Genomic DNA, 111,334 nt, shown 5'->3' on the forward strand with positions numbered 1-111,334 from the left:
CGGCCAGCGCCAGCGCATCGCCATCGCCCGGGCACTGGTGCTGAAACCGGCACTGATCCTGCTCGACGAACCGACCTCGGCGCTCGACCGCACCGTGCAGCGCCAGGTCGTGGAATTGCTGCGGCAACTGCAGGGCAAGTACAACCTCACCTACCTGTTCATCAGCCACGACCTGGCGGTGGTCAAGGCGCTCAGCCACCAGTTGATGGTGGTTCGACATGGCAAGGTGGTGGAACAGGGCAGCGCCGAAGCGGTTTTCGCCTCGCCGCAACATCCCTATACGCAGCAATTGCTGGAGGCTGCCTTCATGGCCCCGGCAAGCGCGGAAAACTGAGTAGCAGACAAGGAACGGACCATGGGATTTCTCACAGGAAAACGCGCCCTGATCGTCGGAGTCGCCAGCAAGCTCTCCATCGCTTCCGGCATCGCCGCCGCCATGCACCGGGAAGGCGCCGAACTGGCCTTCACCTACCAGAACGACAAGCTCAGGGGCCGGGTGGAGGAGTTCGCCAGTGGCTGGGGCTCGCGGCCGGAGCTGTGCTTCCCCTGTGACGTGGCCGACGACAGCCAGATCGAAGCGGTGTTCGCCGCCCTGGGCAAGCACTGGGACGGCCTGGACATCATCGTCCACTCCGTCGGATTCGCTCCAGGCGATCAGCTCGACGGCGACTTCACCGCGGTGACCACCCGCGAGGGCTTCCGCATCGCCCACGACATCAGCGCCTACAGCTTCATCGCCCTGGCCAAGGCCGGACGGGAAATGATGAAGGGCCGCAACGGCAGCCTGCTGACCCTCTCCTACCTGGGCGCCGAACGGACCATGCCGAACTACAACGTAATGGGCATGGCCAAGGCCAGCCTGGAGGCCGGGGTCCGCTACCTGGCCGGCAGCCTGGGCGCGGAAGGCACCCGGGTCAATGCGGTTTCCGCCGGGCCGATCCGAACGCTCGCCGCCTCCGGGATCAAGAGTTTCCGCAAGATGCTGGCCGCCAACGAGCGGCAGACGCCGCTGCGGCGCAACGTCACCATCGAGGAAGTCGGCAATGCCGGCGCCTTCCTCTGTTCAGACCTGGCCAGCGGTATCAGTGGCGAGATCCTCTACGTCGATGGCGGCTTCAACACTACCGCCATGGGCCTGCTGGACGACGACTGATCACCCCGCCCATGAAAAATGGCCGCTTCGAGCGGCCTTTTTCATGGGCGGAATAAAGAAAAGGCCGCGTAAGCGGCCTTTTCTCTGCATCTCGGTCTCAGTATTTCTCGACTTCCGCCTTGTCCTGCAACTGACGGCGGAAGGCGGCGAAGTCTGCCTGTCCGCTGCGCGAAGCCAGGAAGCGGCGGTACATGGCCTTCTCGTCGTCGGAGATAGCCTCCTCCGGCTCGCTGACGCCATTCAGGCGGATCACCACGTAATCGCCATTGGCCAGGGTCACGCCAGAGAGCGAAGGCTTGTCCTTGGCCTCCGGACGCTGCATGCGGAACACCGCCTGGAGCAGTTTCGGATCGACGCCTTCCTGGCCGCGGGAGGCCGCCTCGACCACTTTCCACGACTCACCCGCTGCGGAAGAGGTACGGCCTTCACGCAGCTCTGCAATCAGGGCCTCGCCACGCTTCTGCGCCTCCTCGGCGGCCTTTTCGGCGGCCAGGCGCTCGCGGATGTTCGCCGCGACCTGCTCCAGCGGTTGCTCCTTCGGCTTGTTGTGTTCCTTGACCCGCAGCACCACCACGGTGTCCGGATCCAGCTCGATGGCGCCACTGTTGGCGGCTTCTTCCAGCACCTCGGCGCTGAACGCGGTCTGCACGATCTGGCGGTTGGCAGCGATGCCGTCGCCCCCCGAACGTCCGAACGGCTGGCTGGTCTGGACCTTCAGGCCCATTTCCTGCGCCGGCTGGCTCAGGTCGGCGGCTTCGTAGGCGGAGCTTTCCAGATCCTTAGTAGCCTCGACGAAACGCTGCTCGACCATCTGCTTCTTCAGTTCGTCCTCGAGCTTCGGCTTGAGGCTTTCCAGGCTCGGCACTTCCGGTGCCTGCACGCCCAGCAGCTTGATCAGGTGGTAGCCGTACGGAGTCTTCACCGGGGCGGATACCTCACCTTGCTTCAGCGCATACAGCGCCTCCTCGAACGCGGGGTCGTACACGCCGCGGCCGGCGTAGCCCAGGTCGCCGCCGGTGGCGGCCGAGCCGATATCCTGGGAGAACTCCTTGGCCAGCGCGGCGAAATCCTCGCCCTTGGCCAGGCGAGCCTTGATCTCGTCGATCTTCGCCTTGGCCTGCTCGTCGCCGACCTTGTCGTTCACCTCGATCAGGATGTGGGCGGCATCGCGCTGCTCGGAGAGGTTGGCGATTTCCTTCTGGTACAACGCCTCGAGGTCTTCCTGCTTCACCTTGACCTGGTCGAAGAAGGAGGACTTCTTCAGTTCCACGTATTCGACGACCACCTGCTCGGGAGTCATGAACTCGCTCTTGTGGCCTTCGTAGAAGGCCTTCACCTCGTCCTCGCTCACGCTGCTCTTGGACGCGTCGGCCTTGATCGCCAGGGTGGCGAAGTCGCGGGTCTGCTTCTCGAGGCGAGCGAAGGACTGCAATTCGTTGTCGGTGACGAAACCGGTGCCCGCCAGGCCGGCGCGAAGCTGGCCGATGAGCATTTCCTGGCCGAGCATCTGGCGGAACTGCATGCGGCTGTAGTTCATCTGGCGGATGACCTGGTCGAAGCGATCCGCGTTGAACTTGCCGTCGACCTGGAACTCGGGAGTTTGCAGGATCAACTGGTCCAGCGCCTGGTCGGAGAAGGCGAACTTGTCGTCCTTGGCGGCCTGGAGCAGCAGGGTACGCTCGATCAGCCCCTTCAGGGCCGCTTCCTTGAGCAGCTTGTCATCCAGCATGGATGGATCGAAATCCTTGCCTAGGCGTTGCAGCAGCTGGCGACGCTGCATGTCCACGGCCTGTTGGACTTCATTGAGACTGATATCGTCGCCGTTGACCTTGGCGGCCACGTTGGAGTGGTCGGTGGCCCGGATGATCGCGTCGAAGCCGGTCAGCGACAGGAGAACGATGATCACGCCAATGATGGTCTTGGCGATCCAGCCCTGGGAATTATCCCTGATGTTCTGCAGCATGCAGCCCCCAAAAACTGCCACGACCAGCCGTCTTGGGCGGCGCGGCGTGGGTAAGAGATGCGGATATAAGAAAGGCGCATCCGAGGATGCGCCTTCTCGTAACTGGCGGAGCGGACGGGACTCGAACCCGCGACCCCCGGCGTGACAGGCCGGTATTCTAACCGACTGAACTACCGCTCCGCAGCCAGGCCAGCCTTGGCCGACCTGGGTAGAACGAGTCCCAAAAGACGCTTAGTTGACAGCATCCTTCAGGGCTTTACCGGCTTTGAAACCCGGGATCTTGGCAGCGGCGATCTTGATCGGCTTGCCAGTTTGCGGGTTGCGACCGGTGCGAGCAGCGCGCTCTTTGACAGCGAAGGTGCCGAAACCAACCAGCACGACGGAGTCACCAGCCTTCAGGGCGCCAGTGACGGACTCGATCACTGCGTCCAGTGCGCGACCGGCAACAGCTTTCGGGATATCAGCAGATGCGGCAATTGCATCGATCAGTTCCGACTTGTTCACTCTAAGTCCCCTTATTTCTGTTGAGTATGTTTCTATGTGTTAGGTGTAAGGAAATTCTGCGCTGGTAGGCCAACTGACTCAGCAAGTGCCGCTTTATAACAAGGGCCCAAAAACAGTGTCAAGAATACCTACCGACTAATGCGTGCTAATTCGCTCCTTGGAATCAGGCTCGCGTTTTTCATCCTTTGCAACCATCTCCGGAGCCGCATCGGGCAAGGGCTCCGGGGCGTATTGCAGCGCAATTTGCAGGACTTCGTCAATCCATTTAACCGGTTTAATAACCAGATCACTCTTAATATTGTCCGGAATTTCCTTCAGGTCGCGAACATTTTCCTCGGGAATGATCACCGTCTTGATCCCGCCGCGGTGCGCCGCCAAAAGTTTTTCTTTCAGCCCGCCGATCGCCAGCACCTGCCCACGCAGGGTGATCTCCCCGGTCATTGCCACGTCGGCGCGCACCGGGATCTGCGTGATCGCCGAAACCAGCGCCGTGCACATGCCGATGCCTGCGCTCGGGCCATCCTTCGGCGTAGCGCCTTCCGGAACGTGGATATGGATGTCACGCTTCTCGTGGAAGTCCGCCGCGATTCCTAGGCTCTGGGCGCGGCTGCGCACCACGGTCAACGCCGCGGTGATCGATTCCGCCATCACGTCACCCAGCGATCCGGTCTTGGTCAACTGGCCCTTGCCGGGTACCACGGCCGCCTCGATGGTAAGCAGCTCGCCGCCGACCTGGGTCCAGGCCAGCCCGGTCACCTGGCCGATCTGGTCCTGCTGTTCGGCGAGGCCATAACGGAACTTGCGCACGCCGAGGTAGTTCTCCAGCGTCTCGCTGGACACCACCGCCTGGATACGCTTGAGCTTGGCATGCTCCTTCACCGCCTTGCGGCAGACCTTGGCGATCTGCCGCTCGAGGCTGCGCACCCCGGCTTCGCGGGTGTAGTAGCGAATGATGTCGCGCAGGGCGCCTTCCTCGAAGGTCAGCTCGCCCTTCTTCAGGCCGTTGGCCTGGACCTGCTTCGGAATCAGGTACTTGGAGGCGATGTTGACCTTCTCGTCCTCGGTGTAGCCCGGCAGGCGGATGACTTCCATCCGATCCAGCAGGGGCGCCGGGATGTTCATCGAGTTCGCGGTGCAGAGGAACATCACGTCGGACAGGTCGTAGTCGACTTCCAGGTAGTGATCGTTGAAGTTGTGGTTCTGCTCCGGGTCGAGCACCTCGAGCAGCGCCGAGGCGGGATCCCCGCGCATGTCGCTGCCCATCTTGTCGATTTCGTCGAGGAGGAACAGCGGGTTGCGCACGCCGACCTTGGTCATCTTCTGGATCAGGCGGCCCGGCATGGAGCCGATATAGGTACGACGGTGACCGCGGATCTCGGCCTCGTCACGCACGCCGCCGAGCGCCATGCGCACGAACTTGCGATTGGTGGCGCGAGCGATGGATTCGGCCAGGGAGGTCTTGCCCACGCCGGGCGGCCCCACCAGGCAAAGGACCGGGCCCTTGAGCTTCTTCACCCGCTTTTGCACGGCGAGATACTCGAGAATGCGCTCCTTGACCTCTTCCAGGCCGTAATGGTCGGCATCGAGGATGTCTTCCGCCTTGGCGAGATCATGGCGCACCTTGCTCTCGGCCTTCCACGGCACGTTCAGCAGCCAGTCTATGTAGGAACGCACCACGGTGGCTTCCGCCGACATCGGCGACATCTGCTTGAGCTTGTTCAGCTCGGCAGTGGCCTTGGTGTGCGCCTCCTTGGTCAGGCCGGCGGCGTCGATGCGCTTCTTCAGCTCCTCGACTTCGTTGTGCCCTTCGTCGATATCGCCGAGTTCCTTCTGAATGGCCTTCATCTGCTCATTCAGGTAGTACTCGCGCTGGCTGCGCTCCATCTGCTTCTTGACCCGGCCGCGGATGCGCTTTTCCACCTGCAGCAGGTCGATCTCGGCATCCAGCAGCGCCAGGACATGCTCGACCCGCGACGACAGGTCGGTGATCTCCAGGATGTCCTGCTTCTGCTCGATCTTCAGCGCCATGTGCGCGGCCATGGTATCGACCAGCCTGCTCGGCTCGTCGATGCTGTTCAGCGAGGAAAGCACCTCGGCGGGGACTTTCTTGCCCAACTGGACGTATTGCTCGAACTGGCTCAGCAGGCTGCGAGTGAAGACCTCGGCCTCGCGCTCGCCGACATTGGCGTCGTCGATGGCCTGGACCGCGGCACGAATGTGCCCTTCCTCCTCGATGAAGCGCTCGACCTGGCCGCGCTGCTCGCCTTCGACCAGCACCTTGACGGTGCCATCCGGCAGCTTGAGCAACTGCAGCACGGTAGCGACCGTACCCATGCGGTACAGGCCATCTTCGCCCGGATCATCGTCCGCGGGGTTTTTCTGCGCCAGCAGGAGGATTTGCTTGTCGCCGGTCATCGCTGCCTCCAGGGCCTCGATGGACTTTTCCCGACCGACGAACAACGGGATGACCATGTGCGGGTACACCACCACGTCACGTAGCGGCAGCAAGGGCAATTCGACGAGTGTTTTCATAATGTCGGCTCTACAGCGGCACTTGGCCACGAAACAGATAGGAAGACCTTTCAGCCTAAGATGGGGTTAGGCCCGGGAAAAAACAAGCGTGCCAGTCGGAAAAGAAAAGGGGCCCGAAGGCCCCTGCTCTTTCATGCCTCAGGCGCAGCCTTGGCTGGCTTTTCGCTGTTCTCGTAGATCATCAGGGGTTGCGACGAGCCATCGATGACACTCTCATCGATGACCACCTTGCTGACATCCTGCTGGGAGGGAATCTCGTACATGGTATCGAGAAGGATACCTTCGAGAATTGAACGCAAGCCACGTGCACCGGTCTTGCGTTCGAGCGCCTTGCGGGCAACCGCCTTGAGTGCGTCCGGACGGAATTCGAGGTCGACGCCTTCCATCTCGAACAGCTTGGCGTACTGCTTGGTGAGAGCGTTCTTCGGCTCGGTCAGGATCTGCATGAGCGCAGCCTCGTCGAGCTCATCAAGAGTCGCGATCACCGGCAAACGCCCTACAAACTCGGGAATAAGACCGAACTTGACGAGATCTTCCGGCTCGACTTCCTTGAACGCCTCGCCGACCTTCTTGCCCATCTCCTGACTGCGCACTTCGGCATTGAAACCGATGCCGCCGCGCGCGGAACGGTTCTGGATGACCCGCTCCAGACCGGCGAAAGCGCCGCCGCAGATGAACAGGATGTTGCGCGTATCGACCTGCAGGAACTCCTGCTGCGGATGCTTGCGACCGCCCTGCGGCGGTACCGAGGCAACGGTGCCCTCGATGAGCTTCAGCAAGGCCTGCTGCACACCCTCGCCGGAAACGTCGCGAGTGATGGAGGGGTTGTCCGATTTCCGGGAAATCTTGTCGATCTCGTCGATGTAGACGATGCCCATCTGGGCCTTCTCCACATCGTAATCGCACTTCTGCAAGAGTTTCTGGATGATGTTCTCGACATCCTCGCCCACGTAGCCCGCTTCCGTCAGCGTGGTCGCATCGGCGATGGTGAACGGCACGTTCAGCAGACGTGCGAGGGTCTCGGCCAGCAGGGTCTTGCCCGAGCCGGTTGGGCCGATCATCAGAATGTTGCTCTTGCCGAGCTCGATATCGTCCTTCTTGTCACGCTGGTTGAGGCGCTTGTAGTGGTTGTATACCGCTACCGCCAGAACCTTCTTGGCCCGCTCCTGCCCGATCACGTACTGATCGAGGATGGTGCGGATCTCTTTCGGCGCCGGAAGTTTGTGCCCACTACTTTCCGCCTGCGCTTCCTGCACCTCCTCGCGGATGATGTCATTGCACAGGTCGACACACTCGTCGCAGATAAAGACCGAGGGGCCGGCAATCAACTTGCGCACTTCGTGCTGGCTCTTGCCGCAGAAGGAGCAATACAGCAGCTTGCCGTTGTCCTCGCCGTTGCGGGTATCAGTCATTCGATCGATCCAATGGGTAGCTTCAAACACAAGATGAAGGCAATTGTGGGCATTTTCAAGCCCACGAGGCGGCCGAATGTCTCGACCGCCAGTATTGCGGAGCCTTAGACGGCCAGGTCGCGCTGGGTCATGACCTTGTCGATCAGGCCATACTTGACGGCTTCGTCACCGCTCATGAAGCGGTCACGATCGGTATCGCGGGCAATGACGTCCAGGGGCTGGCCGGTGTGGTGCGCCAGGATCTGGTTCAGACGCTCCTTGATGAAGAGGATTTCCTTGGCATGGATCTCGATATCCGAGGCCTGGCCCTGGAAACCGCCCAGCGGCTGGTGGATCATCATCCGCGAATGCGGCAGGCAGTAGCGCTTGCCGGCGGCACCGCCCGCAAGCAGCAGGGCACCCATGCTGCACGCCTGACCGATACAGGTGGTCGAGACGTTGGGCTTGATGAACTGCATGGTGTCGTAGATGGACATCCCGGCAGTCACCGAGCCACCCGGCGAGTTGATGTAGAGATGAATGTCCTTCTCGGGATTTTCAGCCTCCAGGAACAGCAACTGGGCAACCACCAGGTTGGCCATGTAGTCCTCGACCTGGCCGACCAGGAAGATGATCCGCTCCTTCAGCAGGCGCGAATAGATGTCGTAGGCGCGCTCGCCGCGGGCGGACTGCTCCACCACCATGGGCACCAGGCCACCGGCGGCCTGGATATCGGGAACGTGCGGAATAAAAGAGTTGCGAGACATGTCTTGCGATCACTCCCTAACAGATAGTGAAGCCTCAAAGACGCACAAGCCAGCACTAAGGCTGGCTTGTGGGATTCGAACGAGAGGAACGAATCAGGCCGCTTGCGGAGCTTCGGCCGGCTTGACCGCTTCTTCGTAGGATACCTGCTTATCGGTCACAGTGGCCTTTTGCAGGACAGTATCTACGACTTGTTCTTCCAGTACAACAGAACGGACTTCGTTCAGCTGGGGCTCGTTCTTGAAGTACCAGGCGACGACCTGCTCGGGCTCCTGGTAGGCCGAGGCCATTTCCTCGATCATTTCGCGAACGCGACCTTCGTCGGCCTTCAGCTCGTGCTGCTTGACCACTTCGGCGACGATCAGGCCCAGCACCACACGGCGCTTGGCCTGCTCTTCGAACAGCTCGGCCGGCAGTTGGTCAGGCTTGATGTTGCCACCGAACTGCTGGACGGCCTGCACGCGCAGACGGTTCACTTCGTTGCCGATCAGGGCCTTGGGCACTTCGATCGGATTGGCCTGCAGCAGACCTTCCATGACCTGGTTCTTGACCTTGGACTTGATCGCCTGGCGCAACTCGCGCTCCATGTTCTTCTGCACTTCGGCGCGGAAGCCATCGAGACCGGTTTCCTTCACGCCGAACAGAGCGAAGAACTCTTCGTTCAGTTCCGGCAGCTTGGGCTCGGCTACGCTATTGACGGTAACGGTGAACTCGGCAGCCTTGTTGGCCAGGTCCAGGTTCTGGTAGTCCTCGGGGAAGGTCAGGTTGAGCACGCGCTCTTCACCGGCCTTCGCCCCCACCAGCCCTTCTTCGAAGCCGGCGATCATGCGACCGGAGCCCAGCACCAGCAGGGTGCCCTTGGCGGAACCGCCGGCGAAGGCTTCGCCGTCGATCTTGCCGACGAAGTCGATGTTCAACTGGTCATCGTTCTGGGCGGCACGCTCGACCACTTCGAAACGGGTGTTCTGCTTGCGCAGGACATCGAGCATGTTGTCGACATCAGCATCGGAAACTTCGGCCTGCAGGCGCTCGACCTTGATGTCTTCCAGGCCGGAAACGGTAAATTCCGGGAAGACTTCGAAGGTTGCGATGTATTCCAAGTCCTTGCCTTTCTCGAAGGACTTGGGCTCTACCGACGGCGAACCGGCCGGATTCAGCTTCTGCTCGACCACGGCTTCGTAGAAGGTTTCCTGAATCAGATCGCCCATGGCTTCCTGGCGCGCGGAAGCTTCGTAGCGCTGACGAATGACACTCATCGGCACCTTGCCGGGGCGGAAACCTGGAATCTTGGCACGACGGGCGGTCTGCTGCAGACGCTTGTTGACTTCGGTCTCGATACGCTCGGCAGGCACACCAACGGTCATGCGGCGCTCAAGAGCGGAAGTGCTTTCAACAGAAACTTGCATGGATATTCCTCGTTGCACAGACGTAAGCCGGTCCTTCCGGCTCCCAGAATCAAGGGCATGCATTCTAGTAGAGGGAAAAGCAGAAGTCACCCCGCCAGGGTGCAGGCGGATCCCCGGGGTGTTTCCGGCCGCTTCCGCCGATCGCAGCCCGGTCTCGAACGAGTCGCTGGAGCTTCGCCGGAAGCGGGTGCATATAATGCCAGCCGATTCCGCTCCGACCGATGAAACCCTATGGACTGCCCTACCCTCAGCAAGGTATTGCTCGTCGAAGACGACCAGAAGCTCGCCCGCCTGATTGCCAGCTTCCTTTCCCAGCATGGTTTCGAAGTGCGCCAGGTGCATCGCGGTGATGCCGCGTTCGCCGCTTTCCTCGACTTCAAGCCGCAAGTGGTGGTTCTCGACCTCATGCTCCCCGGACAGAATGGTCTGCAGGTGTGCCGGGAGATCCGCCGGGTCGCGAACCTGCCGATCCTCATACTCACCGCCCAGGAGGACGATCTTGATCACATCCTCGGCCTGGAGTCCGGCGCCGACGACTACGTGATCAAGCCGATCGAGCCACCGGTGCTGCTCGCCCGCCTGCGCGCCCTGATGCGCCGGCACGCGCCCCTTCCCGCCTCCCCGGAAAGCCTGACATTCGGCAAGCTGAACATCGACCGACGGCGGCGCGAAGCGGAACTCGAAGGCCGCGGCATAGAACTGACCACGATGGAGTTCGAGCTGCTCTGGCTGCTGGCCAACCAGGCAGGGGAAATACTTTCCCGCGACGAGATCCTCAACCAGATCCGCGGCATCGGCTTCGACGGCCTGAACCGCAGCGTCGACGTCTGCATCAGCAAGCTGCGCAATAAACTGAAGGACAATCCGCGCGAGCCGGTCCGGATCAAGACCGTCTGGGGCAAGGGCTACCTGTTCAACCCGCTGGGCTGGGAACTCTGAATGCTGCGCCTGTTCCTGCGCCTCTACCTGCTGCTGGCCCTGGGGTTCGCTGCCGCGATCTTCGTGGTCGACCATGTCATCGACGCGTTCTACGACAGCATCGTCGAGAACTATCACCGCGACGCCGTTCGCGGCCAGGCCTATTCGCTGGTGGAAAAGCTGGCCCCGCTGGACCAGGCCGGACGCCAGCGACAGCTCGAAGACTGGCGTCCCCACTACGGGCTCGAGCTGAGCCTGACGGATGCCAGGCAGGCGAAGCTGACGCAGGAAGAGCAGGCCCTCCTCGACAAGAACCTGCTGGTGGTACGCGAGGACTTTACGGAATTCATCAGCCGCATCGACGCGGGTCCGCAGCTGCTCGACATCAAGCTGCCGCCGGAACCCTCGCTGACCCCACTGTTCACCGTGCTGGCCTACATCCTGCTCGGCGTGCTGGTCGGCATCGCCCTGCTGGTATGGGTCCGCCCGCACTGGCGCGACCTCGAGACCCTGCGCCTGGCCGCGCAACGCTTCGGCGATGGCGACCTGTCATCGCGCACGCGCATTTTCCGACGCTCCGATATCCGCACCCTGGCCCAGCACTTCAACCAGATGGCCGACCGCATCGAAAGCCTGATCAGCAACCAGCGCGAACTGACCAACGCGGTATCCCACGAATTGCGCACGCCGATCTCCCGCCTGTCCTTCGAACTCGAGCAATTGAACAAGCAGGTCGACGCCGAAGTACGCCACGACCTGATAGAGGACATGCGCGCCGACCTCGGCGAACTGGAGGAAATGGTCTCCGAACTGCTGACCTACGCCCGCCTGGAGCACGGCAACGTCGGGAGCCACCGGGAAATCGTCGACGCCGCGAGCTGGCTGGATAGCGTCGTCGCCGACGTCGCCCTGGAAGCCGAAGCCGCCGGAGTCACCTGCGAGATCAGCGCCTGCCAGGTCGAACAGATCCGCATCGAGCCTCGCTTCATGGCGCGCGCCGTGATCAACCTGTTGCGCAACGCCATCCGCCACGCACACTCGCGCGTCGAAATCGCCCTCCTCGATCAAGGCGACAGCTGTCAGATACGGGTCAACGACGACGGCCCCGGGATACCGGCGGACGCCCGGCAGAAGATCTTCGAACCCTTTTCGCGCCTGGACGACAGCCGCGATCGCAGCACCGGCGGCTTCGGCCTGGGCCTGGCGATCGTCCGCCGGGTCGCGCAATGGCACGGCGGCTATGCGGAAGCGCTGGAAACGCCGCAGGGAGGCGCCTCCTTCCGCCTGACCTGGGAGCGACCCCGTTGACAGCGGAGGCTTAACAATCTTTCACAGATTGCTGACAAAGCCGTAAGGATTGCCAGCCAGGCCCGCCCTAGCATGGGACACCTCGCCTTTCCGCCAGGTATTCCATGTTTCGCGCCATGCACCTTCCCCTTCTCGGCTGCCTGCTCGGCACCAGCGGCTGCCACGGCCTGCCACCCGCCCCGCCAGCGCCGAGCGCCGCCGTGGGCAACTACGGCGAGGTCATCGACTATCTGCAACGCCACATCCGCCGGGAAATGGAAAGGCAGGACGTGCCCGGCCTGGCCCTGGCATTGGTCGACGACCAGCAACTGGTCTGGGCTCGCGGTTTCGGCTATGCCGACCGACAGCACAGGATCAACGCCAGCGAGCACACCGCATTCCACGCCGGCGACCTGTCCAAGCTACTGATCGCCAGCGCGACCCTGCAACTGGCCGAACGCGGCCAACTCTCTCTCGACGCTCCGCTCCAGGACACCTTGCGCGAGTTCTACGTACGCTCACGCTTCCATGCCGACCAGAGCGAGGCGGATCGCGCGATTACTTTCCGCCGGCTGCTCAGCCATCAGTCCGGCCTTCCTGGCGAACACCTGCCGCCCCTGTTCGGCGAACGCCCGAACTCACTCGGCCAACTGCCGGCGAAAGTATCCGGTGTCTGGCTGAGCAATCCGCCGGGAACCCAGGTCGCCTATTCCAACCTTGGCTACGAACTGGTCGGCGCGGCCATCGAGCGCAACACCGGAAAGCACTTCGAGCAGCACATGCGCGAGCACCTGCTGGAGCCTTTGCAGATGACCCGCTCCAGCTTCGCCAGGAACGCCCTGCCCCAGGCGCAACGCGCCCACGGCTACAGCGGCGGCGGTCGCCCCGGCTCCGCCAGCGACCTCCCGGTCAACGATCTGTGGAGCAGCCCGGTCGACCTCAGCCGCTTCGTCCGCATGCTGTTCGCCAACGGGCGCCACAAGGAGCGCCAGCTTCTCCGGAAACACTCCGTCGAGGAGATGTTCCGCCAGCAGAACGCCGGCAATGCCCTGGACTTCGACTGCCAGGTGGGCCTGGCCTGGTTCCTCAGCCCGTGCGGCTCCGCGCTGCTGGAAGGGGGCATCCGTCACTATGAGTACGCCAGCGCCACCCCAGGATTCAGCGCCCACCTGGTTCTGCTGCCGGAACAGCGCCTCGCCGCCATTGTCATGAGCAACGCCGATGACCGCGGTTCGCTCACCGCCTCCCTGGCCCGGCAAGCGGCGTCGCTCATGCTGCAGGTCAGGCAGGGCGCTCGTCGCCCCGCCGTACAGCCCACCCCCGCGCGCGCCCCCGCACTGAAGGTGCCGAGCCCGGAGGACCGGCGACAGCTATACGGACGTTACGCAACCCGCCAAGGCCAGGTTCGCCTGTACGAGCGCCGGGGTCGCCTGTACGCAGATTTCAGCGAACAACGCGTGGAACTGTTGCGCGACACCTCGGGCTGGCTGCAGATGAGAAAAAGACTGCTGGGATTCTGGCCCGTCGGCGTGGACAGCGCCGGACAGTTGCAACTGGACGTGGTCAGCTACGGCCAACGCCGAATCCTGGTGTCCCGCCGCCACGGCCAGGCCGCCTACCTCGGCGAGCGCATCGAGCCGACACCCCTGCCCCAGGCCTGGACCGAAGCCGTCGGCACCTACCGCGTCGCCAGCACGGGCCGGCACAGCTACCTGAACGGCCTGAGCATCAGGATCGAAGACGGCTTCCTGCTGGTGCGCGGGCAAGCCGGAGGAACCCGCTCCGGCGAGTTCATCCTGCAACCCATCGACAGCGCACACGCCGTCCTGGCCGGCAGCGGCCAGGGCCTGGGAGACACCTTCAGTCGCGACTTCGACGGTCTTAACGCGCTCGGCTACCGCTTCGCCCAGCAAGACACCAAGGCACGTCCCTGGCTGCAACGGAAGGAGTCCCCATGAGAAGCCCCTCCCTGTGCCTCGCCGGCACGCTCGCCAGCCTCTGCTCCGCCGCTGTCGCCGAAGAGTGGCATGACAGCATCGGCCTGGGCGTCCTGGTGGAATACCGTTTCTGAAACGCACCGAGAGAGAATACGAACATGTTCACCGCCTTCGCCTTCCGCGGCCGCCAACCTTATACCGTTCGCCGGAACACAGCCCAGGGCGCGACCTTGCGCCCGAAACTGGCGAACCGGCCGGATGCGCCGGCTTCCGCCGGGAAGTCCTGAACTGCGGAGCGTCTACGGCCTCATTGGCAACGGATCACGCCGCTGGCGATTTCGTCGTCGATGGAGCGCAGCGCATCGGCATCCTGGTGCATCTGCTCGATCACCTCGAGCAGGCGCTGCGCCAGCTTCGGATCGTTCGCCCGCTCGACGGCGCGCATGACCTCGACCGCAGCCGATTCATGATTGTTCGCCATCTGCTTGAGAGCCTTGCGCAAGCGCTGCTCGGTCCATTTCATCGACATGTCGCTTCACCCAGACTGCATATACGGACCCGCCAGGAACGACGGGCTCGCTTAAGAGCGCCGGAGCTGGAACAAGTTCAACCTGCCGTCGCCCCATGAGGGCGGGTTGGGTGCCGGAAAGGCAAGCGGAGAAGAGATCGAGAAGCGCAAACGAAAACGCCAGGCACAAGGCCTGGCGCTTCGAAATATGGGGTGGACGATGGGAATCGAACCCACGACACCAGGAGCCACAATCCTGTGCTCTACCAACTGAGCTACGCCCACCATATCGTGAATCGTGCCGGACGTTCCGGCTTCAACCGCAGCGGCCGGACAAGCCGAGCCTGAAGGTGGTGCGGACGGAGAGACTCGAACTCTCACGCCTTGCGGCGCTGGAACCTAAATCCAGTGTGTCTACCAATTCCACCACGTCCGCGGGACACTGCTTGGAAATGAAAACGCCAGGCCTCGGGCCTGGCGCTTCGGAATATGGGGTGGACGATGGGAATCGAACCCACGACACCAGGAGCCACAATCCTGTGCTCTACCAACTGAGCTACGCCCACCATATTACGACTTGCGGTAAAACATCGCCTGCTTCTTGCCGATTCGCCGAATGGCGCACCCGGCAGGACTCGAACCTGCGACCATCCGCTTAGAAGGCGGATGCTCTATCCAGCTGAGCTACGGGCGCTTTATTCATCTGCATTCAATGCTGAGCGCAAACTTTAAGCTCTGGCAATCACAAAGTCAGCAACCGACTTGCATTACCTCTTACCCTGCGTCCGGCTGTGCTCGGCAAGCGGGGCGCATGTTATACAGGGGGCGAAAGGCCGTCAACGGTTTTTTTAAAAAAATTCAGCTATATAAAGGAGTTACGGCAAATCCGCGGGTCGCCTCCTTTGCCCCGGGCGGCGTCCATGCGAAAATGCGCGTCCTTTTTCCACCCGATTCGATGGTTACCCTTCCGACATGACCGCACAACTGATCGACGGCAAAGCGATCGCCGCCAACCTTCGCCAGCAGATAGCCCAACGCGTGACCGAGCGCCGCCAGCAAGGCCTGCGCGTTCCCGGCCTGGCGGTGATCCTGGTCGGCACCGATCCGGCCTCTCAGGTCTATGTGGCGCACAAGCGCAAGGACTGCGAGGAAGTCGGCTTTCTCTCCCAGGCCTACGATCTTCCCGCCGAAACCAGCCAGGACGACCTGCTGGCCCTGATCGACCGCCTGAACGACGACCCCGCCATCGACGGCATCCTGGTCCAGCTACCCCTGCCCGCCCACCTGGACGCCTCCCTGCTGCTGGAGCGTATCCACCCGGACAAGGACGTGGACGGTTTCCATCCCTACAACATCGGCCGCCTGGCCCAGCGCATGCCCCTGCTGCGCCCCTGCACCCCGAAAGGCATCATGACCCTGCTCGCCAGCACCGGCGCCGACCTGTACGGCATGGACGCGGTCGTGGTCGGCGCCTCGAACATCGTCGGCCGGCCCATGGCTCTGGAGTTGCTGCTGGGTGGCTGCACCGTCACCGTGACCCACCGCTTCACCCGCGACCTGGCCGACCATGTGTCGCGCGCCGACCTGGTGGTGGTCGCTGCCGGCAAGCCGGGACTGGTCAAGGGCGAGTGGATCAAGGAAGGCGCCATCGTCATCGACGTCGGCATCAACCGCCAGGCCGACGGCCGTCTGGTCGGCGACGTGGAATACGAGGTGGCGGCGCAACGCGCCAGCTGGATCACCCCGGTGCCGGGCGGCGTCGGGCCGATGACCCGCGCCTGCCTGCTGGAAAATACCCTGCACGCCGCCGAACACCTGCACGACTGAGGTCGCCGGTAATAAAAAGCCCCGCGAACGCGGGGCTTTTCATTTATCGCTGCGGGTTCAGTCGGCCAGGCGCCAGGTAGTGCCGCCCTTGCCATCCTCCAGCACCACGCCCATGGCGGTGAGCTGGTCGCGAATCCGGTCGGACTCCGCCCAGTTCTTCGCCGCCCGCGCCTCCAGGCGCGCCTGGATCAACGCCTCGACCTCGGCCGCATCGACCTTGCCCTCGGCGCCCGCCTGCAGGAAGGCTTCCGGCTCCAGCTGCAGCACCCCCAGCAGGCCAGCCAACTGCTTCAGGCGCGCGGCCAGCGCGGCCGCCGCCGACAGGTCGCTTTCGCGCAGACGATTGACCTCCCGCGCCAGCTCGAACAGCACCGAGCAGGCACCCGCGGTATTGAAGTCGTCGTCCATCGCCGCGGCGAAGCGCTCGACATACTCCGCCGCTTCCGCCGGCGCCGCCTCGGGCAACCCCTTGAGCGCGTTGTAGAAACGGTCCAGGGCCGCCTTGGCCTCGCGCAGGTTCTCCTCCGAGTAGTTGATCGGACTGCGGTAATGGCTGGCGATCAGCAGGTAACGCACCACTTCGGGGTGATATTTCTCCAGCACTTCGCGGATGGTGAAGAAATTGCCCAGCGACTTGGACATCTTCTCGCCGTTGATGGTAATCATCCCGCAGTGCAGCCAGGACTTGGCGTAGGGCTTGCCAGTCGCGGCCTCGCTCTGGGCGATCTCGTTCTCGTGGTGAGGGAACTCCAGGTCGTTGCCACCGCCATGGATGTCGAAGGAATCGCCCAGGCAGCAGGTGGACATCACCGAGCATTCGATGTGCCAGCCCGGGCGCCCCTCGCCCCAGGGCGACGACCAGCTCGGCTCGCCCGGCTTGGCGCCCTTCCAGAGCACGAAATCGAGCGGATCCTCCTTCGCTTCGCCCGGCTCGATCCGCGCACCGATGCGCAGGTCCTCGACCCGCCGCCGCGACAACTTGCCGTAGCCAGCGAACTTGCCGACCCGGTAGTACACGTCACCGTTGCCCGGCGCGTAGGCATAGCCCTTGTCGATCAGGGTCTGGATCATCGCGTGCATGCCGGCGATGTGATCGGTGGCGCGCGGCTCCTGGTCCGGTTTGAGGATGTTCAGCCGGGCCTCGTCCTCGTGCATCGCCGCGATCATGCGCTCGGTCAGCACATCGAACGGCTCGCCGTTCTCGTTGGCGCGATTGATGATCTTGTCATCGATATCGGTGATGTTGCGCACGTACGTCAGGTCGTAGCCACGGTGGCGCAACCAGCGGGTGATCACGTCGAACGCCACCATGCTGCGGCCGTGGCCCAGATGGCAGTAGTCGTACACGGTCATGCCGCACACGTACATGCGCACCTGGTTGCCGACCAGCGGCGTGAAGACTTCTTTGGTCTTGCTCAGCGTGTTGTAGATCTGCAGCACGGTTTTTCCTCAGCCCTGTCCCCAGGAGTCACGCAGGGTGACGGTACGGTTGAACACCGGCTTGCCCGGCCTGGAGTCCTTCAGGTCGGCGACGAAATAGCCTTCGCGCTCGAACTGGAAGCGATCCTCCGGGTTCGCCTGGCCCAGCGACGGCTCGGCGCGACAGCCGGCCAGTACCTGCAGGGAGTCGGCGTTGATGTTGTCGAGGAAGCTACCGCCCTCTTCCGCCTTCTCCGGATTGGCCGAGCGGAACAGCCGATCGTACAGGCGCACTTCGCACTCGACGCTGCCCTCGGCCGGCACCCAGTGGATCACGCCCTTGACCTTGCGGCCTTCCGGGTTCTTGCCCAGGGTGTCCGGATCGTAGCTGCAGCGCAGTTCGACGATATTGCCGTCGGCATCCTTGATCGCTTCGTCGGCACGGATCACGTAGCTGCCGCGCAGACGCACCTCGCCACCGGGGATCAGGCGCTTGTAGCCGGCCGGCGGGACTTCCTCGAAGTCACCGGCATCGATGAACAGCTCGCGACCGAACGGCAGTACGCGCACTCCCATGTCTTCCTTCGGATGACGCGGCAACTCGAGGTTCTCCACCTGCCCTTCGGGGTAGTTGGTGATCACCACCTTGAGCGGTTTCAGCACGCACATGGCACGCGGCGCGGTGGCGTCCAGGTGGTCGCGGATGCTGAACTCGAGCATGCCGATGTCGACCACGCCGCTGGCACGGTTCACCCCGATCATCTCGCAGAAGTTGCGGATCGACTCCGGGGTGTAGCCGCGGCGGCGATAGCCGGACAGGGTCGACATGCGCGGATCGTCCCAGCCGCTGACATGGCCTTCGTCGACCAGTTGCTTGAGCTTGCGCTTGCTGGTCACGGTGTAGTTCAGGTTGAGCCGGGAGAATTCGTACTGGCGCGGTTGCGCAGGCACCGGCAGGTTGGCCAGGAACCACTCGTAGAGCGGACGATGGTCTTCGAATTCCAGGGTGCAGATCGAATGGGTGATGCCCTCGATGGCGTCCGACTGACCGTGGGTGAAGTCGTAGCTCGGGTAGATGCACCACTTGTCGCCGGTCTGGTGGTGATGCGCATGGCGGATGCGGTACAGGATCGGGTCGCGCAGGTTCATGTTCGGCGAACCCATGTCGATCTTCGCCCGCAGCGAACGGGCGCCGTCGGGGAACTCACCGGCCTTCATGCGGGCGAACAGGTCGAGGTTCTCCTCCACCGAACGGTCACGGTAAGGGCTGTTGCGGCCCGGCTCGGTGAGGGTGCCGCGGTATTCGCGCATTTCCTCGGGACCGAGGTCGCAGACGAACGCCTTGCCGGCCTTGATCAGCTCGACGGCCCAGGCATGCAGCTGGTCGAAATAGTTGGAGGCATAGCAGACCTCGCCGGACCACTGGAAGCCCAGCCACTTGATGTCGGCCTCGATGGCATCGATGTACTCCTGGTCTTCCTTGGCCGGGTTGGTGTCATCGAAGCGCAGATGGCAATCGCCAGCGAATTCCTGGGCCAGGCCGAAGTTCAGGCAGATCGACTTGGCGTGGCCGATGTGCAGGTAACCGTTGGGCTCCGGGGGGAAACGGGTGACGATCTTCGCGTGCTTGCCGGCATCCAGGTCGGCTTGAACGATCTGGCGCAGGAAGTTCGGGGCGGCGGTGGTCTCTGGCTTGCTCATGGGATCCTTGGTCATGCTCTCGCCCGACCAGGGTAGGCCGGGCAAATCAAAGCGCTTATCATAGCCGAAGCTGTCAACCCCCTGACAGGCCTTCGATTTTCACGACAAAGCGGATTACCCACATGATCAAGCTGCATACCAACCATGGCGTCATCACCCTGAAGCTCGATGAAGAGAAAGCCCCGGAAACCGCGGCGAACTTCAAGGAGTACGTGAAAAGCGGCCACTACGACAACACCGTCTTCCACCGCGTGATCAACAACTTCATGATCCAGGGCGGCGGTTTCGAGCCGGGCATGAAGCAGAAGCCCACCCGCGCACCGATCAAGAACGAAGCCAACAACGGCCTGACCAACAAGGTCGGCAGCATCGCCATGGCTCGTACCATGGACCCGCATTCGGCCAGCGCGCAGTTCTTCATCAACGTCGCCGACAACGATTTCCTCAACCACACCGCCCCCACCACCCAGGGCTGGGGCTATGCCGTATTCGGCGAAGTGGTCGAGGGCATGGACGTGGTCAACAAGATCAAGGGCGTGGCCACCACCATGCGCAGCGGCCACCAGGACGTGCCGGCCGAGGACGTGATCATCGAGAAGGCCGAAATCGTCGAAGAATGAAGCGATGAGCGTCCTGTTCATCTCGGACCTGCATCTCGAAGCGGAACGCCCGGACATCACCCGGGCGTTTCTGTCTTTCCTCGATGAGCGCGCCCGCCGGGCCGAGGCCCTGTACATCCTCGGCGACTTCTTCGAAGCCTGGATCGGCGACGACGGCATGGACGCCTTCCAGCGCTCCATCGCCCAGTCCCTGCGCCAGGTGGCCGACGGCGGTACGCGCATCTACCTGATGCACGGCAATCGCGACTTCCTCATTGGCAAGGCGTTCTGCCGCGAGGCCGGATGCACGCTGCTGCCCGACCCGAGCGTGATCGACCTGTACGGCGAGCCGGTATTGCTGATGCACGGGGACAGCCTGTGCACCCGCGACGAGGCCTACATGCGCCTGCGCCGCTGGCTGCGCAACCCGCTCACGCTCTGGGTACTGCGCCACCTGCCGCTGGCCACCCGGCACAAGCTGGCACGCAAGCTGCGCAAGGAAAGCCGCGCGCAGACCCGCATGAAAGCCGTCGACATCATCGATGTCACACCCGAAGAAGTGCCCCGGGTCATGCGCAGGCATGGCGTGCGTACCCTGATCCACGGCCACACTCATCGGCCGGCCGAACACCCGCTGGACATCGACGGCCAGCCCGCCCGGCGCATCGTGCTCGGCGACTGGGACCACCAGGGCTGGGCCCTGGAGGTCGACGCCAACGGCCATCGCCAGGCGCCCTTCCCGCTCTGACCCACCCAGGCCCGCCATGCGGGCCTTTCAGCGAAACATTATGCGATTCGCATTTTTTCCGCCGTCCATCTTGACGTTGCGGGCCACCTTTCAGCAGGATCGCGCTCCCCCACCCCGCATCAAGGAATGATCGTGATCATCTCGAAGGGAAACCTCACCAAGTTCGTCGCCGCCCCCCTCGGCGTGCTCGCCCTCGGCTTCGGCCTGTTCAACGGCGTGTTCTTCTATAACGAAGCCGGCTTCATGACCCATGTAAGGACCATCTTCGGCGACGAGAAGATCGTCGATGACGTCGGCTACGCGACCAAGTGGTTCGGTCGCGCCACCACCTGGAAGAAGGCCATCAGCGTGCAGTCCGTGCTGGTCATGGACGATAACGACACCAATCCGGACAACGACGGCCTCGGCGCCACCATCGAGGCTTTCCCGATCGTGTTCCTCGGCAACGTCGACGCCAAGGTCGAATCTTCCGCGCGCTTTCGCCTGCCCGGCGGCGAGCCGTTCCTGAAGATGGCCCAGGAATACCGCAACCCGGACAATTTCATCCGCACCGCACTGGTGCCGGCGATCAAGGAAACCCTCCAGGCCACCGCTTCGCTGATGAGCGCCGACGACTACTACGCCGGAGCCCGCAGCGAATTCGCCGCCGAGTTCGAGAACCAGCTCAACGACGGCCTGTACCTGATCAAGCGCAAGGAAGTCCGTGGGCCGCGCGGCGCCATTCCGCACCAGACCGCGATCCTCCAGGCCGGCACCGAGCAGGGAGCGTTCGGCGACAACAACGCCAGCCAGTTCGTCACCGAGAAGGTCACCGATGCCAAGGGCATCCCGGTACGCAAGCAACAGCAGTTCCGCAAGTTCGGCGTCGAGGTGGTGGAAGCGCGGATCACCAACGTCGATCCCAACCCGCAGTACAAGCAGCGCATGGTCAAGGTCCAGCAGGCGCTCGCCGAGCTGGCGGTGGCGCGGCAGAACCGCCTGAAGGAAGAAGAGGAAAAGCTGCTGGTCACCGCCCGCGGCGAGAAGGAAGTCGAGGCCAAGCGCCAGGAAACCCTGCGCGACCAGATCGAACGCACCACCCAGGCGGAAACCGACAAGCAATTGGCGGTGATCAACGCCGAGCGCGAGAAGCAGCGCGCCGAGATCGAGAAGCAGACCGCCGAACTGCTGCGCGACAAGGCCACGGTGACCGCCCAGGCCACCAAGATCACCGCCGACGCCGAGGCTTACGCCCGCGAAGCGGTGATCAAGGCGGACGGCGCGTTGCAGCCGAAGCTCGACGCGCTGATCGCGATCAACAAGGTCTGGGCCGAAGCCGCCGCCCAGGCCCCCGTCCCCAGCGTAATGATGGGCGCCGGCGCCAACGGCGCGGCGAGCCGCCAGGACGAGATTGGCCAGCTGATGGGCGTTCTGGCGACCAAGGCCGCCCGCGACCTGGCCCTCGACCTCAAGGTCAAGGACTGATTCAGGCAGCAAAAAAAGCGCCCCGCGGGGCGCTTTCTTGTTTCCGGCTCAGGCCACCAGGTCCACCGGGTGGCCGCTGTGGAAGCGGAATTCGTTGTCCGGACTGCTGATCAGCTCGGCCTCCTTGGCCCGCACCACCTCGATCGCCCGCTCCACGTCGGCCTCGTCGCCGTACTGGTAGGCCAGCTTCAGGTAGTCCTGGAAATGCCGCGACTCGGACTTCAGCAAACCGCCGTAGAATTTCGCCAGCTCCGCGTCCAGGTGCGGCACCAGGGCGGCGAAGCGCTCGCAGGAACGCGCCTCGATGAAGGCGCCGACCACCAGCGTATCGGTCAGCCGCTGCGGCTCCTGCTTGCGCACCAGGTCGCGCAGCGCCGAGGCGTAGCGGGAGGCGCTGACATTGACCACCGGGATGCCGCGTTTCTTCAGGATCGCCAGCACCTGCTCGAAGTGGCGCAGCTCCTCGCGCGCCAGGCGGCTCATCTTGTTCACCAGGTCCAGGCGGCCGGAGTACTTGCCGATCAGTTGCATCGCCGTCGCCGCGGCCTTCATCTCGCAGGCCTTGTGGTCCAGCAGCATGACGTCCTGGCGCTCCAGGGCCGCCTCGACCCAGGCGGCGGGAGTGGAACAGGCGAGGAATTGGTCGATCTCGGGCAACATGGCGCAGGTCACTCATTCTGGAAAGGGTCTGCCACGACGCTGGTCGGGGCAGGAAAGGCGGAGCATTATACGGAAGCTGCGGTGGTCGGGCAGGCCGACCCGTTTGATATGCATCAAGAGCAGCGGCTGGATTGCGTCTAGAGTTGTTTCAGCGATAACCACAAGCACTCAGGGAGACGATCATGCAAGCCATTCGCAGCATCCTCGTGGTGATTGAACCGGACCAGCTGGAAGGTCTCGCCCTGAAACGGGCACAACTGATCGCCGGCGTGACCCAGTCGCACCTGCACCTGCTGGTCTGCGAGAAGCGCCGCGACCACAGCGCCGCCCTCAACGACCTGGCCCAGGAACTGCGCGAGGAAGGCTACAGCGTCTCGACCAACCAGGCCTGGAAGGACTCCCTGCACCAGACCATCATCGCCGAGCAACAGGCCGAAGGCTGCGGGCTGATCATCAAGCAGCACTTTCCCGACAACCCGCTGAAAAAGGCCATCCTCACCCCGGACGACTGGAAACTGCTGCGCTTCGCGCCCTGCCCGGTACTGATGACCAAGACCGCCCGGCCCTGGACGGGCGGAAAGATCCTCGCCGCGGTCGACGTCGGCAACAACGACGGCGAGCACCGCTCCCTGCACGCCGGGATCATCAGCCATGCCTACGACATCGCCGGCCTGGCCAAGGCCACGCTGCACGTGATCAGCGCCCACCCCTCGCCGATGCTCTCCTCCGCCGACCCGACCTTCCAGCTCAGCGAAACCATCGAGGCCCGCTATCGCGAGGCCTGCCGCACCTTCCAGGCCGAGTACGGTTTCAGCGACGAACAATTGCACATCGAGGAAGGTCCGGCCGACGTGCTGATCCCGCGCACCGCGCAGAAGCTCGACGCGGTGGTCACCGTGATCGGCACCGTGGCGCGCACCGGGTTGTCCGGCGCGCTGATCGGCAATACCGCGGAAGTGGTGCTGGATACCCTGGAAAGCGACGTGCTGGTGTTGAAGCCGGACGACATCATCGCCCACCTGGAGGAACTGGCCAGCAAGGAGTGACCGCTGGTCGGACGAAAAAGCCGCCCAAGGGCGGCTTTTTCGCTGGAGACACCGCCTATCTGTCGATCGCCTGCAGGAACGAGGGCGCGATGTAGCGCTGGTAATGCGCTTCCGACAGCAGGAAGAATTCCCGGTCGATGGCATCGCGCAGGTCCGGCAGGCTCCAGTCGCGGAATTCCGGCAGCAGTGCCACGCCGTAGGCTTCGATCTGGTTGATCAGCCGGGAACCGCGGGCGATCAACTGGTAGGCCCAGCAATAGGGAGACTGCTCGGGGACGAAACGGATCTGCCGCTGCTCCAGTTGCAGGCGCAGGCGCGCGGCGTCGAAGACTTCCAGCTTGGCGGCCATCACCTGGGCCAGCAACTGCTCAAGGCGACTCCAGACAGCCCGCTTTTCCTCGGCGTCGTAGAGGTTCCAGTTGACCACCTCATGGTGGAAACGCTTGCAGCCACGGCATACCAGGTCGCCGTATACCGTGGAGCAAAGCCCTACGCAGGGGGTTTTGATTCTTTGCGAAGACATGGCCGGGACAACGAAAACAAAGCGGCATCTTAGCCCTTTGTCTAATCAAGTTCACCCTGTGGTTCCTAGGGTTTCCGACTTAACTTTGCGTCGAGTTTCCAGTAACATTGGTCCGCCTTTTTAGGCGCCAATGTCCGTTAGAAGCTGTTTTCAAAGCGTCACGAGCACAGTTTCCGGCAGGTACGCTGGCGACGGCGCCTCCCTCAAGCGTCTCGCCAGCCCCACCCCAGCCCGCCGGCGTAAAACTTTGAAAACAGCTTCTGTCTGGAACCTGCCGATGCCCTCGTAGGTTGGTGGATTACCGTCCACCTGGGCCTGACGAGCGGATCTGCGTCGGTTCCTGGATACGTGTCCCCCGGGACCACTGATGAGGGAAATACTGTGCTTGAAGCCTACCGCAAACACGTAGAAGAGCGTGCCGCCCAGGGTGTCGTGCCCCAACCGCTGAACGCCGAACAGACCGCAGGCCTGGTCGAGCTGCTGAAGAACCCGCCGGCCGGCGAAGAAGAATTCCTCCTTGACCTGATCACCAACCGCGTACCGCCGGGCGTCGACGAAGCCGCCTACGTCAAGGCCGGATTCCTTTCCGCCATCGTCAAGGGCGAAGCCACCTCCCCCCTTATCGACAAGCAACGTGCCGCCGAGCTGCTGGGCACCATGCAGGGCGGCTACAACATCGCCACCCTGGTCGAACTGCTGGACGACGCCGAACTGGCCAACACCGCCGCCGAACAGCTGAAGCACACCCTGCTGATGTTCGACGCCTTCCACGACGTCGCCGAGCGCGCCAAGAAGGGCAATGCCGCGGCCAAGTCCGTGCTGCAATCCTGGGCCGATGGCGAGTGGTTCAAGGCCAAGCCGGAAGTCCCGGAAAAGCTGACTCTCACCGTATTCAAGGTCCCCGGCGAAACCAACACCGACGACCTCTCCCCGGCCCCCGACGCCTGGTCGCGCCCGGACATCCCGCTGCACGCCCTGGCCATGCTGAAGATGGCCCGCGACGGCATCGAGCCGGTCCAGCCGGGTTCGGTCGGTCCGCTGAAGCAGATCGAAGCGGTCAAGGCCAAGGGCTTCCCGGTCGCCTACGTCGGCGACGTGGTCGGCACCGGTTCCTCGCGCAAATCCGCCACCAACTCGGTGCTGTGGTTCTTCGGCGACGACATTCCGTTCGTGCCGAACAAGCGTGCCGGCGGCTTCTGCTTCGGCACCAAGATCGCGCCGATCTTCTACAACACCATGGAAGATGCCGGCGCCCTGCCGATCGAGTTCGACTGCACCAACCTGGCCATGGGCGACGTCATCGACGTATACCCCTATGAAGGCAAGGTCGTTCGCCACGACAGCGGCGAAGTGGTCACCACCTTCGAGCTGAAGACCCCGGTCCTGCTCGACGAAGTCCGCGCCGGCGGCCGTATCCCGCTGATCGTCGGCCGTGGCCTGACCGAGAAGGCCCGCGCCGAGCTGGGCCTGGGCGCCTCCGACCTGTTCCGCAAGCCGGAAGCACCGGCCGATAGCGGCAAGGGCTTCACCCTGGCGCAGAAAATGGTCGGCCGCGCCTGCGGTCTGCCGGAAGGCCAGGGCGTGCGCCCGGGCACCTACTGCGAACCGAAGATGACCACCGTCGGTTCCCAGGACACCACCGGCCCGATGACCCGCGACGAACTGAAGGACCTCGCCTGCCTCGGCTTCTCCGCCGACCTGGTGATGCAGTCCTTCTGCCACACCGCGGCCTATCCGAAACCGATCGACGTCAAGACCCACCACACCCTGCCCGACTTCATCATGACCCGTGGCGGCGTGTCGCTGCGCCCGGGCGACGGCATCATCCACAGCTGGCTGAACCGCATGCTGCTGCCCGATACCGTTGGTACCGGCGGCGACTCGCACACCCGCTTCCCGATCGGCATCTCGTTCCCGGCCGGCTCCGGCCTGGTGGCCTTCGCCGCCGCCACCGGCGTGATGCCGCTGGACATGCCGGAGTCGGTGCTGGTGCGCTTCAAGGGCAAGCTGCAACCGGGCATCACCCTGCGTGACCTGGTCCATGCGATCCCTTACTACGCGATCCAGCAGGGCCTGCTGACCGTCGAGAAGAAGGGCAAGAAGAACATCTTCTCCGGCCGCATCCTCGAGATCGAAGGCCTCAACGACCTGACCGTGGAGCAGGCCTTCGAGCTGTCCGACGCCTCGGCCGAGCGTTCCGCCGCCGGCTGCACCATCAAGCTGCCGGAACAGGCGATCGCCGAGTACCTGAAGTCCAACATCACCCTGCTGCGCTGGATGATCGGCGAAGGCTACGGCGACCCGCGCACCCTGGAGCGTCGCGCCCAGGCGATGGAAGCCTGGCTGGCCAAGCCGGAGCTGCTGGAAGCCGACAAGGACGCCGAGTACGCCGCGGTGATCGAGATCGACCTGGCCGACGTCAAGGAGCCGGTGCTCTGCGCGCCGAACGATCCGGACGACGCGCGCCTGCTGTCGAGCGTACAGGGCCGCAAGATCGATGAAGTGTTCATCGGCTCCTGCATGACCAACATCGGTCACTTCCGCGCCGCCGGCAAGCTGCTGGACAAGGTCAAGGGCGGTATCCCGACCCGTCTGTGGCTGGCTCCGCCGACCAAGATGGACGCCCACCAGCTGACCGAGGAAGGCTACTACGGCATCTACGGCAAGGCTGGCGCGCGCATGGAAATGCCGGGCTGCTCGCTGTGCATGGGCAACCAGGCTCGCGTCCAGACCGGTTCCACCGTGGTCTCCACTTCGACCCGTAACTTCCCGAACCGTCTGGGCGATGCCACCGATGTGTTCCTGGCATCGGCCGAGCTGGCGGCGGTCTCCTCGATCCTCGGCAAACTGCCGACCGTGGAGGAGTACATGGCCTACGCGAAGGACATCGACAGCATGGCTGCCGACGTCTACCGCTACCTGAGCTTCGACCAGATCGCCGAGTTCCGCGAAGCGGCTGCGAACGCCAAGATCCCGGTCGTCCAGGCCTGATCCAGCGACGCGTCGAACAAGCCCCGCCCCGTGCGGGGCTTTTTCTTGCCCGGCGAAACCCCCCGCGCCGCCTGGCATAGCGCTTGCTGTGGCAGCTATGGAAAAGCGCGCCGACGACGGCGCCGGCGCACTGGAAAACGGGACGGCCCGCGCCGCCCTCCCGCACTCGAGGTGGTGATGACAGACAGAGCGATACGCAGCCAGGCCTGGGCCGGCGGTTCCGACGCACCGGAAAAGAGCGCCCTGGACATCGGTTTCATGGCGCTGACCGATTCGGCCTCGCTGATCGTGGCCGCCACCCAGGGCTTCGCCCAGCCCTACGGCCTCACGCTCAATCTCAGGCGCCAACCGTCCTGGGCCGCCTTGCGCGACAAGCTGCTCAGCGGCGAGCTGGATGCCGCGCAGTGCCTGTACGGGCTGGTCTACGGCGTCCAGCTCGGCCTCGGCGGCAGCGCGGCAAGCGAGATGGCGGTGCTCATGGGACTGTGCCAGAACGGCCAGGCGATCAATCTTTCCGAACCGCTGAAGCAGGCTGGCGTGACCAGTGCGGAGGCACTGCTCCGGCATCGGCGCCAGAATGGTGCACGCCTGACCCTGGCGCAGACCTTTCCCACCGGTACCCACGCGCTCTGGCTGAACTACTGGCTGGCGAGCATCGGTCTGCATCCGCTGCACGACGTGCACAGCGTGGTGGTTCCACCGGCGCAGATGGTCGGCCATCTCCAGGCCGGGCGCATCGACGGGTTCTGCGCCGGCGGCCCCTGGGGCGCCCTGGCCGTGGACCAGGGCCAGGGCTTCACCATCGCCACCAGCCAGGCGATCTGGCCGGACCACCCGGAAAAGGTCCTCGGCACTACCCGCGCCTTCGTCGACGCCTACCCGAACACCGCCCGCGCGCTGGTCATGGCGGTCCTCGACGCCAGCCGCTTCATCGAACAGAACGCCGAGAACCGCCTGGGCACCGCGCAACTGATCAGCGGCTGCGACTATGTCGACGCTCCGCTCGGCGCGATCCAGCCGCGCTTCTTCGGCCGCTACCAGGACGGCCTCGGCAACGCCTGGCAGGACCCGCATCCGCTGCGTTTCTACGCCGACGGCGAAGTCAACCGGCCCTGGCTCTCGGATGGCATGTGGTTCATGACCCAGTTCCGCCGCTGGGGCCTGCTGCGCGAAGACCCGGACTACCTGGGCATCGCCCGCAGGGTCCAGCAGACCGCGCTGTACCGCGATGCCGCGACGGCCCTTGGGCTACGCCTGGACGGCGCCGACATGCGCCGCTCGACGCTGATCGACGGGCGCACCTGGGACGGCAGCGACCCCGCCGGCTACGCCCGCAGCTTCCCGATCCACGCCCTGGCCGAAACCGGCCAGGGCATCGCCCCCTGACCCTGGTGCGCCCGCCATGCTGCGTATCCTGCTGATCGACGACACGCCGAAGAAAGTCGGACGCCTCAGGGCCGCCCTGCTCGAGAGCGGTTTCGAAGTGGTGGACGAGTCGGGGCTAACCATCGACCTGCCGGCGCGCGTCGAAGCGCTGCGTCCCGACGTGATCCTGATCGACACGGAGTCTCCCGGCCGCGATGTGATGGAGCAGGTCTGCCTGGTCAGCCGCGACCAGCCGCGCCCGATCGTGATGTTCACCGACGAGCACGATCCGGGAGTGATGCGCCGCGCCATCCAGTCCGGGGTCAGCGCCTACATCGTCGAAGGCATCCAGGCCAGCCGCCTGCAACCGATCCTCGACGTGGCCATGGCGCGCTTCGAGAGCGACCAGGCGCTGCGCGCTCAACTGCAGGCGCGCGAGGCGCAGTTGGCCGAACGCAAGCGCATCGAGCTGGCCAAGGGCCTGCTGATGAAGATGAAGCATTGCGGCGAGGAGGAGGCCTACACGCTGATGCGGCGCCAGGCCATGAGCCGCCAGCAGAAGCTGATCCAAGTCGCCGAGCAGATCATCGCCATGCACGACATGCTCGGCGGCTGAATCCAGCTGGGCAGCTGGCGATCATATCGCCAGCCACCCTGCTGGCCCCCGGCGCAGAGCGGCGCGGCTATGCTCGTGCGCCCGGAACGGCCCTATCCGTTCTGGGAGCTACCCTCTCGCCACCCTCGACTAGCATGACCAGGGAGGCCCGCAGTGGACGCCCAGGGCTAGGAGCCGCAGGCGTCCGCCCGAACCGCACCGCCGACTCAGCGGTCAGGAGATGCTCAGCATGATCGATCTCAGCACCTGGAACCTTACCATTCCCACCGAACCCACCCCGCAGGTGATCACCACCCAGCAACTCAACAACGGCTACCAGAGCCGGTACTTCCAGCAAGGCAACGATGGCGGCCTGGTCTTCTGGGTGCCCATCGACGGCTCGCACACCGAGGACAGCACCTATCCTCGCACCGAACTGCGCGAAACCCAGGCCGACGGCAGCCTCGACAACTGGTACTACTGGCAGGCCGACAACGAACTGCGGGTGACCATGAGCGTCGAGAAGGTCCCCTCGAAGAACAAGGTGATCATCGGCCAGATCCACAGCAAGTCGCCACAGACCGACGACGGCGAACCTCTGGTGAAGCTGCAGTACTACTACAAGCCCGAGGAAGGCCTCGGCCGGGTCGAGGCGCTGGTACGCAACCACCCGGACGATTCCTATAGCCGCAACGTGTCGATCCTCGAGCAGGTACGCCTGGGCGAGCGCTTCAACTACAGCCTGCGCGTCACCTCCAGCGGCGAGTTGGCGGTGCGCGCGCGCAGCCAGGACGGCGAAGAGGACGCCTACTACCAGACCCTCGGCAGCGCCTGGAACGACCAGTTGCTCTATTTCAAGGCCGGCGCCTACGTGAACGACAACGCCGGCGACAGCGGCGAAGGCAGCCGCGTGACCATCTACCACCTGAACACCGCCCATCGCTGAACCGCCGACGGCGCACGGACGCGCCGCCCCAGCCCTGTGCAAGCCCCCGACGCCTGCCACCGCGGCGTGCACGCCCGACGCCATGGTTGTCCCTGCAACCGCTCTACGCCGCGCTTTCGACAACTTGGCAAAGAGCTTGCTACGTCCTGCCTGACGGTAGCCAACGGCGGTTACCCATCCCCGACAAAGACGTCGCGCGGCCTCTCCTTCCCGGCAGAGGCCCGTGGCGTCTTCGTCGTTTCGCCCCAGCGTCGGGGCGGGTGGGTGGTCCGCTGTCGGACGCTCACCTTGTAGCGATGCAACTTCCGCCGGGCGGCCGTTCCGCCCCGATTCCGCTGGATACGAGGTGTTCGATGAACAACAGCTTCTGGAAGGCCGGCCATGCGCCGACCCTGTTCGCGGCGTTTCTCTATTTCGACCTGAGCTTCATGGTCTGGTACGTGCTCGGCCCGCTGGGGGTGCAGATTGCCGGCGATCTGCAACTGAGCACCCAGCAGCGCGCGATGATGGTCGCCACGCCGATCCTCGCCGGCGCCGTACTGCGCTTCCTGCTCGGCCTGCTGGCCGATCGCTGGTCGCCGAAGAGCGCCGGCATCCTCGCCCAGGTCATCGTCATCGCCGCCCTGGCGGCCGCCTGGCTGCTGGGCGTGAACAGCTATGCGCAGGCACTGCTGCTGGGGTTGTTCCTCGGCTTCGCCGGGGCATCCTTCGCCGTGGCCCTGCCGCTCGCATCGCAATGGTACCCGCCGCAACACCAGGGCAAGGCCATGGGCATCGCCGGCGCGGGCAACTCCGGCACCGTGCTCGCCGCCCTCTTCGCCCCCGGCCTGGCCGCCGCGTTCGGCTGGAACAATGTGTTCGGCTTCGCCCTGCTGCCGCTCGTCCTGACCCTCCTGGTGTTCGCCATGGTCGCGCGCAACGCCCCGCAGCGGCCGGCGCCCAAGGCCATGGGCGATTACCTGAAAGCCCTCGGCGACCGCGACAGCTGGTGGTTCATGTTCTTCTACAGCGTCACCTTCGGCGGCTTCCTCGGCCTGGCCAGCACCCTGCCCGGCTATTTCCACGACCAGTACGGCCTGAACCCGGTGACCGCCGGCTACTACACCGCCGCCTGCGTCTTCGCCGGCAGCCTGATGCGCCCGCTCGGTGGCGCCCTCGCCGATCGCATCGGCGGCATCCGCAGCCTGCTGATGGTGTACACCCTGGCCGCCATCTGCATCGCCGCGGTCGGTTTCCACTTGCCCAGCGCGATGGCCGCCCTCGGCCTGTTCGTGGTCGCCATGCTCAGTCTCGGTGCCGGCAATGGCGCGGTGTTCCAGTTGGTACCGCAGCGCTTCCACAAGGAAATCGGCGTGATGACCGGGCTGATCGGCATGGCCGGCGGCATCGGCGGCTTCTGCCTGACTGCCGGCCTCGGCGCGATCAAGCAAAGCACCGGCGACTACCAGCTCGGCCTGTGGCTGTTCGCCAGTCTCGGCGTGCTGGCCTGGTTCGGCCTCCACGGGGTGAAGCGGCGCTGGCGCACCACCTGGGGCTCGGCCGCGGTTACCGCCGCGCGGGTCTGAGCGTGGGGCTGCGACTGAGCATCGGCGAGGCCAGCGCCTGCGGGCCTCGCACGGAAAACCAGGACGCGCTGCGGGTGGTCACCCCGGCGCCGGCCCTGGCCGCCAGCAAGGGACACCTGCTGGCCATCGCCGACGGTGTCAGCCAGTGCGCCGATGGCGGCCTGGCGGCGCGCAGCAGCCTGCAAGCGCTGGCCCTGGATTACTATGCGACTCCGGAAACCTGGGCCATCGTGCAGTCCCTGGACCGCCTGCTGCTGGCGCAGAACCGCTGGCTACAGGCCAACGGCGGCGGCCAGCCGCTGCTCACCACCCTCACCGCCCTGGTGCTGCGCGGCACCCGCTACACCCTGGCCCACGTCGGCGATTGCCGGGCCTACCTGTGGCGCGACGGCGAGTTGCTCCGGCAGACCAGCGACCACGTCTGGGAACAGCCGCACATGCAACACGTGCTGACCCGCGCCCTGGGACTGGACCAGCATCTGGTGGTCGACTATCTGGAAGGCGATCTGGAGCCCGGCAGCCAGTGGCTACTGGTCAGCGACGGCGTCTGGGCGACGCTGGGCGACAGCGGCATCCGCAGCATCCTGCGCAACGCCGAAGAGCCGCAGCGCAGCGCCGAGGCTCTGGTTCGCGCCGCCCACCTGGCAGGCAGCCAGGACAACGCCAGCGCCCTGCTGGTGCGCGTGGAAGCCGTGCCCGCAGGCAGCCTCGGCGACGCCCTCGCGCAACTGGGCCACTGGCCACTGCCGCCACCGCTGAAGCCCGACCAGCTCTTCGAAGGCTGGCGGGTCCGGCAGTTGCTCGGCGAATCCCGCCAGTCCCTGCTCTACCGGGTCGAGGATGGCCAGGGCCAACCCTGGCTGCTGAAGACCCTTCCCGCCGCACGTGCCGACGATCCGCTGGCAACCCAGGCCCTGCTGCTCGAGGAATGGTTCCTGCGCCGCGTCCAGGGCCGGCATTTCCCCGAGTTGCACGGATTGGCGCAGCGCCAGCATCTGTATTACCTGATGCGCGAGCACCCCGGAGAGACTCTCGCCGAGCGCTTGCGCAACCATGGCCCGCTGTCGCTGCCGGAGTGGCTGGGGCTGGCCAACCAGCTGCTGCGCGGGCTTGGCCAGTTGCATCGACGCAACCTGCTGCACCGCGACCTCAAGCCGGAAAATCTCCACCTCGGCCGCGACGGCGAGCTGCGCCTGCTGGATTTCGGCCTGGCCTGGTGTCCGGGATTGTCGCGCGAAGACCCCCATCTGCTACCGGGTACGCCCAGCTACCTGGCGCCGGAGTGCTTCTCCGGCACCTCGCCCTCGGTGCGCCAGGATCTCTACGCCACCGGCGTCTGCCTCTACCAGGCGCTGACCGGGCGCTATCCCTATGGCGAGATCGAAGCCTTCCAGCACCCGCGCTTCGGTCGCCCCGTCCCGCCCAGCCGCTATCGCCCCGACCTGCCGGCCTGGATCGACGACCTGCTGCTGCGCGCCGTCGCCTGCGACCCCGCACAGCGCTTCGAGACCGCCGAGGAATGGCTGCTCTCGCTGCAACAGGGAGAAGCGTTGCCGGCCGCGGCACCCCGCCCATTGCTGGAGCGCGAACCGCTGCAGACCTGGCGCGCCATCGCCCTGCTGTCCCTGGCCGCCAACCTGGCGCTACTCCTGGTCTGGCTGAAGGGCTGAGTGGCACCAGCCCGGTGCGATACGCCCCGGCACGGAGCAGAAAGACCGCGGGGAGCCCCCGCGTTATCCCTGCAAGGCCATGGAGATAGGCAATAGCGCAAGTTGGCACGGCGCCTGCTTGGGTTCTCCCGACAATCGACAACAAAGCGCCTGCCTCAACGACGAGGCGGCGTTTCCCGACCGAACGGGACCTGGACAAAGGCGTCCTGCTGGCAACAGCGGGACGCCTTTTTTGTTTGCGCCAACCTTATGCAGGAGCTACTCCGCATGAAGAAGATCAAGCTGGTGATGGTCGGCAACGGCATGGCCGGGGTCCGTACCCTGGAAGAACTGCTCAAGCTCAACTCGGACTTCTACGACATCACGGTGTTCGGCGCCGAGCCCCATCCCAACTACAACCGCATCCTGCTGTCCCCGGTACTGGCCGGCGAGCAGACCTTCGAGGAAATCGTCCTCAACGACCTCAACTGGTATGCGGAAAACGGCATCAAGCTCCTCCTCGACCGCAAGGTGGTGCAGATCGACCGGGTCCGCCGCAGGGTGGTCGCCGCGGACGGCAGCGAGGCCGAGTACGACCGCCTGCTGCTGGCCACCGGCTCGGTCCCCTTCATCCTGCCGATACCCGGCAATCGCCTGCAGGGCGTGATCGGCTACCGCGACATCGCCGACACCCAGGCCATGATCGACTGCGCCCGGACCCACAGCCACGCGGTGGTGATCGGCGGCGGCCTGCTCGGCCTGGAGGCGGCCAACGGCCTCAAGCAACGCGGCATGGACGTGACCGTCGTGCACCTCTCCGACTGGCTGCTGGAACGCCAACTGGACCGCACCGCCGGCAAACTCCTGCAAGGCGCGCTGGAAGCCCGCGGCATCCGCTTCCGCCTGAACACCCAGACCCAGGAACTGATGGACAACGGCAGCGGCCGGGTCTGTGCCGTGCAGTTCAACGACGGCGACGTGATTCCCGCCGACCTGGTGGTAATGGCCGCCGGCATCCGCCCCAATACCGAGCTGGCCGAAAGCGCGGGCATCCCCTGCAACCGCGGCATCCTGGTCAATGACACCCTGCAGACCTACGACCCACGCATCTATGCGGTCGGCGAATGCGCCAACCACCGTGGCATCGCCTACGGCCTGGTTGCGCCGCTGTTCGAGCAGGCCAAGGTCTGCGCCAACCACCTGGCTCATCTCGGTTACGCCCGCTACCAGGGCTCGGTGACCTCGACCAAGCTCAAGGTGACCGGTATCGACCTGTTCTCCGCCGGCGACTTCATCGGCGGCGAAGGCAGCGAGACCATCACCCTTTCCGACCCCATCGGCGGCGTCTACAAGAAGCTGGTGATCAAGGACGATGTACTGGTCGGCGCCTGTCTCTACGGCGACACCGCCGACGGCGGCTGGTACTTCCGGCAGATCCGCGAGAACCACAACGTCGCGCAGATCCGCGACCACCTGATGTTCGGCGAGAACGCCCTCGGCGATGTCGGCCACCAGGGCCAGAACAGCGCCGCGAGCATGCCCGACACGGCCGAAGTATGCGGCTGCAACGGCGTCTGCAAGGGCACCATCGTCAAGGCCATACAAGAACACGGCCTGTTCAGCGTCGACGAAGTCAAGAAACACACCAAGGCCGCCAGCTCCTGTGGCTCCTGCGCGGGATTGGTGGAACAGATCCTGATCAGCACCGTCGGCGGCGCCGCCGACGTCAAGCCGAAGAGCGAGAAGGCCATCTGCGGCTGCAGCGACCTCAACCACGGGCAGATCCGCAAGGCCATTCGCGAACACCGGCTGACCAGTCTCGACGCCGCCATGCGCTTCATGGACTGGAAGACCCCGAACGGCTGTGCCACCTGCCGCCCGGCCCTGAACTACTACCTGATCTCAACCTGGCCGGGAGAAGCCAAGGACGATCCGCAGTCGCGCCTGATCAACGAACGAGCCCACGCCAACATCCAGAAGGACGGCACCTACTCGGTGGTACCGCGGATGTGGGGCGGCGTGACCAACGCCGCCGAGTTGCGGCGCATCGCCGACGTCGCCGACAAGTACCAGGTGCCGATGGTCAAGGTCACCGGCGGCCAGCGCATCGACCTACTGGGGGTGAAGAAGGACGATCTGCCGGCCATCTGGAAAGACCTCGACATGCCCTCCGGACATGCCTACGGCAAATCCATCCGCACCGTGAAGACCTGCGTCGGCAGCGAGTTCTGCCGCTTCGGCACGCAAAACTCGACGCAGCTGGGCATCGATCTGGAACACGACCTGTTCAACATGTGGTCGCCGCACAAGGTCAAGCTGGCGGTCTCCGGCTGCCCGCGCAATTGCGCCGAGGCCGGGATCAAGGACGTCGGCATCATCGGCGTGGACTCCGGTTGGGAGATGTACATCGGCGGCAACGGCGGGATCAAGACCGAGGTCGCGGAGTTCTTCGTCAAGCTCAAGACCGCCGAAGAAGTGCGCGAATACAACGGCGCCTTCCTCCAGCTCTACCGCGAGGAAGCCTTCTACCTGGAGCGCACGGTGCATTACCTGCAGCGGGTCGGCATGGAGCACATCCGCAAGGCGGTGGTCGAGGACGCGGAAAACCGCAAGGCGCTCAACGACCGCCTGCAATTCGCCCTCTCCTTCGAGCAGGACCCATGGAAGCAGCGCATCGAACAGCCGCAATTGAAGAAGGAGTTCGAACGGATTCCGCTCAAGCAACTGGAAAACGTCTGAATCCCTTGTCCGGGCCGTCCCACGGCGGCCCTCCCCCTACCGGAGTGAACCGATGAACTGGCTGGATATCTGCGCCCTCGATGAAATCAACCCGCTGGGCTCGCGCGTGGTCGCCGGCCCGAAAGGCGACATCGCCATCTTCCGCGCCGCCGACGACCAGGTCTTCGCCCTCGATGACCGCTGCCCGCACAAGGGCGGCCCGCTGTCCCAGGGCCTGATCTACGGCAAGCGAGTGGCCTGTCCGTTGCACAACTGGCAGATCGAACTGGAGAGCGGCGAAGCCGTGGCCCCGGACCAGGGCTGCGCCCATCGCCACCCGGTGCGGGTGGAGAACGGACGGGTGCTGCTCGGCCTGGACAGCGTGGCGCTGTGCGCCTGATCTCTCGCCGATAACAGGAGCCGAGCATGTCGACAGATTCCCCGCTGCGCACCACCGCTTCGACCTGCTGCTACTGCGGCGTGGGTTGTGGCGTCCTGATCGAACACGACGGCGAACGCATCCTCGGCGTGCAAGGCGACCCGCGGCACCCGGCCAACTTCGGCAGACTCTGCAGCAAAGGCGCCAGCCTGCACCTGACCGGCGACCTCCAGGCCCGCGCGCTGTACCCCCAACTGCGCCTCGGCAAGCAAATGGCGCGGGCTCGCAGCGACTGGGAGAGTGCCCTGGAACATGCCGCCGGGCGTTTCGCCGAGACCATTCGCGAACACGGGCCGGACAGCGTGGCCTTCTATATCTCCGGCCAGTTGCTGACCGAGGACTACTACGCCTTCAACAAGCTGGCGCGGGCCCTGGTCGGCACCAACAACATCGACAGCAATTCGCGCCTGTGCATGTCCTCGGCGGTGGTCGGCTACAAGCGCAGCCTGGGCGCCGACGCACCGCCCTGCAGCTACGAAGACCTCGACTGCGCCGATTGCGTGCTGATCGCCGGCAGCAACATGGCCTTCGCCCACCCGGTCCTGTTCCGTCGCCTGGAAGCCGCCAAGGCCGCTCGGCCGGAGATGCGCATCGTGGTGATCGACCCGCGGCGCACCGACACCTGCGAGCTGGCCGACCTGCACCTGGCGCTGCTGCCCGGCACCGACGTCGCACTGTTCCACGGCATCCTGCATATCCTGCTCTGGGAGGACTGGATCGACCGTTCGTTCATCGCCGAGCATACCGAAGGTTTCGCCGACCTGAAGGAACTGGTGCGCGACTACACCCCGGCCGCCGTCGCCGACATCTGTGGCATCGACCGCGCCGACCTGCAGCGCTGCGCCGAATGGATCGGCCGTTCGCCGCGCTTCCTTTCGCTCTGGTGCATGGGGCTCAACCAGTCCAGCGCCGGCAGCGCCAAGAACAGCGCACTGATCAACCTGCACCTGGCCACCGGCAAGATCGGCCGCGCCGGATGCGGGCCGTTTTCCCTCACCGGCCAGCCGAACGCCATGGGCGGTCGCGAGACCGGCAGCCTGGCCAACCTGCTGCCCGGCCACCGCGAAGCCGCCGATCCCGGCCATCGCGCCGAGGTGGCGCACTACTGGGGCGTGGAACAGTTGCCCACGTCCCCCGGTCTCAGCGCCATCGAGCTGTTCGATGCGGTCCACGACGGCCGGATCAAGGCGCTCTGGATCGCCTGTACCAACCCCGCGCAATCGCTGCCGGACCAGCGCAAGATCCACGAGGCCCTTGCCCGCTGTCCCTTCGTGGTGGTCCAGGAAGCCTTCGCCGGCACGGAAACCTGCCAATACGCCGACCTTTTGCTTCCAGCCGCATCCTGGGGAGAAAAGGAAGGCTCCGTGACCAATTCGGAACGGCGGGTCAGTCATGTCCGTCGGGCCGTTCCGCCCCCCGGGGAAGCACGCCAGGACTGGAACATCGTCTGCGACTTCGCGCGCCGCCTGGAAGGGCACCTGCGACCCGCTAAACCCGGCCTGTTCGCCTTTGCCGACAGCCGCAGCCTGTTCGACGAATACAAGCTGCTTACCGCCGGCCGCGACCTCGATCTTTCCGGCCTCAGCTACGCACTGCTCGACCGCCTGGGGCCGCAGCAATGGCCATTTCCCACTGGCGCGGAGCACGGCACCGCACGGCTCTATGCAGACGGCCGCTTCCCTACCGCCTCGGGACGCGCGCAACTGGTCGCCGAACCCTACCGCGCCGCCCAGGAAAAACGCGACGCGCGCTACCCGCTGACCCTCAATACCGGACGCTTGCGCGACCAGTGGCACGGCATGAGCCGGACCGGCACCTGCGCACGCCTGTTCGGCCATGAAGAGGAGGCCCTGGTGCACCTGCATCCCGAGGAACTGCGCCGCCGCCAACTGCAGGACGGGCAGCTCGTGCGCCTGAAGAGCCGGCGTGGCGCCCTGATCCTGCCAGTGTGTGCAGACGACTCGGTGCGCCCCGGCCAGGCCTTCCTGCCGATGCACTGGGGCGATCGCTTCCTCAAGGGCCTGGGCTGCAATGTCCTGACCCTGCCGGCGTTCGACCCCCTGTCGAAACAACCCGAACTCAAGCACGCCGGGGTTCAGGTCGAATCCGTCGAACTGCCCTGGCGCCTGTTCGCGCTGGTGGAAACCGATATCCAGGCGCGTTTCGAGGCCCTCCGTGCGCTGTGCGAAGTCTTCGACCACGCCAGCTTCAGTCTCGCCGGACGCGAGCGCCCCGCCCTGCTGGTCAGCGCCGCACACCATGAGGCACCTGGCGCAGACCTGCTGGAGCGGATAGATCGCCAACTCGAATTGCTCGACGGGCCGATCCTCGCCTACGACGACCCCCGGCGCGCCATCGGCAAGCGCGTGCGCCTCGAAGACGGGCGCATCGTCGCCGTCCGGCTCGCCGGCGAAACCCTCGCCCGCGACTGGTTGAAAGAGCTCTGGCTTACCGGCCGGGCCGATAGCGAGCTACGCCGCTGGCTGCTCGCCCCACTCGGCGCGGCACCGGGACGACCCAGCCAGGGTGCGGGCGGCAAGACCCTGTGCAGTTGCCAGAACGTCAGCCAGCAAACGGTGCTCGGCGGCATCGCCCGCGGATTGGACCTGGACGGATTGAAGCGCGAGTTCGGCTGCGGCACCGGCTGCGGCTCCTGCGTACCGGAAATCAAGAGACTGCTGGCGGCCCCCCGGCCCATGGCGGCGAATGCCTGAGGAGAACGACGATGAGCGGTAAGGTCTGGCTGGTGGGTGCGGGTCCCGGCGATCCGGAACTGTTGACCCTGAAGGCAGTTCGCGCCCTGCAGGACGCGGATGTGGTGATGGTCGACGATCTGGTCAACCCGAGCATACTGGAGCACTGTCCGTCCGCCCGGCTGGTCCGGGTCGGCAAACGCGGCGGCTGCCGCTCCACACCGCAGGACTTCATCCAGCGCCTGATGCTGCGGCATGCCCGCCAGGGACGCAGCGTGGTGCGCCTGAAAGGCGGCGATCCATGCATCTTCGGCCGCGCCGGCGAAGAAGCCGAATGGCTGGCCCGGCACGGGATAGACAGCGAGATAGTGAACGGCATCACCGCCGGGCTGGCTGGCGCCACTGCCTGCGGCATACCGCTGACCTACCGCGGCATCAGCCGCGGCGTGACCCTGGTGACCGCGCATACCCAGGACGACAGCCCGCTGGCCTGGGAAGCCCTGGCACGCAGCGGTACCACGCTGGTGGTCTACATGGGCGTCGCCCGACTCGCGGAGATCCAGGCCGGGCTGCTGGCTGGAGGCATGGCCGAGGATACGCCGCTGGCGATGATCGAGAACGCCACCTTGGGCAACCAGCGCGAATGCCGCAGCAACCTCGGCGAGCTACTGCGGGACGCCGGACGTTTCGCCTTGAAAAGCCCGGCGATCCTGGTGATCGGCGAAGTAACCCGCGACATCGTGTCGCAACCGATTTCCCTGAGCGCCTGACGAGCGGTCTTTTTCCAGGCAAAGAAAAACCCGGCCTGAGCCGGGTTTTTCCTTAGAGGCTCAGCCGATTACTTGGCTTCAGCTTCTACTTCGGCTTCAACGCGACGGTTGATAGCGCGGCCTTCAGCGGTGGCGTTGTCGGCAACCGGGCGGGACTCGCCGTAACCAACAGCGTTCACGCGACCACCTTCTACACCGTACTCGTTGACCAGTACGTCACGAACGGCGTTGGCACGACGCTCGGACAGCTTCTGGTTGTAAGCGTCGGTGCCGACGGAGTCGGTGTGACCTTCAACGGTGGTGGAAGTGGACGGGTACTGCTTCATGAAGTCAGCCAGGTTCTTGATGTCAGCGTAGCTGTTCTCTTTGACCTTGGACTTGTCGAAGTCGAACTTCACGTCCAGCTGTACGCGTACGACTTCGGCGACAGCCGGGCAGCCGTTGGCGTCAACGGTGACGTTGGCCGGGGTATCCGGGCACTTGTCGACGTTGTCGCAAACGCCGTCGTTGTCGGAGTCGGAGCAAACGTCGGCAACCGGTTCCGGAGCCGGAGCGGCTTTCGAACCACCGAAGTTGAAGCCGACGCCCAGGCCAGCCATCCACTCGCCCTGGTGACCGTTGTCACGCTTCTCCAGACCGTACTGGCCGTCGAGGCTGGCCTTGGCGAAGAAGTTCTCGGTGAAGTAGTACTTCAGACCAGCGCCGATGTTGGCCATGGTCATCTGCTGACGGCCTTGGCTGTCGCTGTTGATGTTGGTGATGTTCTGGTGAGCCAGACCAGCCGACACGTACGGACGCAGACCTACGCCCGGGGTACCGAAGTGGTAGATGGCGTCCAGAGAGGTCAGGTTGCCGTGGACCTTCTTGTTGCCGGTTTCGTAGGTGCCACGAACGTCATGGTACTCACCGTAGGACAGCGCCAGCTCGACGTCGTCGGTCAGGAAGTAACCGATCGAGCCGCCGTACAGGTCCGCGTTCTTCATGTTGCGAACGCTGTCGGTGAAGTAGCGCTTGCCGAAGGCTTCGATCTCTACCGAGTTCTGGCCCTGGGCAAAGGCGTTCATTGCCGAAGCGGCAACCAGCGAGCCGATGACAACGCCTAAGGTGTTCTTCAGTTTCATCCGTTAAATCCCCATCTTGATGGTCAGTTAGTTGTCCAACAATCAGCCGCACAACTTGGGTGGCAAGTTTATCAGAACTTCCCGCATAGAGAGACAATATTTACCCAACTATGTTTCGGTCGCATCTGAAAACTTTTCGCGCAGGCGGTCCAGTGCCCGCTTGTAGCGCATTTTCGTCGCACTCAGACCCATGTGCATGATATCCGCTATCTCCTGAAACTCCAGTTCCGCGACGAAGCGAAGAACCAGAATCTCCCGATCTATCGGATTGACATGGACGAGCCAACGATCCAATCCGCCCCGCTCCTCAACCTTCGGCGACTTCTCCTCGGAAGCCTCCTCCAGCGGGTCGAGGCTGAGCGCATCCATCAATCGGCGCTTGCGGCGCTCCTTGCGGTACTGCGTGATGCACTCGTTGTACGTGATGCTATATAGCCATGTTTTGAACTTCGACTTGCCCTCAAAGTTCTTCAACCCGTACAAAACTTTCAGCATCACCTCCTGGCACACGTCGTCCGCGTCGCGGTCGTTGCCCAGGTAGCGGGCACAGACGTTGAACAGCGTGCGCTGGTAACGCCGCATCAATTCTTCATAGGCGCGCGTCACGTGGAACAGCTCCGAGTGCGCACGCTCGACCAGCTCTTCATCGGAAAGCTGGCGTGGGTCATACCGCTGTGACAGGGGGTGAGGCTTATTCAAGTGAGATCAGGCCAGTCATATCGTAAGCCGGGCCGCCCTGCAGAGCAGCCACGTCCATTATCTCTCCCGGATCAGCGGCTGGTAACTCGCTGATCGAGCAGTAGACGGTTGGCCAGCGACACAAGCTCTCCCTCTTCCGTCAGCAGGATGGTCTTGACCGTACCTATCTCTTCAATAGTGCCTTCAACGTCACCCACTTTCACCTGTTGTCCGACCTGATACAGCTCGCGGACGTAGATTCCTGCAATGATCTGCCCGGCGACCTCGCGGCTGCCCAGGCCCAGGGCCAGCGCAGCGGCCAGGCCGACGGTGATCAGGACGATGGCGATGATGTAGTTGAGCAGGTCGGTCTTGACCTCGAGCTGCCCCACCGCCACCGAGATGCTGATGATGATGACCAGCCACTGGGCGATCCGCCCCAGGCCGTTCGCGTATTCGAGGCCGACGCCGTCCGCCGCGCCGCGCACGACGCTGTTCACCAGTTGCGCCAGGAGCACGCCGACGATCAGCACCAGGGCCGCGCCGAACACCTTGGGCAGGTACAGGGCGAGGACGTCCAGCGTGGCGGATACCCGCTGCAGGCCGAGCGACTCGGCGGCGGATACGAGGAAGACGAGCAGCACGAACCAGTAGACGATCTTGCCGACCAGCGTCGAGACCGGAACCTGGATGCCGACCCGGGCCAGCAGCTTGGTCAGGCCGGTGCCACCCATCAGCCGGTCCAGGCCCAGCTTGGCCAGCAGCTTGGAAAGCAGCGCATCGAGCAGCTTGGCGATGACGAAGCCGAGCAGAACGACCACCAGGGCGCCGAGCAGGTTGGGAATGAAGCCTGCCAGCTTGCCCCACAGGGTGTTCATCGCGGTCAGCAAGCTCTGGGTCCAGATATCGAATTGCATGTTCACTCAGCCTTGTCAGCAGAAGATGCGTTTTTCGCGGAAATACGGGAAACCGGCGCCAGATGCGGCGAACCGTTGTTGATGCCGATCATCAGCGCCTGCAGCCAGTGCCCCATGAGGCTGAACAGGTCACCGGCGCCAACCTGGCGATTGGCGGTCTTCAGCACCCGTCCCAGACGCGCGTCGTCGTCCGGCTGGGGAGCCGAAGCCTTGAGCAGGTCCCGCAGGGACTCTTCGAACGGATCGTGCATGCACACCTCATGTCTGTACGAGGGAGTGACGCCCTCTCCTCACCCCAGGTCACGTCAGAGCCAGCGCAGCCGACGAAATACCCACCACTGGAAGGTGGCGACCCCGCCGATCAGCAGGCAGGCCAGCCAGAACCCATGCGGTGCATCCGCCCCCGGAATGCCGCCGACATTGATTCCCAGCAGGCCGGTGACGAAGCTCATCGGCAGGAAAAAGCCGGTGATTATACCAAGGAGATACATGGTGCGGTTCATCCGTTCGGTGATTCGCCGCGACTCGGCTTCCTGCAGGACGCTGATGCGCTCCCGTATCAACTCGAGCTCTTCGAGATTCCGCGTCAGCCGGTTGTTCAGCTCGTTCCAGTAATCGGCGTCGTCCTCGACGAACCAGGACAGCTTGTAGCGCGCCAGTTGCGAGTAGATGTCCCGCTGCGGCGCCAGGTAGCGCCGCAACCCCGCCGACCGGCGGCGCAGGGTACGCAACTGGTGCTGGTCGGGACTGGCGCGCTCGTCCGCCTCGACCAGTTCCTCGACAGCATCGAGCTGGTCGGCTATCCCGCTGATCAGCGTGTCGACGCGATCGGTCAGGTAGTGCGCGAGGTAGTACACGACCTCGGATGCCGTCTTCGGCCCTTTCCCCGCCTCCAGGTCCTCGAGCAGATCGGCCACCGCCTTCAGCGGCCGCAGGCGCAGCGAGATCACCCGGCGCGCGTCGGCGAATACCCGCAGCGAAACCATGTCTTCCGGCTCCGCGCCCGGATTCAGGTTCACTCCACGGAGGAACACCAGCAGGCTTTCGGCCCCGAGATCGAGCAAACGGGGGCGAGTCGCCTCCTCCAGCAGCAGATCGCAGGCGAACTCGCTGAGCCCCGCGGAATCCCGCAGCCAGGCCTGCGCTTCCGGTACGCCGCGGTCCCAGTGCAGCCAAAGGCTCTCCTCCGGCAGCAGGTCGAGCACCGCTATCTGGTTGCGTCCGACACGGCGTCCGCCGCCACGCCCGTTGAGGACGTAGCCATAGATCAGGCCGCGCTCATCACCCGACTCGTACGCTTGCATTGCGCTTCCCTTGGTAAAACGACCATTTCGACAGTAAAAACACAAGTCCGGTACCAGTCAATTCATGGACTTGCGGCACAACCTTAAAGCCAGTCCTGAGACCCGTATGCGCACCCCGGGTTCATTCCAGCAAAAAGCCCCGGGACGCTGCCTGCGTCACCGGGGCCGGAACGGCTGTTAAAAAGCCCTATTCGGGCATCTTCAAGGCCTGCGGAGAAACGATGATGCCGTTGTTGTCGGCATACACGAACTCGCCGGGGCGGAAGGTGACGCCGCCGAAGGTCACGGTGACGTTCAGATCGCCGATGCCGCGCTTGTCGGTCTTCAGCGGATGACTGGCCAGGGCCTGGACGCCGAGGTCGGTCTGGGCGATCACGTCGACGTCACGGATGCAGCCATACACGACGATCCCTTCCCAGCCGTTCTTCGCCGCTTTCTCGGCCAGCATGTCGCCCAGCAGGGCGCGGCGCAGCGAACCACCGCCATCGACGACCAGGACCTTGCCCTTGCCGTCCTTGTCGACCTGCTCCTTGACCAGCGAATTGTCTTCGAAGCACTTGATGGTGACGATCTCGCCGCCGAAGGAGTCGCGGCCGCCGAAGTTGCTGAACATGGGTTCGACGACCTGGACCAGCTCAGGATAGGCATCGCACAGATCGGGAGTGACGTAATGCATGGGAAGCTCCTGTGGGTGAAGGGATCGGCTCGGGCAGCTCCGGAGGATCATCGGCCGCCCGCCCCGGCGGCGCCGGCGTGACCGGAGCCGCCATTTGCGTCACATGTTAGCCGCTGATTCCGGCTTCCGATACGTCTAGCGCCTCACTCCACGCGGATTCGTCGCCCGCCGGCGATCGCTGGCGCAGCCAGCGCTCCACCAAGGGCCAGACCTCTAGCTGGGCCGCCTTGCCGATCAGCATCTCGATATGCCCGTAGTCCTCGGCGTAGCCAGCCTCGCGTCCGAGCAACAGGTATTCGCGCTCGGACGAGGCGAACTGCTCGAACAACTTGCGACAGGCCCAGGACGGGTCCTGCCGGTCCCCAGCCCCGGCGACCGCCAATAGCGGCACGTCGACTGCGGCGAGCCCCTTCCACCAGTCGTTGCCCGGCTCGCCGAAGCGGCCGAACAGCCCATGCCAACGCAGGACCTCCAGCGCCACGCCGACCGGCTCGTCTTCCGGGCCCTGCCGCCAACGGCTTCCGGATAGCGCGTCGACGCGGCGCAGCAGCAGGCGCGCGAGGATGCCTGCCATGGGCAACCTGAACAGCCAGTGCGCGGTGCTGACCTGGCTACCGAACAACGCCACGGAAGCGATCCGTGCCTGGTCCAGGTAGCCCCCGCCCAGCCCCGCCGCCAGCACCACCCCACCGAGGGAGTGGCCAATCCAGTGCGCCGGCTGCCCGCACTGCTCGTGGATGAAGGAGGCCAGCGCCGGCAGGTCGTAGCGCGCGTAGTCGGCGACCCGGTTGTCCCGGTAACCATCGTTGCGAATCGACAGGCCATGGCCGCGCATTTCCGGCAGCCAGACATCGAACCCCGCCCGCGCCAGGTAAGGACCTAATCCGAGCGCACGCGGCGAGTACCAGAAGCGGCGGTTGGAAAAACTCCCGTGCAGGAGGATCACAGGCGGTCCGCGCCGCTCGCCGGCGGCCTGCTGTCCGAGCCGGGTTACGACCAGCTCGACGCTGGCATCGGGGCTGTTGCCGGGCTTCAGGCGGTAGATGTCTTCGGTAAGGTCGGCGCGCAATTCGGCGCTGACCAGGGCGACAGGAAAGAGGCGACTACTGCTTTGCATGCTTGTCTTGTACAGGAGGCACGAAAAAGGGCGGTGTTACCCGCCCTTTCCGGATACAGCGAGGACCGATCAGGCCTGGTCTTGCCCCTCGGCGAGGAAGAACCAGGTATCCAGCACCGAGTCGGGGTTCAACGAGACGCTCTCGATGCCCTGCTCCATCAGCCAGCGGGCCAGGTCCGGGTGGTCCGACGGACCCTGGCCGCAGATGCCGATGTACTTGCCGGCCTTGTTGCAGGCAGCGATGGCGTTGGCCAGCAGCTTCTTCACCGCCGGATTGCGCTCGTCGAACAGGTGGGCAACGATGCCGGAATCGCGATCCAGGCCCAGGGTCAGCTGGGTCAGGTCGTTGGAACCGATGGAGAAGCCATCGAAGAACTCGAGGAACTCGTCGGCCAGCAGGGCGTTCGACGGCAGTTCGCACATCATGATGACCTTCAGTCCGTTCTCGCCGCGCTTCAGGCCGTTCCCGGCCAGCAGCTCGACCACCTGGCTCGCCTCGCCCAGGGTGCGCACGAAGGGCACCATGATCTCGACGTTGGTCAGGCCCATTTCGTTGCGGACCTTCTTCAGCGCACGACACTCCAGCTCGAAGCAGTCGCGGAACGACTCGCTGATGTAGCGCGAGGCGCCACGGAAGCCGAGCATCGGGTTCTCTTCTTCCGGCTCGTAGAGCTTGCCGCCGATCAGGTTGGCGTACTCATTGGACTTGAAGTCGGACAGGCGCACGATGACCTTCTTCGGCCAGAACGCCGCGGCCAGGGTGCTGATGCCCTCCACCAGCTTCTCGACGTAGAAGCCGACCGGATCGGGATAGCCGGCGATGCGCTTCTCCACGCTTTCCTTGATGTCCGCCGGCAGGCCGGCGAAGTTCAGCAACGCCTTGGGGTGCACGCCGATCATGCGGTTGATGATGAATTCGAGGCGGGCCAGGCCCACGCCTTCGTTCGGCAACTGGGCGAAATCGAAAGCGCGATCGGGATTGCCGACGTTCATCATGATCTTGAACGGAAGGTCGGGCATGGCGTCGACCGAGTTCTTGCGCACATCGAAACCGAGTTCGCCTTCGAAGATGAAGCCGGTATCGCCTTCGGCACAGGAAACGGTCACCCCCTGGCCATCCTGCAGGATCTGGGTGGCATTGCCGCAACCGACCACCGCCGGGATGCCCAGTTCGCGAGCGATGATCGCCGCGTGGCAGGTACGCCCGCCGCGGTTGGTGACGATGGCGCTGGCGCGCTTCATCACCGGCTCCCAGTCCGGGTCGGTCATGTCGGAGACCAGGACGTCACCCGGTTGGACCTTGTCCATTTCCGACACGTCGTTGATCACCTTGACCGGACCGGCACCGATGCGCTGGCCGATGGCACGTCCTTCCACCAGGACGGTCCCCTTCTCTTTCAGCAGGTAGCGCTCCATGACCGTGGCGCTGGCGCGGCTCTTCACGGTTTCCGGGCGTGCCTGGACGATGTACAGCTTGCCGTCGTCACCGTCCTTGGCCCATTCGATGTCCATCGGGCGGCCATAGTGCTTCTCGATGATCATGGCCTGCTTGGCCAGCTCGGTGACCTCGGCGTCGCTCAGGGCGAAGCGGGCGCGATCGGCGCGATCGACGTCCACTACCTTGACCGAGCGACCGGCCTTGGCTTCGTCGCCGTAGATCATCTTGATCGCCTTGCTACCCAGGTTGCGGCGCAGGATGGCCGGACGCCCGGCTTCCAGGGTCGGCTTGTGGACGTAGAACTCGTCGGGGTTCACCGCGCCCTGAACCACGGTCTCGCCCAGGCCGTAGGCACCGGTGATGAAGACCACGTCGCGGAAGCCGGATTCGGTGTCCAGGGTGAACATCACCCCGGCGGTGCCGGTTTCCGAGCGGACCATGCGCTGCACGCCGGCGGACAAGGCGACCAGCTTGTGATCGAAGCCCTGGTGCACGCGGTAGGCGATGGCGCGGTCGTTGAACAGGGAGGCAAAGACCTCTTTTGCTGCGCGGATCACATTGTCCACGCCGCGGATATTGAGGAAGGTTTCCTGCTGGCCGGCGAACGAGGCGTCCGGAAGGTCTTCGGCGGTAGCGGAGGAACGCACTGCCACGGCGAGGTTGTCGTTGCCGTTGGCCAGGGCGGCGAAGGCCTGGCGGATCTCGCTGTCGAGACGGGCTGGGAACTCGGCTTCCATCACCCACTGGCGGATCTGCGCGCCGGTCTTGGCCAGGGCGTTGACGTCGTCGACGTCCAGGGCGTCCAGGGCCGCGTGGATACGGTCGTTGAGGCCACTCTGCTCGAGGAAGTCACGGTAGGCCTGGGCGGTGGTGGCAAATCCGCCGGGTACGGAAACGCCGGCACCGGCCAGGTTGCTGATCATCTCGCCGAGGGATGCGTTCTTGCCCCCCACATGCTCTACATCATGGACGCCGAGCTTATCGAGGGAAACTACGTACTCTACCAAGGTGATCTCTCCACTATTGAATTGGAAAAGCTCAAGCGGGGCCAGGAGCAGCTCCGCTGGATTCTGGCCTGGCCCTTAGAAATAAGTGACAATGCTGCGACAGAAAGGCCTCTGACAACGCGCGGCCTATCATAGCCAAGAATCGTTCCTACCTTAAGGCTTTCGGTGCAAATGAAACGAACCGCATTCTTCATCTCGGACGGCACCGGTATCACCGCCGAAACCCTGGGCCAAAGCCTTCTGGCACAGTTCGAGAACATCAGCTTCGTCAAACTGACGAGACCGTACATCGATACCGAAGAAAAAGCGCGCGCCATGGTACAGCAAATCAATAATGCTGCCGAGTCGGACGGGGCCCGCCCGATCATCTTCGATACCATCGTGAACCGCGACATCCGGGCGGTCCTGGCGCAATCCAACGGTTTCATGATCGATATCTTCGCCACCTTTCTTTCGCCTCTGGAACAGGAGCTTTCGGCCGACTCGTCCTATTCGGTCGGCAAGTCCCACTCCATCGGCCACAACTCCAACTACATGGATCGCATCGAGGCGGTGAACTTCGCCCTCGACAACGACGACGGCGCCCGCACCCACTACTACGACAAGGCCGACCTGATCCTGGTCGGCGTCTCGCGCTGCGGCAAGACGCCCACCTGCCTGTACATGGCCCTGCAGTATGGCATCCGCGCCGCCAACTACCCGTTGACGGAAGAGGACATGGAGCGCCTGCAACTGCCGAACGCCCTCAAGCAGTACAAGCACAAGCTGTTCGGCCTGACCATCGACCCCGATCGCCTCACCGCGATTCGCAACGAGCGCAAGCCCAACAGTCGCTACGCCAGCTTCGCCCAGTGCGAATTCGAGGTACGCGAGGTCGAAAGCCTGTTCCGCCGCGAAAACATCGCCTACATCAACTCCACGCATTTCTCGGTGGAGGAGATTTCCGCAAAGATCCTCGTCGAAAAAGGCGTGGAACGGCGCTTCAAATAACCGCTCCGGGGCCAGCGGCTCGGCACCGCCAAGGTCCCTTGCCCGCTTCCGGTAACGCTTCGAGCCCCTGGATGGAATTTCGTTTCATCCCAGGGGCAAAACCCCGACCAAGTGGTATAAGCGGCTGTCGCTGCCGAAAAACCGCGTGATAGAATGCGGCCCGCATGCGCCTGGCGGGGCGCCCGGCATGCCCGGCCTGCCGAGCGCAGGTCGATGACGCAGGGTTTTCCGTCACGGACTGGACAGCGATCGCAAGATCGACCCGCCGAACGCGACACCAACCAGGACTTATGAAACTCAAGCCCTTAGCTCCCCTGCTCTGCCTATTCATCGCCGTACCAGGCCTGAGCGTAGCCGCCGAAAAGACGGTCTACGGCCTGAACGAATACGCGCGCATCAACGACCCGGACATCCAGCTGGCCGCCAAGCTCGACACCGGCGCCAAGACCGCCTCCCTCAGCGCCCGCGACATCAAGCGTTTCAAGCGCGACGGCGAAACCTGGGTGCGCTTCTACCTGGCCACCGACAACGCCGACGACACCCCGATCGAGAAGCCCCTGGCGCGGATCAGCAAGATCAAGCGCCGCCACGGCGACTTCAACCCCGACGAGGGCAAGGCCTATACCGCCCGTCCGGTGATCGAGCTGCAGGTCTGCATGGGCAAGGCGATTCGCACCATCGAAGTGAACCTGACCGACCGAAGTGCATTCCAATACCCGCTTTTGATCGGCTCGGAGGCCTTGAAGAAATTCGACGCACTGGTCGATCCGAGCTTGAAATACTCGGCCGGGAAACCCGGCTGCAAACCTGATGCAAAACCTGCTGAGTAAACGACATGCGCTCTCTCAACCTGCATCTGAAAGTCCTGATCGCCATCCTGCTGACCCTGGGTGTGGCGATCACCGCCTATCAGATTTTCGTCCAGGGTATTCCCGTTACCGAAGCCGAAACCGATGACCTCTGGAACATCGATGCCAAGGTCGACTTCGTCGCCACGCCGAAAACCCCGGTCAAGGTGCAGATGTTCGTTCCGCCGTTGAGCCAGGACTACGTCAGCCTCAACGAAAGCTTCGTCTCCAACAATTACGGCGTCAGCATCAATCGCGCCGACGGCAATCGCAAGGTGACCTGGTCCGCCCGCCGCGCCAACGGCAAGCAGACCCTGTACTACCGCCTGGTGCTGACCAAGCGCTACACCGGCGAGAAGACCAAGGAGAAAGGCCCGATCTTCCGCGACAGCCTGCCCCTGGAAGGCCCGGAGAAGATCGCCGCAGAAGCCCTGCTGGCCCCCATTCGCCAGCACTCGGCCGACGTCGAGACCTTCGTCAGCGAAGCCATCAAGCGCGCCAACAACGGCAACGACGACAACGTCAAGCTGCTGATGGCCGGCGACACCAGCCTGGAAAAGAAAGCGCATATCGTCGAAACCCTGCTGTCCATCGCCCACGTGCCGATGGAGCGGGTCCATACCATCCGCCTGGTCGCCGACCTGCAACAGAGCCCGGAACTGTGGCTGCGCAGCTTCAACGGCGAGAACTGGCTGTATTTCAACGTGGTCACCGGCGAACAGGGCCTGCCCTCCGATCGCCTGATCTGGTGGCTTGGCGATGAGCCGCTGATGACCATCGACGGCGGCAAGAAGGCCCAGGTCAGCTTCAGCCTGAACAGCAGCGAGATGAACGCCATCCGCCTGGCCAAGCTGTCCGACGAGAACACCGAGGCGGCCTTCCTCGAGTACTCCCTGTACGGCCTGCCGCTGTCCACCCAGCAGACCTTCCAGATCATGATCATGATCCCGATCGGCGTGCTGGTGATCCTGATCCTGCGCAACCTGATCGGCCTGCAGACCCTTGGCACCTTCACCCCGGTTCTGATCGCCCTGGCCTTCCGCGAGACCGGCCTGCAATGGGGTATCGCCCTGTTCACCGTGATCACCGCCCTGGGCCTGTCGCTGCGCTCCTATCTCGAGCACCTGAAGCTGCAGATGCTGCCGCGCCTCTCGGTGGTGCTGACCTTCGTGGTGGTGATGATCGCGGTGATCAGCCTGTTCAGCCACAAGCTCGGCTTCGAGAGCGGCCTGTCGATCGCCCTGTTCCCGATGGTGATCCTGACCATGACCATCGAACGCCTGTCGATCACCTGGGAAGAGCGCGGCGGCGGCCATGCGATGAAGGTGGCCATCGGCACCCTGTTCGCGGCATCGCTGGCGCACATCCTCATGCGCATCCCGGAACTGGTGTACTTCATCTTCACCTTCCCGGCCGTGCTGCTGATCCTGGTCGCCTTCATGCTCGCCATGGGCCGCTACCGCGGCTACCGCCTGACCGAGCTGTTCCGCTTCAAGGCCCTGCTCAAGGACTGAACCATGTCGATCTGGAAGACCTGGAAAGACCTGACCGCGAAAGGCGTGATGGGCATCAACCGACGCAATGCCGATTACGTCCTGAAGTACAACAAGCGGCACCTGTATCCGGTGGTGGACGACAAGATCATCACCAAGGAACGCGCGCTCGAGGCCGGCATCCACGTGCCGGAGATGTACGGCATCATCGAGACCGAGAAAGGCATCGACAAGCTCAACGAGATCATCGGCGAGCACAACGATTTCGTCATCAAGCCGGCGCAGGGCGCCGGCGGCGACGGCATCATGGTGATCGCCGACCGCTTCGAGGGCCGCTACAAGACCGTATCGGGGAAGATCGTCAGCCACGAGGAGATCGAGCACCACATCTCGAGCATCCTCTCCGGCCTCTACTCCCTCGGCGGCCATCGCGACCGCGTACTGATCGAGTACCGGGTGACCCCCGACCAGATCTTCAAGAGCATCAGCTACGAAGGTGTGCCGGACATCCGCATCATCGTACTGATGGGCTACCCGGTAATGGCCATGCTGCGCCTGCCGACCCGGCAGTCGGGCGGCAAGGCCAACCTGCACCAGGGCGCCATCGGCGTGGGCGTCGACCTGGCCACCGGTGTCACCCTGCGCGGCACCTGGCTGAACAACAAGATCGCCAAGCACCCGGACACCACCAACGCGGTGGACGGCGTGCAACTGCCGAACTGGGACGGCTTCATGAAGCTGGCGGCCGGTTGCTACGAGTTGTCGGGCCTCGGCTACATCGGCGTGGACATGGTTCTCGACCAGGAGAAAGGCCCGCTGATCCTCGAACTCAACGCCCGCCCGGGCCTGAACATCCAGATCGCCAACGACAGCGGCCTGGTGCACCGCTGCCACGCCGTCGAGGCGCGACTGGAAGAACTCAAGGCGAAAGGCATCGAAGAGTCCGCGGAAGAGCGCGTACGCTTCTCCCAGCAGTTGTTCGGCCACGTCCAGCAGCACCAGGGCTGACGTGCTTCCGGTATGAAAAAGCCCGGCTCCGGCCGGGCTTTTTCATGTCTCGGATTTCAACGCACCACGGCCAGCTCGAAGCCGCCCTGCCGGGCGTGCTCATGCACCTGCATGCCCGCCTCGTTCACCGCCAGGCCCTGTAGCGGACGCTTGAACGGCTTGTTGTCGAGGGTTTGCAGCGAGCGGTCCTCGTCGGTGGTCAGCAGCAGCACGTAGCGCTCGCCGCGATTGGCTCGCACCGGCACCGTACCCTCGATGAAAGCGTAGCGATACCAGGTTTCCGGGTTCAGCTTGTACACCGCGTCGCTGACCAGCCGGGTCGGCCGCTTGTGCTCGTCGAGGAACAGCAGCGACGGGTAGACCACCTGGCGGTTGGCGAAACTGCGGATGCGCAGGCCGTAGACACCCTGGGAGCGCGGCAGCCGGATCGCCGCGTAGAAGCTCCTGCCCATGGGAAAGTCGAAGCTCGGCGAGAAGCGGTTCAACTCCTCGTAGCGCGGTTCGTCGGCATCCAGTTCGGTGAAGTCGCTCTCGGCGATCTGCTCGCAGCAGCGCCGTTGCAGGTCCTGGTAGAGATCGTCGATGGTCATCTCGGTGCCCTTGAGCAAAGCCTTCAGCGCATCGCTCTGCTGGCCGGCGCCATCCAGCCCGGGCAACGCCGTCGGACGTTGCTTGAACTCGATCTGCCGGCCCTCGGTGAAGGCGATCTGCGACGAAGGCGCGGCCTCCCGCTTGAAGCGCGCCGCGCGCTCCTCGGGCGGGATCTGCGAGTTGTGCATGCGGCCCTTCTCGTCCACCCAGGTGTAGTAGGGACTGCCGTTCTCGCTGCGAACGAAACCCTTGCCCTCGAAGGCCTCGGCATCGATGTATTCGGCGGAGTGCTCGCCGTTGGGCAGGACGTAGTCGGCGCGCTGGCCGGCGACCTGGGCGCCGGCATAGAAGCTGTTCTGCACGTTGCCGTTGGCATCGATCCAGGTGTAGTAGCGACGCTTGCTCTCCCCTCCGCTGCTGTTCCCCGGCCACTGCGTGGCGTTGTCCGCCTTGTTCAGCACCCGCGCCTGGTCGCTCTGGCCGATGCGCTGCCGCGCCTGGCGCTGCTGGCGGTCGAACTGGCCGTCGACGAAGGTGTTGTGCACCCCGCCATTGTCGTCCACCCAGGTCAGGTAGCGCCCGCCGGAGGCCCAGCCCGGCGAAGATGCCGGCAGCGCCAGGGAGAAGACGCAAAGTACGATGGATGCGCGCATCATGCTCCAGCCCTCAGAAGGTCGTACGGTAGGTCATGGCGAAAATATAGGCCTTCACCGTGGTGTCCACGTCCAGTCCCGCGTAGGGGTTGTACACCAGGTTGTCGAGCCCGGTGCAATTCAGGTTGCAGCTGGTATCGGCCTTGACGCTCTGCTTGGTGACGAAGTAGTTGAAACCGACATCGATCACCGTGTCCTTGTCCCACTGGTAGCCCAGCCCCAGGCCGTAGAGATTGGCATCGCCGATCGGCACCAGGATGTCCGCCTGGCCCTTGGGGATCGCCGAAGGCCGGTATTCGTAGCCGGCGCGTAGCTGCAAACGGTCGTTGACGTCGTACTGCACGCCCATGGCCCAGCTCCAGGTATCGCGGTAGCCGCGGTCGAGGGTGATGCTGTGGCTGGTGGCGTCCTTCGAGTCGAGGTACTTGGCGATGCGCAGCAGGTCAAGCTCGCGGTCGAACTCGATCTTGAACTCGTTCCAGTCGCTGTAGCCGTTCCATTTCAGGTCGAAGTTGAATTGCCACTTCTTGAACGGGCGCAGCTTCACGCCGGTGGAGAAGGCATCCGGGTAGACCATGTTCATCGTGGCGTTGCCATGCTCTTCATCGACGTTCCCGTAGGGGAACATCTGGCCGAGGATCGCACCACCGAGCGACTTGTGCACCCCGGTCCAGAAACCCTGCCAGCCTTGGCCGTAGTCGACCCGGTACTTGCCCTTGAGCCTCATCCGCGACTCGCTCTGGTAGGTCGCGCCCCAGGCGAACCAGTCGGTGGGCTCCCAGAGCACGCCGAGGTTGAAGCTGGGCGACAGCGACTGCTGCATGTCCAGGTCGATATTGGCCAGGTTCTGGAACGGACCGATGTTGCCGCCGCAGACGTTGAAGAACACCTCGAGGATCTCCTGCATTCCCGGCAGGCAACCGATCTCCTTGGTCTGCTGCAACAGCCCGAGCAACTGGTTCGGCGCCCGGAAATCCTCGTTCAACGCTACTGCCTGGTGGGAAAAACCCACCGACAGGCCGACCGACAGCTCGTCGTTGACCTGGTAGGCCAGGGTCGGCGAGAAGTAGGTGAGCCGCTGCAACGACACCTCGCGTCCCTGGTAGCGCGCCGGATCGCTATCGGAATCGCGGCTGTAGCCCAGCGCTTGCGGGGTGTAGACGTTGGTGGCGAAGGTGAACTTGGAACCCGGCGGGTTGATCGAGATCCCGGCCAGCGGCGCCACCAGCAACGGCACGTCGGTCATGCCGCCGAGGCCGGGCAGGTACATGGTCGGGGTCAGGGTCCGGCTGTGGCTGTTGGCGACCGGGTCGTCGCGCAGGCCGAAGGTGCCTTCGCCGTAGTTCGGCGGCGCCTTGAAGCCGGCGCGGATGTCCATCACCCCGGTGAGCAGCTTCACGGTCGCCTGGCGGCCCTTCATCTTGGTCAGTGCCGCCGGGTTGTAGTGCACCGAATCGATGCCGGTCTCGTCGGCGGTCACGGCGTTGCCGAGGGCCATGGCTTTCGGGTTGCCGATGGTCAGGTCGTTGGCCATCTGCGCGCCGGCCGGCGGAATCCAGGCCAGGCACACCCCTGCCAGCGCCAGCCAGAGCGGCGCAATGCGCATCTTCATAACAGGCCTCGCTCGCGGGTTACTGGGCCTTCAGCCCTTTGATATCGAGGGGTACGGATAACCCCAGCAGTACATCCGGCGAGTCTTCCGTGAGGCCGAAACCGGCGTTGACGTTGACGATGTAGTCCGGTGACGTCCGCAAGCCGAGCGAGAAGTTCATGATGCTACTGGTCTGTTCGGACGACTCGAACGTACCGGCAGTGGTGTGGTAGCGGTTCTTCAGCGTGTAGGCCATCTGGTACGAGGTCGCCAGCGAGACGTCGTAGGACAGCGCGTAGGCCATGCCCATGTTGAAGTTGATCGTGTTGCCGGGCGAGACCTTCTCCAGCTGGGAGTTGTCGGCCAGGGTCTGGTGCACGTCGTCCACCGGCAGGTTCCAGGTGTAGCCGAGCGAGCCGTAGAGGACCACCGGGTCGATCACATAGGACATGTTCGCGCCGAAGCCCAGGCTGTAGTAGCCGTTGCCGGTGGAGATGTCCTTGTCCAGGTTGGTCTTGTAGGGACTGTCGCCGGTCGGCAGGCCGATGGTGGTATACAGCGTGGTGACCGGCCGTCCGCGCACCGCCGCCCAGGGCTGCCAGCGCAAGGTCGCGGAAACGTCGCCGAGGCTGTAGGCGTGGGTATCCATCTCGGTGTCGTACTTGGCTACCAGCGGCAGGCGGAAACTGAAGGTGAGGTTGTCCCAGATCCCGTAGTCGAAGGTGAAGGAGTTGGTGAAGGTGTGCTGGGACTGGCTCTGCCGGCCGGCGAGGCCGTAGATCTGCGTGCCGCCGCTGGTCTTGGTCAGCGGCACCAGGGTCAGCCGCTGGTCGCGCACCAGCGCGTAGTCGAAACCGTAGGTCAGGGTCCGCTCGCCCTTCTTCAGCAAGGTGTAGCTCTTCTCGGCGGCCTGGAAGACCTCCTCCAGCGCCTTGGCGCTGTCGGCATCGTCATTCTTCTTGGCCAGCGCGTCACGGGCCTGGTCGACCGAGGCTTCCTCGGCAACGGACAAACCGCTGATAGACAGCATCAGCGCCGCCGCGCATGTGTACCCCCTGATTCTCATGGCGCTATCCCCAGAGATTGTTCTTGTTTTTGGGTATCTGCTACTTGGTGCGCAGGTGTATGACGTCGCCACCAGTGCCCAGCTCACGGACCTGGTTTTCAGTGATCTTGTTGATCTGCGGAAACTCGCGGAACGCCAGCAGGCTGACGGTGCGGTCGTCCACCAGGCGCATGTCGCGATCGTTCAGCGCCAGCGCGTTGCGGGGCTCCTGCCCACTCGGGAAGATCACGAACAGGACGTTCTGGTCCCAGATTTCCTCGAAGCGCGTCCGGGTGAAGCTGATGTTGCCCAAGGCCGGATCGGCGACGAAGACGTGATCGTTGTAGACATCGCGCACCACCACGAAATGCTTGAAGCCGGCATAGTGGATGGGGACCAGCGCCGGATGCTCGAGAGCGTCCAGGTCGCTGAACTCGGCGCGAAAACCACCGCTCTTGTAGCCCAGCGCAGCGGCGTAGCGCTTCATGTCGAGCAGCGAGAAACCGCGGCGCTGCACGATCTTATCGGCCTCGCCATAGCGCAGCAGCCCTTCCATGACCTGGCGTTCCTCGAGGTTGCGCCCGAGGTAGTAGTCCAGCAGCGTGGTAAGCGCCGCCGAGCCGCAGCTGTAGTCATAGGCCTGGCGGATGACGTTGCGGAACTGCAACTGGCTCATCGGCTCCAGTTGCACCGATTCGCGGTAGGGTCCATTGGGGGTCAGAGGCTGGCTGAGGTTGACCGTGCCCTGCGGTTGCGGCTTGGTATCGACCGTCTGGGTGAACCCGAACAGTCCGATCAGACTTCCCAGCAAAATCTCGAACATCGCCCCGTCGTACCTCTTTCGGAGAAAGACCCCGCCGATGCCTCGGCGAGGTCTTCGCGTCTCGACTCGGTTCCTGGATCAGTGACCCCAGACCTTGATGGTGGAACCGGCCATGTTCAGCCCGGAGACGGTCAGCGAGCCGATGCTGGCGGCGCTGGTGTCGCCCACCTTGATGGCGCCAACGGTCACGTCGCCGGTGATGGCCGGCAGGCCGATGGCCAGTTGCTGGGTCGACTTGCCGCCGATATCGGTGGTGACGACGTCGATGGTCAGCGGCTTGGTATCGTCGATGGTCAGCGCCGGCAGGCTGATGTTCTCCAGCCGCAGGGAGCCGCCGTTGGTGTCGGTATCGGTGTAGGTCACGGCCCCGACGGAGCCCTGGAAAGTACCGGAAATGCTGATGCCTGCCTGGCCGGTCACGTCGGACAGCGCGCCATCGTCCATGGCTTTCAGGTCGGCATGCGCCAGCAAGGGAGCAGCCAGAACAGCAGTTGCAAGGAACAGGTGCTTTTTCATTGTTATTTCTCCAGTGTTCAGGTGTGGTTTGCCCCAGGGCACTGCCGTTTGCATCCTGTCCCCGGCAGATCGACCGGCATCTCGCCGGTCTCCAGGTCCGGTACTGCTTCCCTAGGTGTCCCGGACATGGATTCGGTAGAGCCTCATGCTCTCTCGTCCTGGATTCCAAGCTACTGGGCCACCCCTTCCGCCGCCAGCCCATCCAAGGGATGGAGCGATGGCGGCTGCCGCTCACGCCTCGCTCAGCAGTCCCAGGCTTTTACCCTTTAGTACGGCTTGCGTTCTGCTCTTCACACCCAGCTTGGCGAACAGGTTGTGCAGGTGCCACTTGATGGTGGCTTCCGACAGGTGCACCGCCTGCGCGATATCGCGGTTCGACAAGCCCGCCGCCACCAGCCGCAGGATTTCCCGTTCGCGATGGCTAACATCCTGATTTTCATCGAAACTTTCCGGGTCCACGGAGAGCTTCCGGCACTGCTCGCGGAGCAGGTCGGCCAGCCCCTGCCAGGCCGCGGCACGCTTGGGCTCCGCTTCCCTCCAGCTTTCCCACATCGGCAACAGCCACAACGCGTCGTCCTGGAACAGCCGGCGATAGCCGAGATTCCAGGCTTCCTCGAGCGTGGCGAGGAACAGGCCGATGGCTTTTTCGCTGTTACCTTTCTGCCAATACGCCACAGAAAGTAACAAGGACAAACGCAGCCGCCGATCCCTCTGGTAAGCGGAAGAGTAGCCGGCCAGACAGCTTTCCAGCTTGCTCTGCGCGCGTTCCGCGTGACGCTCGGACAATGCCAGCCGAGCCTCCGCCAGGACCAGGGCGGTCTGTGCGTCGGCATGCCGCTCGCCGGAGAGCCCGGCAAGATGCCGCTCCAGTTGCAGGCAGACCCGTTCGGCTTCGTTCGGACGGCGCAGCCACAGCAGGAACTGCACCTTGCAGCTCATGGCGTGAGCATAGACACGCTCGTAGCCGGGCGAGAGCAGACCGCTCAGCCATTCGTCGAGTTGCGCCAGCCCCTGCTCGGCGGCGCCGGAGAAGAAGCGCGCCTTGGCCATGACCAACTGGCCGCGACTGAGCAGTTCCACCGGCGTCGCGACATCCCGCCAGACCGTCGCCAGCGGTAGTTCGGCGAGCACGCCGGCATGCCGGTCCTGCTCGTAGAGCAGGTCGGCATAGGCCAGCGACAAGGGCCCGCCGACCCGGCTGCGCCGGCCGAATACCTGCTCGACCCGGTTGCGCGCCGACTCGGCGATCGCCCTGCCCCGCTCCAGGTCGCCACTCTCCTTGCAGATCAGGGATTCGATCAGGCTGGTCACCACCTGCAGGTACTCGCTGTCGGCGACTTTCAGGTCCTCCCGCGCGGAACCGATGGCGCCGGCGGCCTCGGCGTAGTCGCCGAGCAGCGCATGCGCCGAAGCCTGCACGCAGAGCAGGCTGGCGCGGAACACCGGCTGGTTGCTCGGGACCATGGACAGCCAGTGGCGGGCGACCTTCAGGCAGGCTTCGAGCTTGTCCTGGTAGAGCAACACCAGGGCCTTGAGCACCTGGGCGGCGGCGAGCAACTCGCCGAGCCCGAAGTGCATGACCTTGCCGCGCCCCTGCAAGAGGCGGTGGCTGACCTCCTCGATCAACGCCTCGGCCTCGGCGAAGCGTTGCTCGAACGCCAGTTGCCAGGCGTAGAAGATCTGGAACACCGGATGCTCGCGGATCACCTCGGCGGGAATGCCGTTGAGCATGCCGAGGATGCCGTACACCCGGTTACCGGCGATCAGGCGCGCGCCCTGGCGCTCCAGCAACTCGGCGGCGAACAGGTAGTCGCGGGCGCGAAGGGCGTACTTGATCGCCCGGTCGGCCAGGTCGCGCCCCTCGCACCAGCGCGCCGCCGCATGCAGCAGCGGGGTCGGATCGGCATGCCGGGACAGCCGCCCCTGGAGGAACTCGGCGAACAGATGGTGGTAGCGGAACCATTCGCGCTGGTCGTCCAGGGCGATGACGAACAACTGCTCGTTCTGCAGGCGCATGAGCATGTCCAGGCCGTCGCGACGTCCGGTCAGCGCATTGCACAGTTCTGCATTGAACTCGTCGAGCACCGAGGTCTGGTCGAGGAACAGCTGCAGGTCGGCGGGCAGGCTGGCCAGCACGTCTTCCGCCAGGTAGTCGGCGATGTTCCGTTCGGTCCCGGAGAGCCCGCGGAGGAAACCTTCCCGGTCGGTATTGCGACTGAGGGCCAGGGCCGCCAGGTGCAACGCCGTGATCCAGCCTTCGGTGCGCTTGAACAGCAGCTTCAGCTCACGCTCGCCCAGCTCCAGCCCCTTGAGATCGAGGAGAAACGCATCGCTCTCCTCGCGCGAAAGTCGCAGGTCTTCCGCGCTCAGGCAGAAGGTCCAGGGCTTGAGGGTCGGCTCGTCGACCAGGAAGCGCGGGCGGAAGCGGGTCGAGGCCACCACCCGCACGTGATCGGGCAGGTTCTCGATCAGGTAGCGAACCCCATGCGGCAAGGCGGCGTGGCGGATGCGGTGGAAATCGTCGAGGAACAGGTACAAGGGGCCTTCCAGGCGACGCAGGTCGGCGAGGAAGGCATCCAGGATGCCCTCCAGCGGCACCGCGACGTCGGTGCCGAGCAGATTGGCGGTATTGCCGCCGAATGCCGGGACCACTCGCTGGATGCTCGCCAGCAGGTACTGGATCAGACGCTGCGGTTCGCTGTCGGTCTCGTCGCAGGACAACCATGCCACCGCCGCGCCCTGCTCCAGCAGGCGCAGGCGCAACTGGCAGAGGATGGTGCTCTTGCCGAAGCCGGCCGGCGCGCTGAGCACCATCGCGCGTCGCCCGCGGGCCTCGTACAGGCGGTCGATCAGCGCCTGGCGGGGAAGCAGCGGCAGCCCTCCGGCGCCTGGCGGGAACAGCTTGGTCTGCAACAGCGGGATGGTGCTGGCGGGAACCCCGTCGCGATGGCCCATGGTCAGAGCAGGCTCAGCTCGCGGGCTCGCCGGATCGCCTGGGTGCGATTGCGCACCTTGAGCTTTTCGTAGATGTTGTGCAGATGCCATTTGACGGTCCCCAGGGCCAGCGACAGGCGCTGGCCGATTTCTTCGTTGGATAGGCCCTGTGCGGCCAGGCAGACCACTTCGCGCTCGCGCTCCGTCAGGCCTTCCTCGAGCGCATCCTGGGGCTTGCGCACGCCCTGCCCGGGCCAGATGCCGAGCAGGCCGCGAATGAAGGTCTGTAGCGCCGGCTGGCGCTCGGTGGATTCGAGTTGCTGGAGCAACTGGCGAATGCCGTCGCCTTCCTCGATGAAGAGGCTGCGCACCCCTTCCCGTTCGGCATTGATCAGGCATTCGCCGAGCAGGCTGTTGGCCCGTTCCTGGTAGCCCAGGCGCTGATAGCTGAGCGCCGCCAGGATATCCAGGCGCAGGCGCTGCAGGCCGTGCCAGCCGGGCTGCAAGGTGCCGCGCAACTGAGTGATCTCGTGCAGCGCCTCGCTGAAATGCCCACGCCCCTGCAACAGGCGCACGCGGCTCACGCCCAGCGACCAGTTGACCGGGTTGAAGGCCATGTTGCGGTAGTGTGCGGCCATCTTGTTCCAGTCCACGCTCTTCAACCGCTGCTCGGCGCGCTTCAGGCGGTCGGGGCCGCTGTCCTGGAGGATCAGGTTGATCTCTTCGGCCATGGCCTGGGCGAAGAAGCGCCACGACTGATTGCGCGAGGCCAGGGCCTGCATCGCCGCCAGGCTGGCCAGCGCCTCCTTCGGCCGTCCCAGCAGGCGCTGGGTGCGCGCCAGGCAGATCTGTCCCTGGGCATAGAAATCGATCGGATTGATCACATCCACATGCCCGAGCGCCCAGCCCAGGCGCTCTTCCAGCCCGTCCAGCTCGATCCTGTAGTAGGCGGTCAGGGCCTCGGTGATGGTCGGCAGCGCCAGCGCGCTCCTGGACTTCTCGAACAGCGGCCGGGCGCGCTGGCGGAGCCGCTCGATGAGCAGTTGCGCCTGTTTCACCTGGCCCTGCTCGAGTGCGAGGATCACCTCGACGTTGGCCAGTTGCATGTCCAGGTAGCGCCCTTCGAGGAAATGATTGCGCTGCTGCGCCAGCCCCAGCAGGCGCCGCGCCTGGTCGCCCTGGCCACGGACCACCTGGGCCAGCGCGGCGGTGATCAACACCGCCACTTCGAGGAAGGCAGCGTTCTGCCCGAGCTGGACTTCGACCCGGCGAGCCAGGGCGATGCACAGTTCCAGATCGTCCTTCTGCAACGCCACCACCGCCTTCACCGCCAGCGCGGAGAGGTACTGGTCGCCCATCGGCCCGTCGCCGCGGCTCTCCCCCCAGCGCGCCAGCAGTTCGTCGATGATCCGGTTGGCCTCGCCCAGGCTGAGGTCGCTGGCCCGCGACCAGACATCGGTAAGGACCAGGATCGGATAGCGCTCGGCGATTTCGTCCGGCACATGCTTGCGCCAACGGTAGATCAGGCTGAGCTGGCCGCGGTTGATCAGCTCCAGTCCGCATCCGTCGACCAGCGCGGCGATCATCTCCGGGTCTTCCGCCGCACAGGCATGCTCGATGGCGAACGTCGGCATGTGGTGGTTGGTGAACCACAGGCTGGCGTTGAAATGCAGTTGCTTGAAACGGTCCGGATCGGAGTCGCGCAGGCGGTTGCGGAGGAAGTCGGCGAACAGCAGGTGGAAGCGATACCACTGGCGTTCGCGATCCAGCGGCAGGAGGAACAATTGCATGGACTCCAGGCGTTCCAGCAGCGCCTGGCCGTCCTGGCGCCCGGTCAGGGCGTTGGCCAGGTCGCCGCTCAATTGGCTGGCAACGCCAAGGGCCAGCAGCGCTTCCTGCAGGTCGCCAGGCAAGCGTTCGAAGACCGCCGCCAGCAGATAGGCGCTGACCGCCTGCTTGTCGCCGTCGAGCAGGGCCATTTCCTGCACCTGCGGTTGCTGGCGCAGCCACAGGCTGACGAGATGCACGCCCACCACCCAGCCTTCGGTCTGGCCATAGAGCGCCTTCAGGCAGGGCTCGTCCAGATAGAGACCGCTGCGTTCGAGGTATTCGCGGGTTTCCTCGAAGCCGAGGCGCAGCTCCTCGAGACCGATTTCCAGCAACAGCCCCTTGGCCCGCCAGGTAGCCAGGCTCAGCGCCGGCTGCGAACGCGTGCCCAAGGCCAGGACCAGCCCGGGCGGTGCGTACTGCACCAGGCGGTTGAGGCCGGTGAAGATGTCCGGGTTGCTAACCAGGTGCAGGTCGTCCAGCACCAGCAGCAACGGCCGCGCATAGCGATCGAGATCGCCGAGCAGGCTTTCGATCACCGCCACCACCGGGACCCGCATGGTGTTCTGCAGGTAGGTCTGGGCGTCGTCGCCAAGCTGCGGCACGGCTTCGCCCAGCGCCTCGATGAGCTGCCGGCAGAAACGGGCGGGGTCGTCGTCTTCTTCGGCCAGCGACAGCCAGGCCACCGCCTGGTCTGCTACAGTGCGCTCCCTGGCCAGGGCGGCGAGCGCGCAGGTCTTGCCGAAGCCGGCAGGTGCGGAAAACATCAGAACGCGTGAATGGGGATTGCGATCCAGCAGGTTGCGGATCGCGGGGCGAAGAGAATATTCGGCTGGCACCTGAGGCGGCACTATTCTGGAGCGCGAAAGGCTGCCGGCTGCTGGATCCTGTACTGCATCCACGGCCTGTATCCCTGTGTCATTATCATTGTGGTACGGAGCCAAATCTCCGTGGGATATTTCCATAATTAGCAGATCACCCTTCTTACGTAAACTGAAGAAATGGCTCTAGGATCGACGATTCCGGCGAACTAGAATTCCTGACTGTCCCACTACCCCCACTTTCCATGCCCAGTTGTCATGTTCACCCCCTGCCCTACCATAGCGACCCAAGCTGTCTCTTTGCCATCATCCATGAGGCGCCCGGTGCGGTGATGCTCGACTCGGGTCGCCCCATCGCTACCCGTGGACGCTATGACCTTATGAGCGCCTGGCCATTGGCAGAACTGGCGCCGCTGCCCGACGAATCGGCCAACCGCTTCTTCGCTCGCCTACGCGAAGCGGCCGGAAGCCTGGGCCCCGCGCAGCTGCCAGCGCCGTACGAACTGCCCTTCGCCGGCGGTCTGCTGGGCTATTTATCCTACGACCTGGGTCGGCGCATCGAGCGCATCGGCGAACACGCCCGCGATGACCTGGGCCTGCCGCTGGCCTCCGTCGGCCTGTATGCCTGGGCGCTGATCAGCGACCACCAGGCCGGCACCAGCCAACTGGTATTCCACCCGCGATTGGACGAGCGCGAACGCCAGCGCCTGATCGCCCTGTTCAGCGAGGAAGCGCAAGGCACGGCCGGCGACTTCAAGCTTCTGGGAAAATTCCGACGGAGCATCAGCGCATCCGACTATCGGCAGGCGATCCGCCGCATCCAGGACTACATCCAGGCAGGCGACTGCTACCAGGTGAACTATAGCCAGCGCTTCCAGGCCGCTTGCAGCGGCTCGCCGTGGCCGGCCTATCGCGCCCTGCGCGAGGCCTGCCCGACGCCGTTCTCCGGCTACCTGCGACTGGCCGACGGCGCGATCCTCAGCCTGTCGCCGGAGCGCTTCCTCAAGCTCGGCAAGGGCAAGGTGGAAACCCGGCCGATCAAGGGCACCCGCCCGCGTGGCAAGACGCCCGAGGAGGACATGGCGCTGGCGGCGTCGCTGCTGGCCAGCCCCAAGGACCGCGCGGAAAACCTGATGATCGTCGACCTGCTGCGCAACGACATCGGACGCAGTTGCCAACCTGGCAGCGTACGGGTACCGGAGCTGTTCGCCCTGGAAAGCTATCCCAACGTGCATCACCTGGTGAGCAGCGTCACCGGCGAACTGGCGCCGGGCAGGGACGCCCTCGACCTGCTGGAAGGCAGCTTCCCCGGCGGCTCGATCACCGGCGCGCCGAAGATTCGCGCCATGCAGATCATCGACGAGCTGGAACCGAGCCGACGCGGCATCTACTGCGGCAGCCTGTTCTACCTCGACGTGCGCGGCGAGATGGACAGCTCGATCGCCATCCGCACCCTGCTGGTCAGGGACGGCCAGGTCAGTTGCTGGGGCGGCGGCGGCATCGTCGCCGACTCGCACTGGGAGGACGAGTACCAGGAAACCCTGGACAAGGTCCGGGTGCTGCTGGAAACCCTGGAAGGAATGGCCGGGACAGCGTCCCCGGAATAGAAAAGAGCCCGCGTTCCGCGGGCTCTTTCATCGGCGGCGCAGCTACAGGCTCAGCGAACGGCTGGAAGCCTTGAGGAACTCGCGCTTGAGGTCTTCGTAGGTATGCACCGCGGGGAACTGGGGAAACTCGCGGATCACGTTTTCCGGGGCATGGAACAGGATGCCGGCGTGGGCCTCGGAAAGCATGGTGGTGTCGTTGTAGGAGTCGCCTGCGGCGATCACCCGGTAGTAGAGGCTCTTGAAGGCGATCACCGACTGCCGCTTGGGATCCTTCTGGCGCAATTGATAGCCAACCACGCGGTCGCTGTCGTCGATCTCCAGCTTGTGGCACAACAGGGTCGGGAAGCCCAGCTGGCGCATCAGCGGCTGGGAGAACTCGTAGAAGGTGTCGGAGAGGATCACCACCTGGAAGCGCTCGCGCAGCCAGTCGACGAATTCCACCGCCCCCTCCAGCGGCTTCAGGGTGGCGATCACCTCCTGGATGTCGCCCAGCTTCAGGCCATGTTCGTCGAGGATGCGCAGGCGCTGCTTCATCAGCACGTCGTAGTCCGGAATGTCCCGGGTGGTCGCCTTCAAGGCGTCGATACCGGTTTTTTCCGCGAACGCGATCCAGATTTCCGGAACCAGCACGCCTTCCAGGTCAAGACAGGCAATTTCCACAGGACTCTCCTCGAAATTTTCTGAACGATGGGGTGACGACGGACGCGGCACTCTAGCCCCTCGCCGAGGGCAAGGCAACGCCGGCTTATTCCTGGAATCAAGGTCGACAGGGGTAAATGGTTATTTAGGGCCATATGCCGCCCTTTGCTACCATTCCCGCCACAGAGCGCAACAGCGCCGCCCCGCACCAGGACCCCAGCCCGATGAGCCAGCCTTTCGACCTTCCCGCCCTCGCTTCCAGCCTTGCCGACAAATCCCCCCAGGACATCCTGAAAGCCGCCTTCGAGCACTTCGGCGACGAGCTGTGGATCTCCTTCAGCGGCGCCGAGGACGTCGTCCTGGTAGACATGGCCTGGAAGCTCAACCGCAACGTGAAGGTGTTCAGCCTCGACACCGGTCGCCTGCACCCGGAAACCTATCGTTTCATCGACCAGGTCCGCGAACACTACGGCATAGCCATCGACGTGCTTTCCCCCGACCCGCGCCTGCTCGAACCCCTGGTGAAGGAAAAGGGCCTGTTCAGCTTCTACCGGGACGGCCACGGCGAGTGCTGCGGCATCCGCAAGATCGAACCGCTCAAGCGCAAGCTCGCCGGCGTGCGCGCCTGGGCCACCGGCCAACGCCGCGACCAGAGCCCCGGCACGCGCAGCCAGGTGGCGGTGCTGGAAATCGACGGTGCCTTTTCCACGCCGGAAAAGCCGCTGTACAAGTTCAACCCGCTGTCGTCCATGACCAGCGAGGAAGTCTGGGGCTATATCCGCATGCTCGAACTGCCCTACAACAGCCTGCACGAACGCGGCTATATCAGCATCGGCTGCGAACCCTGCACCCGTCCGGTGCTGCCCAACCAGCACGAGCGCGAGGGCCGCTGGTGGTGGGAGGAAGCCACCCACAAGGAGTGCGGGCTGCACGCCGGCAACCTGATCAGCAAGGCCTGAAACCGTCGATAGAGCGTATGCAATCGGGGTAAAGTGCGGGTCGAACCCCGAGCGGAGACCCAGCATGCGCATCACCATGGTCAAGAAAGTCCTCGCCAACGGCGAGGACTGCCGCAAGTGCAAGGAAGTCCGGCAACGCCTGGAACAAGGCGGCTACCTGCCGCGCATCCATCGCACCCTGGTGGCCGACGAACGCGACCCGAACAGCGCAGGCTGGATGGTCGCCGCCCAATATGGCGTAGAGACCGCGCCGTTCTTCGTGGTTCGCCACGACGACGGGCGCGAACAGGTCTACACCGTGTTCATGAGCTTCCTCCATGAAGTCCTCGAACCGCGAGCAGAGCAGGCCGCGGACGCCGATCGCGAAGCGCTGGCCAGGCTGGCCGGACGCGACAATCTCGACATGCTCTGAGGGCCAGCCATGAAAAAGCCCGGCACCAGGCCGGGCTTTTTCATGGGCCGAGGCGATCAGTAGACCGGCAGTTCGATGCCGTCGAACAACTCGTCCAGCTCGGCCTTGTTGTGGCATTGCACGGCCTTGGCCAGCAGCTCGCGGGTCAGGTGCGGAGCGAATTTCTCGATGAAGTCGCACATGAAGCCGCGCAGGAAGGTGCCGCGGCGGAAGCCGATCTTGGTCACGCTGGACTCGAACAGGTGGCTGGCGTCGAGGATCACCAGGTCGTTGTCGAGCTTCGGATCGACCGCCATGTGCGCCACGATGCCGACCCCCAGGCCCAACCGCACGTAGGTCTTGATCACGTCGGCATCGGCCGCGGTGAATACCACCTTGGGCACCAGTCCGCGCTGGCTGAAGGCTTCGTCGAGCTTGGAACGGCCGGTGAAGCCGAACACGTAGGTGACGATCGGCTGCTCGGCCAGGGCTTCCAGGGTCAGTTTCGGCAGCTTGGTCAGCGGATGCCCGTGGGGCACGATGACACAGCGATTCCAGCGGTAGCAGGGCATCATGATCAGGTCGCCGAACAACTCCAGCGCCTCGGTGGCGATGGCGAAGTCGACGGTGCCGTCGGCCGCCATTTCGGCGATCTGCATCGGCGTGCCCTGGTGCATGTGCAGGGAGACGTCCGGGTACTGCTTGATGAAGCCGCTGATCACGTTGGGCAGCGCATAGCGCGCCTGGGTGTGGGTAGTGGCGATGGACAGCGTGCCCTTCTTCTCGTTGGAGAATTCCTGGGCGATCTGCTTGATGCTCTCGACCTTGCGCAGGATCTCGCCGGCGGTATGGATGATCCGCTCCCCCGCCGGCGTCACACGGGTCAGGTGCTTGCCGCTGCGAGCGAACACCTCGACGCCCAGTTCGTCCTCCAGCAGGCGGATCTGCTTGCTGATGCCCGGCTGCGAAGTATAGAGGCTCTGCGCCGTGGCGGAGACGTTGAGGTCGTGGTGCGCAACCTCCCAGATATAGCGCAATTGCTGAAGCTTCATGGAGATTCCTCGAAAAGGTTGTCGCGACCGGCGATCAAGAACCGAAGGTATATAACCATATTAATGGTTTGAGGAATAAAATTAGACGTTTTTTTTGATTTTGCACGCTTTTTCACCAGCCGACCGCTGGCCTACAGGTCGCGACTACGGTGCTGCAACATCGGCACCAGGTACACCGGTACCTCCGCCAGTTGCACCAGACGCGCGGCAGTCCGGCCCAGCGGCGTGTCGAGCTGGGTGCCGTGGCTATGGCTGCCGGCGACGATCAGGTCCACGGCCAGCTTTTCCGCCTCATCGAGGATCATCTGCGGCGGGTCGCCCTGCACCACCCGCACGCTCTTGACCAGCGCCGCATCCTGGGGCAACTCGCCGAGTTCATCGCGAAACCCTTCCAGGACCCGCTTCTCGATGCTTTCCATGACGTTGTCCAGCCCTTGCGCCCGCAGGTCCTGGAGACGCTCGGTGTCAAGGTAGGTCTGCAGGACCGACTCGGCGAACAGCCCGAGGGGCTCCACCACATGGACGACATAGAGCTCGGCGTTGTAGGCGCGGGTCAGCGACAGGGCGTGTTGCAGGACATAGGGAGCATAGAGCCCCAGATCGGTGGCGTAGAGAATCGAACGAATCATGCGGCCTCCTCGACAGCCTGCGCGGCGGGCCTCATTAGCAGATTAGCAGCAAGCATCCATTCTCCTAGCGTTCCCTGCTGTTTCGGGCTTTTTCCGGCCCGTTGGGGTAAATCCCTTTTCTCCCTGCGAGCGCGGCGCCGGCTGGTCGCCGCGCTCGGCCCTTCAGCGCGGTTGTGCTTCGAGGAAGCGCAACGCCTGGTGCAGAGCCTCGACCCTGGGCATCCGGTAGCCCGCAGCAGCAGCGCGGGCCAGGGGCGCGGCATAGATCGCCGCCAGCTCCAGTGGCCGCCCATGGGCGAAGTCGTGGTACATGCTCGGCCGATAGTCGGGCATCCGCTCGGTCGCCGCCAGCAGTTGGTCCGCATAGCCCTCAGGCAGGATGAAGCCGCAGGCGCCGGCAGCACCGATGACTTCCTCCATGATCGCCTCGATCAGCGACCGACTGTCCGCGTTGGCCATCAGCGGCGCGGTGCTGCTCTTCAGCAATACCGACAGTCCGTTGTAGGGGATGTTCCAGACCAGCTTCTGCCAGCGCGCCTGCTCCAGGTCGGGCATCGCCGTGGACTCCAGCCCGGACTCGCGGAACAGCGCGGCGCCCTCCTCGACGATCTCGCGCCGGCGTCGCTCGTCGGCCGGTCCGGAATGATAGCCGAGATTCACTCCGCCGTAGGCCTGGTGCTCGATCACGCCCGGTTCGCCGCGATGCACACAGATGAAGCAGAGGCCGCCCAGCAGATGCAGGCTTTCCGGCAGCAACGGCCGCAGCCGCTCCTCCACGCCCAGACCGTTCTGCAGCAGCAGAACCTTGGCTCCCGGCGCCGCCGCTGCGCGGATCAGGGGTGCCAGTTCGTCATTGCCGGTGGTCTTGGCGCCCACCAGCAACCAGTCGCAGGGCGGCATGTCCTGCGCCGAATGGTAGGCCTGGACCGGCGCCAGGCGCCGGGAGCCATGCACCGCACTATTCAGGCTGAGTCCGGCGCGATTGACCGCCTCGAACTCGCTGCGCAGGAGAAAATGCACGTCGTGACCGGCATGCGCCAGCATCAGTCCATAGAAGCCGCCGATGGCTCCCGTACCGATGACGCCGATCCGTTGCTGCTTGAAATCCATCAGGGCAACTCCTCAGGTAAAGCGGTCGACCCCGCCAGCACCGCACCCCGCAAGGCTTCCTGGTGCAGCGGAACGTTCAGTGCGCCATGGAAGCGGCCATCACGGACCATGAACAGGGCCGGCAGGTGAAAGACGCCGTAGCGTTCCACCAGGCCGCCATTGCGGCCGGCGTCCACCCAGCACAGGCGCTCGATGGGCAGCTCCATCGCGGGGAGATGGCGCCGGGCCCAGCGGCACGACGCGCAGCCTTCGCTGGTGAATACCAACAGCGAAACCCCTTCCAGGGCAAGCAACTGCCGGTCGGCGTCCAGATCGTTGAGTTCCAGGGACGGCACGCTGCTGACCTCGATAGAAAGGAAGAAATGGATCCCGACCATCATCCGTATGCTTCGGCTCCTGCGATAGCGCTGGCGCCCTCCTCGGCCAGCGGATCCGGGCAAGGCGCGCCCCTCCGCAGCACCTGCACAATATCGTCCGCGGCGGCCTCGCCTGCAACTCCGCTGGCAGCCTTGGCCCGGAGCAACGAAGAAAACGTGCGCAGAGCGGGGAAAACACCGGCGAACCGCGTCCCGCCCATTGTCTAGGCCCGGCCCGACACGTTAAGGTTCGTCTCCCCGTTTGCGAACTTCATGCCTGCGCCCTTTCGCAGGGGGCCTCCCGGCGGCCGGCGCCCGTGACCTGATTGAGTACCACGATGGCTGATTTACAGATCGACGACCTTAACGTTGCCTCCAACGAGACCCTGATCACGCCGGAGCAGCTCAAGCGTGAAATTCCCCTGACCGACAAGGCGCTGCAGACCGTGGCCCAGGGTCGCCAGGTGGTGCGCGACATTCTGGATGGCAAGGACCACCGTCTGTTCGTGGTGATCGGCCCCTGCTCCATCCACGACATCAAGGCCGCCCACGAATACGCCGACCGCCTCAAGGCGCTCGCGGCCGAAGTGGCGGATACGCTGTTCCTGGTGATGCGCGTGTACTTCGAGAAGCCGCGTACCACGGTGGGCTGGAAAGGCCTGATCAACGATCCGTACCTGGACGACTCGTTCAAGATCCAGGATGGCCTGCACATCGGCCGCCAACTGCTCCGCGACCTCGCCGAGAAAGGCTTGCCCACCGCCACCGAAGCGCTCGACCCGATTTCCCCGCAGTACCTGCAGGACCTGATCAGTTGGTCGGCGATCGGCGCCCGTACCACCGAATCGCAGACCCACCGCGAGATGGCCTCCGGCCTGTCTTCCGCGGTCGGCTTCAAGAACGGCACCGATGGCAGCCTGACCGTGGCGATCAATGCCCTGCAGTCGGTCTCCAGCCCGCATCGTTTCCTCGGCATCAACCAGCAGGGCGGCGTATCCATCGTCACCACCAAGGGCAACCGCTACGGTCACGTGGTGTTGCGCGGCGGCAACGGCAAGCCGAACTACGATTCGGTCAGCGTCGCGCTCTGCGAGCAGGACCTGAACAAGGCGAAAATCCCGCTGAACATCATGGTCGACTGCAGCCACGCCAACTCCAACAAGGACCCGGCCCTGCAACCGCTGGTGATGGACAACGTCAGCAACCAGATCGTCGAAGGCAACAACTCGATCGTCGGCCTGATGGTGGAAAGCCACCTGGGCTGGGGCAGCCAGCCGATTCCGAAGGATCTCGACCAACTTCAGTACGGCGTCTCCATCACCGATGCATGCATCGACTGGGCGACCACCGAGAAGAGCATCCGCAGCATGCACGCCAAGCTCAAGGACGTGCTGCCGAAACGCCAGCGCGGCTGAGCGAGGCGGAAACGAAAACGCCGGGCTGATGCCCGGCGTTTTTCATTGCGCGCCTGCTCAGGCGGCCGGATCGGCCTGACGCTGACGACGCTCGATGTAACGCTCCACGTAGGAGCAGGACGGGATCACGCTGTAGCCCATGCGGTCGGCGTACTGCAGGGCGTGCTCGGTCAACGCAGCGGCGATACCGCGACCACGCAGCGAATCCGGTACGAAGGTCCGGTAGATATCCAGCGTCTGCTTGCCCAGGTCCATATAGGCCAGATAGGCACGATGGCCATCCACCGTCGTCTCGAATTGATGGCCGCCCACGTCATGATGGATGGACAGGGACTCGCTCACTTTGGATCTCCTCAACGGGTTCGTAACCCGACCCGCGCCTGATTGATAGGTTCCTCGCGAGGAAGCCCCCGCGTACCGGCCTCCAGCGGACCGCCGGAGACCTTCGTCCGTTCTCGTCCCGGTGGCGGATCGCGCCTGGCGGACATCCTCGAAACGGCTGGCCTGCACCGCATGCAAGGCCGGACTAACGATAGGGCCCATATTGCTGTCTTCCCCGGTCAGACTCAACCGTTTCTTCTGGCAGGAACGCGCAGGCGTCGCTGGAGCCCTGGCCGGGAGGCCGCGCAAGCGCAATCGCGCATGACCCGCGGGTCAGCCAAAGCGCTTTACGCCGACGGCGGCCATCAGTAAGGTCTGCGCCACTCCACCAAAAGGAATCCTGCCATGAGCGAGTTGATCAGCTACCAGTTCGAAGACGGCATCGCCACCCTGACCCTCAACAACGGCAAGGTGAACGCCATCTCCCCGGCGGTGATCGACGCCTTCAACCAGGCTCTCGACCAGGCCTTGCAGGACAAGGCCGTGGTCATCGTCACCGGCCAGCCGGGCATCCTCTCCGGTGGCTACGACCTGAAGGTCATGACCTCCGGCCCGGAGAATGCCGTCAACCTGGTCGCCGCCGGCTCGACCCTGGCTCGCCGCCTGCTCTCCCATCCCTACCCGGTGATCGTCGCCTGCCCCGGGCACGCGGTAGCCAAGGGCGCCTTCCTGCTGCTCTCGGCCGACTACCGGATCGGCGTCGACGGGCCGTTCCAGATCGGCCTGAACGAAGTCGCCATCGGCATGACCATGCACCATGTCGGCATCGAACTGGCCCGCGATCGCCTGCGCAAGTCGGCGTTCACCCGCTCGGTCATCAATGCCGAGATGTTCAGTCCGGCCGCTGCGGTGGATGCCGGCTTCCTCGACACCCTGGTCAGCGCCGACCAGTTGCAGGAAAGCGCGCGTGCAGCGGCCCAGCAGTTGAAGAAACTCAACATGACCGCGCACCGCAATACCAAGCTCAAGGTGCGCAAGGCACTGCTGGAAACCCTCGACCAGGCGATCGAACTGGACAAGAAGCACCTGGGCTAAGGCCCGCTCCAGCGAAAGCCCGGTTGATACCGGGCTTTTTTGCGCCCAATAATTACTTATTACGCAAAGGTAACTCTCCAGAACTGCTATTTTTAAAAAATTATTACGAATTATCCTGATGACATTCCCAAGGAAAACCGGAGGTCATCATGAAACGCAATGTCTTCGCCGCCATTCTCCTCGGCATGGCTACCACCCTCGCAGTGCAAGCCAGCTTCGCCGACGAATCCAGCCTGATGGAAAACCGCATGGTCCAACTGAACCAGCACGCCATCGAGCAGGCCCAGCAGCAACAGGCCACGGCGCCAACCGCGAGCGACACCGATGCGCAGGGTTGAACGCCGCCTGCCAGGAACGTTTTTCTTTTCCCCGCAACCCTGAAAAGCCCGGCTCACGCCGGGCTTTTCGTTCAGGCCAGCTTTTCCTCGGCCGCCACGCCCTTGCGATAGACCTCGTAGAGAATCACCGGGATCTCCAGGTCGCCCAGGTGGCGAACCACCAGCGGCTTGACCTCGGACCAGTCCAGCCCGCCCACTCCCGTCGCCACGCAGGGCAGAGCCAGGCTGCTCACCCCTTCGCTGCGCACATAGCGGGCCAGCTCGCGCAGGGCATGGCCGACATCCTCCAGGCTCGCCTTGCCCGGCTTGGCGCTACGACCGCTGTGCAGCATGCCCTGGGTGATCAGGTTGACGATGCACTGGGTCTTGCCCTGCTCGTCGACCCCGGCCCAGACCCAGATGCCGCCCGGCTCGGGCGCCCTGGCATGGGCGGCATGCCGGTAGTCGCGAACCATCGACGGCCAGCGTTCGCGCAAGGCGAGGGCCAGGCCGCTGTCGAAATGGTCCTGGGGCGCGATGCCGTGGGCGATCACCTGGGCCCCGGAAAGCAGAATGTCACCTTCAACTTCACGAATCATGAGCGTTTCCTTCTTGGCTTCGGGACAGGCGCTTCGTGCGCCGCCCTGCATCTTTCACCGTACGCCTTGCCCGCCGGCGCCAGTTGATGCGTATCAAGAACGGCCGGTCCCATCCGCTACGGGCCGACTAGACTGCATGCGAGGGAACCTTGGAGGCGCCTCGCCTCTCCATTGGATTCCAGCCTCGTGCCGTCTCATCCATGACAAGGAAACAACCGCCATGCCGAAATGGATTGCACTTTGCCTGTTCCCGCTGTTGGCAAGCTGCGCCACCTGCCGCCAGGACAGCGACAGGGAAAAACTGCTGTACGAGAACGACATGCTGCAGGCGAAACTGATCATCGTCGCCAACGACCGCGATCGCCTGCCGCTGGCCCAGGCCCTGCTGGAGCGCGCGGCGCGCGACGACCGCAGCGGCGAGGCGGACTTCTACCAGGCCGTGCTGATCGCTCGCCGCGACGGCCAGGCCAGCGATTGCGAGCGCATCACCCGCCTCCTCGAACGTTCCGCCGAGCGACGCTACCCGCTGGCCAACGCGATGCTCTACAAGATCTACGCCGAGCCCTTCCTGTTGCCGCGCGCCGATATTCCCAAGGCCGAGACCTATCGCCAGGCCTACGCCGAGCTGCCGGTCGCGCGCAGCGGCTACCCCTCCTTCGAGCGAGCCCGGCAGGTGGTCGATCGCCTGCTCGCGCCGACTTCGTCCTGATCCATCGGGCCCGAACCCGGGCCCCGCAACCCGTACCGGTCGTTCGGCCAAAGCATCATTTCTGTCGATAGTTAATAGCGCGACAATTCGTTATCCAATCGAATTCTTCTCCGCGATCCTATGCCCATCCGAGGTATCGATCACGGAAGCCGCCATGAAACGTCGCAGCCCACGCCATTACGCCCGCAACACCGCCCTGGCCACCCTGGGTCTGTACGCCATCCTCATGCTGGTCGTGCTGAGCCTCGTCGCCGGCGCCGAAAGCGCCAGGAACGCCACACCGGACAACGACACCGCCACGACCTTCTCCAACCAGATCGGCCAGGCCCTGCCAGGCCTGCTCTCGGGGTTGAACAGTCGACGCGCCGGTTGAACGCCGGCTTCTTTCCCGGGAAACAGCATGAGAAGGCAAACACGGAAATTCTGGATCGTCGCCGCCCTGGCGATATTGACCAATGGCTACTCGCTACTCGGCCTCGCCCAAGGCTCGGCAGGCGCACTGGCGCGCACCATCGAATGCAACCAGGCGATGGTCCGCGCGCTGGCGGCCAACCTGGCGCTGAAGCTGCAGAGCGGCACCCCGCCGGCACGCCCGCAGCGCTGGATCCCGGAGCGCTTCATCCTCGACTGCCCGGCCTGAAACGAAAACGCCGCCAACCCCGGGAGGCTGGCGGCGCTCGCATGGCGCGGGGCCGGCTCAGGCGCCGGTCGGCTGGCGCGCGACGAAACGCATCATCCATTCGGCGACGACGGTGCCCTGGTGATCCCTCGCCAGGCTATCGACCCCCTTGCGATAGAGTTCCTCACCCAGGTGCTGCTGGCGCAGTTCGAGCAGTTCGCGGGAATAGTCGTGGACGAACTCGGGATGCCCCTGGAAGCACAGCACCTGGTCGCCGATGGCGTAGGCGGCATAGGGACAGAAGTCGCTGGAAGCGATCACCCGCGCGTTTTCCGGCAGCCGGGTGACCTGGTCCTGGTGGCTGATCAACAGGGTCAGGTCCGGCAGCGCCGGGCTCATCCAGTCGGCCCGTTCGTTCAACTGGTACTGGTGGATGCCCATGCCCCAGCCCTGGCTGGCGCGCTCGGCCTTGCCACCGAGCAGCAGGGCCAGCAACTGGTGGCCGAAACACACGCCGAGGAGCTTGTCGCCGCGCTCGTAGCGGTCCAGGAGGAAGGTCTTCAGGATCTGGATCCACGGGTCGGGACCGAAGGAGTCGGCCTTGCTGCCGGTCACCAGGTAGGCGTCGAAGCGCTCGTCGTCCGCCGGATAGCGCCCCTCCACCACGTTGTAGATGACGAATTCGGCGGCGATCGGTTGCTTGGCGAACAGTTGCTGGAACATCCGGCCGTAGCCTTCGTAGCGCTCGATCAGCTCGGGACGAAGGATATCGGTTTCCAGGATACAGATGCGGAGCGACATAAAGACTCTCTGAAGAAGTGGGGTTATTGTCGTTTTCGTTTGATTTAATTAACACAGGAGCGCGGGCAAGGGAACCGTCGCCCTGGCCTCGAAAGGAATATCCGGACGATTCGCCAAAAAACAAGCAGCCGGCAGAAAGATTCCCGAGACGCCCAGCCGTAAAGAAATCTGCACAGGAGACGGAAGGACTCCCCATGCCCGGAACCGCCACGTAAACTGGCGGTTTTCCCGCGAGGCACACGCCATGTTGCTCAAGGCAGTACGTAACGGACTGGGTCAGGCGATTATCCTCGCCGACTTCGTCAGCCGCCCCCGCAAGCTGCAGCGCAGCGCCGAGGCTCAGGCCGAGGTCGAGCGGGCGCTGCGGAACCTGTCGCTCTACCAGTTCCGCGCCTGTCCGTTCTGCGTGAAGACACGCCGCGCCATGCACCGGCTGAACCTGCCGATGCAACTCAAGGACGCCATGAACGATCCGCAGGCCCGCCAGGCGTTGCTGGAAGGCGGCGGCAAGGTCAAGGTGCCGTGCCTGCGCATCGAGGAAAACGGCCAGGTGCGCTGGATGTACGAATCCAGCGAGATCATCGCCTATCTGGAAGGCCGTTTCGCCAACGCCTGAGCGGCCGATCAACGGCCCCCGGCCGCATCCAGGGGTAGCCGATGGATCAGGAAATGCGCCGGCACCTCGCCCTCGCGCCCCGGCAACAGGCGGTGGCGAATGCGTGACTCGCTGACATAGGCGCAGCCCTGTCCGGTGACGGTCAGGTTGACCGGCGACTCCAGGCCCTCGCGTATCACTTCGATGCCGCGCCGCCCTGGAGCGAGGGGCTCGGCGATCCGCAGCACCTTGCCGGCGCCGCTGCGGATGGCGTTCTCCAGCACGATCAGCGAGCCGTCCGGAGCCAGCGCCATGCCATCCGGATTCTCCAGCGTTCGGGGCAGCTCCATCTCGCGCAGCCGCGGACGCGTGGCGACCCCTTCGACGACATGGATCGCCCCGCTACCGAAGTTGCCGACCAGCAGGGTGTCGTCGTCCACCCGGACGATGCCCGCCGCGCCCAGCCCGCCGGGGCCGGCCAGGCGGCTGTCGCGCAGCAACACCTGGAACGCCGGTTCCCCGGGCCGCAGCCGCATCAGGCTGCCATCCCGGGTTTCGCTCAGGTAGACCGTTCCGTCGGGCGCCACCGCGAGATCGTTACCCATCCCGTCGCCGGGCAGGGTCAGATATCGGCGCACGGCACCGCTCGCGAGATCCAGGGCGAACACCCCATGCGGCCGGCGCCGGCCAGCGGGTAGGAAGTCCGGCGAATTGCCCCAGAGCAGGCCACGCGGCTCGTCCAGCCGCAGCGCGGTGGCAGCGAAGATCGCCGGGCTGCCGGTGAAGAAGGTTTCCCACTCGCCCCCGGGAGGCTTACGCAGGATGCGCCCGCTGGTGACCAGACCGACGTACAGCGTTCCATCGGCGGCATGGGCGATGCCGTTGGGATACCGGGCCCCCGCTGGCAGGACGATGCTCGTCGCGGCGCAGGACGGCTCGCGCTCGCCCGGCGCACGGGCGAAAACCGGCAAGACGGTCGCCGATACCATGGATACCAGCAGCAACACGGAAGCCTGTCGTCTCATCATGCTTTCTCCGTCGATGTGCGCCCTACCAGCGCGGGGTCCGGGCGCGCGCCGTGAGCGGCGCCTCCAGCGTGGCGCACTCCTCTTCGGCGAGGTCCAGCGTCAGCGCCGCGAGGGCATCCTTGAGGTGATGCGGCCTGGACAGGCCGACGATCGGCGCCGCGACACCGTTCCGGCCAAGCAGCCAGGCCAGGGCGAGTTGCGCCGGTGGAAGCCCGCGGGCTGCGGCGATTTTCTCCAACGCGCCGAGGGTCGACTCGACTTCCTCCCTGCCGCCGTACCAGCGCGGGGCCTGTTCGTCCGTCCGGGTCCGCAGCGTGCCGGCGCTTCGCGCTCCGGCCAGCAGCCCACGCGCCAGCGGCGACCAGGGCGTCAACGCGATCCCCTCTTCCCGGCACAGCGGCACGAGGTCCTCCTCGTCCTCGCGAACGATCAGGTTGTACTGGCTCTGCATCGAGATGAATTGCGCCAGGCCGTGGTGGCGCTGGAAGGCAAGCATCTTCATGAAGCGCCAGGCCGGCATCGACGAGGCGCCGAGGTAACGGACCTTGCCGACGCGCACCAGGCTGTCGAGGGTTTCGCAGGTTTCCTCGATCGGGGTTTCCGGATCGAAGCGATGGATCACGAAGAGATCCAGGTAGTCCGTACCCAACCGCCGCAGCGAGGCATCCACGCTGGCAAGCAGGTGCTTGCGCGACAAGCCGCAGGCGTTGGGCCTGTCGCTCATGGGAAAGAACGCCTTGGTGGCGATTACCAGGTCCTCGCGCTGCGCGAAGTCCCTGAGCGCGCGCCCGAGGATCCGCTCGCTCTCGCCGGTGGAATAGATATCGGCACTGTCGAAGAAGTCGATCCCGGCTTCCAGCGCCTCGCGAATGAACGGACGCGCCCGTTCCTCGTCCAGCACCCACGGACGCCACGCCGGATCGCCATAGGTCATGCACCCCAGGCAGAGTCGGGAGACTTTCAGGCCGCTATTGCCAAGACGGACATGCTGCATCGTACGACCTCGTTGGAAGGCTCTGAAAAGAGCGGTTTCCCCGGCCCCACCCTGTTCATGAGCCAGGTTTCCCGACGATGCTATATTGCTGCCGAATAGCTAACTATCCTGGAAAAATCTCTTTCATTGATCGAGTTATTTTAATAATCCAATGAAGAAGCCCGATCTCGCCGGTCTCGCCGCCTTCGTCGCCATCGCTCGCGAACGCAGTTTCCGCCGCGCCGCCGCCACCCTCGGCGTAACCCCGCCGACGCTCAGCCACACCCTGCGCGAACTGGAAACCCAGCTCGGCATCCGCCTGCTCAACCGCACCACTCGCAACGTCTCGCCGACCGAGGCCGGCGAGCACCTGCTGGCACACCTGGACCCGGCGTTCGAAGACATCGCCGCCGCGCTGGACAGCCTTAACCGCTTTCGCGAAACGCCTCACGGCCTGGTACGAATCAACGCACCGCGAAACGCCATCGGTCTCGTCCTCGCGCCACGTTTCGGCGAACTGGCCCGCGACTATCCCGGCATCACCCTGGAAGTGGTGGCGGACGAGGGTTTCGCCAATATCGTCGAAGCCGGTTTCGACGCCGGCATCCGCCTCGGCGAAGACCTCCAGCACGGCATGCGCGCCGTGCGGGTCGGCCCGGACCTGCGCTTGGCCATCGTCGCGACCCCGGCCTACTTCCGACGGCAAGGCAGGCCGGGTAGCCCGGAGGAATTGCTCGGCCACCGTTGCATCGGCTGGCGCAAGGTGTCTTCCGGAGAGCTGTACAAATGGCAATTCAGCAAGGGCACGAAAGCGCTTTCGGTGGCCGTGAGCGGACCGCTGGTCCTCGACGACCCGCGCCTGATGCTACAGGCGGCGCTGGCCGATGTCGGGATTGCCTTCGCCATCGAGGAGGAAGTCGCCGAGCACCTCGCCGCCGGCCGCCTGGAACGGGTCCTGGCGGATTGGTGCGCCCCCTTTCCCGGTTTCCATCTCTATTATCCGAACCGCCGCAACCACCCGGCGGCGTTGAGCGCCGTGATCGACCTGCTGCGCTACCCCGGCGAGGAACACCCAGGTCCCGCGTAGGCACATCGGCGGAAGCGCCCGTGGCAGCCTGGAGGCTGGCCCGTACCGACGCACGGCGTAGGGCGCATAACCGCATCGCGGTTATGCGCCAAACCTCGGCATATCGGCGGATAGCGCCCATGGCGCTATTCGCCCTACCCGTGGCGGCCTGGCTGGCAAGAACCAGGGGATACCGGGGTGGCGTCATCCGCCGCGGTACGCGACTACGAGAAAGCCGGCCCGAAGGCCGGCTCTCCATGCGACGTCAGGACTCAGAACAGCTCGCCCTTCGCCGCCTTCTCCAGCAACAGCGCCGGTGGCTCGAAGCGCTCGCCGTACTGTTCGACCAGGTATTGGGCGCGGGCGATGAAGTCCTTCAGGCCGTACTGGTTGATGAACTGCAAGGCGCCCCCGCTCCAGGCGGCGAAACCGATACCGAAGATCGAGCCGATGTTCGCGTCGGCGGTGGAGTGCAATACCCCCTCCTCCACGCAACGCACGGTCTCGATGGCCTGGATGAACAGCAGGCGGTCGCGTACGTCCTCGGCGGATATTTGCGCATCGGGCTTCTCGAAGCGGCTCTTGAGTTCCGCCCAGAGATGTTTCCTGCCGTTCGCCGGGTAGTCGTAGAAGCCGGCGCCGGCCGCCTTGCCCGGGCGTTTGTACTCATTGACCATCAGGTCGATCACGGCGAACGCGGGGTGCGTCGGCAGAGCCTTGCCCTCGGCCTCGAGGTCACGGGCGGTCTGGTTGCGGATGTGGGTCATCAGGCTCAGCGAGACTTCGTCGGAAATCGCCAGCGGCCCCACCGGCATACCGGCCTGGCGCGCCTGGTTGTCGATCATCGCGGCGCTCACGCCTTCGCCGAGCATGGCGATGCCTTCGTTGGTGAAGGTGCCGAATACCCGCGAGGTGAAGAAGCCGCGGCTGTCGTTGACCACGATCGGCGTTTTCTTGATCTGCAGCACGTAGTCGAAACCGCGTGCCAGGGTTTCGTCGCTGGTCTTTTCGCCGCGGATGATCTCCACCAGCGGCATCTTGTCCACCGGGCTGAAGAAGTGCAGGCCGATGAACTTCTCCGGCCGCGCCACCGCCTGGGCCAGCCCGGTGATCGGCAGGGTCGAGGTATTGGACGCCACCACCGCATCGGCCAGGGCATGCTTCTCGGCCTCGGCGGTGACCTTGCCTTTCAGCGCGCGGTCCTCGAAGACCGCCTCGATGATCAGGTCGCAGCCTTCGAAGTCGGCTTCGCTGACGCTCGGCACGATCCGCGCGAGGAAGGCGTCGCGCTTCTCGGCGGACAGGTGCCCGCGCGCAACCTTCTTGTCCAGCAGCCTGGCCGAATAAGCCTTGCCCTTCTCCGCCGCTTCCAGCGAGACGTCCTTGAGCACCACCTCGATGCCGGCCGCCGCCGATACGTAGGCGATGCCCGCGCCCATCATCCCGGCGCCGAGCACGCCGACCTTTTTCGTCGCCCGCACCGGATACCCCTGCGGCCGCGACTTGCCGGCGTTGATCTCGTTGAGCTGGAACCAGAAGGTGCCGATCATGTTCTTCGCCACCTGGCCGGTGGTCAGCTCGGTGAAATAGCGCGCCTCGATCAGTTGCGCGGTGTCGAAATCGACCTGGGCGCCCTCCACCGCCGCGCACATGATCTTCTCGGGCGCCGGGAAGCAACCCTTGGTCTTGTCGCGCAGCACCGACGGTGCGATGGCCAGCATCTGCGCCACGTTGGGACTGGCAGGCGTACCGCCGGGAATCTTGTAGCCGGCGCTGTCCCAGGGCTGCTTCGCCGCCGGGTTGGCGAGGATCCAGGCGCGGGCCTTCTCCAGCATTTCCTCGGGGCTGTCGGCCAGTTCGTGGATCAGCCCGGCCTTGAGCGCTTCCGCCGGACGCACCTTCTTGCCTTCGGCGAGGTACGGCAGGGCTTTCTCCAGGCCAAGCAGTCGCACCATGCGCACGATCCCGCCGCCGCCCGGCAACAGGCCGAGAGTCACCTCCGGCAGGCCGAGCTGCACGCTGGGATTGTCCAGGGCGATGCGGTGGTGGCAGGCCAGGCAGATCTCCCAGCCGCCGCCCAGCGCAGCGCCGTTGATCGCGGCGACCACCGGCTTGCCGAGGGTCTCCAGGCGCCGCAGTTGGCCCTTGAGTTCGAGGATGCCCTGGTAGAAGGCCGGGGCGTCGGCCTTGGTGACCTTGATCAGCTCGTTGAGATCGCCGCCGGCGAAGAAGGTCTTCTTCGCCGAGGTCAGCACCACGCCGGCGATCCCCTCTTTCTCCGCCTCCAGCCGCGCGATGGTCTTCGCCATCGCCTCGCGGTAGACACCGTTCATGGTGTTGGCGCTCTGCCCGGGCATGTCCATGGTCAGGACGACGACGTTGTCCTGGCCTTTTTCGTAACGGATAGCGTCAGTCATTCCGGTTCTCCCTTCACACGCGCTCGATGATGGTGGCGATGCCCATGCCGCCACCTACGCAGAGGGTGGCCAGGCCGTAGCGCAGGTTGCGCCGCTCCAGTTCGTCGAGCAGCGTGCCGAGGATGATGCAGCCGGTGGCGCCGAGCGGGTGGCCCATGGCGATGGCGCCGCCGTTGACGTTGACCTTGCTTTCCGCCACGCCCATGTCCTTCATGAATTTCATCACCACCGAAGCGAACGCCTCGTTGACTTCGAACAGATCGATGTCTTCCACCTTCAGGCCGGCCTTGGCCAGGGCCTTGCGGGTCGCCGGCGCGGGGCCGGTAAGCATGATGGTGGGGTCGGTGGAGGTCACCGCGGTAGCGACGATCCGCGCCCGCGCCTTCAGGCCCAGTTCGCGGCCCTTGGCCTCGGAGCCGATGAGCATGGCGCTGGCGCCGTCGACGATCCCCGAGCTGTTGCCCGGCGTATGCACGTGCTCGATGCGCTCGACCTGGCTGTACTTGCGCAGCGCGGTGGCGTCGAAGCCCATCTGCCCCATCATCTCGAAACTCGGCTTGAGCGCGGCGAGCCCTTCCAGGGTGGAGTCGGCGCGAATGAACTCATCGTGGTCGAGCAGGACGATGCCGTTCTGGTCGGCGACCGGCACCAGCGACTTGCCGAACAGCCCTTCGGCGCGGGCCTTGGCGGCCTTCTGCTGGGAGCGCAGGGCGAAGGCATCGACATCGGCGCGACTGAAGCCTTCCAGGGTGGCGATCAGGTCGGCGCCGATCCCTTGCGGGACGAAGCTGGTGTGCAGGTTGGTTTCCGGATCCAGTGCCCAGGCGCCGCCGTCGGAGCCCATCGGCACGCGTGACATGGACTCGACGCCGCCGACCAGGACCAGGTCCTCGAAACCGGAGCGTACCTTCATCGCCCCCAGGTTCACCGCCTCCAGGCCGGAGGCGCAGAAACGGTTGATCTGCACGCCGGCAACCTGTTCGTCCCAGTCGGCCACCAGCGCCGCGGTCTTGGCGATATCGGCGCCCTGGTCGCCCACCGGCGTCACGCAGCCGAGCACGATATCGTCGACCTGGGCGGTATCCAGGTCGTTGCGCCGCTGGACCGCGCGCAACAGCCCGGCCATCAGGTTCACCGGCTTGACGCTGTGCAGCGCGCCATCCTTCTTGCCCTTGCCGCGGGGAGTACGCACGGCGTCGTAAATGAATGCGTCGGTCATGGCGGTCTCTCTTATCCTGTTCTCGTCCGGCCGAGCGGGCCTCCGCCTACCTTAAACAGGCTCGCCGGCGGGACAATGACCGAACCGCTCAGGCTGATTGACCGCCCAGCTCAGCCTGCAACGCCGGGAAGATAGCACCATGCCATCTTTCGACCGGAAACCCGGACACCGGACGAACGGTCGAGACGCACGCCAGAGCCGTCACCACGCTGTCATATAGAGGGAATATGTCTAGACCGGAGCAGCTTGTATCCAAGTGGTCTAAGCCCGCGCAGGCCGGGGCTTAGACTGATTCATGCAAGCGTTCGAAAGGGAGGTCGACGCCGGGGATGCCGGGCCGACCGAAGAGTACGCCACTGCGTGGCAAGCCGTTCCGCCGGGCCGTAGCGCGGAGCAGGCAGCCACCCGACAACAAGAAAGGCAGACAGGCCATGTTGAACGAGCAGCCAAAAAGATGGCGGCAAGCGAGCCTCATCGTCTTCGCCACCACAGTCATCCTGATCCTTCCCAACCTTAACAGTCTGATCCGCTAGGGCACCCTGCTGCCTGCACGCTGCGCACCGCCTCGCGGTCAGCGCAGCGCAGGCAGCCACCAGATCAGCAGCAGCGGAATGAAGGCGAACGACAGCAAGGTCGAACACAGCACCAGGCTGGCGACCTGATCCGGCGAACGATTGCCGCGCAAGGCGTAGAGATAGTTGAACACCGCCACCGGCATCGACGATTGCACCACCAGCACCCCCTGCGCCAGCGGCGGCAATTGCAACGCCAGCGCCACCGACCAGCCCACCAGCGCCCCCAGCAGAAGACGCAGGCCGCCATAGAAGAAGCCATTGCCCAGTTGCCGCGGACGGATGCTGGCCAGGGACACGCCGAGGGTGATCAGCATCAGCGGAATGGTCAGCCCGGCCATCAGGTCGACGGTATTCGCCATCCAGCGCGGCAGTTGCAGGTCGAGCCCCATCAACAACAAGGCCAGCAGCACGCTGAGCAGGATCGGATTGCCCAGCAGCGAGCGCCAGGAGCGCTCGCCGCTCATCCAGAACACGCCGAGGCTGAAGTTGCCGATCGACATGATCAGGTAGAACGCCACCGCCAGGGTCATCCCCGCCTCGCCGAACGCATACAGGCACACCGGCAGGCCCATGTTGCCGACATTCGGGAAGCTGTAGGCCGGCACCAGCACCTGCCACTCCTGGCGCCCGAGGCGCGCCGCCGCCCAGCCCAGCGCAGCCATGCAGACGCAGATCAGCGCGCTGGCCAGGGCCATCCGGCCGAAGCTATGCAGGTCCACCCGGGTATGCGCCAGGGTGGCGAGGATCAGGCATGGCGAACCGATGTTGAACACGATGCGCGAAACGAACTCGGTCGGATAGGCGTGTCCGAGACGGACCCAGACATAACCGACACCGGCGCCGAACAGCACGGGCGCCATCACGGCGAACAACTCGGCGAGCACGGGAACCCCTTGGTTAGCCAGCTATGCAATGGCCCGCATGCTACCGCGAGGCCCCCGTTCCGTGCCAATCTCTCGCTCCATGTCATAACCGGCGGATGCACGAGGAACCCGCATGCCTGTCACTTTCCCGCGCCTGGCGTTGCTAGGTGCCCTGCTCTTCCCTGTGGCTGCCGCCTGGGCCGCCGAGCTCCGCCTGGAACTGCCGGGGGGCACGCAGACCTGGAGCAGCGAAGAACTGCTCAGGCATCCGCAGGCCCGCGACCTGGACATCCCGGCCGACGTCGCCTACCGCCGGAACATGCGCTACCGCGCCGTGCCACTGGCGGCCTTGTTGAAAGGCGTGCATCCCGAAGACCATTTGCAGGCCGTGGCCAGCGATGGCTTCGCCGCCGAGTTGCCGGCCGCCCCGCTGCTCGCCGAACAGGGCTCGCAAGCCTGGCTGGCGATAGAGGATCCGCAGCGCCCCTGGCCGCCGTTGGGAGCCGGCAAGCCGTCCGCCGGGCCGTTCTATCTGGTCTGGAGCAAACCCGAGGAAAAACGCATCGGTCCGGAGCAATGGCCCTTCCAGGTCGTCCGCATCCGCTATCAGCCCCCTCTGGCCGAACGCTTCCCGGCCCTGCTGCCGGCCGCCGACGCCAGCGCGGAAGTGCGCGCCGGCTTCGCCGTGTTCCAGAAGAACTGCCTGGCCTGCCACCGTCTCAACGGTGCCGGCGACGCCCAGTTCGGCCCGGACCTGAACCTGCCGTACAACCCCACCGAGTACTTCCAGCCGCAATTCCTCGCCCGCTACATCCGCGACCCGCAGGCGCTGCGGCAATGGCCACAGGCGAAGATGCCGGCGTTCCCGGAACGGGTGATCGACGACCAGGAATTGCGCCAGCTGATCGGCTACCTGCGCCACATGGCCGGCCGCAAAGCGGGCGCGGCCGGCTGAAGCGGCGTCAGATGTTGTACGCCGAGGGCGGCGACGGCAGGCGCTCCAGCAAGTCGTGCAGGCCGGCGCTCCACTGGCGGCGGATGGCGCTGAAATAGGCGTCGTCCTCGGTGACCCGGTAGCCCTCCGGCAGGATCAGGCTGTCGCGGTGGTAGACCAGCAGGTCCAGCGGCATGCCCACCGAGAGGTTGCTGCGGATCGTCGAGTCGAACGACACCAGCGCGCAGCGCAGGGCCTGCTCCAGCGGCGTGTCGAAAGTCAGGTTGCGGTCGAGGATCGGCTTGCCGTACTTGCTTTCGCCCAGTTGCAGGAAAGGCGTGTCCGGCGTGGCCTGGATGAAGTTGCCCTGGGGGTAGATGCTGTACAGCGCCGGCGGTCCGCCGGCGATCTGCCCGCCGACCAGGAAGGAGCAGCTCAGGTCGGTATTGCCGGCCAGATTGCCGCCGTCGCGGGCCATCACCTCGCGGGTGGTCTCGGCGATCAGCGCCGTGGCGTCGTAGACCGAGGGCACGTTGAGCAGGCTGGCGCCGTCCCGGCGGATGCGCTGCTGCAGCAGGTTGATCACCGATTGCGAGGTCGCCAGGTTGCCGGCCGTCTGCACCACCAGCAGGCGCTCGCCGGGCGTGCCGAAGGTGAACAGCTTGCGGAAGGTGGCGATATGGTCGATCCCGGCGTTGGTCCGCGAATCGGAGGCGAACACCAAGCCGTCGGCCAGGTGCATCGCGACACAGTAGGTCATCTCGAATCTTCCTTATTCCGTCCGTCCCCGCCCCTCAAGCGTAAAGGCAATCGCCGATAACGCCAGGCGCGCAATGGATCGTCACTGTTGCTGCACCTGCAGCAGCGGCGCGCTGACCAGCACCCGCGCATGCATCTGCTCGCAACCGCCGCCACGGCGCAAGCCGCGCACCGGGCAGGCATCCAGGTAGTCGAGGCCGACGGCCAGCTTGAGATGGCGCTCCGGACGGCCGAGCCGGTTGGTCACGTCGAAGCTGTACCAGCCGTCGCCGAGCCAGGCCTCGGCCCAGGCATGGCTGGCCAGGTGCGTGTCGTCCTCGGTGTAGAGGTAGCCGGAGACATAGCGCCCCGGCACACCCTGGCTGCGGATGCAGGCGAGGAAGGCATGGGCATGGTCCTGGCAGACCCCGGCGCGTGCGCCGAAGGCCTCGATGGCGGTGCTGTCGACGCGGGTCGCCCCCGGCTGGTAGAGGATATGCTCGTGCAGCGCATGCATCAGGTCGAGCAGGCCGCCGCGATCCTTGCGGCCGCCCATGGCGCGTTCGGCGAAGGCGCGCATCTCGGCATCGGCGCCGGTCAGGCGGGTGCTGCGCAGGAACGGCAACGGCGACTGGCGATCGTGCTCCACCTCGCGCTCCTCGTCGATCTCGACCAGGCCGTGGGCGGCGATCAGGACCGACTCATGCGGTTCGTCCAGGGTCAGGACGTGCAGGATGTTGCCGTACGGATCGCGCAGCGGCCGCGCCGGGCGCGGCAGGTCCAGGCGCCAATCGACCACGTGCTGGCGCTCGCTGTCCTGCGGGGTCAGGCGCAGGTACTGGATGCTGGCGCGCACCCGGTCTTCGTAGCGATAGGTGGTGTCGTGGGTGATCGAGAGTCTCATGCGGCCTCCAGGTAGGAGCTGTGAATGGCGTTGGCCAACTGGCGAACCAGCAGGATGTAGTCGGTGATCCAGGTATGCAGGCCCTGCTCCAGCACCTCATCGATGCCGGTGTAGCGCACCCGCGCCTCCAGCTCGGCGGCCAGGCGCTGCGCCGGCCGGCCGTTGACACCGGGCAGGCCGGAAAGGATCTCGCTCAGTTCCTCGATGCAGGACAGCAGCGAACGCGGCACGTCCTCGCGCAACAGCAGCAATTCGGCGATGTTGCGCGCGTTGGGCGAGGCGCGGTACAGCTCGGTGTAGCCCTCGAAGGCGGATAGCGCCCGCAGCAGCGCGCTCCACTGGTAGTAGCCGCGCGCGGTGCCCTCGTCCGCCCCGGCGAGCGCCGCTTCGCCCTGGGTCTGGTAGCGCGCATCGAGCAGGCGCAAGGTATTGTCGGCGCGTTCGATGAAGGTTCCGAGACGGATGAAGCGGAACGCATCGTTGCGCATGCTGGTGGCGAAGGTCGCGCCGCGGAACAGGTGCGAGCGGTCCTTCACCCATTCGCAGAAACGACTGATGCCATAGCGCAGGATGCCCTCGGCGGCGATGCCGCGCATTTCCAGCCAGGTGGCGTTGATGTTCTCCCACATGTCCAGGGTGATCCGCCCGCGTACCGCATGGGCACTGGCGCGCGCTGCGGCCAGGCAGCTGTAGATGCTCGCCGGGTTGTCCGGGTCGAGGGCGAAGAAACTCAGCAGGCGCTCGGCGGCCAGTTCGCCGTGGCGCTCCAGGTAGGCGTCGAGGGTGCCGGTGATCAGCAGCGGCATGGCCAGTTCGTCCAGGCCGCCGCCGTTGCGGTCCTGCGGCAACAGCGACAGCGAGTAGCTGACGTCGAGCATGCGGGCGAGGTTCTCCGCGCGTTCCAGGTAGCGCGACATCCAGTACAGGTCGGAAGCGGTCCGGCTGAGCATGCTTATTCCTCCACCACCCAGGTGTCCTTGGTGCCGCCGCCCTGGGACGAATTGACCACCAGCGAGCCTTCGCGCAACGCCACCCGGGTCAGCCCGCCAGGCACCAGGCGAACCCGATCCGGCGCAGACAGGACGAACGGCCGCAGGTCGATATGGCGCGGCGCGACGCCGCTCTCGACGAAAGTCGGACAGGTCGACAGGGACAGCGTCGGTTGCGCGATATAGGCCTCCGGGCGAGCCTTCAGGCGCTCGCGGAACAGCTCGATTTCCTCCCGGCTGGCCGCCGGTCCGACCAGCATGCCGTAGCCGCCGGAACCCTGGGTCTCCTTCACCACCAGCTCCGGCAGGTGCGCCAGGACGTGCGCCAGTTCCTTCGGCTTGCGACATTGCCAGGTCGGCACGTTGTGCAGCAGCGGGTCTTCGCCGAGGTAGAAGCGGATCATGTCCGGCACGTAGGGATAGATCGACTTGTCGTCGGCCACCCCGGTACCGATCGCGTTGGCCAGCACCAGGTTGCCGGCCCGGTAGGCGGCCAGCAGGCCGGGCACGCCGAGCAGCGAATCCGGGTTGAACGCCAGCGGGTCGAGGAAGGCGTCGTCGATCCTTCGGTAGATCACGTCCACCGGTTGCGGTCCGGCCGTCGTGCGCATGTAGACCCGCTCGTCGCGGACGAACAGATCGGCGCCTTCGACCAGTTCCACGCCCATCTCGCGGGCGAGGAAGGCGTGTTCGAAGTAGGCGCTGTTGAAACGTCCCGGCGTCAATACCACCACGCTCGGCGATTCGACGTCACTGGCCCGCTTGAGGGTGTCGAGCAACAGGTCCGGGTAGTGGTCGATCGGCGCCACGCGCTGGCGGACGAACAGCTCGGGGAACAGGCGCATCATCATCTTGCGGTTTTCCAGCATGTAGGAAACACCGCTGGGCGTGCGCAGGTTGTCCTCCAGCACGTAGTAGTTGCCGCTGCCGTCGCGGACCAGGTCGACCCCGGCAATGTGCGCGTAGACGTTGCCCGGCAGGTCCAGTCCCTGCATCGCCAGTTGGTACTGGTCGTTGGCCAGGACCTGCTCGGCAGGAATCACACCGGCCTTGAGGATGCGCTGTTCGTGGTAGAGATCGGCGAGGAACAGGTTCAGCGCCTGGACGCGCTGGATGCAGCCGGCCTCGATGTGCGCCCACTCCGCCGCGGGAATGCTGCGCGGGATGGTGTCGAAGGGGATCAGGCGCTCGGTGCCCTGCTCGTCGCCGTACAGGGTGAAGGTGATGCCGGCGCGGTGGAACAGCAGGTCGGCTTCGCGCCGGCGTTGCAGCAATTGCTCTTCAGGGGTGTCGGCCAGCCAGCGAGCGAATTCCCGATAATGCGAGCGGCATTCGCCGCCAGCATCGTGCATCTCGTCGTAAAACATGCGTGCCATGCCGGACTCCTTGTCGTCACGAACGATGGGGAACTCGCAAAGCCCGTGCCAGCGCGCGGATCACGACTCGTCGGCGATTCGCAGGGTCGGCGCGGCGGGTTCGCCCCAGTCTGGTGCATCCTGCCCACAGGGAGAGGAAGGGCGCCCCGTTCGACGGCATGCGCGCCCCGCGGCCACGGACCGGCATCGACCTGCCGATCGCGAAGCGACCTGTGGGACCGATAAGTCTAGAACAGACCCGGAAGGGAGACGGCTTCTCCCCTCCCTTCCATGCAGACAGCCGTCTCGCTCGAACGAGCGATAAAGCGGACCGGCGGTAGTGCCAGGGAGGCGCCCGCGGCCGGGAAGGTCAATCGATCAGCGACAGCCAATGACGGTAGAAACCCTCGGCCACCCGATTCAGCCCGGCAACCTTGGCAGGCAACCCGGCCAGCATGTCCTCGGCGGATTGCTGGCTGGGCTGGGAGGGATCGAGCAGGTGCGGCCAGCCGGCGATCCAGCGCCGCACCAGTTCCTCGGTCATTTCCGGATGGCCTTGCAGGCCGAGTACGTGATCGCCCCAGGAAAACCCCTGGTTCTCGCACCACGGGCTGGACAGCAGGCGCTCGGCGCCCTGCGGCAGGTCGAAGGCATCGCCGTGCCACTGGAAGATCGAGAAGCGCTCCGGCAGCCCGGCCAGCCATGGACTGTCGCGGCTTTCCCGCTGCATGGGCTGCCAGCCCATTTCGGTGTAGGGCTGGTGCCGCACCGTCGCGCCCAGGGCGCGGGCCAGCAACTGGCCGCCGAGGCAATGGCCGATCAGCGGGATGCGCCGCTCGATGAAGCGACGCAGCAGCGCCAGTTCGTCGCGCAACCAGGGCAGGTCGTCGTTGACGCTCATCGGCCCACCCATGATCGCCACCGCTCGCGGGCGTTCGGCGTCGAGACCGGCGAGTTCGCCGAGGTCGGCGCGGATCACGCGGAAGTCCAGGCCGCGCGCCGCCAACACGGCACCCAGATGGCCTGGCGGACAGAACTCGGCATGGGTCAGGATCAGAATATCGCTCATGGCTTACCTCCTTCCCCAGTCTGAAGGAAAGCCTTCGAGGAAGGAAAGCCCGACGCAGGAGCCCCGGCCCAGGATCGCGGCCGGGGTCCCGCCGCCGTCACGGACGCAGCGAAGTGACCTCCTGGGTCACGCCCCACCCGTCCAGCACGCCGCCCAGCGGCACCACGACTTCCTCCAGGTCGTGTTCGAAGGCACCGATGGCGGCATGGGTGGCGTACATCACCTTGCTGACCTGCAGGTTCCAGGAGCCATCGTCGCGAGCGACGACCTGGGCCCTGAGCGACTCGCCGCGAAACTGGCCCGCTGCCTGGCGGGCCTCCCGCTCACTGGGAAAGATGGCGAAGAAGTCGATGGGATGGATGCGCGCGAAGTCGAAGCCGCCTTCTTTCATGCGACGCAGGACATTCACGCTGACATCATCCGAGAAGGGCTTTTCCATGAGACGCACCTCCTGTCGAGACATTCAGAAAATTCACCGATTCCCCATTCAGCTGAAGCCATCGTCGGCGATCATGAGAGTTTTGTGATCAGGCCAGAGGAGGATCGGACGACCATGGCTTCTTTCAGGGTAGCGTCAACCTGCCAGCGCTGCCGAGCTTTCCGCCGCCTGCCCCGGCGGGCGGCGACCGGCGGCAGACAAAGCGCTGTACAAAAGGCCCGGCCGTTGAGCAAGATTCCGCCTGCGCCGGCGACCGTTGGTCCTGCCCGATGGCATTGGCGAAAGCGACTCGTGCAATAATATCAGGTTGATATCAACCACTTCTCTCCCGCTATCCCGTTCGGACGCTTTCATGCTTATCAGCAGCTACAACCAGGTTCTTGTCGCCTTTTCCCTGATTGTGGCCATCCTGGCGTCCTACACCGCTCTCGACATGGCCGGCCGGGTGACCCTGGCGAAAGGCCGCGAGGCGCTCTCCTGGCTGATCGGCGGCGCTTTCGCCATGGGCTTCGGCATCTGGTCGATGCATTTCGTCGGCATGCTCGCCTTCAGCCTGCCGATCCCGCTCGGCTACGACCTGGGCCTGACCCTGCTGTCGCTGCTACTGGCCGTCGGCAGTTCGGCCTTCGCCCTCTGGCTGGTGTGCCAGGCGGAACTCCCCTGGCAACGCCTGGCGCTGGGCGCCCTGCTGATGGGCAGCGGCATCGCCGCCATGCACTACACCGGGATGGCCGCCCTGCTGATGATGCCGGGGATCGTCTACGACCCGCTGTGGCTCGGCCTCTCCATCCTGATCGCGGTGATCGCCTCCGGCGCCGCGCTGTGGATCGCCTTCCGCCTGCGCCATGGCAGCCGGCGCATCGTCCTGGTCCGGGCCGGCGCCGCCCTGGTGATGGGCTGCGCCATCGTCGGCATGCACTACACCGGGATGGCCGCCGCGCAGTTCCCCCTGGGCAGCTTCTGCGGCGCCGCCGGCCGAGGCATCGACAACGGCTGGCTGGCGGTGCTGGTCATCGTGATCACCCTGGCGGTGATCGCCATCGCCCTGATCGTCTCGGTGCTGGACTCGCGCCTGGAGGCACGTACCTCGGTGCTCGCCACCTCCCTCGCACGAGCCAACCGCGAGCTGATCCAGTTGGCCCTGCACGACAACCTGACCAAGCTGCCCAACCGCATGCTCCTCGACGACCGCCTGGAGCAGGCGATCCAGCAGGCGATCCGCGACGATCGCCGGTTCGCCGTGCTGTTCATGGACCTGGACGGCTTCAAGGCGGTCAACGATGCCTACGGCCATCACCTCGGCGACCTGTTGCTGATCGAAGTCGCCGAGCGTATCCGCGCCAACGTCCGCGCCCAGGACACCATCGCCCGCCTCGGCGGCGACGAGTTCGTCCTGCTGATCGAGGCCCGCGAGCCCGCCGACGCCGCGACCCTGGCCGAGAAGCTGGTGAAGCGGATCAGCCAGCCGTACCAGATATCCCGCCACGAGGTGCGGATCTCGGCGAGCATCGGCATCGCGCTCTACCCCGGCGACGGGCAGACCCGCCACGAACTGATGATCAATGCCGACGCGGCGATGTATCACGCCAAGGACCAGGGACGGAACGGCTACTGCTTCTTCGAGAGTTCGATGAACGCCAACGCCCAGGAACAGTTGCAACTGCTCCATGACCTGCGCCAGGCCCTGGAGCGCCGGCAGTTGGTCTTGCACTACCAACCCAAGGTACTGGCGCCGAACGGACCGATGGTCGGCGTGGAAGCGCTGCTGCGCTGGGAGCATCCGCAACACGGACTGATCCCCCCCGACCAGTTCCTGCCGCTGGCGGAAAAAACCGGCCTGATCGTGCAGATCGGCGAGTGGGTGCTCGACGAAGCCTGCCGGCAGATGCGCCTCTGGCTGGACGGCGGGCATGCGGAGTGGAACATCGCGGTGAACCTTTCGGCCTTGCAGTTCGCCCATGCCGGCCTGGTCGACTCGGTGCGCAACGCACTCCTGCGCCACAGCCTGGAGCCCAGCCACCTGATCCTCGAGGTGACCGAATCGACCGCCATGCGCGATGCCGATGCCAGCCTGGTGATCCTCGAGCAGTTGTCGGCGATGGGCGTCGGCATCTCCATCGACGACTTCGGCACCGGCTACTCCAGCCTGCTCTATCTCAAGCGCCTGCCGGCGAGCGAACTGAAGATCGACCGTGGCTTCATCAACGAGCTGGCCCACGACAGCGACGACGCCGCGATCGTCTCGGCGATCGTCGCCCTCGGCCGCACGCTGAACCTGAAGATCGTCGCCGAGGGCGTGGAAACCGAGGCCCAGCAGGAGTTCCTGACCCGCCTCGGCTGCAATTCGCTGCAAGGCTTCCTGCTCGGCAGGCCGATGCCGGCCGAGCAGTTGCTCGCCAGCGTCGCCTGAGCGCCGCCAGCGGCGTGCCACGGGACCTGTCAGAACCGGCAGATTCGCCCATCGCCGTCTCGTTGACTTCCGCCCGCGCTGCGAACACCTTATGTCGCGCCCGCCGGGCGGCATGCCGCGACATGTCACGCCGCCACGACGAGCGTCTATCCAATAACGAGAAAACATGCATGAACAGGCTGTGTGTACTGGGGCTTCTCATCGGGCTGAGCGGGAGCCCGGCACTGGCGGCTGGCCAGGGCGAATCCGGCAATCCACCGGCTACCGACAAGGAGCGTTTCATCGCCAGCCTGATGGCTCGCATGAGCAACGCGGAAAAGATCGGCCAGCTACGCCTGGTCAGCGTCGGCGCCGACCATCCCAAGGAGGCGCTGATGGCGGACATCCGCGCCGGCAAGGTCGGCGCCATCTTCAATACCGTGACCCGCCCGGACATTCGCGCCATGCAGGATCAGGTCCGCCATAGCCGCCTGAAGATCCCGCTGTTCCATGCCTACGATGTGGCCCACGGCCACCGCACCATCTTCCCCATCAGCCTCGGCCTCGCCGCCAGCTGGGACCCCGAGGTGGTCGCCCGCAGCGCGCGGATCTCCGCCCTCGAAGCCAGCGCCGACGGGCTCGACATGAGCTTCTCGCCGATGGTCGACATCACCCGCGACGCGCGCTGGGGGCGGGTCTCGGAAGGCTTCGGCGAAGATACCTACCTGACCTCGCTGCTGTCCGGCGTGATGGTCCGTGCCTACCAGGGCTCCAACCTGGCCGCCCCGGACAGCATCATGGCGGCGGTCAAGCACTTCGCCCTGTACGGCGCGGCCGAAGGCGGCCGCGACTACAACACCGTGGACATGAGCCTGCCGCGCATGTTCCAGGACTACCTGCCGCCCTACAAGGCCGCGGTGGACGCCGGCGCCGGCGCGGTGATGGTCTCGCTGAACACCATCAACGGCGTGCCCGCCACCGCCAACCGCTGGCTGCTGACCGACCTGCTGCGCCAGCAGTGGGGCTTCAAGGGGCTGACCATCAGCGACCATGGCGCGGTGAAGGAACTGATCAAGCACGGCCTCGCCGGCAACGAGCGGGACGCCACGCGCCTGGCGATCCAGGCCGGTGTCGACATGAACATGAACGACGATCTCTACTCGACCTGGCTGCCGAAGCTACTGGCGGCCGGCGAGATCGACCAGGCCGACATCGATCGCGCCTGCCGCGACGTGCTGGCGGCGAAGTACGACCTCGGCCTGTTCGCCGATCCCTACCGGCGCCTGGGCAAGCCGGACGACCCGCCGTTCGACACCAACGCCGAGAGCCGCCTGCACCGCCAGGCCGCCCGCGAGGTGGCTCGCGAAGGACTGGTCCTGCTGAAGAACCGCGACGGTCTGCTGCCGCTGAAGAAACAGGGGCGGATCGCCGTGATCGGCCCCCTGGCCAAGAGCCAGCGCGACGTCATCGGCAGTTGGTCGGCAGCCGGCGTGCCACGCCAGGCGGTAACCGTCTACCAGGGCCTGGCCAATGCCGTCGGCGAGCGTGCCACCCTGCTCTACGCCAAGGGTGCCAACGTCAGTGGCGACCAGGCGATCCTCGACTACCTGAACAGCTACAACCCGGAAGTCGAGGTCGATCCGCGCTCCGCCGAGGCGATGCTCGAGGAGGCCTTGCGCACCGCGCGCGACGCCGACCTGGTGGTCGCCGTGGTCGGCGAATCGCAGGGCATGGCCCACGAGGCCTCCAGTCGCACCGACCTGCGCATCCCGGCCAGCCAGCGGCGGCTGCTGAAGGCACTGAAGGCCACCGGCAAGCCGCTGGTGCTGGTGCTGATGAACGGCCGACCGCTGTCGCTGGGCTGGGAGCAGGAAAACGCCGACGCGATCCTGGAAACCTGGTTCAGTGGCACCGAAGGCGGCAATGCCATCGCCGACGTGCTGTTCGGCGAGCACAACCCCAGTGGCAAGCTGACCATGTCCTTCCCGCGCTCGGTGGGCCAGGTACCGGTCTACTACAACCACCTGAACACCGGCCGGCCGATGGACCACGACAACCCCGGCAAATACACCTCGCGCTATTTCGACGAAGCCAACGGCCCGCTCTACCCGTTCGGCTACGGCCTCAGCTACACCGAGTTCAGTCTCTCGCCCCTGCGCCTGTCCAGCGAACGGCTGGCCCATGGCGACACCCTGGAAGCGCGGGTCACGCTCAGCAACAGCGGCAAGCGCGCCGGCGCCACGGTGGTCCAGCTTTACCTGCAGGACCCGGTCGCCAGCCTCAGCCGTCCAGTGAAGGAACTGCGCGGGTTCCGCAAGGTGATGCTGGAGCCCGGCGAATCGCGGGAGATCGTCTTCCGCCTCGGCGAGGCGGACCTGAAGTTCTACGACAGCCAGCTCAGGCACACGGCCGAGCCAGGCGAGTTCAAGGTCTTCGTCGGCCTGGACTCGGCGCAAACCGAAAGCCGCAGCTTCACCCTGCTCTGAAGGCGCCGACCGCACCGCCAGCGTCGCTGCCGCGGGCGAACGGCAGCGCCTCAGCCCTCGGCCCGGAGCCAACGCCCGGGCCGGGGGCGGCGCCTGGCTCCCTCAACCGGCGTCCCCTTCCTCCTCGCCGCTCCGCGCCACGCCCTCCGTCAATGCGGCCTGCAACGCCGCCAACTGGCTGTCGAGCGATGCGTCGATGATCCCGATCTCGGTTTCCAGGATGCAACCGCCCTGGTCCAGCCGGGCATCGCCGACCACTTCCAGGTAGCCCACCTCGGGGAAATCCTTGAGCACCCGGGCGACCTGCTCGCGCACCGCGACCAGCTGTTCCGGCTGGACGTGCAGGATCACCTGCTTCTGGTTGCTCACCAATGCCAGTGCCTCGCGCGTGGCCGCCAGGGTCAGCTCGACAGCGTCGTAGTGGCGCAACACCTTGCGCACCGCCTGCAGCACCACTTCGCCAAGCTGGCGATCGACCTGCCGGTAGTAGCGATTGCAGCGCAGTAGCGTTTCCTGGATCAGCCCGGCCTGGCGCAGACGCGCCTCCTCCAGTCCGGCCTCCCAGCCCAGGCGCTTCTGCTCCTGGTAAACCTCGTGGGCCTCGCGCTCGATTTCGGCGGCACGCTCGCGTGCCGCTTCCACCAGGCGGTTGGCGCTGAGGTAGTCCTGGTAGTCGCGGGCGCGCAACAGGGCCTGCCCGGGGGCCAGCCGTACGCGACTGGCGTCTAGTTCAACAAATGGAAGCATTCATCGCTCGCTTGTCGGGCGACCTTCAGGCACAGGGTCCGCGCCAGGGATCGCCGTTGTTCGTCGAAGGTCCAGTCCGCCGGGGCCGGCATGGCCTCCAGGCGCAGGCGCAGGCGCCGCGAGAAACCGCAGTCGGCATCGCTACAGGCGGCCAGCCAGAAAGCCAGGCCGCAGCGCCGGAAATAGCCGTCTTCCGGGTTTTCCGGCAAGGCCCGCTGCCAGCCGGGCGGCCAGCGACCGATGAGCAGGTCGAGCTGCTCCAGGCAGAAACGCTGGCCCTGTTCGCCGATCTGCGCGCGGATGCGCCGTACCCGCGCACCGTCCAGCACCTGCCGCAAGGCCTGGCCGTGCAGCAGCGCGCCGAGCCAGCCCAGGGTCCGTTCCAGCGCCGCCTGCGGGTAAAGGGCCAGCCCGCCCAGTTGCGCGGGCATGCGGAACGCGCAGTCCAATTCCAGTTGCTCCAGCAGCCAGGCGTTGAGAACGCTCTGTCGCCGCCAGTCCGGCAGCGCCGGCAGCAACCGCAGCAATACCGCGGGCAGGTGCGACTCGTGGATGTAGCGGGCCGGGCAGAAGCGCAACTGGTAGGCCGTCAATGGCATCGCGCCGCTCAGCCCCGTTGCCGGTGCCAGAAGAACTGCGCCAGGTTGCTCGCCAGCAGCAACGCCAGCAGCAGGCCGAACAGACCGAGCAGGCGTCCGCGCGAGTGCTCCGCCACCTGGATCGAGAAGACACTCTCGAAGCGTGGCGCCAGCGGGACCTGGCGGACCCCGGCCGACGGCACCAGCACCACGCTGATGCGGTCGTAGCTGAGGCCTTCGATGCCGTTGTTCACCAGTTGCTTGATCTGCGGCACGTAGGCATCCAGTTGCACATCGGCGGCGTGCTTGATGAACACCGAGGCCGATGCCGGCGAGGACTTCCTGCCCAGTCCGTCGCGCTCCTCGGGCAGCACCACATGGACCCGCGCCACCAGCACGCCATCGATCTCGGAAAGGGTATGGGAAATCTCCTGGGCCTTGGCGTAGTTGAGCCGCGCGCGCTCTTCGATGGGCGAGGAAATCAGCCCGTCCTTGGGAAACACATCCTTCAGCGTGGAGAAGTTCTCCCGCGGATAGCCCTTGCGCTTGAGCACCTCCACCGCCTCGGCGATATCCGATTCCTCCACCAGCAGGCGCACGGTGCCATCCTTGTCCGCCTGCTTGTCCGCGGAAACGCCCTCCGAACGCAACAGCGCCAGCATCTCGTTGCCTTCCTTCTGGCTGATCCCGGTATAGAGTTCGACCTTGCACCCGCCCAACGCCAGGACCAGCGCCAGGAGCGCCATGCGCGACAGACCTTTCACCGTTCGCCTCATTGGGTCTTCATCAGGGTTTCGACGTTCTGGCTCATGCGCCCGACGGTCTTGGCGATCAGCTCTTCCTGCATGGTGATGCGCATCAGCGACCACTGCATCTGCATCAGGCTGTTGGGATCGTCGCCGGGCGTCGACAGCTCCACCTGCAACTCCTGCTTGGCCTGGCTGAAACGCTCCTTGATCTGCCCCAGTTCGCTGAGCAGGTCGCCGCCCAGGCTGCCGGCACCGCCCATCGCCCGTTCGAACTCGGCGACGTGGGCCGCGCCGGCCGGGCCGCCGGAGAGTTCTTCGAGACTGGTGATCTGCGCCTGGGCGCCCATCCGAGAGATATCCATCATGACTCCAGGTCGAGTTTGTGGCTGTTGCGCACGAGGTTGTCGAGCATGCCGTTGAGCGGGATCAGCACCTGCAATTCGCGACGCGCCAGTTGCGCCAGGTATTCGCCGCCCGGCGCATGCTCGACTGCACCGAGCAACTGGAGGAGAAAGGTTTGCTGCTGGCGCCCCAGCGGCAGTTCCGCACGGAGCATCGCCTTCAGCTCCAGGCGGTCCGCCTCCAACCCTTGTAGCGGCTGGGCAAAGCGCTGCAGCAGGCGCTCGCCGAGAGCGCCGTTCTCCAACCCGGCCAGGCGGCGTCCGGCCGCCGGCGGCTCGCCGCCGAGGGCCTGCTCGAAAGCCAGCACCTGATCGACAGCCGGCAGGTTCGCCGCCTTTGGACTGGCCGACGGATAGACGGCGAATCCCGGTGGCGTGTCGATGCGGCTCATGTCCGCACCTGGGCGCGCATGCCGGCGGCGAAGTCGGCCAGGGCAGGATCGCTGCTGCCGCCCAGCCCGGCCAGCCTGCGGTCCAGCGCGGCGCCCAGCCCCAGGTGCCACTCGCACAAGGCGAACCAGGGCTCCAGCGCCGGCCAGGGATTGCCATGGGCGAAGGCCAGGGCCTCCTGATAGCGCCCCTGGTTGGCCAGGCTGGAAATCCGGATCAGCCGTGCCGCTTCGTCCTGTCCGAGGCGCTCCAGCCACTCGGCGATGCACAGCGCCTCTTCGTGGCAGTGCTGCCCGCTGCCGGCCAGCGCCAGTTCCGCCAATTCGCGTATCAGTGAAGTGTCCATGTTCAGATCTTCTGCAGGATGCCTTGCATCAGGTCGCGCAGCGCACGGGTCACCGTCGAGTTGATGTTGTAGATGACCGACCACTTGTTGATCTTGTGTTGCAGCTCGGCCAGCAGCGCCGGGTTGTCGGCATTGTCGGTCCCCTGCAAGGCCTTGATCGCGTCGTTGACGTCCTTGTTCGCTGCGTTGGCCTGCTCCTTCAGGGCATTGGCCACGGTATCGAGGGTATTCCCCGGGTTGGGGTTGAATATCTGCGCCATGCTTAGTCCTCTGTGAGCTGCGAAAGAATGCCGAGACCGCCCTCGAGGGCCCGGGCCTGCTGTTGCAGGAATTGAAAGCGCTCCGGGCCGGCGCCTCTGGCCAGTTCCCGGCGACACTCCGCCAGCGCCGCCTGCAGACGCTGCCGGAGCGCTGCGGCATGCGTGCCGTCAGCGACCGACAGTCGCGTTTCCAAGGCTGTCATCATGGAGCACCTCCCCTTTGAGATTGATGATGAAACGCTGCTTGCCGCGGGCCACCAGGATCGACTCCGGCTCGATGGCGAGGATTCGCACACCGCGGGATGTCGAGGCGCCCACCGGGTATTTCTGCCCGTCGCCGAGCACTACATAGGGCACCCGCCCCAGCGACACCGAGCGCACCGTGAACTCCAGTTCGTCGCCGCTGGCGCGCTTGCCGCGACTGAGCAGCTCCAGGCTCGGGCGGTTGCCGAACTCCTGCTGGAACTCGCGCTGCAGGCGGTAGAAGGCGCTGAGCTGGACCTCGTCGAGCGTGCCGCTCAACTCGATGCGCTCGCCGCGCTCGCGGAAACTCAGTTGCCGGTCGAGGCCGGCGTCCGCCAGCAGGCGCTCGAGGCGGCGCAGGTGCGAGCCGGCCACCCGGACCTGGTTTTCCACCCCGAGCAGGCCCGGCACCTCGGACTCCAGCAATGCGTCGATCCGCGCCCAGCGTTCGTCCTGTTCCGCCAGTTCGCCGTTGAGCCGGACCCAGCCAGGCTTGTCCGCGTTGCTGCTGAGGATCTGCCGATAGCCGAATTTCTGCAGGATGAAATCCACGCCCTGGCGAATGTCTTCCATGCTCCGTGCTTCCAGTCGGTAGTCCACGCCGCTGCCATCGAGGTAGCGCTGCAGCGCCAGGCGCCGGGCGTTGTCCTCCAGGTAGCCGCCGAGCAGGAGACTGTCGCCCTGGCGCTGCACATCCACCTCGCTCATGCCCTGCTCGCGCAGGTAGGCGCGCACCCTCGCCAGGGGCTCCTCGCCGGCCATGCCGTGCTGGCGGGCCGACCAGGGTTCGACGAGCATGCCCAGCAGGCACAGGGCCAGCGCCAGGCTGATGCCGAGCAGCCAGGCCCCGCCGGCACGGGCGGACGGCTTGCGGCGCACTGGCGCGGTCTGCGCCTCGACTTCGGGGAAACGCTCGGGAAAACTCCGCTGCGGGTCGCAGAATGCCCAGCGCAGCGGGCCGCAGGTCTGCCCGGCAAGCGCCTGCAGGATCGCTCCGGCGACTTGCGCCTGGCCGTCCTGGCGAGGCTCGCAGCCCTCCGCCCACTCCAGCAGGCGCACGCCCTGGGCATCGACCTCGAGCACCAGGTGGACTGCCGCGATGCCCTCGTCGAGCAACACCAGGTCGGCCTGCAACGGATCGCTGCCAAGCGCCACCCGGCCCTCTCCGAGCGAGACTTCGGCGCCCTGGTTCAGCCCGCTGTAGAAGCGGATCTTCCAGGCCATGCTAATTCCCGCGCTCCGCGCCGACGCACCAGGCGCCGTCCTTGGGACAGGCGCCGTCGGTCACCCGCCAGCCCTCCTGCGCACCCATCCGGCAGGGCGTGAGGAACGATCCCTGGCCGGCCTGGCGCAAGCGCTCCTGTTCGGCCCTGGCCGGCGCCAGCGCCTGGCAGCGGGCGCTACCGAGCAGCTTGCGCAACGACAGGCTCTGGTTCGACAACTCGTCGATTTCAAGCAGGCCGCCGCGCAGGTCGCGACGGTTGTTCAGCGCCAGGTAATGGCCGACGCCATCGTCGATCAGCCGCGGCTCGATGAGGAACAGCCGCACCGAGCGGCGCACGGTGTCCGCGGTAGTGCGGAACAGCGCGCCGAGATAGGGAATGTCGCCGAGCCAGGGTACCTTGCGCTGGCTCTGGCTCAGTTCGTCGCGGTAGATGCCGCCGATCAGCAGGCTCTGGCCATGGCCCACGCGGGCGATGGTATCGATCACCGTGCGGTTGATCGTGGGGATCTTGTCCAGGCCGGCGCTGTTGGGTTTCTGGCTGCCGTCCTCGATGTGCAGGCTGAGGCTGATCTCCGGCGTATCGCCGAGAGTCACCACTCGCGGCGTCATTTTCAGCATGGTGCCGTAGGTGATCGCCTTCAGCTCGGCCACCCGCTCGCCCGTGACCCGCACATAGTAGGTTTCGCTCTGGTCGAGCACCGCCTGGGTATTCTCCTGGGTCAGCAGGGTCGGCCGGGATCCGATCTGCGCCTGCCCCTGGCTCTGCAACAGGGTGACCTTGGCCAGCAGGAAATCCAGCCCGCGACTGTCCACCAGGCTGCCGACCGCCCCGTTACCGGCGCCGCCGCCCTCCTCGCTATCCTGGCCGGTGGTGCGGATCTGGATCGACTTGTTGTTGCCCAGGCGAATCCCGGCGCTCCAGTCGACGCCCAGCTGGGCGAGGTTCTCGGCATTGATGTCGATGATCGACAAGCCGACCTCGATCCGCGCCGAGGGCCGGTCGAGGGCTTCGATCAGGCGGCGATACATGGGCAACCGGTCCTTGTGGTCGCGCACCACCACCGCGTTCAGCGACGGTTCCGCCTGGACCACCGCATGGCTCGATTGCGGTCCCGGGCGCAGCTTGCCCGGCTCGTCCCCCACCGCAACCACGTTGGCATCGCTGAGCACCCGCGAGAGGATGCTGGCGATGCCCGGCGCCTCGATCTCGTCGTCGCGGTACTCGATCTTGCGGTCCTCGGCGACCGCATAGCGCAGCGGGAAGATCTCCACGCTGAGGTCGCCGGTCTTTTCGCTGCGCAGGGTGTATTGCTGCTCCAGCACCTGGGCGGTCTGCTCGACCAGTTCGAGATAGCGCCCCGGACCGGACACGTGCACCAGCCGCCCGGAAGGGTCGGCACGCCAGCCGAAGCGCGGTTCCCAGATGCCGGCGGCGGTCAGCGCGCGCTTCAGCTCGGCCTCGCCGACCTGCTCCAGCCTCACCAGCCGCGATTGCATCTCGGTGGTCTTGAATACGTACAGCACGGTGCCGTCGTAGTACCAGCCGAGGTTGTAGAGGGAGGCCATCAACTGCAGGAAGGCCTGCGGGCTTTCCAGATCGAAGCGACCGCTGACCTGGTCGTTGACCTTGTCGCTGACGATCACCGAGGCATCGTAGTTGGCGCCGAAGTTGGCCAGCACGTCGCGCAGGCTTTCGCCCTGCGCCACATAGTCGTAAGGCAGGCTGGGCCAGTCCAGCGGCTGCGCGCGCAAGACCGCGCCAGGCAGCAGCGCCAGCAGTCCGCCGATCAGCAGGCGGCGCATCAGGGACGCCACACCGGAACCTGCGGCGGCAACCCGCGGGGCAGCGGCTCCAGCTCCGGCGCCAGCGCCTCGAGCAGCCCCACCTGGGCGGCCAGGGCCCGTTCGAGTCGCTCGGGATCGAGGCCGTCGAGGCCCAGCCGCGCCTGCAACAGCAGGCGCCCGTCCGCATCCAGGACGATGGCCTGGGGATAGCGCCGGCTCCAACTGGCGACCCGCGACAACAGCGCCCGCAGCAACCCCTGCTGGTCGCGCTGCGGGTCCAGGGGGGCGTGCTCCAGCGGGCTTTCCAGCAGCAGGTCGTCGCCCTGGCGCAGCAACAGGACGCTCTGCCCGTCGATGCGCAGGTGGTACGAACCCGTCCGATCGGCAACAAAGGGCCCTTGGCCCAGGCGAGTGGCCAATCCGCTCAACAGATGATCCATGATTCCTCGGTAGGGCCGGCTTTCGCCGGCCGCTCAGCTCTGCCAGTAGAAGTGATCCTGTGCCTGGCACAGGTTGCGTTCGTGCAGCCAGGCCTGGACGGCGTCCGCCGCGCCGACGTCGTCGTCCAGCCGGCAGAGAGGTTGCCAGAGGCATTCGAGGACCTCGGGGATCGGCTCGAAGCCGGCCAGCCCGCCGCTGGCGAGCAGCGTCGCCATGCCCCGCTGCCAGTTCGGCCATGCGCTCTTCGCCAATGCCGAAGCCGTCTCCAGCTTGCCGGCCAGTTCGGCCACCTGTTCCTGGGTGCGCGCCTGGCACTTGGCGACCCTGGCCAGTTCCTCGCGGGCCTGCTCCGGCTCCAGCTCGGCCACGCGGGACCAGAATTCGGACTTGATTCGCAGTTGCCGGGACTGGGTCTCCAGCTCCACCAGCGACAGGCGCCAGCCGGGGATCGCCTGGTCGAGCAGGCTTTCCCACCAGCCATAGACCGGCAGCAGGACCCAATCGATCATCGACTGCGGCACGGCGAGGTTGACCCGGTCGCCCAGTTCGGCGCACCAGCCGTCGTCGTCCTGCGCCGCGCAGAGGAGAATCTGCCGCACCTCTTCGCGCCCCAGTGCCAGGCCGCGCGCCAGGCGCTGCTGCAACCATTCGCAGCGGAACAGTTGCTCCAGCCGCAGGCGCGGCAGCATCCGCTGCAGCAACGCCAGTTGCCGCGCACTGATGATTCCGGACTCACGATACAAACTGCTCGATGCGTAACCCGGCACCCGACCCCGCGAGCGGGCGTCCGAGCCCACCACGGATACCCGCCTGCCGGCGAACACCGCTTCTCGGGAGTACTGCTTATCGTCTTCCTGCTCCATTCTCTGCCTTGGCTTCCTCACTACATTGCGCGCTCGTCAGAGCCTGCAATTTGGGCCGATTCTACTCATGCAGCCGCTACCGGGCTTTCAAAAAACGTCAGTTATTTTTAGCCCGGCATTCGTCCTTCCCCTGCCGCGAGCGGCTCGGTGTGCAGCCGAAACGGCGGCGATAGCTCTGGGTGAAATAGGACTGGCTGGAAAAGCCCGCCTCCATGGCGATGTCGACGATGCTCATGTCGCTGTTGAGCAGCAACTGATGGGCATAGAGGATTCTCCGCTCGCTGATCCAGGCGCGCGGCGAAACCCCGTAGACACTGCCGAACAGCTCCTTGAAGGTGGTCAGCCCCATGCCGAACTCGCGGGAGAAGTCGGACAGCTTCCACTCGTTGAGGTAGTGCTTCTCCATGAATAGCTGCAGACGCTCGACATGCCGGTTGCTCAGTTGCCGCAGGACCGACATCAGCAGCGGCCCCTGCGGACTGAACGCGAAGAGCATCAGCAACTCCTCGATCTTCAGGCAGGCGAGCATCGGCGGATGCTCATGCACAAGCAATTCCTTCAACCCCTTGACGCAACCGGCCAGCAGAGGCGTGGCAGCGAACGCGATGATGCCCGGCACGGGCTCGTCGCAACGCTCGACTTCACTCAACAGCGCGCCGAAGCGCTGGACGAAGCCTTGTAGAAACTGGGCAGATAATGGAATCCAGAGTATTCGGCTGTCCTTTCCCTTGGTACTTACGACATAGCTTCCGCGGCGGACGAAAAGCAACTCGCCAGGCGCCAGGCAAAAAGTGGAATCGATGTCCTGGACGGTCAGTTCGCCCTCGAGCAGAACATATACGCCCTCTTCCTTGTTTACCCTGTATTCGAAAGTTGGAATGTTCCAATGACAAGACGTTATCTGCTTTCGGCCAAGAGATTTGGCTCCTTGCATATTATAAGAACCCCAACACTTCCCGTCGTACCTTGAATGCCCCGCCTAGCGGAGAGGCATGAATACGCTCCGTTTTATTGATTTTCAAAGCCATGAGCACGGAGTCGATTTTATAATAATCAGGATTATCCGACGTGCGCTGATTCGCAGAGCGAGTCGGCTTCCGCCAATTAATCCAGCCTTCTTTAGAAGCGGAACAAAAGTACCAGTTTTATTATTCGAGGCCTTCCCTGACAACGAACGAGACTTGCACTTCTTTAATCTCCATACGCACTTTCCGAAACAGCAGGCAATGTATCAATCGTTGCCAGATCTTTCTTCCGGGCGAGCGGTCGTACAATTCGGAAAACAGTCGCGCCGAACCAGCCGGACCCGCTCATCGACGCCCGCCGCCACCCGCTGCCAGGCGCTCGCCTGGACCGCCGCGACGCCCACCCAGGAAAGCTCGGTGCGTAGGTACAATGCCTCGCCCTCCAACCTGTCGACCTCCAGATCGAACGCATAGCGCAACGGCAACCCGGACACCCGGTAGCGCCGCTCGGCAATCGTTTGCATCCCTCCCTGAACGACGGCATACAGGCGCAGCCTGAGTTGCGCCTGGCGCGCCTGCAGGGAAACGCCGCCCACCGAACCGCCCACCGTCACCTTCGGCGACATCGGCGCGGGCTGGCTGACGCAACCGCCGAGCAGCAACGCCAGCGGCAACAGCATCCAGCACCTCACCTGCGCCGGACCGTGCGCGCCTCCAGCGGCGTGCCGTCGCCGTCGGCGAGGCGCTGCAAGGCCTGCTCGCTGCGCGGATCGCCAGCCACGTTGCGCGCCAGCCAGCGCGCCAGCCCGGCCACGCTGGAACGGTCGTCGCCGCGAACGGCCGCGCGGGTCACCGAACGCCCCTCGAAATGCCCCACCGCCTCGGCTCCTGCGTCTTGGGACGGCTGCACCGGCGGAATCGATTCGATTTTCATGGAACCGCTCAAACCCTCATGCCGACCGCAGCGACCGCCTCGCGATCGCTGCCGCACGGCAGCAGGCGTTGCCAGAACTCGGCGTGGTCGAGCAGGTTGGCCAGGGTCGCCTCGAAGCATTCGAGGGTCAGTTGCGCTGCGAGAATCTGCGCATACAACTGGACCTTGCCGGTCAGCTCGTCGAAGCCGAAATGCAGATCGAAACGGTGCCAATGGCGGTTGAAGCTGGCGAGCTGGCGAAAGATCCCCTCGCCCAGCACATCGATGCCCGCCACATCGGCCTCCAGCAACAGACGCTCGCGCTCGGCGAGCAGCAACAGGGTGACGCCCACCTGTTCGTCGAACAGCAGGCTCGCCATGCCCTCTTCGTCGAGGGACAGGGAAGGCAAACCGATACGGCCTGCGAACTCGGCAAGCAGTCGGTTGACCTTGCTCGTTAAATCCATGGGGGCGCCTCCTAAAGCTCAGCGCATGCTAGCACCGGGCTATGCATCGCTTTTGTCACTGAGAGACTTTTCTTTTAAGAAAAAAGCCACATCGCTGTGGCCTTTTTCCTCCCGCGCGGAGACGGCTCAGACCACTCCGGCCGCCGCACGCCAGGCCTGGTTATGGCTCTGGGTGTACTGCTGGATGAGCTGCAGGACGTCCTTCATGAAGCCGGCATCGAAGCTCATCTGGTCCTCGACCTTCTGCTTCTGGCTCTGCCCGATGGTGGCGTTGACCTCCTCTTCCCGGGCGCTCGCCTGCGACTCGCCCTGGCGCACCTGGACCGAGGCGTTGGCCATCTGGACGAAGGACTGGATCACCGTGTTGGCCACCTGCAGGGCGCCGTTGCGGCTCTCGAAGGCACGGCCCGCCGCGCGCAACGCCACACTGTCCTGCGCCTGGTCCGCCGCCCAGACCTTGCCGACGATCTTGCGATCCTCATCGGAGGTCTTGCCCAGCGCCTGCATCTTCGCGTCGATCAGTTCGTTGCGCCCATCGATGTTCTTCTGCAGGGTCTTCTCCTGGCTGATGGCCTTGCCGTTCTTCAACGCGCCGAGACTGCCGACCACTGCCGAGGCCAACGCGCCGACGCCGGCGATCACCGCCATGGCGATCATCAGCGTGGCGCCGCTGCGCATCTCGTCCACCTGCGCCTTCTGCGCGTGGATGATCGCCTGGTTCTCGTTGTCGCGCTGGAGCACGCCCAGCTCGCGCGCCTTCTGCGCGATGCGGAAGAGAATCAGCAGAAGCTCGACGCTGCTGTCCAGCTCGCTGCCGGCCGCTTCCATGCGCACCGGGTCGAGCACCTGGCGCGGAGCGTTCAGTTCGACCCGGTCGGCCCGCGCGGCCGGCACCTGCGGCAGCTCCGCAGCCGCTTGCGGCGTGCCGACGGAACGCCCGGCGGCGCCGGGAGCGATCGGCTCGGAGGGGATCGCGGCCTGGGTAGCCGCCAGGGAATATTGCGTATCGATCATGTGACGTCTCCTCAGATCGCTGCCGGTCGGCTGGACAGGTTGTGCAGGGTTTCACCCTTGGCCTGGAGCATGGCGAAGATCCGCTCCATGATTTCCTGGAATGCTTCCAGCATGCGGCTCAGCTCTTCCTTCAGGCGCTCGATCACGCCCTGCAGGGTGGTCAGGTCGGCACGCGATTCCTGCACGTCGGCCTGGCGGTTCGCGGCCTTCGCCTGGAATCCCGAATGAGTGGCCTGGGCCGCGCCGTTGGCGACGTCCAGGGTCAGGTCGGAAACCTGCACGCCGAGTTTCAGCGAGTGCGACAGCGATTGGCCGGCCAAACTGCCGAACTTGCCGCCCAGGTCGGCGACCTTGCTCGCCAGGCTGGCGGTCATCTCGGCCGCCTTGCCGCCGATCTTCGCGCCCAGCTTGGCCAGCCCGCCGACCGCTGAGCCGCCGAAGCTGACCACCGCCGCCAGCAGCGCGACGGCGATCTCGATACCCATCAGTGCCGGGCCGAGCTTTTCCATCACTTCCTTGCTGATCAATCCGTCCGCGGCTGCCTGCTGTACCGACTGGGAGACCACTCCCATGACACCGCCCGCGATCATCAGTGCACCCGCGGCCGCGCCGACGCCGGTTGCCACCATGATTGCGCCGACGATGATCGAAGCTATTGCACTGATCCAACCAAAGATTTTGGCTGCCAGACCGGACTTCTGGGCTTCTTTCGCGGCTTCTTCCGATTCCCTGATCTTCTGCTGGTTGTCTTCCATCTTCTGCAGGTTCTGCTTTCGCGCCTGCTCGATTTCGGTCAGCTTGAGTTTCTTCTGCTGGTTCTCGACTTCGCCGGTGATTTTCGCCAGCTCGATCTCGAACGCCTGCGGCGACATCAGGCCGGCGGACAACAGCGTCGAAGCGCCGGCCAGCACAACCTGCCGCGCCAGTCCGGCATCCTCGCCCACTGCTTGCACCAGGCTGGCGATCTCCGCACGATTGGCGACCTCCAGGCGCTGCTGGCTGGCTGCGGACGGCGGCGTCAGCGCCACCCCCGTGCCGCTCGCGGAAGCCGCGGCCGGCGCCGCCAGGCGCTCCACCCGCAGACTCTCGACATCCCTCGCGACCGGCCTGCCGAGCGCCGGGATATCCCCGGCGTCGGCCACCCCGTAGGGCAGTCCGGCGCGTTCAAGCGTTATCGGATTCATATGTTCGATCCTTTCTCGCGGTTACGGCTTCCAACATGGCGCCGGCACGCGCGGCCAGGGCCTCGTGCGCCGGCTGTGCCGCGGCCAGGGCCCGGGCCGAGTAGAAGCCACTCTCGGCTCCGTCGAGATCACCCAGTTGCAGGTGGCACTCGGCGGCATGGAAGGGAAAGCGCGGCTCGTTGATGTCCATCAACGCGCCGTAGCTGTAGCTCTGCAGGGCCTGTTCATAGAGACCGAGGGACTGGCGGCAGGCGCCCAGGCCGAGAAAGTAGCGGGCGTCGTAGTGGTCGAGCATGCACAGTGCCTGGAAGATCTTCTGCGCGTCGTCCCACTTGCCCGCCTGGTACTGGTTGAAGCCCAGCGCATAGAGCTGCTCCAGGGTGTCCTCGCTGAGTCCGCGAAGCATCGCCAGGGTGCCGCCGTCGCGCAGGAAGGCCTCCAGCGCCTGTTGCTGGTCGGTGTCGGAAGGGGTCGCTTGCTGGTTCATGGATACCTCTAGATCGCGCTGAGAATGTCGCGCAGGACGCTGTCGTATTTCTGGATGAAGCGGTTGAGCGCCTCGACCGCCGAGTTGTAGCGGGAGCTGGTGTCGTTGAGCAGGGTGGTCTTCTCGTTGACCTTGTCGTTCAGCGGACGCGAGCGGTCGCTCACCGTGGTGGCGAAATTGCCGACCGGGTTGTTGTCCTTCTCGAAGGGGTACTCATCCTTGAGGCCCTTGAGTTCCCCGCTCTGCTTCGGCGAGCCGCTGAGAAAATCCTTGATCGACAGCTTGCCGCTGAAGGTATCCAGATTGCTCAGCAACGCATACTCGGGGCTGTCCTTCCACCTGGGATCGCCGACGGCATAGCCATAGAGCGTGGGGTCGACCAGATCGATACCGCCAGCGTCGATCCTGATGCCCTGCTTGGCCGACAGCGCGGCGTTGATCTGCGACTGGATCACGCTGTAGACCTTCAACTCCGCGGTCAGCGCCTTGAGCTCGTCGAGCAGCGCCTTGCGCTTGCCGTCCTGGGTCTGCAGGACATCCTTGTAGACACCGATGACATCCTCGTCGAGACGGCCGTGCAGGCTGAAATAGGCCGACACCAGGAACTCGCGCAAATCCCACTGCGCACCGGGCTGCCGACGTGCCTGCAGGACTTCGCGGAGTACCTCGAGGCCCTGCCCCGGAGGCGCGGACGGATTGGCCGCGAGCAACCAGGCGAGCGCCTTGAGCACTTGCGCCTCGCTCAGCGGCTGGCCGGCGTGGGCCAGCACGATCCGCTCGCTGCGCAACAAGGCCAGCAGTTCCTCCTGCTCGGCACTGGCAGGCGCCGCCGGCGCGGCCAGGAGTTCGTCCAGGAACAGCTCGCGACCGGCATTAAAGTTTCTGACTTCCATCGTGATTCCTCAGATCAACAAGCCACGCATCGGCGTCGGACGCCGCGGCCGGGTACCCTGCTCGCCCTGCGTCGGCTGGGAACTGCGCATGCGCCGCAGTTCGGCCAGCAGCTCCTCTTCGGCGGCTCGCGCCAGCTCTCGCTCCGGCGCCTGGAACAGCAGCTGGCCGGCGTCCGCGGCAAGCCCCAGGCCTTGCCACATTTCCGCCAGCAGGCGGCCGCGTTCCTCGCTGTCGCGAATCGCCAGTTCGGCGGCCTGGACGGTCGCCCGCAGGGTGTCTTCGGTGTATTCGTTCATGTCGCCCATGGTAGGGGTCGACGTCGCCGGAGCCTGTCAGGCACGGTCGGGTTTTTGTCGTTTTCGCAGGCTTCGCTGCGTCACCACCCGCCCGGCCTCCAGCTCGAACCAGCCGTCGGCGGGCTCGGCGGCGCCGGTCCAGCGGCGATAGAAGCGCTCCATGCGCTCGCCAGGCAGCGGGCTGCCGGCCAGCGCCAGGACCTTGCCGTAGAGACGCTGACGCGGCCCCAGCGTATCGAGCGTGGCCTCCGCCAGCAGGTACAGCGCGGCGAATGGATTGGCCAATCCGCTGCGCGCCTGCCGCCGACGCAACATCACGATCCAGACCCGCTCGCCGTCGCAGCGCCAGGCCAGTTCGCAGCCATGGGCCAGGACCTGCCAGCCGAGCGCGATCGAGGTGTCGCGCAGGCAGTGCGGACGCACCGCCAGGCCGCGGGCGAGAAACCAGGGAATCAGCGGATCGGCGCTCACAACACGATCCTGCCAAGCGGCTGGATGTTGATCTGCTGGGTCAGCTCCTGGTAGGACAGCACCGGCAGCCCGGCATAGTCGCTCTCCACCAGCTTGCGCACGTAGCGGCGGATATCCATGGAAACGATCAGCACCGGCCGGTTCTGCATCTGCGCGAGATCGCCGACGGTCTGCCGCACGCGCTCGAGGAAGGCCTGGGTTATCGCCGGGTCGAGGGCCAGGTAGCTGCCGGCGCTGGTCTGGCGGATGCCACCGCGGATCTGCTCCTCCACCGCCTGGTCCAGCAGATAGGCGGGAAGGATGTTGTTGCCGCTGGAGTACTTGTAGCAGATGTAGCGCTTGAGGCTGCTGCGGATGTACTCGGTGAGCTGCACCACGTCCTTCTCCTTCTGCCCCCACTCCACCATCGCCTCGAGGATCGCCCGCATGTTGCGGATCGAGATGTCCTCGCCGACCAGGCGCTGGAGAATCTCGGTC

The 111,334-nt window shown here is 65.1% G+C and carries 106 protein-coding genes and 5 tRNA genes (1 of these 111 running past the window's edge); 38 read left to right on the plus strand and 73 right to left on the minus strand.

What is annotated here, in order from left to right:
• Positions 1-334: ATP-binding cassette domain-containing protein (locus tag HMPREF2924_RS18160; protein ID WP_141765549.1), on the plus strand; the 334-nt coding region annotated here is incomplete at its 5' end.
• Positions 335-355: 21 nt separating this feature from the next.
• Positions 356-1,153: an enoyl-ACP reductase FabI gene (fabI, locus tag HMPREF2924_RS18165; RefSeq protein WP_003132816.1), complete on the plus strand. Its 798-nt coding sequence runs from the start codon at positions 356-358 to the stop codon at positions 1,151-1,153.
• Between the two features lie 97 nt (positions 1,154-1,250).
• Here the strand turns inward: fabI and HMPREF2924_RS18170 are convergent, their stop codons facing one another.
• The 7 genes from HMPREF2924_RS18170 to tig form a co-directional block, all read right to left on the minus strand.
• Positions 1,251-3,116: a SurA N-terminal domain-containing protein gene (locus HMPREF2924_RS18170; RefSeq protein WP_003120291.1), complete on the minus strand. Its 1,866-nt coding sequence runs from the start codon at positions 3,114-3,116 to the stop codon at positions 1,251-1,253.
• Between the two features lie 103 nt (positions 3,117-3,219).
• Positions 3,220-3,296: transfer RNA gene (locus HMPREF2924_RS18175), tRNA-Asp, on the minus strand.
• 51 nt (positions 3,297-3,347) lie between these two features.
• On the minus strand, positions 3,348-3,620 hold the full coding sequence (hupB, locus tag HMPREF2924_RS18180; protein ID WP_003087931.1) for a nucleoid-associated protein HU-beta: 273 nt from the start codon (positions 3,618-3,620) through the stop codon (positions 3,348-3,350).
• A 135-nt stretch (positions 3,621-3,755) separates the two neighbouring features.
• Complete coding sequence (lon, locus tag HMPREF2924_RS18185; protein ID WP_003124759.1) at positions 3,756-6,152, minus strand: endopeptidase La; 2,397 nt, start codon at positions 6,150-6,152, stop codon at positions 3,756-3,758.
• A 131-nt stretch (positions 6,153-6,283) separates the two neighbouring features.
• Positions 6,284-7,564, minus strand: coding sequence for an ATP-dependent Clp protease ATP-binding subunit ClpX (clpX, locus tag HMPREF2924_RS18190; RefSeq protein ID WP_003087924.1), 1,281 nt, complete (start codon positions 7,562-7,564; stop codon positions 6,284-6,286).
• A gap of 104 nt (positions 7,565-7,668) precedes the next feature.
• Positions 7,669-8,310, minus strand: a complete 642-nt coding sequence (gene clpP / locus HMPREF2924_RS18195; protein ID WP_003098129.1) for an ATP-dependent Clp endopeptidase proteolytic subunit ClpP — start codon at positions 8,308-8,310, stop codon at positions 7,669-7,671.
• A gap of 93 nt (positions 8,311-8,403) precedes the next feature.
• Complete coding sequence (tig, locus tag HMPREF2924_RS18200) at positions 8,404-9,714, minus strand: trigger factor (RefSeq protein ID WP_003087920.1); 1,311 nt, start codon at positions 9,712-9,714, stop codon at positions 8,404-8,406.
• 231 nt (positions 9,715-9,945) lie between these two features.
• Between tig and parR the strand changes: the two genes are divergently transcribed.
• From parR to HMPREF2924_RS18215, 3 genes are all read left to right on the plus strand, one after another.
• On the plus strand, positions 9,946-10,653 hold the full coding sequence (gene parR / locus HMPREF2924_RS18205; RefSeq protein WP_003087915.1) for a response regulator transcription factor ParR: 708 nt from the start codon (positions 9,946-9,948) through the stop codon (positions 10,651-10,653).
• The gene (parS, locus tag HMPREF2924_RS18210) at positions 10,654-11,940 is read left to right on the plus strand and encodes a sensor histidine kinase ParS (protein WP_003087912.1); all 1,287 of its coding nucleotides are present in this window, start codon (positions 10,654-10,656) and stop codon (positions 11,938-11,940) included.
• A 104-nt stretch (positions 11,941-12,044) separates the two neighbouring features.
• Positions 12,045-13,877: a serine hydrolase domain-containing protein gene (locus tag HMPREF2924_RS18215; RefSeq protein ID WP_003132822.1), complete on the plus strand. Its 1,833-nt coding sequence runs from the start codon at positions 12,045-12,047 to the stop codon at positions 13,875-13,877.
• Between the two features lie 286 nt (positions 13,878-14,163).
• On the opposite strand, the gene HMPREF2924_RS18220 is transcribed toward HMPREF2924_RS18215, so the two are convergent.
• The 5 genes from HMPREF2924_RS18220 to HMPREF2924_RS18240 all read right to left on the minus strand — a co-directional run bounded on the left by HMPREF2924_RS18220 (position 14,164) and on the right by HMPREF2924_RS18240 (position 15,058).
• Positions 14,164-14,385 carry a hypothetical protein gene (locus HMPREF2924_RS18220; RefSeq protein WP_003087901.1) on the minus strand — a complete coding sequence of 74 codons (222 nt, stop codon included), beginning with the start codon at positions 14,383-14,385 and terminating at the stop codon, positions 14,164-14,166.
• Positions 14,386-14,573: 188 nt separating this feature from the next.
• Positions 14,574-14,649 (minus strand) — tRNA-His (locus HMPREF2924_RS18225).
• Positions 14,650-14,715: 66 nt separating this feature from the next.
• A tRNA-Leu gene (locus HMPREF2924_RS18230) sits at positions 14,716-14,800 on the minus strand.
• A gap of 54 nt (positions 14,801-14,854) precedes the next feature.
• A tRNA-His gene (locus HMPREF2924_RS18235) sits at positions 14,855-14,930 on the minus strand.
• A 51-nt stretch (positions 14,931-14,981) separates the two neighbouring features.
• Positions 14,982-15,058 (minus strand) — tRNA-Arg (locus HMPREF2924_RS18240).
• Positions 15,059-15,336: 278 nt separating this feature from the next.
• Here HMPREF2924_RS18240 and folD point away from each other — a divergent pair.
• The gene (folD, locus tag HMPREF2924_RS18245) at positions 15,337-16,191 is read left to right on the plus strand and encodes a bifunctional methylenetetrahydrofolate dehydrogenase/methenyltetrahydrofolate cyclohydrolase FolD (RefSeq protein WP_003087898.1); all 855 of its coding nucleotides are present in this window, start codon (positions 15,337-15,339) and stop codon (positions 16,189-16,191) included.
• A 57-nt stretch (positions 16,192-16,248) separates the two neighbouring features.
• On the opposite strand, the gene cysS is transcribed toward folD, so the two are convergent.
• Both cysS and HMPREF2924_RS18255 read right to left on the minus strand, forming a co-directional pair.
• Entirely contained in the window at positions 16,249-17,631 is a 1,383-nt protein-coding gene (gene cysS, locus HMPREF2924_RS18250) for a cysteine--tRNA ligase (protein ID WP_003113587.1), read from the minus strand.
• A 9-nt stretch (positions 17,632-17,640) separates the two neighbouring features.
• On the minus strand, positions 17,641-19,311 hold the full coding sequence (locus HMPREF2924_RS18255; RefSeq protein WP_003113586.1) for a glutamine--tRNA ligase/YqeY domain fusion protein: 1,671 nt from the start codon (positions 19,309-19,311) through the stop codon (positions 17,641-17,643).
• Between the two features lie 122 nt (positions 19,312-19,433).
• On the opposite strand from HMPREF2924_RS18255, the gene HMPREF2924_RS18260 reads away from it, so the two are divergent.
• The 3 genes from HMPREF2924_RS18260 (at position 19,434) to HMPREF2924_RS18270 (ending at position 22,122) form a co-directional block, all read left to right on the plus strand.
• On the plus strand, positions 19,434-19,931 hold the full coding sequence (locus tag HMPREF2924_RS18260) for a peptidylprolyl isomerase (protein WP_003087890.1): 498 nt from the start codon (positions 19,434-19,436) through the stop codon (positions 19,929-19,931).
• Positions 19,932-19,935: 4 nt separating this feature from the next.
• Positions 19,936-20,658: a UDP-2,3-diacylglucosamine diphosphatase gene (lpxH, locus tag HMPREF2924_RS18265; RefSeq protein WP_003132824.1), complete on the plus strand. Its 723-nt coding sequence runs from the start codon at positions 19,936-19,938 to the stop codon at positions 20,656-20,658.
• Positions 20,659-20,790: 132 nt separating this feature from the next.
• A complete protein-coding gene (locus HMPREF2924_RS18270) occupies positions 20,791-22,122 on the plus strand; it encodes an SPFH domain-containing protein (protein WP_003132825.1) in 1,332 nt (443 codons plus the stop codon).
• 48 nt (positions 22,123-22,170) lie between these two features.
• Here HMPREF2924_RS18270 and HMPREF2924_RS18275 read toward each other — a convergent pair whose 3' ends face one another.
• The gene (locus tag HMPREF2924_RS18275; RefSeq protein WP_003132826.1) at positions 22,171-22,794 is read right to left on the minus strand and encodes a tRNA isopentenyl-2-thiomethyl-A-37 hydroxylase MiaE; all 624 of its coding nucleotides are present in this window, start codon (positions 22,792-22,794) and stop codon (positions 22,171-22,173) included.
• Positions 22,795-22,964: 170 nt separating this feature from the next.
• On the opposite strand from HMPREF2924_RS18275, the gene HMPREF2924_RS18280 reads away from it, so the two are divergent.
• Positions 22,965-23,828, plus strand: a complete 864-nt coding sequence (locus tag HMPREF2924_RS18280) for a universal stress protein (RefSeq protein ID WP_003087881.1) — start codon at positions 22,965-22,967, stop codon at positions 23,826-23,828.
• 55 nt (positions 23,829-23,883) lie between these two features.
• Here the strand turns inward: HMPREF2924_RS18280 and HMPREF2924_RS18285 are convergent, their stop codons facing one another.
• Complete coding sequence (locus tag HMPREF2924_RS18285) at positions 23,884-24,351, minus strand: DUF1289 domain-containing protein (RefSeq protein WP_003098041.1); 468 nt, start codon at positions 24,349-24,351, stop codon at positions 23,884-23,886.
• A 381-nt stretch (positions 24,352-24,732) separates the two neighbouring features.
• Here HMPREF2924_RS18285 and acnB point away from each other — a divergent pair, with 381 nt between their 5' ends.
• The 10 genes from acnB to cobA all read left to right on the plus strand — a co-directional run bounded on the left by acnB (position 24,733) and on the right by cobA (position 40,082).
• Positions 24,733-27,342: a bifunctional aconitate hydratase 2/2-methylisocitrate dehydratase gene (gene acnB, locus HMPREF2924_RS18290; protein WP_003087875.1), complete on the plus strand. Its 2,610-nt coding sequence runs from the start codon at positions 24,733-24,735 to the stop codon at positions 27,340-27,342.
• Positions 27,343-27,519: 177 nt separating this feature from the next.
• Entirely contained in the window at positions 27,520-28,728 is a 1,209-nt protein-coding gene (locus HMPREF2924_RS18295) for a CmpA/NrtA family ABC transporter substrate-binding protein (protein ID WP_003132827.1), read from the plus strand.
• A 16-nt stretch (positions 28,729-28,744) separates the two neighbouring features.
• Positions 28,745-29,323, plus strand: a complete 579-nt coding sequence (locus HMPREF2924_RS18300; protein ID WP_003087868.1) for an ANTAR domain-containing response regulator — start codon at positions 28,745-28,747, stop codon at positions 29,321-29,323.
• A 229-nt stretch (positions 29,324-29,552) separates the two neighbouring features.
• Entirely contained in the window at positions 29,553-30,248 is a 696-nt protein-coding gene (locus HMPREF2924_RS18305; RefSeq protein ID WP_003087865.1) for a polysaccharide lyase family 7 protein, read from the plus strand.
• 353 nt (positions 30,249-30,601) lie between these two features.
• Positions 30,602-31,813: a NarK family nitrate/nitrite MFS transporter gene (locus HMPREF2924_RS18310; RefSeq protein ID WP_003087861.1), complete on the plus strand. Its 1,212-nt coding sequence runs from the start codon at positions 30,602-30,604 to the stop codon at positions 31,811-31,813.
• 74 nt (positions 31,814-31,887) lie between these two features.
• Positions 31,888-33,483, plus strand: a complete 1,596-nt coding sequence (locus tag HMPREF2924_RS18315; protein ID WP_096082785.1) for a bifunctional protein-serine/threonine kinase/phosphatase — start codon at positions 31,888-31,890, stop codon at positions 33,481-33,483.
• A gap of 267 nt (positions 33,484-33,750) precedes the next feature.
• On the plus strand, positions 33,751-36,201 hold the full coding sequence (nirB, locus tag HMPREF2924_RS18320; protein WP_003098052.1) for a nitrite reductase large subunit NirB: 2,451 nt from the start codon (positions 33,751-33,753) through the stop codon (positions 36,199-36,201).
• Positions 36,202-36,253: 52 nt separating this feature from the next.
• Positions 36,254-36,580, plus strand: a complete 327-nt coding sequence (nirD, locus tag HMPREF2924_RS18325) for a nitrite reductase small subunit NirD (protein WP_003098054.1) — start codon at positions 36,254-36,256, stop codon at positions 36,578-36,580.
• Positions 36,581-36,606: 26 nt separating this feature from the next.
• Entirely contained in the window at positions 36,607-39,333 is a 2,727-nt protein-coding gene (locus HMPREF2924_RS18330; protein ID WP_003132830.1) for a nitrate reductase, read from the plus strand.
• 11 nt (positions 39,334-39,344) lie between these two features.
• On the plus strand, positions 39,345-40,082 hold the full coding sequence (gene cobA, locus HMPREF2924_RS18335; RefSeq protein WP_003087845.1) for a uroporphyrinogen-III C-methyltransferase: 738 nt from the start codon (positions 39,345-39,347) through the stop codon (positions 40,080-40,082).
• A 68-nt stretch (positions 40,083-40,150) separates the two neighbouring features.
• Here cobA and oprF read toward each other — a convergent pair whose 3' ends face one another.
• The 8 genes from oprF to ppsA form a co-directional block, all read right to left on the minus strand.
• A complete protein-coding gene (gene oprF / locus HMPREF2924_RS18340) occupies positions 40,151-41,203 on the minus strand; it encodes an outer membrane porin OprF (RefSeq protein WP_003087843.1) in 1,053 nt (350 codons plus the stop codon).
• Positions 41,204-41,311: 108 nt separating this feature from the next.
• A complete protein-coding gene (gene sigX / locus HMPREF2924_RS18345; RefSeq protein ID WP_003098059.1) occupies positions 41,312-41,902 on the minus strand; it encodes an RNA polymerase sigma factor SigX in 591 nt (196 codons plus the stop codon).
• A 71-nt stretch (positions 41,903-41,973) separates the two neighbouring features.
• Entirely contained in the window at positions 41,974-42,798 is an 825-nt protein-coding gene (locus tag HMPREF2924_RS18350; RefSeq protein WP_003087830.1) for a mechanosensitive ion channel family protein, read from the minus strand.
• A 2-nt stretch (positions 42,799-42,800) separates the two neighbouring features.
• A complete protein-coding gene (locus HMPREF2924_RS18355) occupies positions 42,801-43,055 on the minus strand; it encodes a hypothetical protein (RefSeq protein WP_003122844.1) in 255 nt (84 codons plus the stop codon).
• Between the two features lie 48 nt (positions 43,056-43,103).
• Positions 43,104-44,102 carry a zinc transporter ZntB gene (locus HMPREF2924_RS18360; RefSeq protein WP_003098062.1) on the minus strand — a complete coding sequence of 333 codons (999 nt, stop codon included), beginning with the start codon at positions 44,100-44,102 and terminating at the stop codon, positions 43,104-43,106.
• A gap of 187 nt (positions 44,103-44,289) precedes the next feature.
• Positions 44,290-44,778 (minus strand): ribonuclease E activity regulator RraA, encoded by a 489-nt coding sequence (rraA, locus tag HMPREF2924_RS18365; protein WP_003132832.1) that lies wholly within the window; start codon positions 44,776-44,778, stop codon positions 44,290-44,292.
• Positions 44,779-44,884: 106 nt separating this feature from the next.
• Entirely contained in the window at positions 44,885-45,895 is a 1,011-nt protein-coding gene (locus HMPREF2924_RS18370) for an alpha/beta fold hydrolase (protein ID WP_003087820.1), read from the minus strand.
• 69 nt (positions 45,896-45,964) lie between these two features.
• A complete protein-coding gene (gene ppsA / locus HMPREF2924_RS18375) occupies positions 45,965-48,340 on the minus strand; it encodes a phosphoenolpyruvate synthase (RefSeq protein ID WP_003098065.1) in 2,376 nt (791 codons plus the stop codon).
• Between the two features lie 171 nt (positions 48,341-48,511).
• Between ppsA and HMPREF2924_RS18385 the strand changes: the two genes are divergently transcribed.
• The 4 genes from HMPREF2924_RS18385 to HMPREF2924_RS18400 all read left to right on the plus strand — a co-directional run bounded on the left by HMPREF2924_RS18385 (position 48,512) and on the right by HMPREF2924_RS18400 (position 52,679).
• On the plus strand, positions 48,512-49,330 hold the full coding sequence (locus HMPREF2924_RS18385; RefSeq protein WP_003087813.1) for a posphoenolpyruvate synthetase regulatory kinase/phosphorylase PpsR: 819 nt from the start codon (positions 48,512-48,514) through the stop codon (positions 49,328-49,330).
• 290 nt (positions 49,331-49,620) lie between these two features.
• On the plus strand, positions 49,621-50,160 hold the full coding sequence (locus tag HMPREF2924_RS18390; RefSeq protein ID WP_003087811.1) for a retropepsin-like aspartic peptidase RloA: 540 nt from the start codon (positions 49,621-49,623) through the stop codon (positions 50,158-50,160).
• Positions 50,161-50,165: 5 nt separating this feature from the next.
• On the plus strand, positions 50,166-51,692 hold the full coding sequence (locus HMPREF2924_RS18395) for an osmotic stress tolerance membrane protein RloB (RefSeq protein WP_003087809.1): 1,527 nt from the start codon (positions 50,166-50,168) through the stop codon (positions 51,690-51,692).
• A gap of 3 nt (positions 51,693-51,695) precedes the next feature.
• On the plus strand, positions 51,696-52,679 hold the full coding sequence (locus tag HMPREF2924_RS18400) for an alpha-L-glutamate ligase-like protein (protein ID WP_003087807.1): 984 nt from the start codon (positions 51,696-51,698) through the stop codon (positions 52,677-52,679).
• A gap of 56 nt (positions 52,680-52,735) precedes the next feature.
• Here the strand turns inward: HMPREF2924_RS18400 and HMPREF2924_RS18405 are convergent, their stop codons facing one another.
• The 7 genes from HMPREF2924_RS18405 to HMPREF2924_RS18435 all read right to left on the minus strand — a co-directional run bounded on the left by HMPREF2924_RS18405 (position 52,736) and on the right by HMPREF2924_RS18435 (position 63,561).
• The gene (locus HMPREF2924_RS18405; RefSeq protein ID WP_003132833.1) at positions 52,736-53,923 is read right to left on the minus strand and encodes a MalM family protein; all 1,188 of its coding nucleotides are present in this window, start codon (positions 53,921-53,923) and stop codon (positions 52,736-52,738) included.
• A 13-nt stretch (positions 53,924-53,936) separates the two neighbouring features.
• Complete coding sequence (locus tag HMPREF2924_RS18410) at positions 53,937-55,535, minus strand: outer membrane protein transport protein (protein WP_003132834.1); 1,599 nt, start codon at positions 55,533-55,535, stop codon at positions 53,937-53,939.
• 19 nt (positions 55,536-55,554) lie between these two features.
• Positions 55,555-56,580 (minus strand): transporter, encoded by a 1,026-nt coding sequence (locus tag HMPREF2924_RS18415; protein WP_003120313.1) that lies wholly within the window; start codon positions 56,578-56,580, stop codon positions 55,555-55,557.
• 40 nt (positions 56,581-56,620) lie between these two features.
• On the minus strand, positions 56,621-57,382 hold the full coding sequence (locus HMPREF2924_RS18420) for a C39 family peptidase (RefSeq protein WP_003098072.1): 762 nt from the start codon (positions 57,380-57,382) through the stop codon (positions 56,621-56,623).
• A 78-nt stretch (positions 57,383-57,460) separates the two neighbouring features.
• A complete protein-coding gene (locus HMPREF2924_RS18425) occupies positions 57,461-57,898 on the minus strand; it encodes a DUF6160 family protein (RefSeq protein WP_003098074.1) in 438 nt (145 codons plus the stop codon).
• A gap of 231 nt (positions 57,899-58,129) precedes the next feature.
• The gene (locus HMPREF2924_RS18430; protein WP_003087788.1) at positions 58,130-60,853 is read right to left on the minus strand and encodes a winged helix-turn-helix domain-containing protein; all 2,724 of its coding nucleotides are present in this window, start codon (positions 60,851-60,853) and stop codon (positions 58,130-58,132) included.
• Between the two features lie 2 nt (positions 60,854-60,855).
• The gene (locus HMPREF2924_RS18435) at positions 60,856-63,561 is read right to left on the minus strand and encodes a winged helix-turn-helix domain-containing protein (RefSeq protein WP_003120314.1); all 2,706 of its coding nucleotides are present in this window, start codon (positions 63,559-63,561) and stop codon (positions 60,856-60,858) included.
• A gap of 164 nt (positions 63,562-63,725) precedes the next feature.
• On the opposite strand from HMPREF2924_RS18435, the gene pabB reads away from it, so the two are divergent.
• The gene (gene pabB, locus HMPREF2924_RS18440) at positions 63,726-65,087 is read left to right on the plus strand and encodes an aminodeoxychorismate synthase component I (protein ID WP_003132835.1); all 1,362 of its coding nucleotides are present in this window, start codon (positions 63,726-63,728) and stop codon (positions 65,085-65,087) included.
• Between the two features lie 42 nt (positions 65,088-65,129).
• Here the strand turns inward: pabB and thrH are convergent, their stop codons facing one another.
• The gene (gene thrH / locus HMPREF2924_RS18445) at positions 65,130-65,747 is read right to left on the minus strand and encodes a bifunctional phosphoserine phosphatase/homoserine phosphotransferase ThrH (protein ID WP_003098078.1); all 618 of its coding nucleotides are present in this window, start codon (positions 65,745-65,747) and stop codon (positions 65,130-65,132) included.
• Positions 65,748-65,950: 203 nt separating this feature from the next.
• Here thrH and HMPREF2924_RS18450 point away from each other — a divergent pair, with 203 nt between their 5' ends.
• Together HMPREF2924_RS18450 and HMPREF2924_RS18455 are read left to right on the plus strand one after the other, a co-directional pair.
• Positions 65,951-66,685, plus strand: a complete 735-nt coding sequence (locus HMPREF2924_RS18450) for a phosphoadenylyl-sulfate reductase (RefSeq protein WP_003087779.1) — start codon at positions 65,951-65,953, stop codon at positions 66,683-66,685.
• Between the two features lie 64 nt (positions 66,686-66,749).
• A complete protein-coding gene (locus tag HMPREF2924_RS18455; RefSeq protein ID WP_003087777.1) occupies positions 66,750-67,097 on the plus strand; it encodes a hypothetical protein in 348 nt (115 codons plus the stop codon).
• Positions 67,098-67,153: 56 nt separating this feature from the next.
• On the opposite strand, the gene cysB is transcribed toward HMPREF2924_RS18455, so the two are convergent.
• The 4 genes from cysB to HMPREF2924_RS18475 form a co-directional block, all read right to left on the minus strand.
• Positions 67,154-68,128 carry an HTH-type transcriptional regulator CysB gene (gene cysB, locus HMPREF2924_RS18460; protein WP_003087775.1) on the minus strand — a complete coding sequence of 325 codons (975 nt, stop codon included), beginning with the start codon at positions 68,126-68,128 and terminating at the stop codon, positions 67,154-67,156.
• Between the two features lie 131 nt (positions 68,129-68,259).
• The gene (locus tag HMPREF2924_RS18465; RefSeq protein ID WP_003087770.1) at positions 68,260-68,757 is read right to left on the minus strand and encodes a universal stress protein; all 498 of its coding nucleotides are present in this window, start codon (positions 68,755-68,757) and stop codon (positions 68,260-68,262) included.
• Between the two features lie 162 nt (positions 68,758-68,919).
• A complete protein-coding gene (locus HMPREF2924_RS18470) occupies positions 68,920-69,867 on the minus strand; it encodes a putative 2-dehydropantoate 2-reductase (RefSeq protein ID WP_003132841.1) in 948 nt (315 codons plus the stop codon).
• Positions 69,867-70,244: a thioredoxin family protein gene (locus HMPREF2924_RS18475; RefSeq protein WP_003132843.1), complete on the minus strand. Its 378-nt coding sequence runs from the start codon at positions 70,242-70,244 to the stop codon at positions 69,867-69,869. Before HMPREF2924_RS18475 ends, HMPREF2924_RS18470 begins: the two co-directional genes overlap by 1 nt.
• A 317-nt stretch (positions 70,245-70,561) precedes the next feature.
• On the opposite strand from HMPREF2924_RS18475, the gene HMPREF2924_RS18485 reads away from it, so the two are divergent.
• Positions 70,562-71,638 (plus strand): 3-deoxy-7-phosphoheptulonate synthase, encoded by a 1,077-nt coding sequence (locus HMPREF2924_RS18485; protein WP_003109525.1) that lies wholly within the window; start codon positions 70,562-70,564, stop codon positions 71,636-71,638.
• Between the two features lie 57 nt (positions 71,639-71,695).
• Here HMPREF2924_RS18485 and HMPREF2924_RS36080 read toward each other — a convergent pair whose 3' ends face one another.
• Complete coding sequence (locus HMPREF2924_RS36080) at positions 71,696-71,980, minus strand: GNAT family N-acetyltransferase (protein WP_003087762.1); 285 nt, start codon at positions 71,978-71,980, stop codon at positions 71,696-71,698.
• 384 nt (positions 71,981-72,364) lie between these two features.
• On the opposite strand from HMPREF2924_RS36080, the gene HMPREF2924_RS18495 reads away from it, so the two are divergent.
• Positions 72,365-73,054, plus strand: a complete 690-nt coding sequence (locus HMPREF2924_RS18495; protein ID WP_003087759.1) for a crotonase/enoyl-CoA hydratase family protein — start codon at positions 72,365-72,367, stop codon at positions 73,052-73,054.
• Between the two features lie 149 nt (positions 73,055-73,203).
• The gene (locus HMPREF2924_RS18500) at positions 73,204-73,392 is read left to right on the plus strand and encodes a hypothetical protein (protein ID WP_003087758.1); all 189 of its coding nucleotides are present in this window, start codon (positions 73,204-73,206) and stop codon (positions 73,390-73,392) included.
• A 71-nt stretch (positions 73,393-73,463) separates the two neighbouring features.
• Here HMPREF2924_RS18500 and HMPREF2924_RS18505 read toward each other — a convergent pair whose 3' ends face one another.
• A complete protein-coding gene (locus HMPREF2924_RS18505) occupies positions 73,464-73,970 on the minus strand; it encodes a macro domain-containing protein (protein ID WP_003087757.1) in 507 nt (168 codons plus the stop codon).
• Between the two features lie 220 nt (positions 73,971-74,190).
• On the opposite strand from HMPREF2924_RS18505, the gene HMPREF2924_RS18510 reads away from it, so the two are divergent.
• The 3 genes from HMPREF2924_RS18510 (at position 74,191) to HMPREF2924_RS18520 (ending at position 75,319) form a co-directional block, all read left to right on the plus strand.
• The gene (locus HMPREF2924_RS18510; protein ID WP_003132847.1) at positions 74,191-74,679 is read left to right on the plus strand and encodes a hypothetical protein; all 489 of its coding nucleotides are present in this window, start codon (positions 74,191-74,193) and stop codon (positions 74,677-74,679) included.
• 154 nt (positions 74,680-74,833) lie between these two features.
• Entirely contained in the window at positions 74,834-75,052 is a 219-nt protein-coding gene (locus HMPREF2924_RS18515; protein WP_003098091.1) for a hypothetical protein, read from the plus strand.
• Between the two features lie 27 nt (positions 75,053-75,079).
• Entirely contained in the window at positions 75,080-75,319 is a 240-nt protein-coding gene (locus tag HMPREF2924_RS18520) for a hypothetical protein (RefSeq protein ID WP_003087754.1), read from the plus strand.
• Positions 75,320-75,376: 57 nt separating this feature from the next.
• Here the strand turns inward: HMPREF2924_RS18520 and HMPREF2924_RS18525 are convergent, their stop codons facing one another.
• Entirely contained in the window at positions 75,377-76,099 is a 723-nt protein-coding gene (locus HMPREF2924_RS18525) for an amidotransferase (RefSeq protein ID WP_003132848.1), read from the minus strand.
• A gap of 244 nt (positions 76,100-76,343) precedes the next feature.
• On the opposite strand from HMPREF2924_RS18525, the gene HMPREF2924_RS18530 reads away from it, so the two are divergent.
• Entirely contained in the window at positions 76,344-76,715 is a 372-nt protein-coding gene (locus HMPREF2924_RS18530; RefSeq protein WP_003087752.1) for a glutaredoxin family protein, read from the plus strand.
• A gap of 8 nt (positions 76,716-76,723) precedes the next feature.
• Here HMPREF2924_RS18530 and HMPREF2924_RS18535 read toward each other — a convergent pair whose 3' ends face one another.
• The gene (locus HMPREF2924_RS18535; RefSeq protein ID WP_003132849.1) at positions 76,724-77,722 is read right to left on the minus strand and encodes a Vgb family protein; all 999 of its coding nucleotides are present in this window, start codon (positions 77,720-77,722) and stop codon (positions 76,724-76,726) included.
• Positions 77,723-77,744: 22 nt separating this feature from the next.
• Positions 77,745-78,716, minus strand: a complete 972-nt coding sequence (locus tag HMPREF2924_RS18540; protein WP_003132850.1) for an aldo/keto reductase — start codon at positions 78,714-78,716, stop codon at positions 77,745-77,747.
• 151 nt (positions 78,717-78,867) lie between these two features.
• On the opposite strand from HMPREF2924_RS18540, the gene HMPREF2924_RS18545 reads away from it, so the two are divergent.
• A complete protein-coding gene (locus HMPREF2924_RS18545; RefSeq protein ID WP_003087749.1) occupies positions 78,868-79,782 on the plus strand; it encodes a LysR family transcriptional regulator in 915 nt (304 codons plus the stop codon).
• Positions 79,783-80,033: 251 nt separating this feature from the next.
• On the opposite strand, the gene HMPREF2924_RS18550 is transcribed toward HMPREF2924_RS18545, so the two are convergent.
• The 3 genes from HMPREF2924_RS18550 to HMPREF2924_RS18565 all read right to left on the minus strand — a co-directional run bounded on the left by HMPREF2924_RS18550 (position 80,034) and on the right by HMPREF2924_RS18565 (position 84,856).
• Positions 80,034-82,178 (minus strand): 3-hydroxyacyl-CoA dehydrogenase NAD-binding domain-containing protein, encoded by a 2,145-nt coding sequence (locus HMPREF2924_RS18550; protein ID WP_003132851.1) that lies wholly within the window; start codon positions 82,176-82,178, stop codon positions 80,034-80,036.
• A 13-nt stretch (positions 82,179-82,191) separates the two neighbouring features.
• Positions 82,192-83,397 (minus strand): acetyl-CoA C-acetyltransferase, encoded by a 1,206-nt coding sequence (locus tag HMPREF2924_RS18555; protein ID WP_003087747.1) that lies wholly within the window; start codon positions 83,395-83,397, stop codon positions 82,192-82,194.
• A gap of 571 nt (positions 83,398-83,968) precedes the next feature.
• Positions 83,969-84,856, minus strand: coding sequence for an AEC family transporter (locus HMPREF2924_RS18565; RefSeq protein ID WP_003132852.1), 888 nt, complete (start codon positions 84,854-84,856; stop codon positions 83,969-83,971).
• Positions 84,857-84,968: 112 nt separating this feature from the next.
• On the opposite strand from HMPREF2924_RS18565, the gene HMPREF2924_RS18570 reads away from it, so the two are divergent.
• Entirely contained in the window at positions 84,969-85,790 is an 822-nt protein-coding gene (locus HMPREF2924_RS18570; RefSeq protein ID WP_003132853.1) for a cytochrome c, read from the plus strand.
• 7 nt (positions 85,791-85,797) lie between these two features.
• On the opposite strand, the gene HMPREF2924_RS18575 is transcribed toward HMPREF2924_RS18570, so the two are convergent.
• The 6 genes from HMPREF2924_RS18575 to HMPREF2924_RS18600 form a co-directional block, all read right to left on the minus strand.
• Positions 85,798-86,529: a proteasome-type protease gene (locus HMPREF2924_RS18575; protein ID WP_003100716.1), complete on the minus strand. Its 732-nt coding sequence runs from the start codon at positions 86,527-86,529 to the stop codon at positions 85,798-85,800.
• A gap of 81 nt (positions 86,530-86,610) precedes the next feature.
• Positions 86,611-87,411: a transglutaminase family protein gene (locus tag HMPREF2924_RS18580; RefSeq protein ID WP_003087743.1), complete on the minus strand. Its 801-nt coding sequence runs from the start codon at positions 87,409-87,411 to the stop codon at positions 86,611-86,613.
• Positions 87,408-88,361 carry an alpha-E domain-containing protein gene (locus HMPREF2924_RS18585; RefSeq protein ID WP_003087742.1) on the minus strand — a complete coding sequence of 318 codons (954 nt, stop codon included), beginning with the start codon at positions 88,359-88,361 and terminating at the stop codon, positions 87,408-87,410. The genes HMPREF2924_RS18580 and HMPREF2924_RS18585 overlap by 4 nt, the downstream gene beginning before the upstream one ends.
• 2 nt (positions 88,362-88,363) lie before the next feature.
• On the minus strand, positions 88,364-89,776 hold the full coding sequence (locus HMPREF2924_RS18590; RefSeq protein WP_003087741.1) for a circularly permuted type 2 ATP-grasp protein: 1,413 nt from the start codon (positions 89,774-89,776) through the stop codon (positions 88,364-88,366).
• Between the two features lie 349 nt (positions 89,777-90,125).
• Positions 90,126-90,824, minus strand: coding sequence for a type 1 glutamine amidotransferase (locus tag HMPREF2924_RS18595; protein ID WP_003087739.1), 699 nt, complete (start codon positions 90,822-90,824; stop codon positions 90,126-90,128).
• Positions 90,825-90,921: 97 nt separating this feature from the next.
• Positions 90,922-91,263 carry a ribonuclease E inhibitor RraB gene (locus HMPREF2924_RS18600; protein ID WP_003087738.1) on the minus strand — a complete coding sequence of 114 codons (342 nt, stop codon included), beginning with the start codon at positions 91,261-91,263 and terminating at the stop codon, positions 90,922-90,924.
• 352 nt (positions 91,264-91,615) lie between these two features.
• Between HMPREF2924_RS18600 and HMPREF2924_RS18605 the strand changes: the two genes are divergently transcribed.
• Positions 91,616-93,673, plus strand: coding sequence for a putative bifunctional diguanylate cyclase/phosphodiesterase (locus HMPREF2924_RS18605; RefSeq protein WP_003087737.1), 2,058 nt, complete (start codon positions 91,616-91,618; stop codon positions 93,671-93,673).
• A 170-nt stretch (positions 93,674-93,843) separates the two neighbouring features.
• Entirely contained in the window at positions 93,844-96,138 is a 2,295-nt protein-coding gene (gene bglX / locus HMPREF2924_RS18610; RefSeq protein ID WP_003132856.1) for a beta-glucosidase BglX, read from the plus strand.
• A gap of 102 nt (positions 96,139-96,240) precedes the next feature.
• On the opposite strand, the gene pscL is transcribed toward bglX, so the two are convergent.
• From pscL to pcrD, 23 genes are all read right to left on the minus strand, one after another.
• The gene (gene pscL, locus HMPREF2924_RS18615; protein ID WP_003087735.1) at positions 96,241-96,885 is read right to left on the minus strand and encodes a SctL family type III secretion system stator protein PscL; all 645 of its coding nucleotides are present in this window, start codon (positions 96,883-96,885) and stop codon (positions 96,241-96,243) included.
• On the minus strand, positions 96,864-97,484 hold the full coding sequence (gene pscK, locus HMPREF2924_RS18620; RefSeq protein ID WP_003087734.1) for a SctK family type III secretion system sorting platform protein PscK: 621 nt from the start codon (positions 97,482-97,484) through the stop codon (positions 96,864-96,866). The genes pscL and pscK overlap by 22 nt, the downstream gene beginning before the upstream one ends.
• 8 nt (positions 97,485-97,492) lie before the next feature.
• Positions 97,493-98,239: a SctJ family type III secretion inner membrane ring lipoprotein Psc gene (gene pscJ / locus HMPREF2924_RS18625; protein ID WP_003120329.1), complete on the minus strand. Its 747-nt coding sequence runs from the start codon at positions 98,237-98,239 to the stop codon at positions 97,493-97,495.
• Positions 98,236-98,574, minus strand: a complete 339-nt coding sequence (pscI, locus tag HMPREF2924_RS18630) for a SctI family type III secretion system inner rod subunit PscI (protein WP_003132858.1) — start codon at positions 98,572-98,574, stop codon at positions 98,236-98,238. Before pscI ends, pscJ begins: the two co-directional genes overlap by 4 nt.
• On the minus strand, positions 98,574-99,005 hold the full coding sequence (gene pscH, locus HMPREF2924_RS18635) for a YopR family T3SS polymerization control protein PscH (RefSeq protein WP_003100725.1): 432 nt from the start codon (positions 99,003-99,005) through the stop codon (positions 98,574-98,576). Before pscH ends, pscI begins: the two co-directional genes overlap by 1 nt.
• Positions 99,002-99,349: a YscG family type III secretion system chaperone PscG gene (gene pscG / locus HMPREF2924_RS18640; RefSeq protein WP_003100735.1), complete on the minus strand. Its 348-nt coding sequence runs from the start codon at positions 99,347-99,349 to the stop codon at positions 99,002-99,004. The genes pscH and pscG overlap by 4 nt, the downstream gene beginning before the upstream one ends.
• 2 nt (positions 99,350-99,351) lie before the next feature.
• A complete protein-coding gene (gene pscF, locus HMPREF2924_RS18645; RefSeq protein ID WP_003087729.1) occupies positions 99,352-99,609 on the minus strand; it encodes a type III secretion system needle filament protein PscF in 258 nt (85 codons plus the stop codon).
• 2 nt (positions 99,610-99,611) lie between these two features.
• Positions 99,612-99,815, minus strand: coding sequence for a YscE family type III secretion system co-chaperone PscE (pscE, locus tag HMPREF2924_RS18650; RefSeq protein ID WP_003100751.1), 204 nt, complete (start codon positions 99,813-99,815; stop codon positions 99,612-99,614).
• Entirely contained in the window at positions 99,778-101,076 is a 1,299-nt protein-coding gene (gene pscD, locus HMPREF2924_RS18655) for a SctD family type III secretion system inner membrane ring subunit PscD (RefSeq protein WP_003132859.1), read from the minus strand. Before pscD ends, pscE begins: the two co-directional genes overlap by 38 nt.
• Before the next feature lies 1 nt (position 101,077).
• Positions 101,078-102,880, minus strand: coding sequence for a SctC family type III secretion system outer membrane ring subunit PscC (pscC, locus tag HMPREF2924_RS18660; protein ID WP_003109511.1), 1,803 nt, complete (start codon positions 102,878-102,880; stop codon positions 101,078-101,080).
• A complete protein-coding gene (gene pscB / locus HMPREF2924_RS18665; RefSeq protein ID WP_003109510.1) occupies positions 102,880-103,302 on the minus strand; it encodes a YscB family type III secretion system chaperone PscB in 423 nt (140 codons plus the stop codon). The genes pscC and pscB overlap by 1 nt, the downstream gene beginning before the upstream one ends.
• Positions 103,303-103,335: 33 nt before the next feature.
• On the minus strand, positions 103,336-104,166 hold the full coding sequence (exsD, locus tag HMPREF2924_RS18670; RefSeq protein WP_003109509.1) for a T3SS regulon anti-activator ExsD: 831 nt from the start codon (positions 104,164-104,166) through the stop codon (positions 103,336-103,338).
• A gap of 97 nt (positions 104,167-104,263) precedes the next feature.
• Positions 104,264-105,100, minus strand: a complete 837-nt coding sequence (exsA, locus tag HMPREF2924_RS18675) for a T3SS regulon transcriptional activator ExsA (protein WP_003120334.1) — start codon at positions 105,098-105,100, stop codon at positions 104,264-104,266.
• Between the two features lie 297 nt (positions 105,101-105,397).
• Positions 105,398-105,811 (minus strand): YscW family type III secretion system pilotin ExsB, encoded by a 414-nt coding sequence (exsB, locus tag HMPREF2924_RS18680; RefSeq protein WP_003117721.1) that lies wholly within the window; start codon positions 105,809-105,811, stop codon positions 105,398-105,400.
• Between the two features lie 8 nt (positions 105,812-105,819).
• A complete protein-coding gene (exsE, locus tag HMPREF2924_RS18685; RefSeq protein WP_003109506.1) occupies positions 105,820-106,065 on the minus strand; it encodes a T3SS regulon translocated regulator ExsE in 246 nt (81 codons plus the stop codon).
• Between the two features lie 8 nt (positions 106,066-106,073).
• Complete coding sequence (gene exsC / locus HMPREF2924_RS18690) at positions 106,074-106,511, minus strand: type III secretion system regulatory chaperone ExsC (protein ID WP_003109505.1); 438 nt, start codon at positions 106,509-106,511, stop codon at positions 106,074-106,076.
• A gap of 126 nt (positions 106,512-106,637) precedes the next feature.
• Complete coding sequence (popD, locus tag HMPREF2924_RS18695; protein ID WP_003109504.1) at positions 106,638-107,525, minus strand: type III secretion system translocon subunit PopD; 888 nt, start codon at positions 107,523-107,525, stop codon at positions 106,638-106,640.
• 11 nt (positions 107,526-107,536) lie between these two features.
• Positions 107,537-108,709: a type III secretion system translocon subunit PopB gene (popB, locus tag HMPREF2924_RS18700; RefSeq protein ID WP_003087710.1), complete on the minus strand. Its 1,173-nt coding sequence runs from the start codon at positions 108,707-108,709 to the stop codon at positions 107,537-107,539.
• On the minus strand, positions 108,690-109,196 hold the full coding sequence (pcrH, locus tag HMPREF2924_RS18705; RefSeq protein ID WP_003087708.1) for a SycD/LcrH family type III secretion system chaperone PcrH: 507 nt from the start codon (positions 109,194-109,196) through the stop codon (positions 108,690-108,692). The genes popB and pcrH overlap by 20 nt, the downstream gene beginning before the upstream one ends.
• 8 nt (positions 109,197-109,204) lie before the next feature.
• Entirely contained in the window at positions 109,205-110,089 is an 885-nt protein-coding gene (gene pcrV, locus HMPREF2924_RS18710) for a type III secretion system needle tip protein PcrV (RefSeq protein WP_003132869.1), read from the minus strand.
• A gap of 9 nt (positions 110,090-110,098) precedes the next feature.
• Positions 110,099-110,395 carry an LcrG family type III secretion system chaperone PcrG gene (pcrG, locus tag HMPREF2924_RS18715; RefSeq protein ID WP_003087702.1) on the minus strand — a complete coding sequence of 99 codons (297 nt, stop codon included), beginning with the start codon at positions 110,393-110,395 and terminating at the stop codon, positions 110,099-110,101.
• Positions 110,396-110,422: 27 nt separating this feature from the next.
• The gene (gene pcrR / locus HMPREF2924_RS18720) at positions 110,423-110,857 is read right to left on the minus strand and encodes an LcrR family type III secretion system chaperone PcrR (protein ID WP_003087699.1); all 435 of its coding nucleotides are present in this window, start codon (positions 110,855-110,857) and stop codon (positions 110,423-110,425) included.
• On the minus strand, positions 110,854-111,334 hold the end of the coding sequence (pcrD, locus tag HMPREF2924_RS18725) for a SctV family type III secretion system export apparatus subunit PcrD (protein ID WP_003087696.1). The gene runs 1,640 nt beyond the window's last position; only the last 481 of its 2,121 coding nucleotides appear in the window; its start codon lies beyond the right edge, outside the window; the stop codon is at positions 110,854-110,856. The genes pcrR and pcrD overlap by 4 nt, the downstream gene beginning before the upstream one ends.

The organism is Pseudomonas sp. HMSC063H08, assembly GCF_001813645.1.
In the GTDB taxonomy this organism is placed as follows: domain Bacteria; phylum Pseudomonadota; class Gammaproteobacteria; order Pseudomonadales; family Pseudomonadaceae; genus Pseudomonas; species Pseudomonas aeruginosa.

Excerpts from the sequence above, each read along its gene's own strand:
- fabI (WP_003132816.1), top strand. The coding sequence starts at position 356 with ATGGGATTTCTCACAGGAAAACGCGCCCTGATCGTCGGAGTCGCCAGC.
- HMPREF2924_RS18170 (WP_003120291.1), bottom strand. The coding sequence starts at position 3,116 with ATGCTGCAGAACATCAGGGATAATTCCCAGGGCTGGATCGCCAAGACC.
- lon (WP_003124759.1), bottom strand. The coding sequence starts at position 6,152 with ATGAAAACACTCGTCGAATTGCCCTTGCTGCCGCTACGTGACGTGGTG.
- clpX (WP_003087924.1), bottom strand. The coding sequence starts at position 7,564 with ATGACTGATACCCGCAACGGCGAGGACAACGGCAAGCTGCTGTATTGC.
- clpP (WP_003098129.1), bottom strand. The coding sequence starts at position 8,310 with ATGTCTCGCAACTCTTTTATTCCGCACGTTCCCGATATCCAGGCCGCC.
- tig (WP_003087920.1), bottom strand. The coding sequence starts at position 9,714 with ATGCAAGTTTCTGTTGAAAGCACTTCCGCTCTTGAGCGCCGCATGACC.
- parR (WP_003087915.1), top strand. The coding sequence starts at position 9,946 with ATGGACTGCCCTACCCTCAGCAAGGTATTGCTCGTCGAAGACGACCAG.
- parS (WP_003087912.1), top strand. The coding sequence starts at position 10,654 with ATGCTGCGCCTGTTCCTGCGCCTCTACCTGCTGCTGGCCCTGGGGTTC.
- HMPREF2924_RS18215 (WP_003132822.1), top strand. The coding sequence starts at position 12,045 with ATGTTTCGCGCCATGCACCTTCCCCTTCTCGGCTGCCTGCTCGGCACC.
- HMPREF2924_RS18220 (WP_003087901.1), bottom strand. The coding sequence starts at position 14,385 with ATGTCGATGAAATGGACCGAGCAGCGCTTGCGCAAGGCTCTCAAGCAG.
- folD (WP_003087898.1), top strand. The coding sequence starts at position 15,337 with ATGACCGCACAACTGATCGACGGCAAAGCGATCGCCGCCAACCTTCGC.
- HMPREF2924_RS18255 (WP_003113586.1), bottom strand. The coding sequence starts at position 19,311 with ATGAGCAAGCCAGAGACCACCGCCGCCCCGAACTTCCTGCGCCAGATC.
- HMPREF2924_RS18260 (WP_003087890.1), top strand. The coding sequence starts at position 19,434 with ATGATCAAGCTGCATACCAACCATGGCGTCATCACCCTGAAGCTCGAT.
- lpxH (WP_003132824.1), top strand. The coding sequence starts at position 19,936 with ATGAGCGTCCTGTTCATCTCGGACCTGCATCTCGAAGCGGAACGCCCG.
- HMPREF2924_RS18280 (WP_003087881.1), top strand. The coding sequence starts at position 22,965 with ATGCAAGCCATTCGCAGCATCCTCGTGGTGATTGAACCGGACCAGCTG.
- HMPREF2924_RS18285 (WP_003098041.1), bottom strand. The coding sequence starts at position 24,351 with ATGTCTTCGCAAAGAATCAAAACCCCCTGCGTAGGGCTTTGCTCCACG.
- HMPREF2924_RS18295 (WP_003132827.1), top strand. The coding sequence starts at position 27,520 with ATGACAGACAGAGCGATACGCAGCCAGGCCTGGGCCGGCGGTTCCGAC.
- HMPREF2924_RS18300 (WP_003087868.1), top strand. The coding sequence starts at position 28,745 with ATGCTGCGTATCCTGCTGATCGACGACACGCCGAAGAAAGTCGGACGC.
- HMPREF2924_RS18305 (WP_003087865.1), top strand. The coding sequence starts at position 29,553 with ATGATCGATCTCAGCACCTGGAACCTTACCATTCCCACCGAACCCACC.
- HMPREF2924_RS18310 (WP_003087861.1), top strand. The coding sequence starts at position 30,602 with ATGAACAACAGCTTCTGGAAGGCCGGCCATGCGCCGACCCTGTTCGCG.
- nirB (WP_003098052.1), top strand. The coding sequence starts at position 33,751 with ATGAAGAAGATCAAGCTGGTGATGGTCGGCAACGGCATGGCCGGGGTC.
- nirD (WP_003098054.1), top strand. The coding sequence starts at position 36,254 with ATGAACTGGCTGGATATCTGCGCCCTCGATGAAATCAACCCGCTGGGC.
- HMPREF2924_RS18330 (WP_003132830.1), top strand. The coding sequence starts at position 36,607 with ATGTCGACAGATTCCCCGCTGCGCACCACCGCTTCGACCTGCTGCTAC.
- cobA (WP_003087845.1), top strand. The coding sequence starts at position 39,345 with ATGAGCGGTAAGGTCTGGCTGGTGGGTGCGGGTCCCGGCGATCCGGAA.
- oprF (WP_003087843.1), bottom strand. The coding sequence starts at position 41,203 with ATGAAACTGAAGAACACCTTAGGCGTTGTCATCGGCTCGCTGGTTGCC.
- HMPREF2924_RS18350 (WP_003087830.1), bottom strand. The coding sequence starts at position 42,798 with ATGCAATTCGATATCTGGACCCAGAGCTTGCTGACCGCGATGAACACC.
- HMPREF2924_RS18360 (WP_003098062.1), bottom strand. The coding sequence starts at position 44,102 with ATGCAAGCGTACGAGTCGGGTGATGAGCGCGGCCTGATCTATGGCTAC.
- rraA (WP_003132832.1), bottom strand. The coding sequence starts at position 44,778 with ATGCATTACGTCACTCCCGATCTGTGCGATGCCTATCCTGAGCTGGTC.
- HMPREF2924_RS18370 (WP_003087820.1), bottom strand. The coding sequence starts at position 45,895 with ATGCAAAGCAGTAGTCGCCTCTTTCCTGTCGCCCTGGTCAGCGCCGAA.
- HMPREF2924_RS18385 (WP_003087813.1), top strand. The coding sequence starts at position 48,512 with ATGAAACGAACCGCATTCTTCATCTCGGACGGCACCGGTATCACCGCC.
- HMPREF2924_RS18390 (WP_003087811.1), top strand. The coding sequence starts at position 49,621 with ATGAAACTCAAGCCCTTAGCTCCCCTGCTCTGCCTATTCATCGCCGTA.
- HMPREF2924_RS18395 (WP_003087809.1), top strand. The coding sequence starts at position 50,166 with ATGCGCTCTCTCAACCTGCATCTGAAAGTCCTGATCGCCATCCTGCTG.
- HMPREF2924_RS18400 (WP_003087807.1), top strand. The coding sequence starts at position 51,696 with ATGTCGATCTGGAAGACCTGGAAAGACCTGACCGCGAAAGGCGTGATG.
- HMPREF2924_RS18405 (WP_003132833.1), bottom strand. The coding sequence starts at position 53,923 with ATGCGCGCATCCATCGTACTTTGCGTCTTCTCCCTGGCGCTGCCGGCA.
- HMPREF2924_RS18410 (WP_003132834.1), bottom strand. The coding sequence starts at position 55,535 with ATGAAGATGCGCATTGCGCCGCTCTGGCTGGCGCTGGCAGGGGTGTGC.
- HMPREF2924_RS18415 (WP_003120313.1), bottom strand. The coding sequence starts at position 56,580 with ATGAGAATCAGGGGGTACACATGCGCGGCGGCGCTGATGCTGTCTATC.
- HMPREF2924_RS18420 (WP_003098072.1), bottom strand. The coding sequence starts at position 57,382 with ATGTTCGAGATTTTGCTGGGAAGTCTGATCGGACTGTTCGGGTTCACC.
- HMPREF2924_RS18425 (WP_003098074.1), bottom strand. The coding sequence starts at position 57,898 with ATGAAAAAGCACCTGTTCCTTGCAACTGCTGTTCTGGCTGCTCCCTTG.
- HMPREF2924_RS18430 (WP_003087788.1), bottom strand. The coding sequence starts at position 60,853 with ATGGGCCATCGCGACGGGGTTCCCGCCAGCACCATCCCGCTGTTGCAG.
- pabB (WP_003132835.1), top strand. The coding sequence starts at position 63,726 with ATGCCCAGTTGTCATGTTCACCCCCTGCCCTACCATAGCGACCCAAGC.
- HMPREF2924_RS18450 (WP_003087779.1), top strand. The coding sequence starts at position 65,951 with ATGAGCCAGCCTTTCGACCTTCCCGCCCTCGCTTCCAGCCTTGCCGAC.
- HMPREF2924_RS18455 (WP_003087777.1), top strand. The coding sequence starts at position 66,750 with ATGCGCATCACCATGGTCAAGAAAGTCCTCGCCAACGGCGAGGACTGC.
- cysB (WP_003087775.1), bottom strand. The coding sequence starts at position 68,128 with ATGAAGCTTCAGCAATTGCGCTATATCTGGGAGGTTGCGCACCACGAC.
- HMPREF2924_RS18465 (WP_003087770.1), bottom strand. The coding sequence starts at position 68,757 with ATGATTCGTTCGATTCTCTACGCCACCGATCTGGGGCTCTATGCTCCC.
- HMPREF2924_RS18470 (WP_003132841.1), bottom strand. The coding sequence starts at position 69,867 with ATGGATTTCAAGCAGCAACGGATCGGCGTCATCGGTACGGGAGCCATC.
- HMPREF2924_RS18475 (WP_003132843.1), bottom strand. The coding sequence starts at position 70,244 with ATGGTCGGGATCCATTTCTTCCTTTCTATCGAGGTCAGCAGCGTGCCG.
- HMPREF2924_RS18485 (WP_003109525.1), top strand. The coding sequence starts at position 70,562 with ATGGCTGATTTACAGATCGACGACCTTAACGTTGCCTCCAACGAGACC.
- HMPREF2924_RS18495 (WP_003087759.1), top strand. The coding sequence starts at position 72,365 with ATGAGCGAGTTGATCAGCTACCAGTTCGAAGACGGCATCGCCACCCTG.
- HMPREF2924_RS18500 (WP_003087758.1), top strand. The coding sequence starts at position 73,204 with ATGAAACGCAATGTCTTCGCCGCCATTCTCCTCGGCATGGCTACCACC.
- HMPREF2924_RS18505 (WP_003087757.1), bottom strand. The coding sequence starts at position 73,970 with ATGATTCGTGAAGTTGAAGGTGACATTCTGCTTTCCGGGGCCCAGGTG.
- HMPREF2924_RS18510 (WP_003132847.1), top strand. The coding sequence starts at position 74,191 with ATGCCGAAATGGATTGCACTTTGCCTGTTCCCGCTGTTGGCAAGCTGC.
- HMPREF2924_RS18515 (WP_003098091.1), top strand. The coding sequence starts at position 74,834 with ATGAAACGTCGCAGCCCACGCCATTACGCCCGCAACACCGCCCTGGCC.
- HMPREF2924_RS18520 (WP_003087754.1), top strand. The coding sequence starts at position 75,080 with ATGAGAAGGCAAACACGGAAATTCTGGATCGTCGCCGCCCTGGCGATA.
- HMPREF2924_RS18525 (WP_003132848.1), bottom strand. The coding sequence starts at position 76,099 with ATGTCGCTCCGCATCTGTATCCTGGAAACCGATATCCTTCGTCCCGAG.
- HMPREF2924_RS18530 (WP_003087752.1), top strand. The coding sequence starts at position 76,344 with ATGTTGCTCAAGGCAGTACGTAACGGACTGGGTCAGGCGATTATCCTC.
- HMPREF2924_RS18535 (WP_003132849.1), bottom strand. The coding sequence starts at position 77,722 with ATGATGAGACGACAGGCTTCCGTGTTGCTGCTGGTATCCATGGTATCG.
- HMPREF2924_RS18540 (WP_003132850.1), bottom strand. The coding sequence starts at position 78,716 with ATGCAGCATGTCCGTCTTGGCAATAGCGGCCTGAAAGTCTCCCGACTC.
- HMPREF2924_RS18545 (WP_003087749.1), top strand. The coding sequence starts at position 78,868 with ATGAAGAAGCCCGATCTCGCCGGTCTCGCCGCCTTCGTCGCCATCGCT.
- HMPREF2924_RS18550 (WP_003132851.1), bottom strand. The coding sequence starts at position 82,178 with ATGACTGACGCTATCCGTTACGAAAAAGGCCAGGACAACGTCGTCGTC.
- HMPREF2924_RS18555 (WP_003087747.1), bottom strand. The coding sequence starts at position 83,397 with ATGACCGACGCATTCATTTACGACGCCGTGCGTACTCCCCGCGGCAAG.
- HMPREF2924_RS18570 (WP_003132853.1), top strand. The coding sequence starts at position 84,969 with ATGCCTGTCACTTTCCCGCGCCTGGCGTTGCTAGGTGCCCTGCTCTTC.
- HMPREF2924_RS18575 (WP_003100716.1), bottom strand. The coding sequence starts at position 86,529 with ATGACCTACTGTGTCGCGATGCACCTGGCCGACGGCTTGGTGTTCGCC.
- HMPREF2924_RS18580 (WP_003087743.1), bottom strand. The coding sequence starts at position 87,411 with ATGAGACTCTCGATCACCCACGACACCACCTATCGCTACGAAGACCGG.
- HMPREF2924_RS18585 (WP_003087742.1), bottom strand. The coding sequence starts at position 88,361 with ATGCTCAGCCGGACCGCTTCCGACCTGTACTGGATGTCGCGCTACCTG.
- HMPREF2924_RS18590 (WP_003087741.1), bottom strand. The coding sequence starts at position 89,776 with ATGGCACGCATGTTTTACGACGAGATGCACGATGCTGGCGGCGAATGC.
- HMPREF2924_RS18595 (WP_003087739.1), bottom strand. The coding sequence starts at position 90,824 with ATGAGCGATATTCTGATCCTGACCCATGCCGAGTTCTGTCCGCCAGGC.
- HMPREF2924_RS18600 (WP_003087738.1), bottom strand. The coding sequence starts at position 91,263 with ATGGAAAAGCCCTTCTCGGATGATGTCAGCGTGAATGTCCTGCGTCGC.
- HMPREF2924_RS18605 (WP_003087737.1), top strand. The coding sequence starts at position 91,616 with ATGCTTATCAGCAGCTACAACCAGGTTCTTGTCGCCTTTTCCCTGATT.
- bglX (WP_003132856.1), top strand. The coding sequence starts at position 93,844 with ATGAACAGGCTGTGTGTACTGGGGCTTCTCATCGGGCTGAGCGGGAGC.
- pscL (WP_003087735.1), bottom strand. The coding sequence starts at position 96,885 with ATGCTTCCATTTGTTGAACTAGACGCCAGTCGCGTACGGCTGGCCCCC.
- pscK (WP_003087734.1), bottom strand. The coding sequence starts at position 97,484 with ATGCCATTGACGGCCTACCAGTTGCGCTTCTGCCCGGCCCGCTACATC.
- pscJ (WP_003120329.1), bottom strand. The coding sequence starts at position 98,239 with ATGAGGCGAACGGTGAAAGGTCTGTCGCGCATGGCGCTCCTGGCGCTG.
- pscI (WP_003132858.1), bottom strand. The coding sequence starts at position 98,574 with ATGGATATCTCTCGGATGGGCGCCCAGGCGCAGATCACCAGTCTCGAA.
- pscH (WP_003100725.1), bottom strand. The coding sequence starts at position 99,005 with ATGAGCCGCATCGACACGCCACCGGGATTCGCCGTCTATCCGTCGGCC.
- pscG (WP_003100735.1), bottom strand. The coding sequence starts at position 99,349 with ATGGACACTTCACTGATACGCGAATTGGCGGAACTGGCGCTGGCCGGC.
- pscF (WP_003087729.1), bottom strand. The coding sequence starts at position 99,609 with ATGGCGCAGATATTCAACCCCAACCCGGGGAATACCCTCGATACCGTG.
- pscE (WP_003100751.1), bottom strand. The coding sequence starts at position 99,815 with ATGATGACAGCCTTGGAAACGCGACTGTCGGTCGCTGACGGCACGCAT.
- pscD (WP_003132859.1), bottom strand. The coding sequence starts at position 101,076 with ATGGCCTGGAAGATCCGCTTCTACAGCGGGCTGAACCAGGGCGCCGAA.
- pscC (WP_003109511.1), bottom strand. The coding sequence starts at position 102,880 with ATGCGCCGCCTGCTGATCGGCGGACTGCTGGCGCTGCTGCCTGGCGCG.
- pscB (WP_003109510.1), bottom strand. The coding sequence starts at position 103,302 with ATGGATCATCTGTTGAGCGGATTGGCCACTCGCCTGGGCCAAGGGCCC.
- exsD (WP_003109509.1), bottom strand. The coding sequence starts at position 104,166 with ATGGAGCAGGAAGACGATAAGCAGTACTCCCGAGAAGCGGTGTTCGCC.
- exsA (WP_003120334.1), bottom strand. The coding sequence starts at position 105,100 with ATGCAAGGAGCCAAATCTCTTGGCCGAAAGCAGATAACGTCTTGTCAT.
- exsB (WP_003117721.1), bottom strand. The coding sequence starts at position 105,811 with ATGCTGTTGCCGCTGGCGTTGCTGCTCGGCGGTTGCGTCAGCCAGCCC.
- exsE (WP_003109506.1), bottom strand. The coding sequence starts at position 106,065 with ATGAAAATCGAATCGATTCCGCCGGTGCAGCCGTCCCAAGACGCAGGA.
- exsC (WP_003109505.1), bottom strand. The coding sequence starts at position 106,511 with ATGGATTTAACGAGCAAGGTCAACCGACTGCTTGCCGAGTTCGCAGGC.
- popD (WP_003109504.1), bottom strand. The coding sequence starts at position 107,525 with ATGATCGATACGCAATATTCCCTGGCGGCTACCCAGGCCGCGATCCCC.
- popB (WP_003087710.1), bottom strand. The coding sequence starts at position 108,709 with ATGAATCCGATAACGCTTGAACGCGCCGGACTGCCCTACGGGGTGGCC.
- pcrH (WP_003087708.1), bottom strand. The coding sequence starts at position 109,196 with ATGAACCAGCAAGCGACCCCTTCCGACACCGACCAGCAACAGGCGCTG.
- pcrV (WP_003132869.1), bottom strand. The coding sequence starts at position 110,089 with ATGGAAGTCAGAAACTTTAATGCCGGTCGCGAGCTGTTCCTGGACGAA.
- pcrG (WP_003087702.1), bottom strand. The coding sequence starts at position 110,395 with ATGGGCGACATGAACGAATACACCGAAGACACCCTGCGGGCGACCGTC.